The organism is Sphingomonas sp., from assembly GCF_035758555.1.
Lineage (GTDB): Bacteria > Pseudomonadota > Alphaproteobacteria > Sphingomonadales > Sphingomonadaceae > Sphingomonas_B.
This window is the reverse complement of sequence record NZ_DASTXI010000243.1, coordinates 1-80,809: the sequence shown is the minus strand read 5'-3', so window position 1 is coordinate 80,809 and position 80,809 is coordinate 1. Positions and strand designations below refer to the sequence as shown.

The following is an 80,809-nucleotide window of genomic DNA, read 5'->3' as shown; positions in this document are numbered from 1 at the left end:
ACACCGTCGCGGCGCCGATCGAGCAGGAGATCAACGGCGTCGACAACATGCTGTATCAGTCGTCGCAATCGACCGGCGACGGGCGGCTGACGATCACCGTCACCTTCAAGCTCGGCACCGATCTCGATACCGCGCAGGTGCTCGTGCAGAACCGCGTCGCGCTCGCCGAGCCCAAGCTGCCGGAGGAGGTCCGACGCCAAGGTGTGGTGGTGCGCAAGACGTCGCCGTCCTGGCTGATGGCGGTGAACGTGCTGTCGCCCGACGGCTCGCTCGATCGCAGCTATGTCTCCAACTATGTCCTCACCCAGCTGAAGGACCGGCTGACCCGCGTCGACGGCATCGGCGACGTGCAGGTGTTCGGCGCGCGCGACTTTGCGATGCGGGTCTGGATCGATCCCGGCCGCGCCGCCGCACTGGGCCTGACCGCCGGGGACATCGTGTCCGCACTGCGTGCCCGCAACGTGCAGGTCGCGGCCGGCACGATCGGCCAGCCCCCGTTCGACAACGGCGCCGCGCACCAGCTGAACGTCGAGACGCAAGGGCGCTTCGACACTCCACAGGAGTTCGCGAACATCGTCATCCGCACGGATCCCGCCACCGGCGCGATCACGCGGCTGTCCGACGTCGCGCGCGTCGAGCTGGGGGCGGAAGATTACGGCGTGAATGCCTATCTGTCGGGCAAGGATTCGGTCATCCTAGGCATCACCCAGCGGCCGGGCACCAACGCACTCGCTGCCGAGCAGGGCATCCTGCGCGAGCTGAAGGCCGCGTCGAAGACCTTCCCCAAGGGCCTCGAATACCGCGTCGTCTGGAACCCGACGCAGTTCATCAGCGAGTCGATGCACGCCGTCCAGGAGACGCTGCTGGAGGCGATGGTGCTGGTCGTGCTCGTCATCCTTGTCTTCCTGCAGAGCTGGCGGGCGGCAGTGATCCCGATCGTCGCGATCCCGGTGTCGCTGATCGGCACGTTCGCGGTGCTGGCGGGCCTTGGCTATTCGCTGAACACGCTGTCGATGTTCGGGCTGGTGCTCGCGATCGGCATCGTCGTCGACGACGCGATCGTGGTCGTCGAGAATGTCGAGCGGAACCTTGAGCACGGCCTGACGCCGCTGGAGGCGGCGCGGCGGTCGATGGACGAAGTCTCGGCCGCACTGGTCGCGATCGTGCTGGTGCTGTGCGCCGTGTTCGTGCCAACGACGTTCCTGACCGGCATTTCCGGCCAGTTCTACCGCCAGTTCGCGGTGACGATCGCCAGCGCGACGGTCATCTCGCTGCTGCTGTCGCTGACCCTGTCCCCGGCACTCGCGGCGATGCTGCTGCGGCCCAAGGCGGCCGAGGCCCCGGCGAGCGGTTGGCGGCGCACGCTGTTCGTCGCCGGAGAGCGGTTCAACCGCGGCTTCGACAGGCTCAGCCGCTGGTATGCGGACCTGACCCGCACGCTCGTCACGCGTCCCAAGCGGATGCTGCTCGGCTATGCCGGGCTGGTCGTGGCCACGTTCGGCCTGTTCTGGATCACGCCCGGCGGCTTCATCCCCGCGCAGGACCAGGGTTACGCGCTGGCCGCCGTCCAGCTTCCGCCCGGCAGCTCGCTTGCCCAGACCGACAAGGTGCTCCGCAAGATGGTCGACAAGCTGCTGAAGGTGCCGGGCACCCAGGCGGCGGTGATGTTCGCGGGCTTCGACGGCGCGTCCGGCACGCAGGCGTCGAACGCGGGCGCGGCCTATGTGACGTTCAAGCCGTTCGGCAAACGGCCCGAGGGCGGCAAGACCGAGGCGGAGATCGTCGCCGGCATGCGCGGGGCGGTCGCCGACATGAACGAGGCGATGGTGTTCGTGATCCCGCCGCCCGTCATCCAGGGCATCGGCAATGGCGGCGGCTATCGCATGATGGTGCAGGACCGGAACGGCGCCGGCTTTGCGGCGCTGGGACAGGCCGCGGGCGGACTGATCGGGCAGGCGAACCAGACTCCGGGGCTGACCCAGGTCTACACCCTGTTCAACGCCGCGACGCCGCGCATCTACGCCGATATCGACCGCGCCAAGGCGGACATGCTGGGCGTGCCGCCGTCGCGCGTGTTCGAAACACTGTCGGTCTATCTCGGCTCGGCTTATGTCAACGACTTCAACCTGCTGGGCCGCACGTTCCGGGTGACCGCGCAGGCGGACGCGCCGTTCCGCGACGACGTCAGCGACATCGCCAACCTGAAGACTCGGTCGGACATGGGCGGCATGGTGCCGATCGGGTCGATCGCGACCTTCCAGGACCGGACCGGGCCGTACCGCGTCACCCGCTTCAACCTGTTCCCGTCGGTGGAGGTCGATGGCGAGACGGCGCCCGGCTATTCCACCGGCCAGTCGATGGCGGCCATGGAGCAGCTGGCGGCGAAGCTGCCGGCCGGCTTCAGCGGCGAATGGACCGACCTCGCCTTCCAGCAGAAGGCAGCGGGCAATGTCGCCGGCATCGCGTTCGGCATGGCGGTCGTGTTCGTCTTCCTGGTGCTGGCGGCGCAGTTCGAAAGCCTGGTGCTGCCGCTGGCGGTGATCCTGATCGTTCCGATGACCCTGTTCGCGGCGATGACGGGCGTGAACCTGCGCGGCATGGACAACAACATCCTGACGCAGATCGGCCTGATCGTGCTGATCGCGCTGGCGGCCAAGAACGCGATCCTGATCGTCGAGTTCGCCAAGCAGGCGGAGGAGCGGGGCGAAAGCCTGGTCGAGGCCGCGGTGTCGGCTGCCGGCAGCCGATTGCGGCCGATCCTGATGACCAGCTTCGCTTTCATCCTGGGCGTGCTGCCGCTGGTGATCGCGAGCGGGCCGGGCTGGGAGCTGCGTCAGGCACTCGGCACGGCGGTGTTCTTCGGGATGCTGGGCGTCACCGCGTTCGGCCTGCTCTTCACCCCCACTTTCTATGTCGTGAGCCGCACGCTGGGCGATCGCCTCGCCCGGTGGCGTGGCCGCCCGGAACAGGGTGCAGCCGCCCTGCTGCCGGCAGAATAAGGAGACGCTTCAGATGCGCTTTCTCATCACAGTGTCGGCGCTCGCGCTGGGCGCCTGCGCAGCCGGCCCGAACTATGTGGCGCCGACGCCGCGCGCGGCCGCGACGGCGCCGTTCGTCTCTACCGCCCCACAGATGGCCAGCGCTGCGCCGGCCCTGGAGGGCGACTGGTGGCGGCTCTACAACGACCCCGTGCTCGACCGGCTGGTCGCCGATGCGCTGAAGGCGAACACGGACATCCGCGTCGCCGTCGCGCACCTGGAGCGGGCGCGCGCGTCGCTGCGCGAAGTCCGCGCCGACCGTCTGCCGCAGGTGAATGTTGGTGGCAGCGCGCAATATGGGCGGTTGCCTGCCGGCCAGCGCGCGCCTGGCGCGGACCGGCAGAATTGGGTCGTCGATGCCGGGCTGGACGTCGCCTATGAGGTCGACCTGTTCGGCCGGATCAGCCGCAACGTCGAAGCCGCCCGGGGCGATGTCGGTGCGGCGGAGGCAGACGCGAACGCGGTGCGTGTCGCCGTCGCCGCGGAGACCACCCGCGCCTATGCCGATGCCGTGTCATCGGCCGAGCGGCTGGACGTGGCCGAGCGGATCGTGGCGCTGCTCGACCAGTCCGTCGGGCTGATGAAGAAGCGCGAGCAGGCCGGGTTGCAGACGCCGCTCGACACCGCGCGCATCCAGACGCTGCGCGACCAGCGCCAGGCCGATATCCCACCGCTTCAGGCCCAGCGCCAATCCGCGCTGTTCCGGCTGGCGACGCTGACCGGCCGCGCGCCGCAGGAGCTGCCGGCGGAGGTTGCCGAACGCACGACGACGCTGAAGCTCGACCAGCCGATCCCGGTCGGCGACGGTGCGGCGCTGCTTGCCCGGCGCCCCGACGTGCGCGCGGCCGAGCGGCGGCTGGCCACTGCGACCGCGCGGATCGGCGTCGCGACGGCCGACCTGTATCCGCGGATCACGCTGGGCGGCTCGGTGGGATCGAGCGGCACCGGCTTCGGCAATGTGTTCGGCGCGAACCCTCTGACCTGGCTGCTCGGCCCCCTGATCAATTGGTCGGTCAACCAGGCACCCGCCCGCGCCCGGATCGCCGAGGCGCAGGCGGACAGCAAGGCCGCGCTGGCGACGTTCGACGGCACCGTGCTCCAGGCGCTGGAGGAGACCGAAACGGCCCTGACCGTCTACGCCCGGGCCCTCGAACGGCGCAGCGCGCTCCAGGCGGCGAGCAATGCCGCCGGGGTTGCTGCCCGGATCACCCGTGCCCGCCAGCGCGAAGGGCAGATCGACTCGCTCGAGCTGCTGGATGCGGAACGGACGCTCGCCGACGCCCAGGCCAGCCTTGCCGCCGCGGATGCCGCGATCTCCCGCGCGCAGATCGACCTGTTCCGGGCGCTGGGCGGCGGCTGGCAGTAGAGCTGAGTAGCCGGCCCCAGGCGCAGCCTCATTTTCCCTCGACAAAAGGGGTGCCGTATTTAGTATACGATCATCACAGCTATCGAGGAGAGTCAGGTGCGAACGAAATGGGGGCCGATTTCGGGCGTGGTGCTGGCTCTCTCCGTGGCGGCTGCCGCTTCGGCGCAGGAGTCCGAGGAGCAGAGCGCATTCGGCTTCCACTTCGCCGGGCCGGCGCATGGCAACCGCGTCGCCTCTGTGGCCGGCATCCCGGGGGACAAGACCACCTATTACGCCGGCGCCTCGTCGGGCGGGATCTGGAAGTCGGTCGACGGCGGCAACAAGTGGGAGCCGATCTTCGACGATGCCTCGTCGGCCGCGGTCGGGGCGCTGGCGGTTTCTCCCGTCGACCACAATGTCGTGTGGGCGGGCACCGGCGAGGCCTGGGCGATCCGCGACGCGGACGTGACTGGCGACGGCGTCTATCGCTCGACCGACGGCGGCAAGACCTGGAAGAATGTCGGCCTGAAGACCTCCGGCCGCATCGCGCACATGATCGCGAGCCCGACCAATGCCGACGAGGTCTGGGTCTGCGCGACCGGCCGCCTGACTGGACCGCAACAGGAACGCGGCGTGTTCCACACGACCGACGGCGGCAAGACCTGGAACCGGTCGCTGTTCGTCGATCCCAATACCGGTTGTTCGGGCCTGTCGATGGACGCCAAGGACCCGAACACGCTGGTCGCCGGAACTTGGCAAGTCGTGATGCACAGCTGGGGCGAGTTCAGTGGTGGCCCCGGCAGCGGCGTGTTCATCACCCATGACGGCGGCAAGAGCTGGAAGCGGGTGGTCGGGCACGGCATGCCGACGAAGCCGGTCGGCAAGATCGACGTCGCGATCGCGCCAAGCGATTCCAATCGCATCTACGCGCTGATGGAAGCGCCGGGCCAGGGCTCGGTCTGGCGGTCCGACGACGGCGGCGAGAATTGGCGGGTCATGACCTGGGACCGCACGCTGACGGGCCGCGCCGGCTATTACATCAACATCGAGGTTTCCCCCGGCGACGCGGACAAGCTGTATGTCGCCAGCAGCAATTTTCACGTCTCCAGCGATGGCGGCAAGACGTTCGAGATCGCGCACTGGGGCGGCGACAACCACGATATGTGGCTGGATCCGAAGGACCCCGAACACTTCGCCATCACCTATGACGGCGGCGTCGACGTGACGACCGTCGGCGGGCGCGGCTGGAACAAGACCGCGCTGCCGATCGGCCAGATCTACCACGTCGCGGTCGACGATCAGATTCCGTACAATTTCTACGGCAACATGCAGGACAACAGCACCATGCGGGGCCCGAGCGTCCCCTATGGCTCGACTTCCTGGGGCATCGGCAGCGGCGCCGGCTGGCAACACGGCATGGGCGGCTGCGAATCCGGCTGGACCGTCCCCGATCCGAGCGATCCCAACATCGTCTGGGCGACCTGCTACGGAAATGAAGTCACGCGCTGGGACGGGCGCACCGGGCTCGCGCGTTCGGTCAGCCCGTGGCTGCACACGCTCAGCTCTGCGCCCAACGACACCAAATACCGCTGCCACTGGACGGCGCCGCTGGCGGTCGATCCGTTCGATCCGAAGTCGGTCTATTATGGCTGCCAGGTGATCTTCAAAACGACCGACGCGGGCGAGAGCTGGAACGTCATCAGCCCGGACCTCTCCACGCAGGACCCGAGCCGTCTCGTCTCTTCGGGCGGCCTGACGCCGGACAATCTCGGCCAGTTCTACGGCGAGGTGGTCTACGTCATCGCGCCGTCGAAGACGCAGCGCGGCCTGATCTGGGCCGGCACCAACGACGGCAAGCTGTGGTACACGCCGGACGGCGGCGGCAAATGGGTCGACGTTACCAGGAACATTGCCGGCCTTCCCGCCTGGGGCACGATCACCAGCATCGAGCCATCCACTTTCGACGCGAACACCGCCTATATCTCGGTGGACTTCCACCTGAACGACGATCGCGACCCGTACATCTATCGCACGCGCGACATGGGCAAGACGTGGACCCGGATCGATAGCGACCTGCCGCGCGGCGAGCTGTCGTACGTCCGCAACGTCTCCGAAGACCCGAATGCCAAGGGGCTGCTGTTCGCCGGCACCGGCAACGCGCTCTACTACAGCCTTGATGATGGCGGTCATTGGGAGCGGCTGAAGGAAGGCCTGCCGCCCGCGCCCGTGACCTGGACGGTGGTGCAAAAGCGCTTCCACGATCTCGTCGTCTCGACCTGGGGCCGCGGCTTCTACATCCTGTCGGACATCACGCCGCTGGAGCAGATGTCGGCCGATCTTGCCGCCGGCAAGGCGACTCCCGACGTGCGGCTGTTCGGCCCGCGGCCGACCTACCGGCTGGCGCGGAACCAGGCGGTCAACATCAACTATGCGCTTAAGACGGCGCCGGCCGGAGAAGTGAAGGTCGAGATTCTCGACGGCGACGGCACCGTGATCCGGACGCTCGACCAGAAGGCCAAGGCCGGGCTGAACCGCCTGGTCTGGGACATGCGCTACCCGCAGCTGGACAATGTGCGGCTGCGGACCACGCCGCCGCAGAATCCGTACATCTGGGACGAGCCGCGCTTCAAAAAGAACCGCGCCTATCGCACCGTGACCCAATGGGGCCTGCCGACCCGCCAGTCTGGGCCGCTCGTCCCGCCCGGTCAGTATCAGGTACGGCTGACCGTCGACGGTCAGACCCGGACGGCACCGCTCGAGATCATGCTCGACCCGAACAGCCCGGGCACGGTCGCCGACCTCACGGCAACGACCAAGCTGGGCCTGCGCATCCGCGACGACGTTAAGCAGACGGCGGACATCGTGAACGCCATCGAATGGATGCGCCGCCAGATCGAGGACATGCGGCCGAAGCTGACCGGCAAGAATGCGGGCATGAAGAAGGCCGCCGACCAGATGGACCGCAAGCTCCAGACGGTCGAATATGCCCTGTTCAACAAGGACATGGCGCCCAGCGACGACAAATATTACATCTCTGCCTACAAGGTCTATTTCAACCTGCTGTGGATGTACGCGGAGGTGAACGGCCATGTCCTCGACGTTTGGGGCAGCGCTGAGTATGGGCCGACCAAGACCGTCCCGATGCTGATCGACATGATCGAGGGCGAGTTGAAGAAGGGCGCCGCCGATTACGCCGCGCTGCTGGCCAAGGACGTGCCGGCCTTCAACCGCACGCTTGCCGCCAACGGCCTCCCGGTGCTCAGCACCACGCCCCCCGCGATCTCGGAAGAGCAGCTCGAAAAGGACGACGAGGCCGACGCCGCCCAGAGCGAAAGCGAGGCGGAAGGCGGCGAGGGCTGAGGCGTCCGGCCGCGCCGATCACCCGGCAATGCGGACGAGGGGCCGGCCGATTGTCCGGCCCCCGGCGACGCTGACCAGCTGCGCGGCCGCTGACTCGAGGCCCACGACGACGTCATGCGCCTCGACCAGCCGGCCTTCCTTCAGGTGGGGCGCGGCGAAGGCGATCCATTCGTCGCGCCGTTCCTCGAAATCGTAGACGATTAGCCCACGCACGATCGCCCTTTTTGCCATCACGAGGCCGAGCGGAAGACGTGCGACGCTGCCGTCCGCATAATGTTGCGCAAGCCCGCAAAGGATGATCTGTCCATAGGCTCGCAGCCGCGGGATCACCGCATCGAGCACGCGCTGGCCCACATTCTCGAAATGAAGCGAGATGTCGGCAGGGATCAGCGTTTCCCAGCCGCCCTGCCGGTAGTCGATGCAGGAATCGAAGCCGTAGACGTCGGTGACGAGCCGGGTCTTTTCCGGCCCGCCCGCGATGCCCGCGACACGGGCGCCGTACAGCTTAGCGATCTGGCCAGCGGTGCCGCCGACGGACCCCGCTGCGGCATCCACACAGACCAGATCGTCCGGCCCGACCGATGCCAATTGCGTCATGCCGGCCCAGGCGGTCAGGCCCGGCATGCCGAGGATACCGAGATGCTCGCGCGTGCCGAGCGCGGGATCGACGTTGCGCAGCCGGTCGGCGGGAACGATCGCTTCCTCGGCCCAGCCGGCATGCCCCACGACATGGTCGCCGGCCGCGAAGCCGGGCACGCCGGAGGACAGGACGATCCCCACGCATTCTCCCGGCAGCGGCTCGCCGGGAGCCGGCGCCGGCGCGCCCATGTGACGACCCCGCAGCGCCTGGGGCACATAGGGATCGAGCGCCAGCCATAGCGGGCGGACATGGACCATGCCTGCGGGTGTACGCGGCGGCAGGTCGCGTTCGACGATCTCGAAGTCTTCGACGCGGGCACCGTCCGGCACAGGACGGGCGAGCACGACCTCTCGCACGCGGCGCCTCATGGCTGCGGCGCTTCGATGCAGACAGGGCACGCCTCTGCCGGTTGTTGCGGGATAGCGTCCACCATCGCGCGCAGCATGTCCTTGCGGTCGGCCAGCGTCTCAGGCGGCGGGACCGCTTCCGCTTTTGCGGCAGCGGCCACCGCGGCGGCCAGGGGGTTGATGACCGGGACAGACGCTTGGGCAGCAAGCGTCGCGGCGATGCCCGACATGCAGGTGCAGCCGAGCATCACTGCCTCCGCGCCTTGAGCGGCGGCAGTGGCAATCGCGCCGGCGGCTTTGTCGATCACGCTCCGGTGACCGCTCTTGATGCGTGACAGATAGGCGCCCGGACCTTCCGGACCGCTCACGTCCGGCTCGGTGCCGATGTTGAATATGCCAGCGCAGGCGCCGGAGTGGCCATAGGCGCGAAGCCGGCCTTCCAGGATGAAGTTCATCGACGGAGGCCAGACGGTCACGATCGTAAAGCGCCGGCCCTCGGCCCCGGCGGCCGCCATGCCCGCTTCTCCGGCACCGAACGCCGGCACCGGAAGCGAAGCGCGCATCGCCGCCAGCCCATAGTCGCCGACGCTGTCGATTGCGATCGCAGCCACGCCATCGTCGACGGCTGCGACGGCTGCCTCGGCATGCCCGACTTCCTGCAACAGCAGTTCGAGAGCCGTGTGGGGAAAGACGCTCACGCGCGACGGATAGGCGACCAACTCGTCTTCGGAGCCGACAAGCTGCCGGAGCTCGGGCGCGACGACCGGGCCTGCGGCCGCGCCGCCACCGATCAGGGCGATGCGCCTGGTCATGAGGTGCTGCCGGGAAGCGAGAGCTTGCCGAACGGATCGCTATCGGCCGCTGCAAGGAAGCTTTCCACCAGTCCGGCGGCATCGTCGGTGAAGCCGTCGAGGAAGCCATGGCCCCAATCGGGGACTTCCAGGATGCGGCCGTTGCGGATCATCGGTGCCGCGCGCCGCGTCTCGGCCCGCAGATCGTCGTTCGGGTTGAGCACCAGCACCGGCTGCGCGATCTCGGGAAGGCGCATGTCCGGCTGAAAGGAAAAGGCTGCGTTATGGCCCCACCAACTATTCCGGCGGCCGAGCAGCCGTTCGGGAAACAGGTCGGCGACCGCTTCGAGACCGAGCCCGCGGCCGTGATAATGATGGACGAAGCTCGCCCAGCGCTCGACCAGATGGCTGCCGTCGAGGCGCGGCGGAACAGGGCCATAATGCTGGCGCAGATGCTCGCGTTCGGCTTCGGTGAAGATCGGCGCCGAGACGAGCACGAGCCGGCGCACCCGGGATGGATGGCTCGCGGCGAGATCGGCGGCGATCATCGAGCCGGTGTGATAGCCCATCAGATCGACCGGGCCGGCGATGCCGAGCGCGTCGATCGCCGCCAGCATTGCGCGGCTATAGTCGGAAATCATCGGTGCGGTGGGAGGCGCATCCGACATACCGAAGCCGGGCGTGTCGATCGCGACGGCGCAGCCGCCGCCTTCGGCAATGCGGTCGATGAAGCGCTCGTAGAGTCGGCTGCTGAGCGGGCTCAGGTGAAAGCAGACCAGCGGCGGCCTTCCCGGTGTTTCCTGGCCCGCCATCCGCAGGTGCGTCTGCCCGAACGGACCGTCGACATAGAGCCGTCGTGCCATCAGCCGATCTCGACCAATTCGAGCAGCTCGCCGGCGGGACCGCGGGCGGTGGCGGCGCGGCGGTCGCCGTACAAGGGGCCGCTGCGCGCTGCCGGCGGAGCGATGTACGGCAGGTCGGCCGGCAGGTGGTCTACGGCGAGTGTCACCAGCGCGTTGCCGGGCGGAAGGCGGTCCGGATCGATCGCGCGGGGAGTCGCTGCCGCCGGATAGCCGTCGACCTCGACGATCGGCAGTCGGCCTTTCTGGAGCATCGAGATCGTCGATTGGGTGCCGCCGGGCAGGCCGAAGGCCTTGTTTATCATCGTATATTCGATCGTGTAGGTGCCGCCCGTCTCGATACCCAGCCGTTCCTGATACCAGCGGAGCGCTGCTTCGCGGTCGGGAACGGCGAGGATGACGATGAAGATGTGGTCGACTGGCGATCGGGCCTTGGGCAGGTCGGATGTCGGCGTGTCGCAGCGGACCTCGTTCAGATAGATCATCTCGCGCCCGCGGCCGAGCATCTGCATCGCGACGAAATAGGGGAGGCCCTCGATCTCCTTTGGCGGGCCGACGATCTCGAAACCGCTGCCAGCGAGCCGGCTGGGCCAGCCGAACACGTCCTGCACGGTGATCTCATAGGCGTTCCAGCCGAAGGTGCGGGTGGGACGGAAGTCCGCCGGCAGCGGCTGCTCGACAAGCCGGATAAAGCAATGCGCGCCGCTTTTCGGCTGCAGCGTCGCCATTCGCGCACCCGTTGCGGAAGGCGCGCCCCAGCCCGCGGCGAGCTCCGGCGAGACAGCGGCGTCTTCGACGAGTTCGAGGCCGAGCCGGTCGCGGTAGTCGCCAAGCGCCGCGCCGAGATCGGGCGTGGTCACGACGCCGCCGATGATCCGGCCATGGGTCAGAAAGCCGTTCATTCGAACTCCGGCTTGCGCTTCTCGACAAAGGCGCGGACGCCTTCGTGGAAGTCGGGCAAGGTGAAGGCCTGGGCAAAGATGGCCGACGTCTCGGCATCGTCGTCCGTCTGGCCGTCGAGGATGCGGCGGATCATCTTCTTGGTCTCGCGCGCGCTGTGCGAGGAGGCGGCGGTGATCGCTGCGACCAGATCGTCGGGCGTGTCCGCGATCAGGTCGGTCAGGCCGATGCGCAACGCTTCCTCGGCGCCGAGCAACTGGCCGGTGAAGAGCATGCGCTTGGCCTGAGACGGGCCGACCAGATCGACCAGCAGCTTGGTGTCGTGTAGCGGATAGACGAGTCCGAGCCTGGCCGGCGTGATGCCGAAACGGGCGCGGGGCGTGGCAACGCGCAGATCGCACGCGAGCGCCAGCCCGCAGCCGCCGCCGACGCAATCGCCGTCGACATACGCGATCACCGGCTTCGGCGCGCGCGCGAGCTCGTGCTGGGCGCGGGCGATCGCGGCCTGGTTGGCTGCGCGCCATTCCGCGTTGCCGGAGCGGTCGAGCAGCTCGGCAATGTCGGCGCCGGCGCAGAAGATGCCGGGTTCGGCGGACTGCAGCACGAGCACCCGTACCGCGGAGTCGTTCATGGTCTCGGCCAGCAGGCCCGGCAGCGCATCCCACATCGCTTGGGTGAAGGCGTTGCGCTTCGCTGCCCGGTTGATCAGCAACCGGGCGACGGCGCCCTCACGTTCCAGGCGCAGACTCATGCCGGACAGACTTTCGCGAAATGCTGCGCAATCTCGCGGCGGGTGGCGATCCAGACGTCCGCTCTGGCGCGGACGTGCTTCAGGAACTCCTCCAGCGCCCAGATCCGGCCGGGCCGGCCAATGATGCGCAGGTGCAGGCCCAGCGACATCATCTTGGGATTGCCCTCCTCGCCCTCGCGGTAAAGCTGGTCGAAGCTATGCTTCGCATAATCGAGCCAGTTGGCGGGCGTGTAGGCCGGGTCGGTCCACATTTTCATGTCGTTGGAATCGAGCTGATAGGGGACGATCACGATGGGCCTGCCCGGCACTGTCTCGCGGTCCCAGAAGGGCACGTCGCCGGAATAATCGTCCATGTGATAGTCGAAGCCGGCCTCGATCAGCAGCCGGCGCGTGTTGTCGGTGTGGAAATAGCGGCTGAGCCAGCCATACGGGCGCGTGCCCGTCGTGCGCTCGATCGATTTCACCGCCTTGTCGATGAATTCCCGCTCGGCCGCTTCGTCCATCTTGAACTGGTGGACCCAGCGCCAGCCGTGGCTGACCGGCTCATGGCCCAGCGCGACGATGGTCTCGGCGATCTGCGGATGATTTTCCAGGCTCAGCGCAGCGACCGTCCAGCTCGCCTTGGCGTCATGGTCGCGCAGCAGCTTGGCGACGCGCGGCGCGCCGGCCTTCAGGCCATAGAGATAGTTGGATTCATTGCCGTAGTTGCGGATCGGCGCCTTGATGTGGATGCCGAGCTCGTCGACCGGCTCCATGCCCTTGTCGCCGCGGGCGACGGTCATCTCGGAGCCTTCCTCGACATTGACGACGATCGACAGCGCGATCTTCGCACCGCCGGGCCAGTCCAGGCGTTCCTCGCGGATCAATGCATTTCCTCCCCGCCGGAGACGTTCAGTGCCTCGCCGGTGACGTAAAAAGCCTCGTCGGACGCAAGCCATGCGCAGGCGGCGGCAGTGTCGCTGGAAAGGCCCGGGCGGCCCATCGGGTTCCTGGCCGCCATGTTGGCGAGATAGGCATCGACGCTGTCGAACCCGAGCAGCTTCGAGAAATAGTCGTTCTGCTGCGCACCGAGGCCGGTGGTCACGTGATTGGGGCAGACCGCGTTGACGGTGATGCCATGCGCGCCGAGCTCGACCGCGCTGGCGCGTGTCAGGCCGACCATGCCGTGCTTGGAGCTCACATAAGCGGGCAGATGCGGGAAGGCCGACTTCGCCGCCTGGCTGGCGATGTTGATGATGCGGCCGCCGCGACCTTGCGCGACCATCGCGCGCGCGGCGGCCTGGGTTCCGTAGAAGGCGCCGGACAGGTTGACTGCGATCACCTTGTCCCAGTCGTGCGGGTCGACGTCGAGCAGCGGCTTCATCATGAAGCCGATCCCGGCATTGTTCACCCAGATGTCGAGCGAGCCGAATTTGGCGGCAACCAGCTCGGCCAGCGCACAGACCTGTTCGGACCGGCTGACGTCGCAGGGGAACACCTCGACCGGCGCGCCGCGGCCGCGGAGTTCGTCGGCAACCGCGTGCGCCTCGTCGTCGGCGGCGACATCCGACACGACGCAGTTCGCGCCGTCGTCGGCGAAGCGTTGCAGGATCGCCTGACCCAGCCCCTTCTGCTTGCCGGACCCCGTGACGACGATCGTCTTGCCGGAAAAGCGGCCCATCAGAGCGCCTCTGTGGTGATGAACGTCGCGCCGTCGGTGAACGCGCTCATCTCGCGGGCGAGAGCGCCCACCGCGTCGCCACCGCAATCGGCCAGGAACGCATCGAGGCCGGTGACGTCGAGGATCTCGACATAATCGTAGGGCGGTTTGTTGCCGGAAAAGAGAACGCCGGTCGTGCGCAGCACCTGAAAGCTCTCCACCGAGGACAGACCGTTGACGGTCGGCAGGTCCCGGCTTCGCGCCCAGGCCTCATAGTCCTCGCGCGATGCCGTTTGGCTCAGGTTGAACAGGGCAATGATCCGCATTTCACTTCTCCATTGCTGGCGGCGGCGTGTAGCCGCCAAGGACGGGCTCAAGGCTTCGGGCGAGCGCGATCAGCCGCGTCTCGCTGCCTTGGGGGCCGACAAGCTGCACGCCGACTGGCAGCCGCTCCTCGTTCAGCCCCGCGGGAATGGCGAGGGCCGGCAGCCCGGCGATGTTGGCGAGGCCGGTGAAATCGGCCTGGCTTGCCGGCGGCCGCCCGTGCGCGAATGGTGCCTGCGGGCAAGTCGGCATCAGCAGCGCGCCGTTGGCGCCCAGCGCCGACAGCAACGTGTCGCGCGTGCGCTCGAGCAATTCGGGCTTCGGCTCCACCCGTTCGAACGTGTCCATGATGAATTTGAGTTCGTCGGAGATCAGGTCCGCCCTGGCGGTCCGGTCCGCGCCGATGTCCTCGATCAGCTCCCGCGCGATCTCGACCAGCGCCGCCATGCGGATCGTAGTCGGCTCCGCAGGAAGGACCAGCGGCTCGCGCGGCAACGGGATGGCGTCGAGCGCGCGCCGATAGGCGGCACCGACAGCCGGCTGGACCTCGACGCCGCCCAGATCGGGTAGGTGCAGCACGCGAGTGAACGGGGCGTCCTCGTTACCGCTTGTGCCGATGACGTTCCAGACGCGCTCCAGCACATCGAGCGTCCGGGCGAGCGGACCGATGCAGTCGAAGCGCCGGGTCAGGAACACCAGCCCGTCGGTGTCGACGCCACCCCAGCTCGGCTTCAGCCCGTAGACGCCGGTGAACGCCGCCGGGATCCGGACCGAGCCGAGCGTATCGGTGCCGAGTGCCGCGTCGCAAAGCCCTGCCGCGACCGCCGCACCGCTGCCTCCTGAGGAACCACCGGGCGTATAGCCGATGCGGTGCGGGTTGTGGGTCCGCCCGAACCAGGGATTGTCGGTCGTGGCTCCCATCGCCGCCTCGTGCATGTTCAGCGAACCGAGAATGCACGCGCCAGCCACGCGCAGCCCGGCGACCACAGCCGCGTCGCGGTCGGCGACGATGTCGCGGCGCAGCGCCATGCCGCCGGTCCAGGGCAGGCCGGCGACGGCGATGTTGGACTTGATGCCGATCGTCAGCCCGGCGAGCGGTCCTTCGCCAGGCGCGGCATCGTGGTCCCAGTCGACGAACGCGTTGAGGGGCGCGTTGGCGGTTTCGAGATGGTCCCAATCAATCGGCATCAGTTCTTCCGTTCATCGATCAGGCGGATCGGCTTCTGCCTCACATCGATCTGAGTCAGGCCTGCGGTGCCGCCGGGCTCGCAGAGCTCGACCACCACCTCAACGCCAAGCCCTTGGCGCAACATGCCGGAGAGCTGGCCGTGATCAGTGCCGCCGCGGGTTTCCAGCAGGACCAGCATGTCGTCGCGGCCGCTCGCCGGATCGCGGCGCAGGCGGCAGACATATTCACCGGTCAGGTCCGCGCGGTTTTCGATCAAGGCGCCGATCGCGTGCGGGAACACGTTGATGCCGCGCAGCTTTACCATGTTGTCGCTGCGGCCCTTGAAACCGGCGATCCGCTTGAAGACCATCCCGGTCGCGTTTGCGGACGTCAGCTCATGCGTGATGTCGTGGGTGTTGAAGCGAATGCAGGGCGCGACATCGTCCTTGTAGAGGCAGGTGACGACCATGTCCCCGGTCTCGCCCGCGGCCACCGGCGTGCCGCTGTCGACGTCGAGCAGTTCCAGATAATGCGCGTCCTCCCACACGTAGAGGCCGTCGCGCTCGGGTCCTTCGCCGGCGATCGTGCCGGTGTCGCCGACGCCATACCAGTCATAGGCTCGGGCGCCGCCCCAGGCCGCTTCCACCCCCGCACGATCCTCGGTGCCCAGATGACCACAAATCATGCGAACATCGATCCGGTCGAGCAGCCCTTCGTCGCGCGCAACCTCGGCGAGCTTGCGGATATAGTCGATGAAGCCGACCAGCACCGTCACGCCGAAATCGGCCATCAGACCGACCTGGTTTGCGGAACGGGTTTCGATACCTGTGCCCGCCGACAGGAACAGCGAGTTGGTGAAGTGGGTGACGGCCTCGCGGATATAATGGCCCCCGTTGATCATGCCGTGGCCGTAGACCGACTGGACGATGTCCGACGGCTGCAGCCCCTGCCAGCGATACATGCGCCCGACCAGCAGGTTGCCGACCTCGCGTCCCTTGGGTCCGAACAGCAGAGGCTGCGGCCGGCCGGTGGTGCCGCTGGTCGTGTGAAAGATGACCGGCGGGCGGTCGGGCCCGTCCGCGCCGCCGAAATCGCCGAAAGGCGGATATTCGGCGACCGACGCCATCAGGTCCGATTTGTCGTAAACCGGCAGCTTCTCGATGTCGTCGAGCCCGCGGATATCGCCCGGCTCGATGCCCTTCGCGCCCCAGAGCCGCTGATAGAAAGGAATCTGCCAGCCGCGCGCCATCAGCTTCGTGAAGTCGCGTTCCTGCCGCGCGCGGAGCTCGTCGCGGCTCATCGCCGTGTAGCGGCGAACGAAGGCGTCGCCGACCGGATAGTCCTCCAGCAACTGCTTTGCATCCAGGGCTTCGAAATAGGTCGGGAACGTCATTGCGGGTCCGTGAAATAATCGAGGGGATGATCGAAGATGCGCGAATCGGCCTCCGGCGGCGCAAGCTCGCGTGCCAGATTGCGCTTGGCGGCGGCCTGCTCGGAAGAGAAGGGCGCGTCGGGGCTGCCGAGGGTGTTCGGGACGGTGCGATCGACGCGGCGACCGTCAGCGTAGGTGACGATCACGCGCTGGGGCGACAGCGCGTTCAGGTCGGGATTGCCGTCGACAAGAATGCGGAACCGGTCGGGCGGGATCGCGGGCAGGTCGGCAAAGCGGCGCGGATCGATCCGCCCGTCCTCGATCATCAGCTCGGTCAGCAGCGGCAGGCAGAGGCGCGCATAGGCCGGCGTCATACCCGGCTGCGGCGGGCGGCCGACCAGGCGCGCGATCAGCGGCGGCACATGCGCCTCGACCCGGGCAATTTTGCCGTCCTTTCGCAACGCCGCCAGAGTCGACAGCACCGCATGGCTGGCGCGGCCGGACGGGTAGGGCTTGGTGCTGATTTCGCTGATCCGCCAGACCCGGCCAAGCTTGTCCGTGTAGCGCGACAGACTGCCCTGATCGAACAGCGTGAAATAGCCGAACGGACCTTCAAGCGCGTCGTGTGGGCCGGTCAGCCCGGCCCTGGCCAGATCGACCGCGGTGATCGCCGCCCGCGCCGCGTTCGCGATCTGCAAGGGCAGGGCGATCGACCCTTCGACATGCGCCTGCATCGTGCCGGCGCAGAAGGAATAAGCGAGGCCGAGCACGTCCGGCAGCCGCTCGCGCGCGACGCCCTCCAGCCGGGCGGCGGCAAGCGCGGCGCCGATGCAGCCGGCGGTTGCCGGGCGGAAGAAGCTGAGCGCGCTGTCCGCGGCAAGCCCCAGCCCGCTGGCGATGTCGACGCCGACAGCGAGTGCGGTGAGTGCTTCGTCGGGCGTGGACCCGCCCCGTCGGTCGCGGGTGGCGAGCAGGGCGCCGGTCACCACGGATAGCGCGTGGACGACCGCCGGCTCGTGCACTGCGTCCCATTCGAGGCAGTGGATCTGGAAGGCATTGGCGAATGCAGCGGAGGCGGCGGGAAGGCGTTGCGAGAAGCCGATCACCCGCGCTTCGTCCGAAGCGCCCCATCCGGCGGCCGCCTTGCGAACACCCTCGGCTCCCGGCGCAGTCGCGCCTGCCGCACCGACGGCCAGTGTGTCGGCCAGCAGCCGCTCTGCATCGGCACGTGCCTGCGGCGGCAGGACATGCGGCGCGACGGCGAAGTCGAGCAGGGCGGCGGTCGCGCTCACAGCCAGCGCTCCAGCATCGCGACAATCGCGCCGGGATCGTTGCCCTGCAGCGCGAGGCCGACCGCCTCGTCGGCATCGACGCCGCCCCAGGCGATCAGTGCCCGCGCCTTGGTTTCGACTCCGGCGGAGGAGAGCGGCCGTTCCGGATCGCCGCGCGTGTCGGCAAGCAGCAGGTCGCCGATGCGCGCGCCGAAATGGGCGGGGTAGGCGGCGGTCAGGTCGGGGTCTTCGGCCACCACCACCTGCGCGCGCAAAGGAGCGAGACGGGCGATCGCGTCCGGCTCGAAATCGGCAAGCTCCGGTTCGCCCTTGTCCAGCACGATGGCGACGCTGTGCTGGATCGAGAATTTCGCGTCGAGCACGGTGCCGGGCTCGGGCCGATCGCAGAAGGTGAGGGCATCGCGATAGGTATGCACCGTGACCGGTGTGCCGAGCTTGCCCGCCGCCTTCAGTTCCAGCGCGGCGTCGATCGCCGGATGCGCGTGGCGGCAGGCGCCCCATGGCTTGAAACTGACCTCGTCGATGCGCCAGTCTTGGCCCAGCGCCAGCGGTTTCGGCTCCCGCGTCATCGCGGCGTAGAGACCTTGCTCTCCTTCGAGGATCCGGCGCGGACCCTTCGCGCCGGCGCGGGCGAGGCGGGCGTGCCAGAGGCCGGTCAGCGCCGCCTGCGCGGCATGGACCTGCTTGGTCATGTTCTCTTCGTGCCGCATCCGCCACAGCCCGCCGGCAAGCGACCCGGCATGGCCGAGCGCATCGGCGGTCGCGTCCGCGTCCAGGCCGTAAATCGAGGCGGCCGCCGCCGCGCCGCCGAAGCCGCCGGCGGTCGCGGTATTATGCCAATGCGCGTAGTGCCAAGCGTCGAAGGTCGCGCCGATCGCGATGACCGCTTCATAGCCCCGCACGGCGCCGTCCAGCAGCGTCGCCATGTCCGCGCCGGTGTCGCGCGCGGCCGAGAGCGCCGCCGGCCAGACGACCGGTCCCGGATGCAGGATCGCACCGCGGTGCACGTCATCCATTTCGAGGACATTGCCGAGCAGGGCCGCGCGTGTGAGCGGGTCGGGCTCGGCACGGCGGCCGACATCGGCCACGTCGGATCGTCGCGCCCCGGCCACGCAGCCGAGCCAGTCGAGCAGGTGCGGCCGCGCTTTTGTCCGGACAATTTCGTCGGTTGGACGTTGCAGATGCTTTGCAAGCCGCTCGGTTAGGCTATGGTCCCCTCTCATGCTGCGCGCCTCCGCGCGGACGAGAACAGGGGAGCAGTGGCTTGGCGACCGATATCAGGACCCCGGCGACCAGAAAGCCGCGTTACCAGGAACTGGCCGACGACCTGAGGGGGGCGATCCTGCGGGGCGATTTCCCGGCGCCTGACCAATTTCCGACCGAAAACGAGCTGTGCGCGCGTTATGGAGTCAGCCGCTTCACGGTGCGGGAGGCGCTTCGGGCGCTGCAGAACGAAGGCCTGATCCGGCGCAAGCGCGGTTCCGGCACCGTGATCCAGCCGGCGGCGGCGCGGGGAGGTGCGCTGCACCAGCCGCTGTCCAACGTCGGCGAGCTGATGCAATACGCCCGCGACACGCGCGTCGATTTCGTCCGGCTGCCGGATGCTGCCATTCCGAAGAAGCTTATGGAGCAGCTGCCTTTGCCGATGTCCGGCAAATGGTCGCACTTTCGCGGACTGCGCATCAGCGAAGGCCTGGGCGCGCCGATCGCGCTGACCGACGCCTTCGTACACCCAGACCTGCACGACGCCGTCGCGGAACTCGATCCGGCCGAGGACACGATCTTTCGCCAGCTGGAGCGGCTCGGACATCTTCGCATTTCGCAGGTCACGCAGGATATCCAGGCGGTGCCGGCGAGTGCCTCGGTGGCGAGCGAACTGAAGGTCGCGCGGCGCAGCCCGTGCCTGCGCATCCTGCGCTGCTATTACGACACGACCGGCCGGCTGTTCGAGATTTCGACCAGCCAGCATCCCGGCGACCGCTTCGCCTACGCAATGCACATGGACGTCGAAGCCTGACATCAGCCGCGCCGCCCGAACCGGATCGCCGGCGCGATCAGGTGCGCGCCGCCCGCTTCGATCAGAAGTCCGCGCTCTGCCGCATGCGGCTGCGCGAACGCTTCGCGGAAATCGAGGACCGGCGAGAAGGCGACATCCTTATCCGCGAACCAGGCGACCCATTCGTCGCGCGTGCGGGTTGCGAATGTCTGCTCCAGGAATGAGCGAAGCGGCGCTTGCGCCGGGCCCGGTGCGGCTTCGCCCAGCGGGATCAGGTCTTCGCGGCCCAGTGCCGCCAGCAGGTTGCGGACGAACTTCATCTCGCGCGCGCCGAGCACCACGTGCCGGCCGTCGGCGGTGGCGTAGACATTGTAGAAGGCTGCCCCGCCCAGCGAGCGCTGGTTGGCCGAGCGCGGCGCCGGCCCGCCCACGATCGCCTCTCCTGCCGTGTGCGCGCACCAGGGAAGCAGGCTGTCGAACATCGCGATGTCGACATAGTCGCCGCGCCCCGTTCGCTCGCGGCCGATCAGCGCCATCAGCACGGCGCCGAGCGCGGTCAGCCCCGCGGCCATGTCGGCCGACGGCGCGCCCGGCACGACCGGCGTGCTGTCGGGCCCGTCATTGACCGAAAGGAATCCGGCCAGCGCCTGCACGGCAAGATCGTGCGCCGGGTGATGCGCCATCTCGCCCGCCTGTCCGAAGGCGGAGATCGAGCAATAGACGATCCGCGGATTGCGTGCCGATACGGCTTCGTAGCCGAAACCGAGCCTGCCGATCACGCCCGGACGGAAGCCCTCGACGAATACGTCCGCACTCTCGATTTCTTCCCAGAGCCGCGTCTTGCCTTCGTCGCTTTTCAGGTCGAGACGCAGGCTCTGCTTGCCGCGATTGGCGTTGCGAAACCAGATCGACTCGCCTGCTTCGAACGGCGGCATCTCGCGGGCGGGGTCGCCGGCGGGTGGCTCGATCTTCACGACGTTCGCACCCTGATCGGCCAGCATCATCGTCATGATCGGTCCGGGCAGGAACTGCGTCAGGTCGACGACCTTGATGCCGGCGAGCTTGCTCATCGTCAGATGACGCCCTTGTCCTTCAGGCGTTCGATCTCGGCGGAGTCCAGACCAGCCTCGGCAAGCACGGCGTCGGTATCCGCGCCGAGCAGCGGGGCCGCCCGGTTCGGAAGCTGCGCGCCGTCGATCCGGATCGGGTTCGCCAGCACGCGAAGCTCCGCGCGGTCCGGATGGCTCACGGTATCGACCAGACCGCGTTCGCGGATGAACGGATTGTCGAGTGCCTGGTCGAGCTGGAACACCGGCGCGACCGGCATGTGTCCGGCCAGCAGCTCCAGCCAATAAGCAGTCGGGCGCTGCATGAACGTCTGGTCCAGCAGCTCGGTCAGCGCCTCGCGATTTTCCAGCCGCGCCTCTGCGCTGGCAAAACGCGGATCGTCCGCCAGCTCCGGCCGGCCGATCCGCTCGACCAGCACGCGCCAGAATTTCGGCAGCTGCGCCATCGCGAAGATCCACCCGTCGGCGGTTCGGAACATCTGGCTGGGCGTGACCGAAGGATGGGCGGATCGCGGGCTGCGGCCGGTCACGTCGCCTTCGTTCAGATACCACATCGCCGGATAGCTGGTCTGGTGAAGCGCGGCGGACAGCAGGTCCACGTCGATGTCGCGCCCTTTCCCGCTGCGCTGCGCGTCGAGCAGGGCGGCGAGCAGGCCGACCGCCATCATCGTGCCGGTCATGAAGTCGACGATCGACAGGCCGAACCGGGTCGGCGGCGCGTCGGGCTCTCCGGTCATGGCGAGGAAGCCGGCTTCCGCCTGCATCAGATAATCATAGCCCGGCCAGCGCGCGCGTTCGTTGTCGCGGCCGTAGGCGGACAGGTGCGCGCACACGATCGCCGGGTTCGCAGCCTTCAGCGCGCCGTAGGTCAGACCCATCCGTGCGGGCAGGTCGCCGCGCAGGTTGTTCGCGACGGCATGGGCGCTGCCGACCAGCCGGTGCAGCACCTGCTGCCCGTCCTCGCTGTTCAGGTCGAGCGTGATCGATTTCTTGTTCAGGTTGAACGTCTGGAAAAAGATGCTTTCGTTCGGCCGCAGGAAATGGGGACCCACGGCGCGAGCCGTGTCGCCGCCCTTCGGTGCTTCGATCTTGATTACCTCTGCGCCCAACTGGGCGAGGAACATCGTGCCGTAGGGGCCTGCGCCATATTGCTCGGCGGAAAGGATGCGATAGCCGGACAGGGGGAGGGTCATTAGCCCTCTCCCTGCAGGGGAGAGGGCAGGCCCGCTTCGCGGGCCGGAAGAGGGGCAGAAAGGGCCTCCCGGATCAGCATCAAAACCCCATCGAGATTTTGATCAATGTCGCAGTTCCAAAAACGCAGCACGCGATAGCCTTGGTGCTCCAGAAACGCAGTGCGGTCGGCGTCATAGCCTTCGCGTTCGCTGTGCTGACTGCCATCCAGTTCAATGATCAGCTTGGCTTTGGGGCAAGAGAAATCAGGGATGAAGGGGCCGAGCGGCGATTGATGATGAAACTTCCAGCCGTCCAGCCGTTTGGCCCTGAGCCTTTCCCACAATGCCTCTTCTTGCGGAGTCGGTTCGTGGCGCATCTGCTTGGCTCTCGTGAGCAAGTGTTCGGGCGTCTTGCCACGACGTGTCAGCCCCTCTCCCGGCTCGCTTCGCAAGCCTGCCCTCTCCCCTGCGGGGAGAGGGCTGTCATAAAAGCGGCGCTCTCTCATACCGGATTCCGCTTCAGCCATTGCTTCGCAATGATCATGCGCTGCATCTCGTTGGTCCCCTCGCCGATGCACATCAGCAGCGCGTCCCGGTAATAGCGTTCGATCTCATATTCCTTCGAATAGCTGTATCCGCCGAAGATGCGCATCGCCTCCTCGCTGTTGCGCACCGCGGCTTCGGATGCGAAATATTTCGCCATGCCGGCTTCCATGTCGCAGCGCTCGCCCCGGTCATAGGCTTCGGCGGCGTCAAACGTCAGCAGCCGCGCGGCGCGGGCCCGCGTGACCATCTCGCCAAGCTTTAGCTGGATGGCCTGGTGCTGCGCGATCGGCTTTCCGAACGTCTTGCGGAGCTGGGCATATTCGGTGGCGAGGCGCAGCGAGCCTTCGGCCAGGCCGACACCGCGCGCTGCGACGTTGATCCGGCCGAGTTCAAGGCCGCCGGTCGCCTGAAGAAACCCTTGCCCCTCGACGCCGCCGATCAGGTTGGCGGCGGGGATACGATAGTCGTCGAAGATCAACTCGGCGGAATCGATCGACTTGTAGCCGAGCTTCTCGAACTTCTTGCCGACCGCGAAGCCAGGCCCCTTCGGCGCGATGAACAGGCTCATGCCCTTGTAGCGCGGTTCGGCTTCAGGATCGGTCTTGACCAGCAGCGCGAAGCAGCTCCCCTTGATGCCGTTCGAGATCCACGTCTTGGTGCCGTTGATGACGTAACCGTCGCCGTCGCGCCGGGCGGTCATCCGGATCGACTGGAGATCGGTGCCGGCGTCGGGTTCGGTCAGCGCCAGGCCGCCGCGGATTTCGCCGGTCGCGAATTTCGGCAGCCATTCCGCTTTCTGCTCGGGCGTGCCGAACCGCTCGACGGCAGCGGCCATGATCAAATGCGAGTTGAAGATGCCGGTCAGCGCCATCCAGTAGGACGAGATGCGCGCGACGATCTTGGCATAGGTCGTGGCCGGCAGCCCCAGGCCGCCATATTCCTGGCCGATGGTGGCGCCGAACAGGCCCATTTCGGCCATCTGATCGACCAACTCGGCCGGCCAGAGGTCTTCATGGTCATGATGCATGACCTGGGGGCGCACCTCGCGCTCGATCCAGCGATCGATCGCGTCGAGGAAAGCGGCCTCCTGGTCAGCCTCGATCGTGCGAACGCTATCTACGGCGCTTGCCATCAGGCGGTCCTTGGATTGATGGGTTGAAGAGCTTGGTACCAGCCGCCGTTCGGGGCCGGCACGGTGACGACATGGGCGGCAGCCATGCCGGGAACGACTGCCTCGACCGGATCGGTGCCGCCGAAGGCGCGGGCCGCGCTGGCGACGGCGTCGATATCGCGGACGATCAGCGTAGCGCCGATCAGGCCGCGGGCAGGGGGCCGCGAAATCCCGGCGAGCGACGCCTGCTCGCCCGATGGGAGGCCGTAATCGATGACGCCGAAATAGGGTTCGCGCGTGTCGGTGCCGACGTTCCACGCCCGCACGTTCAGTGTCGATCCCGCGCCGACCAGCGCCTGGAAACTATCGTCTGCGACGCCGTAGGTGTGGATCGGCGCGAGCCCGAAGACCTGGCGGAAGAAGGCGAGCGTCGCTTCCGGATCGCGGACCGGCCCCGAGATGCTCTGCGGCTCGCTGACCAGCCGGTCGCGCACCGTTGCGAAGCTTTCGAAGAATGCCGGGTCGCCGGCGACGAGCGCGCACACGACGCCGTCGGGGCCCCAGAGATGGGCTTCCCGAAAGCGGCCTTCGGGCGTGTCATATTCGGCGACCGCGTCCCTGAAGACGAACCCGGCATCCTCGATCGCGCGCTGTGCTGCCCCCAGGTCGGGCGCGTAGAAGTCGATGACCTTAAGCGCCTCGCTGTCGGACCCGCGCGCCTCTGAGCGGATGACGATGCCGGACCCGGGCGAGAAGCGGACCAGGCGAAGCCCGAAGCGCGATCCCGGCGTGACCAGCGCGACGTCCTCGCAGGACTGACCGTCGACGCCCCAGAGCGCATGTACCTCCGCTTCGGAGCGGCTGACGCGATCCGCCTCGCGCAGGCCGAACGCCGCGAACAGCGCGAGGTGCGCGTCGAGATCGCCGGAGGAGACGATCGGGCCGTGGATATAGTCGACGACCCGCGAACCGGCGGTCGCGGCACGATCAGGGGCGAGGGTCGCCATCGACCGGCTCAGCTTTCCATCGGGCCGCAGCCGCGCTTCCAGATCAGCATCGAGCGGTTGAAGGTGCAGACCACCTCGCCATGCTGGTTCTTGCCGATCGTGCGGACGGTGACGATGCCCTGTTCGGGCCGCGACTTCGACTCGCGCTTTTCGACAACCTGGCTCTCCGCATAGAGCGTGTCGCCGGGGAACAGCGGGCCGGTCAGCTTGATGTCCGACCAGCCGAGATTGGCGACCGCCTTCTGGCTGACGTCCGACACCGACATGCCGACCATCAGCGCGACTGTGAACGGAGAGCAGACGAGCGGCTTTCCGAACTCGGTCTTCTTGGCGAATTCATAGTCGAAATGCGCCGGGTGCGTGTTCATCGTCAGCAGCGTGAACCAGACATTGTCGGCGTCCGTGATCGTGCGGCCGGGGCGATGCTCATAGATGTCGCCTTCGTTGAAATCCTCGAAATACCGCCCGAACGTCTCGCGATAGCGGCCTGGTGCGACTTCGATACTTCCTTCACGCATGGTGTCGTTCCTGTTCCAAAATCCTGCTGTAGCGGCGCATCACCGGCGCCTCGAGCATGCGGCCGCGAAAGCGCACCGCCGCGCCGCCCGCTTCCGCGAAAGCGAGGGCGGCGGCGTGCGCTTCCTCGATCTCGTCCGGCGTCGGCCGCATGACGGTATGAATAGTCGGAATCTGCGCCGGATGGATCGCTGCCTTTGCAGCGAAGCCGAGCGCCTTGGCCCGGCGCGTCTCATCCTCAAGCCCGGCGGCATCCTCGAGCCGGATCCAGGGCACGTCGATGGCCGGCACGCCTGCTTCGGCGCAGGCGAGCAAGAACAGCCCCCGCGCGACGGCCAGCGGCTCCCAGGCAAGCTCGACGCCGAGCTCGGCCGACAGGTCGCCGCCGCCGAACATCATCGCCACCACCCCCGGCACGCTGCCGATCGCGGCCGCCACGCGCAGGCCCCGCGGACTTTCGATCAGCGGCACCAGGCCGAGGCGCGCTCCCGTCTGCTGCGCGAGCGCCGTCAGCTGCTCCGCATTCTCGGCCTTGGGCAACAGCAACAGCGACGGCGTTCTGGCGCCCCGCGCCAGAGCAGTCGCGATCGCGTCGACGTCCTGGACGCCTTCGATCGTGCCGAGTCCGTTGCAGCGCAGGATCAGTCGCCCGCTGTCATCGGCGGCGATCGCCGCCAGCGCGGCCTCGCGCGCCGCAGCCTTGTCGGCGGGTGGCACCGAATCCTCCAGGTCGATGCACACGGCATCGGCGCCGGAAGCCAGCGCGCCCGCAAACCGGTCAGGCCGGCTGCCCGGCACGAACAGCAGGCTCTGCAGCCGCGCAGCCAGCCCGGAAGAATGTGCCCCCTTGGTCATGTCGCTCACAATTTGTCCGGACAACTTTAAAGTCAAGCGCGATCGTTCAGAACGGCTTCACCGCACCCAGATACGAGGTGGCGAGCAGCAGCAGATAGACGCACCACACCCACAGCCGGGTGCGGTTCATCGTGCGCAGCAGCGGGATCTCGGTCGCATCGCTAGAGCCTTCGGCGAGCAGCTTCCCGAGCTGCGGCCCGACCGGCTTGAACGCGACATCGATCATGATCGCGGCCCAGAAAATCGTCCCGAACAGCAGCGCCTTCCAGGCGAGCCAGGCAAAGGGGAGCGGCGAGCCGGTGCCGATAGAGACAAGGCCGAGCCCGGTGTAGAAGGTGGCGATCAGAATCTTGAGCCAGAATTCGATTCGCCGGTTGCGCGCGGCGCGAAGCGTCTGGTCGTGAAAATGCGCGTCCCACACCAGCCAGAGCCACAGCGCCCCGACAACCCAGGCGCCGGCAAGCAGCGGCGCGGGAACCGCCCACATCCCGCCCATCGAGACGACCGATAGCGAGACCGGGACCATTAATGCCCAAGCCGTGCGCGGCACCATGTCGACTTCGACCAGCAGCTTCAGCAGTGCGATTCGCTGATCGAGCGAATAAGTATTGCGCCGGCGGAAATGCTGGCCGAGCACGAACACGCCCACATCGGCGCCGAGCCAGAATACGAACAAGAGCAGATGGGCCCAGACCAGGGTCGGGTAAGCGAAATCGGCCATCGGGAACTCCCCTTTAAAAGTCCGGACAAAGCATGCTTGACAGCATCCGCTATTCCGTGAAAGTTGTCCGGACAAATCACATCGCACGGCCCGTGGCAAGAGATGGCCGGCGAGAGGAGGGGACAATCGATGCGCGCACTCTGGCTTGCTTCCGCCGCAACCGTGCTGACCCTGGCTGCGCCGGCATGGGCGCAGACCGAAACCGACCAGAACAGGACTCAGAGCGATCAGGCGGCGGCCGCCGCTCCGCCAGAGACCCAGGCTGCGACGGATGACGGGTCCCAGATTTCCGATATCGTCGTGACGGCGCAGCGCCGCGCCGAGCGGGCGCAGGACGTGCCGATTGCGATCACCGCCCTGTCAGGCGAGCAGCTGGCATCGCGCGGCATCACGAACACGCTGGATATCGGCAATTTCGTTCCGAATCTCGTCGCCCAGAACAACACCGGCATCGGCTCCGCCAACGCTTATTTCCTCCGCGGCCTTGGCAGCACCGAAACGATCGCCACCTTCGACCCGCCGGTCGGCACCTATGTCGACGACATCTATCTGAGCCGGCAGAACGCCAACAACCTGTCGCTGTTCGACGTCGACCGCGTCGAGGTGCTGCGCGGCCCGCAGGGCACGCTGTTCGGGCGCAATACGACCGGCGGTGCGATCAATGTGATCATGAAGCAGCCGGGGGACTATTTCGCCGGTTATGCCGAGGTCGGCTATGGCCGCTACAACAAGGTGCTTGGGCGCGCCTCCGTCGACATTCCGCTCGCGCCCGATTTCGCGATCAAGCTGAGCGGCTATTTTCAGAACGACGACGGCTACGTCAAAAACGTGACCACCGGCGAGCGCCTGAACGACGACGACGGCTGGGGCGCCCGGCTCGGCATCCGCGGCGAGTTGTCGGATTCGGTCCGCTGGAATGCGTCCTTCGCGCATATCGTCGCCAATGGCGAAAACATCCTCAACTTCACCTGCAATCCGGCCAATCCGAGCGACTGCAAGGGGCGCTTCGTCACGAGCGGACTAGCGGAGATCGACGGCCCGCCATCGCCCTATGCGCCGCTGGTCATCAGCGGCCGCAAGGCCAATTTCGGGATGGGCCAGGAATCGACCAGCGACATCATCACGTCGCATTTGCAGTTCGATGTTGCGTCCGACACCACGCTGGCGCTGATCACCGGGTTCGTGAATCTCAGCCAGCAATACGGCCTCGATTTCTTCGACGGCCGCGCCGGCCCGACCGTATCCGTGCCCCGGCCGCCGGTCCGCGGCCTCGCGCGCGGCGGGTTCGTGATCGTCAATGACGGCCACCACCAGCAATTCACCCAGGAAGTGAAGCTGAACGGGAAGCTGGCAAACGGCTTCATCGATTATGTGGCGGGTCTTTATTACATCGACGAGCGCAACAAGACCGATTTCGCCGACATCTTCGGCGTTTCCCCGGCGCTTTCGCTGCTGCTCGCCGACCGTATCCTGCACAACCGCACCGAGGCGATCGCCGGATACGCCCAGGCGGACTTCAACGTCACCGACCAGCTGAAGCTGACCGCGGGCATCCGCTACACGGACGAGACTAAGACGATCCGGCTGAACGACAATCGCGCGTCGTGCAACGACGGTACGCTGGAAGCGAGTTGCCTCGACAACGCCAATCTGGTCGCGGCTTCTGGCGCGCGCATTCCGACCCGGCAGGAGACCAAGATCTGGACGCCGCGGTTCGCGATCGACTTCAAGCCCAACGACCAGGTGCTGCTGTTCGCGTCGGCGACCCGAGGCTTCAAGTCCGGCGGTTGGAACGCCCGCGCAAGCTCGCCCGCTACCTTCCTGCCGTTCGACCCGGAAAAGGTCTGGAGCTACGAAGCCGGCATAAAATCCGACTGGCTCGACCGGCGGCTGCGCGTCAACCTGACCGCTTTCTGGCTGGACGTATCGGACCTGCAGGTGCTGGCCGGCCTGCTCAACCCGACGAACGGGACGCTGACCTTCCTGACGCGCAACTTCGCGGACTACCGCAACAAGGGCATCGAGGCCGAAGTCACCGTCGTTCCGGTCGACAACCTCAACCTCTACGCCAATGTCGGCTATCAGCACGACAATTACCGGCTGCCGAAGAACGCGCCGCCGTTCGATGCGTATGGCATCCAGTCGGTCGAGGGCCAGCTCGCGGCCTGCCAGGCAGCGCTTGCAGCCGGCCGCATCCCCGGCGGCCCGAACACGACCGCCTGCGCCAATGGCATCGTGACCGCGAACGGCACGATCTCCACCCCGGTCCGCACGCCGCGCTGGTCGCTGGCGCTGGGCGGCAGCTACAAGGCCGAGATCGGCGACAGCGGCTGGTCGGTGGTTCCGGCGATCAATGCGACCTACCATTCGAAGCAGGAAGTCGCGATCGCCAACCTGAGCCTTTACGACCAGCCGGTGACCGGCACGAACGGCACCTTCCCGTCGAACCCGTTCGGCGATGGCGCCTTCATCACCGGATCGCACAGCGCGTCGGCGTGGCTGTTCAACGCAAGCATCGCGCTGAACACGCCGAACAATCGCTGGAAGCTGTCGGTCGAATGCTCCAACTGCTTCAACAAGGAGTTCATCCAGACCTCGCTGTCCAACTACAGCTATCTGAATGCGCCGATGACGTGGACGGTCCGCGCCCGCTACAACTTCTAGAGAGGGCGCACGCGCATCATGTCAGCGTTCGAGTTGCTTCCCCGCCGCCAGGGCCGGATCGAATATCGCAGCCGGCAGGACGGCGGGGTATGGGGCGTCGAGGAGTGGCGGATGACGCGCGGGGGCGATGGCCTCCGCGTCCTCTCGGCGCATTGCGAGATGCGCTTCGGCAAGGATTGGGTGGTGCGCGACAGCACCCAGTCCGCGCATCCGGATTACCATCCCAAGGACGCCTTCGTGCGGATCATGCGCGACGGGGAAGTGACCGGCAGCGGCTGGTTCTCGTTCACCGACGACGAGGCGATCTGCGAATCCGTGACGCGCGACGAAGGCCGCATTTCGCAGCGCTTCCCGATCCGGCGGCCGATCCGCGGCTTCGGCATGCACGCGGTCCAGTCCGACGCCTGGCTTGCTGCCGCCTTCCCGTACGAGAAAGGCGCGGGCCATGTGCAGTTCTTCGGCCGGAACCTGATGCACAGCACCCACCATTTCGGCGCGACCGGGCCGTTTATCGCGACCACCGGCAGCGGCCTTGAATATGTCGGCCCGGAGACGATCGACGTCGCGGCGGGGCGGTTCGATTGCCATCGCATCCGCTTCGTCGGGCTGACCAACGATCATCCTGAATATCATCTTTGGGTGACGCGCGACGGCGACTTCCTTTACGTGAAAGGCGTGGTCGAAGGTTATATCGACTCGGTGTTCGAGCTGACCGAGCTTTCCGGCGATCCGCTGTGAAGGCGCGCTCCGAATTCGCGCTCGGCTGGAAACCGCTCGTTGCCGCGCTGGTCGGGACGGCCTGCGGTGCGTCGCCGGTGCCGTTCAGCAGCATGCCGGTCGTGATCGGGCCGATCCACGACGCAACGGGCTGGGACTTCGCGTCGATCAGCATCGGCGTCACCATCTACGGCATCATCGCGTCGCTGACGGCGCCCTATGTGGGCTCGCTCGCCGACCGCTACGGCGTGCGCAAGGTCGCGCTGTGGTCGCTGTTCCTGTTCGGTGTCGCGTTCGCGAGCATGTGGTTCGTGCCCAACAACATCTGGCTGTTCTGGGGCTATTGGGTCGTGATCGGCGTGATCGGCATCGGATCGACGCCCGTGACCTGGAGCCGGGCAGTCAGCGTCTGGTTCGACCGCAATCGCGGCCTGGCGCTCGGCCTGATGCTGATCGGGACGAGCATCGCCGGAATCGTCGTGCCGCTGATCGCGCACTGGGCTGTGGCGGCCGGCGGCTGGCGCGCCGCCTATCCGGCGCTGGCACTGCTGCCGCTCTGCATCGCACTGCCGCTGGGGCTGCTCTGGTTCCGCGAGCCGCGGGCGGAGGAGCGCCCGCAGACGCTGGCGAACGCGTCCGGTACGCTGCCGGGCCACACCCTTGCCCAAGCTGCGCGCGAGCCGCGCTTCTGGGCGTTGCTCGTGTCGATCGCGATCATTTCGATGGCCTATGGCGGCGCCCATATCCACATGTCGCAGATGGTCCAGCTCCACGGCTTCTCGAAGGCGGAGAGCGATGCGACGATCGCCGTGGTCGCGATCGGAATTCTTGCCGGTCGCCTGATCGTCGGCCTGTTGTTCGACCGGATGTGGGCGCCCGGCGTCGCCTTCGCGTCGCTGCTGCTGCCTGCCGCCGGCTGCTACCTGCTGATGGGCCAGGCCGACTCGCTGACGGTCGTCCGCGCGGGCGCCTTCCTGCTCGGCTTTGCGGCCGGCGCGGAATCGGACGTGATCGCGTTCATGGCCGCGCGCTATTTCGGCCTCGCCCATTACGGCAAGATCTACGGATTCCTGTATATGTCTTTCGGGATCGGATCGGCGATATCGCCGGTGCTCTACGGCTCGGTCCGCGACGCGACCGGCAATTACGATCCGATGCTGGCGGCGGCGATGCTGATGTTCGCGGTCGGCGGCGCGCTGCTGCTGACGCTCGGCCGCTATCCCGAGGCGCGGGCCGCCGAGCCCGCCGCCGAACCGCAGGCAGCCTGATGGCGACGATGCTCGATACCGACCTGTCCACATTGTTTCCGGCCGATGCGCTGGTGACCGATCCGGCCGAATGCGCCTTCTACGCGCAGGACGTCCACAGCGAAGGCGCGCAGCCTTGTGCGGTGTTCCGCCCCGCCGATATCGACGAGCTGTCGAAAGGCCTCGCGGCGGCCCACGCCCGCGGCCTCGCCATCGTGCCGCGCGGCGGCGGCATGAGCTACACCAGAGGCTATCTGACCGAAGATGCCGGCGCGCTGGTCGTCGATCTTGGCCGGATGGATCGCGTCCTGGACGTCGATCCGGTCGATATGGTCGTGACGGTCGAGGCGGGCTGCACCTGGGCGGCGCTCCGCGACCGGCTAAAGCCGCTCGGTCTGCGCGTGCCGCGCTGGGGCACGCTCAGCGGCATCAAGGCGACGGTCGGCGGCGGCATGAGCCAGAACGGCGTGTTCTGGGGTGGTGGCAACGGGACGATCGCGGACATGGCGCTCGGCTTCGACGTCGTGCTGGCGGACGGAACGGTGCTGCGCACCGGCAGCGGCTTCCTGCGTCCGTTCGGGCCGGATCTGACCGGACTCTTCGGGGCCGACACCGGCGCATTCGGGATCAAGGCGCATATCACGCTGCCGCTGGAGCGCGAAGCGGAAGCCTTCGCCTATGGCAGCTTCGCGTTCGACACGCCGGACCAGGCATTCGGCGCGATGAGCGAGATCGCGCGGGCCGGCCTTGCCACCGAATGCTTCGGCTTCGACCCGTTCCTGCAGGCGCAGCGAATGAAGCGCGACAGCCTCGGCTCCGACGCCAAGGCGCTGGTCGGCATGATGAAGGCGCAGGGCAGCTTCTGGAAAGCGGTCAAGGAAGGCGCGAAAGTGGTCGCGGCGGGCCGCTCCTTCCTCGACGATGCGCGCTTTTCCGCGCACCTGATCGTCGAGGGCCGGACCGACGCGGCGGCTGCGGAGGACATGAAGCGCGTCGAGCGGATCGTCGCCGAAGCCGGCGGCCGTTCGGTCGAGAACACGATCCCCAAGGTGCTGCGCGCCAACCCGTTCCCGCCTGTCAACTCGATGCTGGGTCCGGAGGGCGAGCGCTGGGTGCCGGTGCACGGCATCGTCCGCCACAGCCGCGCGGTCGAAGCGGTGGCGCGGATCGGCGCGCTCTACGAGGCGCATTCGGCGGAAATGGAACGGCTGGGCGTCGGCGCCGGCTATATGTTCCTGACCGTCGGCCGCACCGGCTTCCTGATCGAGCCTGTCTTCTTCTTCCCTGACAGCTGGGGCGAGCTGCACCGCCGCTCGGTCGAGCCGGCGCACCTCGCGCGGCTGAAGGAAGCGCCGGCGAACGCCGACGCGCGCGCGCTGGTCGACCGGCTGCGGCAGGGCGTGATCGACATCTTCGGGGAGCTAAAGGCCGTGCATCTCCAGATCGCGCGCACCTATCCGCTGAAGGAGCGCAGCGATCCCGCCAGCTGGCAGGTGCTCGAGGCGGTCAAGCGCACGGTCGACCCGGAAGGCCGGATGAACCCAGGGGCGCTGGGGCTGTGACCTACGCTGCGCTGGCGCTGCAGCTGACCGCGCGATCGGTCGAACGCTGTCCCGACCGGGCAGCGGCGCGGGCGCAGATGCTGGCCACGATCGAGTCGGTCGGGCCGAAGCTGCGCGCCGCAAGCGTGTTCATCGAGCAATATTCGGGCAACAAGGTCCGGCTTGCCGTTCTCCCCGAATATCTGCTGACCAGCTATCCGGGCCGCATCTCGATCGCCGATTTCGCGGACAAGGCGGCGCTGGAGGAAGGCGGGCCGGAATATGAGGCGTTCGGCCGGATCGCCGAAGCGCAGAATCTGTTCCTGGCCGGCAATGCCTATGAGACGGACCGGCATTTCCCCGGCCTCTACTTCCAGACCAGCTTCGTCGTCGCCCCGTCGGGCGAGGTGGTGCTGCGCTACCGCCGCCTGAACTCGATGTTCGCGCCGACGCCGCACGATGTGTGGGCGAAGTATCTGGACGTCTACGGCGTGGAGGGCGTGTTCCCGGTCGCGCGGACCGAGATCGGCAATCTGGCGGCGATCGCTTCGGAGGAAATCCTCTACCCCGAGATCGCGCGCGCCCATGCCCTGCGCGGGGCGGAAATCTTCGTGCACAGCTCGTCCGAGGTCGGCAGCCCGGTCGCCACGCACAAGGCGATCGCCAAGCGGGCGCGCGCGTTCGAGAACCTGGCCTATGTCGTCTCGGCGAACACCGCGGGTATCGAGGGCACGGCGATGCCGTTCGCGTCGGCCGACGGCAATTCGCTGGTGGTCGACTGGAAGGGCAATGTGCTCGCCGAATCCAACACCGGCGAGACCTTCACCGCGTTCGGCGCGATCGATCTCGACGCGCTCCGCGCCGCGCGGCGCAAGCCGGGCATGACCAACTATCTTGCGCGGCAGCGGACCGAGCTCTTCGCAGCAGCCTATGCTGCGGCGACCGTGCATCCGGCCGGCACGCTGCTGGATAAAGCGCCCGATCGTGACCATTTCCTGCGGGTGCAGAGCGAGGTGATCGAGCGCCTCGCCAAGGAAGGTGTGATATGAAGCAAGACGTTCCGCCGCCTTATAGCGCCGTCACGCGGCATCCGGTGTTCCCGGTCGCCAGCCATGACGAGGCGGCGCGGTTCAACTTCCTGACCAACTTCAACAAATATCTGTCGGGCACGATCGGGGGCGGCAACAAGATCGCCTACGAAACGCGCGTGCTGCCAACATTCCGGGCGGAACATGGTCGCGATCCTGAGGACCGGTTCGAAATCCGCGACGCGATGAACAAGGATCCGTGGCATCGCTTCTGGTCCGCCTGCAAGCGCAATTCGATGGAGATGCGGCAGCAGAACGGCCGCTCGATTGTGTTGCGCCAGCTGGACGAGCTCGACGCCAAGGCGCGGCAATATAACGAAGGCCGCGACACGCTGGAGCTCGACCCGGCGGTGAAGGTGCCGCACTACCAGGCCGCGGTCGACATCCACTGCATGCCAGGCAGCTATCATGGCGAGGAACGGCCGGGCGACGTCTCGGCCGGCGCGAACTATGACTGCGGCATCTTCGCGACGACGGCGGGCGGGCTCGGCGCGCTGTCGGATGGCGGCGGTCAGGCGCTGGTCGACTGGATCAGGCGCGAGCGGCCGGGCTGGACGCCGCGCCGCATCCTCGATCTGGGCTGCACGGTCGGTCACAATATCGTGCCGCTGGCGCTCGCCTTTCCAGAGGCCGAGGTGATCGCGATCGACACGGCCGCACCGTCGCTGCGTTACGCGCATGCGCGGGCGCAGGCGCTCGGCGCGCGCAACCTGAAGTTCATCCAGATGAATGCCGAGGATCTGAGCCGCTTCCCCAACGGCTATTTCGACTGGGTGCAGACGACGATGTTCCTGCACGAATTGTCGGGCAAGGCGTTTCCCCAAATCCTGAAGGAAGCGACGCGCGTGCTCGCGCCGGGCGGGCTGATCCTGCACCTGGAGCAGCCGCAATATTCGGACGAGATGCCGCTCTACGAGCAGTTCATCCGCGACTGGGACGCGTTCAACAACAACGAGCCTTTCTGGTCGGCGATGCACGCGCTCGATCTGAAGAAGCAGATGGCCGGGGCCGGACTGCCGCCGGAAAGCCTGTTCGTGACCGGCGTGAAGGCAGTCGTGGACAAGGAGGTCTTCCCGGAAAGCGCGTTCGACGAGAAGGAAGATCATGGCCGCGCCGCGGTCTGGAATGCCTATGGCGCGTGGAAGCCGGCGGCATGAGCGACAGCGTCGACTGGATCGCCCGCGCCGGCGCCAAGGCAAAGGGCAAAAGGCCGCAATATTTCGACGATCCGGCGATCGACCGGACCTTGTCAATCGTGCTGGCAATCGCCGGCGAAGTCTCTGTGCTGCGCGAGCGGCTGGACACGGTCGAGCGGCTGCTGGACGCCAAGGGTACCATCAGCCGCGCCGATATCGACGCCTATCAGCCGGACCGCGACGCGGCCCATGAGCGCGGCCTTGCGACCAAGGATTATGTCGCGCGGATCATGCGCGGCGTTCAGCAGGACATGGAAGCGATGGCGGCGGCTCCGGAGCCTTCGCCCGACGAGGTCAGGCAGCGCCTGCTCGATGAACGATGAAGCACCGCACGGTCAGTGGCCGCATCCGCTACACCTCCAAAAAGCCCGAGATGATGGACCGGGAACGCGGGCGCGAATGGTTCGCTTTCACCCATCATGGCGACGGATCGGTGATCCTGCGCGCGCGCTGCGAGATCGAGGAGCCGGAGCCGACGGTGCTGCGCGACATCGTCTATGCGCTGGGCCCGAACGGGCGGCCCAATGACCTGCACGTGCACCTGACGGTCGGCGACGAATTCATGGGCACCGGCTGGCTGCACCATGGCGACGGATATGTGGAGTGCGAGAGCTTCGGACCGCCGATCGGGCGGCTGTCGCAGCGGGTCGACTATCAGGGTGCGATCGACGGCTTCGGCACCCATCCGATCGTCGGCGACGGCTATCTCACCAGCCGGATGGACGTGTCGAAGGGCCCGCACCGGCGCGAAGTGCGCGTGTTCCTGCCGTCGCCCGACCATCGCGGCGCGACCCCGCCGATGATCGCCGAAGTGCGCATCATGCTGGAATATCTGGGCGACGAGCGGGTGACGGTCGCCACCGGCACCTTCGACTGCCGCCACTTCCGCTTCGTCGACGAAAGCAGCGAGGGCATGGGCGGCACGACCCACCCGCACTACGATATGTGGGTGACGGCGGACCCGGATTCGATCTTCGTCCAGGGCGGCGTCGGCGGCTATATGCAGACCTGGTACGAACTGGTCGAGCTGGAGCGCTAGGCGGCGGCCTTGCGTCGGCGTACAGTCGCGCCGGCGACGGCGAATCCCCCGATCATCAGCGCCCAGGTCGCAGGCTCCGGGACCGCCTGCACCGAAATGCGCATGTTGAACGGGCCGTGGGTGCCGCCCCATTGGAACGGCTGGCCGTTGTTCCAGACCCGATAGTAGCGATAGCAGATGTCGCCGACGGCTGCCGTCGCGCAGCTATCGGGCGTCCCCTTGGGCGCATGAACGAAGTAGGTCGTGACGTTCGAGCCGTCCTCGTGAAACCCTTCGAAGCGGTAGGGGAAGCTGTCGAAGGACGTCAGATCCTCAAGGCCCGTCGCGGTCTTTCGATAGCCGTAGAATTCCACCTGATTGGCACCGGGCACGAACACCGTCGCGCCGGGCTGATCGACCGTGAACGTCCATTTGTAGGTCATCCCGTCGTCGGGGATCGTCCAGTCGAAGCCGATAAAGAGATCGTTCGCATCTTCGGGCAGAGCTGTGACACAGCCTTCTGGCGTATCGCATGCGCCGCCGAACATGATGGGGTAGGCATGAGCCGGCGCAGCCATGAACAAAGCCGACGCCAGGATGACGCTGCGTTTCATTTCGGGCACCCTTTTCCTCACCGAGTCGAAAGCGTGCGCCCAGTATTGGTTAATGGCAAGTTAGGAAAGAGGTTTTCTCAAGCCAAATCAAACAATTCGCCGTTCGTCGCACAATGTGCGCTTCAACGGCTTGCCGTTCTGGAACCATTGCCAGGTGCGGGCGCGGGAGCGGGCGTCATCAGACAGGCTGATCATCTCGATGAACCACAGCCCCGGCTCCAGCTTGTAATCGAGACGCATCATCACCGTGCCTTCGCGCGTCTCCCAGACATAGCCGCGGACGCGGTCCGTCTCGCAATGGAGCATCCCGTCGCGAAAGCTGCTGCACAAGGTCCGCTCAAGCGTGCGCCCGTCCGCCCAGGTCAGGCGGTTGTGCTGGACATAGGCGTAAGCGCCGCTCTGCGGGAACTCGCAGCGCGTCCAGGTGCGGTGTTCGTCGAGCAGGCTGCCGTCCGCCGCGATGTGGCGATAGATGCCGTCCCATTCGCCGGCGTGGCGGAGCATGTTCGGCATCGCCTCGGCAAGGCCGGTCACAGTGCTTCCTCCGCATAGGCGGCGAGCGGCAGCGGCGCGCCGGTCTGGCGGATCAGCGCCTGCTTGCGGAAGAAGCGGAGCAGCCCGCTCGCGCCCATCCGCGACGGACCGACGCCGCTGGCCCCGAAGCTCGATTTCTCCGCTTCCCAGACCAGGCCTGTCAGCGATCCGTCGTTGATCGACACGCCGCCGGCGTTCAGCCGCACCGCGACGCGCTCCGCCTCTTCGGTCGTGCCGGCAAGGACGGCCGCGGACAGGCCGAACTCGCCGCTGTTGGCGAGGGCTATGGCCTCTTCGGCCGTGTCGAACGGCGTGACCGGAAGGACCGGCCCGAACGTCTCCTCGCGCATCAGCGCCATATCGGGAGTCACGTCGATGACCACGGTCGGCCGGAGATAGAGGCCGCCGTCCAGCTCCTCGATCTCGCCGCCGGTCAGGATGCGGGCGCCGCGCGCGCGCGCGTCGCGCAGCTGTTCGGCGACGACCGCCGCCTGTTTGTCGAAGATGAAGGGGCCGATGTCACCCGAAGCCGCGTCGGGATGATTGAGACGCGCGGCGCCCGCCTTGGCGACCAGCGCGTCGATGAACGGCCCGGCGATCGCGCGGGCGACATAGATGCGCTCGATCGACTGGCACGCCTGGCCATTGTTCAGCACCGACGCGCGCAGTGCCACGCCGGCCGCGTGCTCAGGGTCCGCGCTGGCGAGCACGATCATCGGGTCCTTGCCGCCCAGTTCCAGGCTGGCCGGGATCAGGCGACGCGCGGCGGCTTCGCTGACCTTGCGGCCGGTCGCGACCGATCCGGTGAAGGCGACATAGTCGACAGCTTCGATCAGCGCCGCGCCCGTCGCGCCGTCGCCTTCGATCAGCGCCAGCACGGCCGCGATTTCGGGCACCTCGGCAATCGCTTCCCGCGCCGGGCGGATGAAGCGGGGCGTGACCTCGGACGGCTTGACGATCACTGCGCAGCCGGCCGCCAGCGCCGGGATCGCGTCGATCAGCGACAGCGTCAGCGGGAAATTCCACGGGCTGATCACCCCGACCAGCGGGTAGGGGACAAGGCGGGTCGAGGTCTCGATGCTCGGGACGGAAGTCGGCACGCCCTGCGGCTGGCCGGCGGCGATCAGGCCGGGCGCCTGGTCGGCCCAGCGGCGCGCCGTGCGGATCACGCTTTCGACTTCGACGCGCGAGATAGCTCCACGGCCGGTGTCGATCGTCAGCGCCTCGGCAATCGGCTTGCGGTGGCGGTCGACAGCATCCGCCAGTGCGCGTAGCGCCGCCGAACGCGCTTCGGGCGGCAGCGCGGCCCAATCCGACTGGGCTGCGCGAAGGCGGGCGGAAATGGCCTCGATTTCCGCGGCACCAAGCGGATCGACGGCATAGTCGAGCTTGCCGGTTCGGGGGTTGCGAACCTTCACTTCCAACTCCGTTCGCTTCGAGCGAAGTCGAGAAGCACAGGCTCCGAGCGGTCGTTTCTCGACGTCGCTCGAAACGAACGGAGAGTGGCGGGATGTTTCATTGCTGGGCGGCCCAGGTTTCAACGATCGCGCCCCCCGGCGCGAACCACGCCTCAGGGCGCGCCGCGAGTTTCTGGAGCAGGGTTTCCACCGCGCCGATGCGATAGGGCAGGCCCATAATGTAAGGGGTCAGGTGGATCGGCAGCATGCGGCCGCCGTGGTTCGCCGCTTCCGTCGTCAGCCAGTCGAACGCGTCCTCGATCTGCTGCGCCCAGCTGTCCGCCGATTGCTGCTGCGTGGCGACGATCTGGCGGTCCGACAGCTCATGGTTGAGGGGCAGGTCGATCAGGCCGTTGGTGAAGCGATAGGGCAGCTCGTCGTTCACCCAATCGCAGCAATAGGTGAGGCCCGCCTGCTTCAGCAGGTCGAGCGTGTTCCAGCTCTGCGAGCGCGCGATCGACAGCCAGCCTTTCGGCCGCGTGCCTGCGATCATTTCCAGCGCGTCGAGCGACCGGTCGATCAGCGCGCGTTCCTCCGCCTCGTCGAGGCCGGTGGCGATGGTGCCGTTCATGTCGGTCGAATGCGCGATGATCTCATGGCCGGCGGCGACCGCGTCGCGGATGACTTGGGGAAAGCGCTCGGCAATCGCGCCGTTCGCCGCGATCGATGCCGTCACGCCCGCTTTAGCGAATGCGTCGAGCAGCCGGTAGAAGCCGACGCGGGTACCGTAATCCCGCGAGGTGTAGTGGCGGTAATCCGGATAGGGCGTCTGCATGTGCCCCGGCGCGCGGAACGGCTTGTCCGATGGCGTCAGCGGGAACCATTCAAGGCTGACGCAGACCCAGACCGCGACGCTCTTGCCGTCCGGCCAGCGCACCGGCGGCCGGTCGGAAATGCGCGACCAGGGATAAAGGTCGTGGTCATAGCCGTGGCGGCGCTTCGGATAATCCAGATAGGTCGGATCAAGGCTCATGCGGCCTGCTCCAGATAGGCGTCCGCAATCTCGCCGGCGGTGGTGATCCAGGCGCGGCCGTCCGCCGCGATGTGTTCCAGCACTTTCTCGAACGGCCCGATCCGATGCGGCTGCCCGATCAGATAAGCGTGCAGGGGGATGCACATGACGGTGCCGGAGGCAGCGCCTTCCTCTGCCAACCGGTCGAACTGGCGGATCAGCGCGTCGGCATAATCGCGCGGCGACATGTTGTAGACGAAGAAGCCGTAATGGTCGTTGACCTCCAGGCTGTAGGGCATCGAGATCAGGCGGCCAGACCTGGTCCGGATCGCCGTCGGCTGATCGTCGTGATAGAGATCGCAGGTATAGGTCAGCCCGTATTCGGCGATCAGGTCCAGCGTGCGTTCGGTATGGGTGAGGGCAGGGGCGAGCCAGCCGCGGATCGTCTGCCCGGTCGCGTCGCGAACGGTGCGGATCGAATCCTCGATGATGGCGCGCTCCTGGGCATCATCCATGCCGTAGGTGTAGCGGGTGTTGTAAATGCCGTGGCTGAAGAACTCCCAGCCACGCGCATTGGCGTCGGCCACCACTTCGGGATGGTGCTGGCACAGTGCGATGGAGAGCGAGACCGAGCCGGGAAAGCCGTGCTTCGTCATTGCTTCGGCCATCCGCCAGTGGGAGACGCGGTTCGAATGATCGCGGTGGCTGAAGCCGACCACGTCCGGATGCGGCTTCGCCCAGCTCTTGCGATAGGGGTTCGCCGGCGGGTCGATCTCGTAATATTCGAGATTGGGCGCGACCCAGACGGCGACGGTCTTGCCTTCCGGCCAGGTCAGCTTCGGCCGGTCGCGATAGGGCGCGAAATCGTAAAGGCTCGGATCGTCACGCATCCGGCTGCGCCTCCAGCCACTCGATCACTGCCTGCACCGGCTCCACATCCGCATATTTAAGCTGAAGATCGGTCAAGTTCGCGAAATGGTAGCTCTCGTGCTTGTCGGCGCAGGTCTCGACCGGCACGATCGTGCGATAGCCGTGGCTGAGCGCGTCGACGGCGGTCGCGCGAACGCAGCCTGACGTGCTGCCGCCGGTGACGACCACCGTGTCGACGCCGTGAAAGGTCAGATAGCTGCCCAGCGGCGTCTCGAAGAATGCGGACGGCATTCGCTTGGTGAACTGAAGGTCGGCCGGCCGGATATCGCAGCGATCGTCATAGGCGTGCCGCTCCGACCCGTATTTGATATTCTGCAGCGAATCCGGCGTGTCTGTGCGCGTGCCCCAGACGCCGGCATCGTGCGCATTGTCCATATAGGCGACCCGGCTCCAGACCACCGGCATGCCCTTGGCGCGCGCCAGCCGGGCCAGCTGGTTCACATAATCGAGCTGCTTCGGATCGCTCTCATAGGCCGTCGCGAACCTGTCGGTTCGGGTATAGGCCTGCTGGAGATCGACGTTCACCAGCGCCAATTTCCGGCCGAATCCGAACTTCTTGCGGGCCGGATTGGCCATGACGTCCTCGAATATCTGGCGGGCGGTGCGGCCGTCAGAAACCATGCGGGTGCCGACAATCTCCATGCTCGTCACAATGCAAATGAAGAAAAGGCTTGTCGAGAAAAATTTGTCCGGACAAATTGGGGCAATGGAAATCACCCGCCACTTCGTCGATGTCGGCAGCCGCCGCGTCCATTATCGCCGCGCCGGCAAGGGGCCGCCGCTGCTGATGGCGCACCAGAGCCCGCGCTCCTCGGCCGAATATGAGCCGCTGATGCGAGGATGGGCCGAGCATTTCACGTGCATCGCGCCCGATACGCCGGGCTTCGGCCAGTCCGATCCGCTGCCGATCGCGGAGCCGACGATCGACGACTTCGCCGACGCGATGCTGGGCTTCCTCGATGCGATCGGGGTGCAGCGGACCGGCGCCTATGGCTTCCATTCGGGCGGCATCATCCTGGTCACGGCGCTCCGCAAGCAGCCGCAGCGATTCTCCGCGCTCGCGATCGGCGGCTATGCGATCTGGACGCCGGAGGAGATGGCAGTTTTCGGCCAATCCTATCTGCCGCCGTTCCGCCCGTCTGCCTATGGCGAGCATCTGACCTGGCTGTGGAACCGCATCCTGGAGCAGACCTGGTTCTTCCCCTGGTTCGACGTACGGCCGAGCATGCGGCTCAGGATGGCGCATGACGATCCGGCGCGCGTGGACGCGGTGATCCGCGAAATGCTCGATTCCGGCGACGCCTATCGCGCCGGCTATGGCGCGGTGCTGCGGGCGCCGCGTGACATCCCGGCGGTCGGAACCGCAGTGCCGCCGGTGCTGATCACTGCCTATGACGGCGATCCGCTGCAGGCGCATATCGATCGGCTGGGCGAGCTGCCGGAGAGCTGGGAAGCGCGGAAGGTGCCGACGCCCGCGGCGCATCAGGCGGCGAGTCTCGAATTCCTGCAGCAGCATCCGGCTCCGGAAGCCGGGCGGATCGCCGAGGCCGGCGACGAGGGGTTCAGGCGAGTGACGGTGGACGGGTTCGACGGCCTGATCCACTGGCGCGGCACGCCGGGGAAGGAGGTCGCACTTCACGGCCCCGGCCGTGCGCTGGAATTGCTCGACGGCGCGCCCGGCTTCGCGATCGATCTTCCGGGCCACGGCCTGTCCGATAGCTGGTCCGGTCCGCCCCCGACCGAATGGCAGCCATGGCGGCAGGTTGTGACGGCAGTTGCAGGCGACGCGTCCATCCAGGCCGAACCGGCACCCCGCGGCGACCCGTCGCGGCTGTTCCCGAACCTCGCGCCCGATCGCTTCGGCGCCTATCTGACCCGCGCCTGGAGCATCGTTCGCGCCCGCCACTTGTTCGATCCCTGGTACGAGGCAAGCCCGGCCACCGCGATCGACTTCGACCCGGCGGTGCTAGCGCCCGAGCGGCTGGCGCTGGAGCATCGTGCGCTGCTCCGCGCCACCGCCGCCCGCGAGCTCGCCGCCGCCATGCAATCACAGGGAGGACAATGATGGGAATTCGCGACGACATGCCGCTGCTCGCGCGCCACGAAGGCGTGTGGGACGGGGTCTATACCTACTATAACGCGGCCGGCGAGAAGGTGGACGAGCACAAGTCGCGCCTGCTCTGCCGCGTCGACGAAGATAGCGAGCACCCCTATCACCAGACCAATCATTATATCTGGGACGATGGACGCAAGGACATTCGCGACTTTCCCGCAGCCTATCGCGACAAGCGCATCTGGTGGGACAATGAGCTGATCAAGGGCTGGGCCGCCGAGGTCGCGCTCGACCAGAACAACCGCACAATGATGCTCTATTGGCAGCGCACCGGCGACCCGAGCCTGTATCTCTACGAGATGATCCAGCTTGCCGACGACGGGCAGAGCCGCTGCCGCACCTGGCACTGGATCAGGAACGGTCAGCTGGAAACGCGGACCGCGATCCAGGAGCGGCTGGTGACGCGCGACTGGCGGTCGGTCGATCGCGAGATGGAGGCCGCCGCTGCCTGATCCTGCGCCTCGCACGCTGTTCGAGAAGCTGTGGGACAGCCACCGTGTCGCGCGGCTTGACGACGGCGCGGAGCTGATCGCGATCGATCGCATTTTCCTCCACGAGCGGACCGGGTCGGTGGCGCTCAAGGCGCTTGCCGAAGCGGGACGGACGGTGGCGGACCCGGCGCGCGTGTTCTGCACGATGGATCATATCGTCGACACGCGGCCGGGCCGGACCGGCACTTTGGTCAAGGGCGGCGACGTGTTCCTGACGGAGACGCGCGCGGCGGCAAAGGCGGCACGTATCCGCCTGTTCGACATCGATGATCCGGACCAGGGCATCGTCCATGTCATCTCGCCGGAACTGGCGATCGTGCTGCCGGGGCTGACGCTGGTCTGCCCGGACAGCCATACCTGCAGCCAGGGCGCGCTCGGCGCTTTGGCCTGGGGCATCGGATCGTCGGAAGCCGAACATGCGATGGCGACCGGCACGCTTAGGATGAGCCGGCCGGAGACGATGCGCGTGACCTTCAGCGGCAGGCTGCAGCCCGGCGTCACGCCCAAGGACATGGCGCTGGCGCTGATCGCCGGCCACGGCGCGGCCGGCGGCAGCGGCTATGCGATCGAGTTTGCGGGCGAAGCGGTCGAGGCGCTCGACATCGAAGGGCGGCTGACGCTCTGCAACATGGCGACCGAGTTTGCGGCGGTAACCGGTTTCGTCGCGCCGGACGATGTGGCGTTCGATTATCTCAAAGGGCGCCGCTACGCGCCTAAGGGCGCGCTGTGGGAACGGGCGCTCGTCGAATGGCGGACCCTCGCGACCGATCCGGGCGCGCGCTTCGATCGGGAGATCGAGGTCGATGCTTCGGCGATCGAACCGATGGTCAGCTGGGGCACCTCGCCGCAGAGCAGCGTCGGTATCGGCGGTGTCGTACCGCAGGCGGACGCGCGCGAACTCGGCTATATCGGGCTGGAGGCCGGCACCCGTCTCGAAGGCCTGCCGATCGACGCCGCCTTCATCGGCAGCTGCACCAACAGCCGCCTGTCGGACCTGCGCCGCGCCGCTGCGATCGTGAAGGGGCGCCATGTCGCGTCGGGCGTGCAGGCACTGGTCATTCCGGGATCGATGAGCGTGCGCCGCGCCGCGGAGGCGGAGGGGTTGGACCGTGTCTTCACCGATGCCGGCTTCGAATGGCGGCTGAGCGGCTGCTCGATGTGCTTCTACGCCGGCGGCGAAGGATTCGCGCCGGGGACCCGCGTGCTGTCCTCGACCAACCGCAATTTCGAGGGGCGGCAGGGGCCGGGCGTGCGGACGCATCTCGCCAGCCCGGAGACCGTCGCCGCCAGCGCGATCCGCGGCGCGATCGCCGACCCGCGGGAGCTCGCGCAATGACCGAGCCCGTGCCCCATGTCTCTGGCGTCGCCGCGCCGCTGATCCGGCCGAATATCGACACCGACCAGATCATTCCCTCGCGCGAGATGAAGAGCGTCGGCAAGACCGGGCTGGCCGACGGGCTGTTCGCCGGCTGGCGTTATACGGCGCCCGGTTCGCGCGATCCCAACCCAGAGTTCGTACTGAACCAGCCCGGCTTCGCGCATGCGCCGATCCTGCTCGGCGGCCCCAATTTCGGCTGCGGGTCGAGCCGCGAGCATGCGGTCTGGGCGTTGCACGAATATGGCGTGAGGGCGGTCATCGCGCCGAGCTTCGCGCCGATCTTTCGCGGGAATTGCGTGCGCAACGGCATCATTCCCGTCGTTCTGCCGGAAGATGCGATCGAGGCGATTGCAGGCGAGGGCGCTCCCGTCACGATCGACTTGCCGGCGCAGACCGTCGCGTACGGCCCGCTCAGCTATTCGTTCGAGATAGATCCGTCAGCCAAGGCGATGCTTGCCGAAGGCCTCGACGCGATCGACCTGACTTTCAAGCATCGCAGCGCAATCGCCGCCTTCCAGGCGCGCGACCGGGTGGCGCGGCCCTGGGTCTATCTGGAGGATTCATGACCTTCATCCTCATCTCCGAAGTCGGCCTGCGCGATGGCCTGCAAAGCATCGATCGGGTCATGCCGCTCGAGGCCAAGAAGGCCTGGATCAAGGCCGAGGCCGAAGCGGGCGTGCGCGAGATCGAGGTGGGCAGTTTCGTGCCCGCGAAGCTGCTGCCGCAGATGGCGGACACGGAAGAGCTGGTGCGGTTCGCGCGCTCATTGCCCGGCCTGAACGTGGTCGCGCTGGTGCCGAACGCGAAGGGTGCCGAGCGCGCGGTCGCGGCCGGCGTCCATGCCATGTCGATTCCCTTTTCGATGTCGGAGACGCACAGCCAGAGGAACGTCCGCAAGACGCATCCCGAGATGATCGCCGAAATCCGCGCCGTCGCCGCCATTGCGGACGCGGCGGGCGTGCATTTCGCGGTCGGGCTGGCAACCGCGTTCGGCTGCACGATCGAAGGCGCGATCGCGGAGGATCAGGTCGTTCGCCTGGCCGAGCAGGCCGTTGCGGCGGGCGCGAAGGAGCTGAGCCTGTCGGACACCACCGGCTATGCCGATCCGGCGCAGGTCAGGCGGCTTATCCGCAAGGTGAAGGCGGCAGTGGGCGCGGAAATGCTGACCACGCTCCACTTGCACAACACCCGCGGGCTCGGCCTCGCCAATGCGCTCGCGGGGCTGGAGGAAGGGATCACGACGCTCGACGCTTCGCTCGGCGGCCTCGGCGGCTGCCCCTATGCGCCGGGCGCATCCGGCAACATCGTCACGGAGGACCTGGCCTTCATGCTGGACGCGATGGGGCACGAGACCGGCATCGATCTAGACAGGCTGATGCAGGTGCGCCGCATCCTGCAAGACGCGTTACCTGGCGAGCCGCTGTACGGCTTCACGCCCGATGCCGGCCTGCCGCTCGGCCTCGAAAAAAGGCGCGCGGCATGAGCGCGACGCCGCTTAAGGGCCTGAAGGTCGTCGAGTTCACGCATATGGTGATGGGCCCGGCCGCGGGCGCGATCCTTGCCGCGCTCGGCGCGGATGTGACGCGCGTGGAGCCGGAAGGCGGCGACCATACGCGCAACCTGATCGGCTCCGGCGCCGGCTATTTCCCGATGTACAACCGGCACAAGGACAGCGTCTTCCTCGACCTGAAAAGCGCCGAAGGCCTTGCCGAGGCGAAGCGGCTGGTCGGCGACGCGGATATCCTGATCGAGAATTTCCGTCCCGGCGCGCTCGACCGGCTGGGCCTCGGCTACGAGGCGCTGAGCGCGGACAATCCCGGCCTGATCTACTGCACGCTGAAGGGCTTCTTGCCCGGCCCGTACGAGAACCGCACGGCGCTCGACGAAGTGGCGCAGATGATGGGAGGGCTTGCCTATATGACCGGACCGCCCGGCCGCCCCTTGCGCGCCGGCACCAGCGTCATCGACGCGACCGGCGGCATGTTCGGCGTGATCGGCATCCTTGCCGCGCTGGAGGAACGGCACCGGACCGGGCGGGGGCAGAAGATCCAGTCGGCGCTGTTCGAGACGACCGTGTGGCTGGTCGGCCAGCACATGGCGCAGAAGGCAGTGACCGGGAAAGCCGCCGATCCGATGCCCGCGCGCATCTCCGCCTGGGCGATCTACGACGTCTTCCAGACCAGGGACGAGCCGATCTTCATCGGCGTCGTCACCGACGCGCTGTGGGAGAAATTCTGCACGCTGTTCGGCCTGGGCGAACTCTGGGCCGACGAGAGCCTGCGCAAGAACAACGAACGCGTGAAGGCGCGCGACCGGATCCTCCCCGTGATCCGCGAATTGCTGTCCGGCTTCACGCGCGACGAGATCGTCACGCGGCTGGAAGGCTCGGGCCTGCCGTTTGCGCCGATCGGGCGGCCGGAGGAGCTGTTCGACGATCCGCACCTGCTCGCATCCGGCGGACTGCAGGCGGTGCGGATGCCGGACGGGCGCGAGGCGATGCTGCCGGCGTTGCCGATCGCGATGGACGGGGAGCGGCCGGGCGGCCCGGCCGAACTCGCTCAGCCGCCGGCCTGAGCGAAGGACAGCTTCAGCTGCTGGATCAATGACGCGACCAGGGGCGGTGTCGGTGCGCGCACGCGTGTCGCGATCACAAGCGGTCGCGTCCAGGCCTCGGCATCGACATCGAGGATGACGAGCCGCCCCGCGCGCACTTCGCGCCGCACCATCAGCTCGGGAAGAATCGCCAGGTGCGCGCCGTGGTCGAGCGTGGCATGGGCGAACAGCACCGAAGTGGTCTCGATTTCCGGCCGTCCGAGCGGGGTTCCGGCGGCGGCGAAGCTGGCCAGATAGGCACGCTCCACGGCGCCGATATCGGTGCCGGCGAGCCAGCGTTCGAGCGCGATCTCGGCCAGCGGAATGTTCCTCCGCCCGGCGAGCGGGTGCTTTGCGCCGGCGACGACGACATAGGCGACGTCTCCCAGCACTTCCTCTCGCACCAGCGGTTCGTTGCGATCGACCTGGCGAAGCGCGACCAGCAGGTCGAGCCGGCCGCGCACCAGATCGTCGATCATCTTTTCGTACACGCCGGCTGCAACGGAGAACCGGACCTCGCGCCCCAACCCCAAGCCTTCGATGGCTTCGGCGAGCAGACCGGCTGCCGGGCTGGGCCCCACGCCGATCCGCAACAATCCGGCCCTTCCGCCCAGCATGTCCTGCAAGTCGGCGCGGAAGCGGTCCGATTCCGCGGCGATGGTGCGCGCATGCGGCACGAACAGCTCGGCATAAGGCGTGGGCCGCACCCGCCGGCCGTCGCGCTCGAACAGGCGCACGCCGAGGTGGCTTTCCAGCCGCGCAATGCTCTTGCTGATCGCCTGCTGGCTCAGCCGCAGCCGGTCCGCCGCCCCGGCGAAAGTGCCCGCATCATAGGCGGCGAGAAAATGACGGACGTGGCGCGATTCCATGATCCGGACATACAACTCACAGTTGTGCAAAAAGACAAAAATTTGGTGGAAGCGCATCGGTGTTGCCGGAAAGTTGTCCGGACAAAACGGAGGATGCGCATGGGTGTGATTGCGGAACGTTCGCCATTGGTCGCCGACCAGGCGGGCGTGTGGGAAGGCGAGTATGTCCACCTGGACCCCGATCACAATATCATCGATCGCCATCAGTCGAAGCTGATCTGCCGCCTGACCGATGGCCCGGACGGCGAGGCCAGGCTCAGCCAGACCAACATCTACACCTGGGCCGATGGCAGCCGCGAGATCCGCTATTTCGACGGCATTTTCCGCGGCGACCGGGTCTGGATCAAGAACGAGCTGATCGACGGCTGGACCGGCGCGGTGCAGCTCGACCCCACCAACCGCACGATCATGGTCGGCTGGACGCGGGCGCATGAGCCGGACTTCCGCTATTACGAAATGATCACCGTCGCCGAGGACGGCGACGCCAAGAACCGCACCTGGCACTGGTACCGCAAGGGGCGGTTGTTCCAGCGCACCGTGATCAACGAAGCGCGCGTCACCCGCGACTGGCAGTCGCACGACGATCCCGGCTTCTACAGCTTCCAGCCCCGCGCACCGAGGTGAACCCCAGGCCAGAGGAGACGGCGCCGATGACGCACGACGTTCGCAAGGGGGCGCTTTCGCGGCGCGGCATTCTGGGGTCGATCGCTGGGCTCGGCGTGGCGGCGCTGGCGACCGGGCGGGCGGGCGCCGCCGGTCCGAAAGCGGGCGCGCCGGTCGAGGTGCGGCCGGACGGGACCTACCCGGTCGTCCCGCTTGCCCGCGATGCCTTCACCCTCGGCGTCGCCCAGAGCCGGGTGATCCCGGTCGACCTGGCGCGGCTGAACGCGACGCGCAAGGCCAATCTCGACCATATGCTGGCGCTGATCGACGCGTCGACGATGGGTTTCGTGAAGCCGGACCTGCTGTTCTTCCACGAATTTCCGATCACCGGCTGGCGCGACTGGACGCGCGACGAGGTGCTGCGCGTCGCGATCGACATTCCGGGCGAGGAAACCGAAGCGATCGCCGCCAAGGCCCGCGCCTACGGCATGTACATCGTGTTCGGATCCTATGCCCGCGATCCCGACTGGCCCGGCCACGCGCTGTCGATCACGACGATCATCGATCCGGCCGGCAAGATCATCGCGAAGAACTGGAAGGCGCGGAACGTCAAAGGCCTGTTCGGCGGCGAGACCGAGCTGTTCACGACGACCATCTACGACGTGCTCGACCGCTATACCGAAATGTATGGCGAGGATGCCGTCGTGCCCGTCGTGCACACGCCGATCGGCAACATCCTGACCAGCTCGATCCAGCGCGAGCCGGAATATTTCCGCGCCGCCGCGATCAAGGGTGCAGAAGTGATCCTGCGCACCGCGACCGGCGGCTTCTCGCCCGTCGATATGCAGGCGACCTCGCTCTACAACGGCCTCTACACGGCCGTCTGCAACAACGCGATCTCGCCCGGCGGCCCCTTCTTCGAGGATGTGAACGCCGGCGGATCGGCGATCTACGGCCCGGACGGAGAGCCGCTCGCCAAGGCGACCAGCCCGAACGAGACGCTGGTCGCGGCGCGGATTCCGATCGCCCAGTTCCGCGCGCGCCACCGCCAGCCGATGATCCACAAGGAGCTCTTCCTGAAAGAGTTCGAACAATATGTGCCGCGTTATCCGCCGAACCTGTTCGAAAAATACCAGCCGTCCGACCTGAAGGATGCCGGCCGGTACCTGAAAGACAAGGGGCGGTGGAAATGATCCCGTCCGCGGGCGGCTGCCACAAAGAACAATCTGAATTGGGAGGGGGAATATGACGAAAGATTTGCGCGTGGGGTCTCGATTGCCGCTGCTGATCGCGGCGTCGCTATTCGGGCTGGCGTCTGTGCCGGTGGCGGCTCAAACCGATGCCGCTCCGGCTGAAGAGCAAGCGCAGGATCGCGGCGATGCGATCGTCGTCACGGCCCGCAAGCGCGAGGAATCGCTGCAGGACGTGCCGGTTTCGGTCAGCGCCTTTTCGTCGCAGCGGATCGAGGACCGGCTGGCGAGCGACATCGTCGACCTCGCCGATTTTACGCCCGGCTTCCAGATCCAGCAGTCGTTCGGCCGCAGCGGCGACCGGCCGGTGATCCGCGGCGCGTCCAACATCCTGTTCACCGACGGCAAGGTCGGCATCTTCCTCGACGGGGCGCCCTATTTCGGCGACTTTTCGTCGCTGGAGCTCGCCAATGTCGAGCGGGTGGAGATCATCAAGGGGCCGCAATCCGCCGTGTTCGGCCGCGGCACGTTGTCGGGCGCGATCAACGTCGTGCTGAAGCGTCCGACCGACCGGCTGGAAGCCAAGGTGTCCGGCACGCTCGGCAGCTATGACCGGCGCGAGCTCAGCGCCTTCGTGTCGGCTCCCATCACGTCCTGGCTGGGCTTGCAGGCCGGTGCCAAATTCTTCGACATCGACGGCCAGTTCAGGAACCAGGCGGTCCCCGGGGAACGGCTCGGCGACCAGAACACGCATCAATATATGGCCGGCCTGTTCCTGACTCCGTCGGATGATTTCAGGGTCGACCTTCGCTGGCTGCATCAGCGCGACGATGATGGCCTCTATGCGATCGGGCTGCAGCCCTCGACCGCGAACAATTGCTTCCTGACCAAGCGCCCCTATTATTGCGGCGTCGTCCAGGTGCCGAAGACGTTCGGCCTGAACTCGGACAAGCTCCAGCGCCCCGGCCTTTACCGCAATGCCGACCGGTTCCTGGGCGAGCTCGACTGGGACATCGGCGGCTCCGGCTATAATTTCTCGTTTCAGGCCGGCTACAGCGACCTGGTCGAGGTGCTGGGCACCGACCAGTCCTACGACGCGCGCGAATTCTACCTGCTCGGCTCGCCGTTCGTCTGTGCGAATTTCGTGCCGATCGGCAACCAGCTCTGCACCCAGTCGGGCTTCAACACGACCGATGGCACGCGGCGCCAGACCGAGACCTACGAGGCGCGGATTTCCTCGCCCGCCAGCGATCGTTTCCGCTGGCGCGTCGGCGTGTTCGCCAGCCACGATCGGCGCCATGGCCTCACGCAATATCTGGAGGCGAGCGAGCTGGGGCTCGACCTGCTGCCGGACATCCGCACCGTCAACAACCGCGCAATCTTCGGCGGGATAGACTTCGACGTGACCGACACGCTGACCGTCGGCGCAGAGCTTCGGCACCAGGTCGACAAAGTCAGGAACCGCACGCCCAGCTATCGCGCGGGCGACGTGTTCAGCGCCGCCTATATCGCCAGCCTGACGCTGCCCAATCCGGACCAGATCGTCGGCGTCGCGGGGACGCGCCGGGCGACGTTCAAGGCCACCTTGCCGCGCCTGACGGTCGACTGGAAGGCGGCGCCGGACGTGACCGTCTACGCCCAGTTCGCGCAGGGCAACGCACCCGGCGGCTTCAACCCGATCGGCGCGCCGATCTCGACCGTCAAGGAAGAGAAGCTCACCAACTACGAAGTGGGCGTGAAGACCTCGCGCTGGGGCTTCGACTATCTGAACCTGTCCGCCTTCTGGCAGGATTACCGCAACCAGGTGCTCACCAACACCTACCAGACCGCAACCGCGATCAACAGCTACAACGTCAATATCGGGCGCACGCGTATCCGCGGGCTGGAGCTGGAAGGCGCCTATCCGCTTGCCGGCCGTGCGCTGCAGCTGCAGTTCAACTACACCTATCTGGATGCCGATATCCGCCGCGGCATCGAGCCGGAGCAGGCGGTGCTGCTGCTCGGCAAGGCCTGCAAGACGGGGACGGCGACCAACCTGGACCTGCCGGGCTGCCGCGACGCGGCCTCGATTGCAGGGAACCGCCCGCCGCTGGTTTCCAAGCATAGCGGCTCGATCGGACTCAGGAGCGAGAACGAGATCGCAACGGGCTGGTCGCTGTTCGCCGGCGCGGACCTGATCTACCGCAGCAGCTATTACGCGCAGGTGCTGAACCTCGCAAAGAGCGGCGATTCCACGAAGGTCAACCTGCAGATCGGCCTGCATGACGACAATGGCTTGCGGATCACATTGTGGGGCAAGAACATCTTCGACGAGAAGTCGCCGGACGGCATCCTGCGCTATGTAGACCTGGGCGCGGGCGTGCCGAAGGCGCCTTCGGGCGACTCGTCGCGCGCCTTCGGGATCACGCCGACGCGCAAGCCCGAATATGGCCTGACCGTCAGCAAGAGCTTCTAGGGATTATCAAAATGAGCGTCGTGCGCAGCATCTCCGGGACCATCGCCTACACGTCCACCAAACCGGAGCGGCAGGGCGCGACGCGCGGACGCGAATATTTCCGCATCGACGTGCATGGCGACGGCAGCCGCACGATCGCCGCGCATGGCGAGATCGACGACGCGCCGGCGGTTGTCCGCGACGTGAACCTTCGCGTCGGGGCCGACCGCAGGCCGCTCGATTGCTTCGTCCGCATCTGCGTGGGCGGCGCATTCACGGGATCGGCCTGGTTCCGCTTCGGTCAAGGCGTGGCCGAGTGCGAGGCGTTCACCGCCGGAGAGGGGCGGTTCTCGCAGCGCATGGCGATCGACGGGCACCTGCCGGCGTTCGGCAACCATGCGATGATCAACGACGGCTTCCTGCTCGGCCTCTACGATCTGAGCCAGGGCCCCGACGTGCAGGTCACGCGCGGGCTGCTGCTGTCGTCCCCCGATCATCGCGGCGCGACGGGCCCGATGCTGTTCGGCGTCGATCTCGCGATCGAATATGTCGGGCCGGAGCGGATCGAGGTGGGCGCGGGCGCCTTCGACGCGCTTCACTTCCGCATGGTCGACGTGCCCGGCTTGCCGCTCGAGCATCCGCCCTACGACCTGTGGTGCACCAGCGACGGCGACTATGTGCTGCTGAAGGCCGCGGTCGGCGGCTATATGCAGACTGCTTATGAGCTCGCCGCCTGCGAGCGGACCGGAGAGGCCCGGTGATCGCACCCTGGCTGCTCGCCATCCACATCGCGGTGCTGGGCTACTGGCTCGGCTCCGAGTTCGTGATCAACAGCACCTATCGCTACGTCTCGTATAGCGGCGACATGCCCTTTTCCGAGCGCGCGCGGCTGATGGAGCATGTGATGCATGTCGACCAGCACGTCCGCTACGCGCTGGCGCTTCAGGCGACGGTCGGCACGGCGCTGGCAGCGCTTTACGGCTATATCCCGGGCGGCGACGATCTGGCCATCGCGGCTGGCGTGTTCGGCGTGCTGTGGCTCGCCTTCATCGAGGCGGTGCACCGGCTGCGGCACAGCGGCGGCGGCAAGACGCTGGGTGCGATCGACCGCGCATCCCGCTATGTTCTGATGGCGGTGCTGACCGGTGTCGCGCTGAAGCTGATCGGCGGCGGCTGGCCGATGCCCGAATGGCTGCGCTGGAAGCTGGCGCTATTCGCCGGCGTGATCGCCTGCGGCGTCGGCATCCGTTTCGCGCTGATCGCGCATTTCAGGACCTGGGCCGTGATGGCCCGCGAGGGGCCCACCGACGGGACCAACGCGATCATCCGCCGCACCTATGTCCGCGCGACATCGGTGCTGGTGCTGCTGTGGGTGTTCATCGCCGCCATTGCCGTGCTGAGCGTCTGGAAACCGGCATGAGCAACGCCGCGCTGCTGGAGGCGCTCCGCGCCGCGGCAGGCGCGGAGGCGGTGCGGACGGACGCGGAAAGTCTGGCGCTCGCGGCGTCCGACCTGCACGCCGAAGGCTCCGCGCCCGCAGCGGTCGTGCGGCCGTCCACCGCGGAAGTGGCCGCGGCCTGTATCGCGGCGGCAACGAGCCGTGGCCATGCGGTCGTGCCGCGCGGCGGCGGGCTCAGCTACACGGGCGGCTATGCCCCGCCCTCGGCCAAGACGGTGACGGTCGACCTGGGCGGCCTGAACCGGATCGTCGACATCGCCGAAGACGATCTGGTCGTGACGGTCGAGGCCGGCGTCACCTGGAAGCAGATCCACGAAGCGCTCCGCCCGCGCGGGCTGCGCCTGCCGTTCTTCGGCACTTTCTCCGGCGCCGGCGCGACGGTGGGCGGTGGGCTGAGCCACGGCGCGCTGTTCTTCGGATCGGCCCGCTACGGCTCTGCCGCGGAAATGGTGCTGGAGCTGGAAGTCGCGCTTGCCGACGGCACTTTGCTGCGGACGGGACAGGGGGCGCTTGCGGCCGGCAGCAAGCCGTTCCTGCGCAGCTTCGGACCTGACCTGACCGGGCTGTTCGTCCATGACGGCGGCGCGTTCGGCATCAAGACGCGCGCGAGCCTCCGCATGATCCGGGCGCCCGAGGCGCAAGGCTATGCCAGCTTCGCGTTCGCAGACCTGCCGCGCGCGGCCGATGCGCTGAGCGAGATCGCCCGCGCCGATCTTGCCGAGGAAGTCTATATACTCGATCCGGCCGCCGCTCATTCGCTCGCCGACGCGCCGGGCCGCACAGCCTGGGCCGTGCTGCGTGAGACGGGCAGACCGGTCGCGGCAATGCGCGCGCTGGCCGAGCTCGCGCGCGGCGGCACGCGGCCGATTCCGGCGGGCTGCTATTCGCTCCACCTGGTCGCAGCCGGACGGTCCGATGCGGCCGTGCGGCATGACCTCGCACAGGCAGTGCGGATCGCGACCGGCGCCGGCGGCCGGCGCATCGCATCGACCGTGCCGCGGGTGGCCCGCGCCACGCTCTTCTCCAGCCTCGATGCCGTGCTGGACGCGGACGGCGGCCGCTGGGCGGCGTTGAACGCAAAGGTCGCTCATTCGGACGCGCGGGACCTGATCGCCGCCTTCGACGCTATGATTAGGCCGCGCTTGCCCGAGATGGCAGAAAAAGGCGTCACGCTGACGCGCCTCGCCTCTGCGCTGGGCAACCACAGCTTCAGTTTCGAGCCGGTGTTCCACTGGCGCGACGCGTGGCTGCCGGCGCATCGCCGCGCCCTGTCGCCTTCGCGCGCGGAAACGCTCGCCGAGCCGGCGGCGAACCCGGAGGCGCGGGTGCTGGTGGACGGCCTGCGCGGCGAAACCGTCGCGCTGTTCCGCCGGCTGGGTGCCGCGTCCAACCAGATCGGGCGCACCTATCCCTATCTGGACGCGTTGTCGCCTGCGCCCGCTGCGCTGTTGCGCGGTACCAAGCGGATGCTCGATCCGGCATGCCTGATGAATCCGGGCGTGCTCGGCCTGACCAGGGAGACTGTTTCGTGAACTTGCGTATTCTGGCCCTCCTGCCGCTGACCCTGATGAGCGCGTGCGGCGGTTCCCAGCAGCGGACCGCGATGCCGGCCGCGGCGCGGCAATGTGCGCTGTGCCATACGTTTGAAAAGGGCGGCGCGCGCATGGCCGGCCCCAATCTGTTCGGCATCATCGGTGAAAAAGCCGGCGTGCGGCCGGGCTTTGCCTTTTCGCCGGCGATGAAGGCGAGCGGCATCGTCTGGACGCCCGAGACGATCGACGCCTTCATCGCCGCACCGCAAAAGGTCGTGCCGGGCACGCGCATGGCATTTGCCGGCGAAAGCGATCCGGCGCGGCGGCGCGCGATCGTCGATTACATCCAGTCCCTCAGTGCGGAGACCAAGAAGTGAGCAAATTCTACGCAATCGTCGCGCGTGACCGGCCCGGCGCCGCCACAATCCGCATGGAGAAGCTGAAGCAGCACCTCGCGCATGTGGAAGGGCATCTCGACCGCCTCGCCGTCGCCGGGCCGATGCGCGACGAGGCCGGCGCGTTCACCGGCTCGCTGCTGATCGTGAAGGCCGAAAGCGAAGCCGACGCGCGTGCACTTCTCGAAGCCGATCCCTATTACCAGGCCGGCATCTGGAACGACATCGACGTCCGCGCCTTCGGCGCCGTCGCGGGGGATTGGGTCGGCGGCAAAACGTGGTGAGAGCCACGCGATGAGCCCGAGCCGGTGATTCAGGGCTGGCCCGCGACGCGTCGAAAACCAGGCGCCGATTTCCTTCGTGGCTTTGCCCCGCATCGGTTCGCCTCACGTAACCCTCCAATTGTCCGGGCGGCCGCAGGGGGTGGCGGGCGTGTTCATCTGCCCGAAAGGTTGGATTGCGCGATCAAGACGCCGCAGTCGGACGAGAAGCTGCGATCACGCAGACCTCGACTGCCTCAGTTTGAAGGAGTCGCGCAATGGGTGTCATTTCCAAAAATCCACGAACTCTCTTGATGCTTGCCCTGCTGGCCGGACCCGCATCGGTCAGCTTCGCCCAGCCGCCGCAGGACGCGCCCGACGCCGAGCAGTCGGTGAACGTCTACGGCTCGCCTCTGCCCGAAGCGGTCGAGATGACCGAAGGGCCGGAGATCGAAGGCATCATCTCCGCGCGCAGCGGTGACAGCATGCAAGTCACGACTGCAGACGGCGCCAGCACGGTCGTCGCCATCACCGATCAAACCCGGATCAAGGCCAGCGGTGGATTTCTCGGCCTCAATCGCACCAAGCTCGCCGCGAATTCGCTGCTGAACGGCCTGCCGGTCAGCGTCGAGACATTGCAAGCGGGCGGTCGCCTGGTGGCGAAAGAGATCGACCTGAAGAACAAGGATCTCAGAACCGCATCGATGATCCGCAACGGCACCGATCAGCGCTTTGGCGAACAGGGCGCGGCGATCGCCCAAAATGCGGCCGCCACTGAAGCCCTGCGCGGCCGCGTGGGCGATATCGACCAGTACAACGTCAAAAGCACGACGAACGTGAACTTCGATACCGGCAAGGCGGTGCTGTCCGATCAGGCGAAGAACGACCTCTGCGCCGCGGCGGCCGAAGCCGACGGGATGGACAACGCCCTGCTGTTGGTCGTGGGCTACACCGATTCGACGGGAAGCCAGGAATTCAACCAGCAGCTCAGCGAGAAGCGGGCCGGCCGCGTCGTCAATTACCTCCAGCAGGCCTGCGGCTGGAAACCGTATCGCATGCTGACTCCCACCGGCATGGCCGAAGCGGACCCGGCCGCAAGCAACGATACGGTCGAAGGCAAGGCGCAGAACCGCCGCGTCGCGGTAAATATCCTCGTCAGCAAGGCCGTCGACGGCATGTGACAACGTCCGGGGTGGGCCTGCCCCACCCCGGATTCATCGCCGGACTCGTCCCGCAGGCGCGCGCTTCACTCCAGCCCCAGCAGCCAGCGGTCGAGGCGAACGGCGCGGATCGTGCCGCCGGGCAGGGTGCGGTGCAGGTCGGCGCGATGGGACATGATCCATTCGAGGCAGCTCAGCTGGCTGTCGAATGTGTCGAACCGGTCGCGGCATGCGCTGAGGGAGCGGGTGTCGACGACGAAGCGCGCGCCGCGGCGGCAGCCGGGGGCACCGCGCCAGTCGCGCTCGGGCGAGACGACCGCCGGCACCCAATAGGCCTGCCGCCGGTCGAGGCGGTCGATGTCGCGCCGGTGCATCCTCTCCGTCTTTCCGGCTTCGCACTGTGCGGCCGCGGCACCGGGGCGCCGCGGCCGGATCAGTCTGCGCTCAATGGCGCCTCAGGTCAAAGCGGTCGGCGTTCATCACCTTGGTCCACGCCTTGACGAAGTCCTTCACGAACTTCTCGCCGGCATCGTCGCCCGCATAGACTTCACACAGGGCGCGGAGCTGCGAGTTGGAGCCGAAGGCGAGGTCGGTCCGCGTCGCCGTCCATTTCTGCTCATTGCTCCGGCGGCAGGTGCCGACGAACGTCTCGTCCCCCTGGCCGTCCACTTCCTTCCACGCCGTGCCCATGTCGAGCAGGTTGACGAAGAAGTCGTTGGTCAGCTGCCCCGGCCGGTCGGTGAACACGCCGTCCTGCGAGCCGCCATGGTTAACGCCGAGCACGCGCAAGCCGCCGACCAGCACCGTCATCTCCGGCGCGGTGAGGCCGAGCAGCTGGGCGCGGTCGACCAGCAACTCCTCCGTCGGGACGTTGAACGGCACCTGCAAATAGTTGCGGAAGCCGTCCGCCCTCGGCTCCAGCGGGGCGAAGCTCGCTGCGTCGGTCTGCTCCTGGCTCGCGTCGCCGCGGCCGGATTCGAACGGAACGGCCACGTCGACACCGGCCGCCTTCGCTGCCTTCTCGATCCCCACCGATCCGCCGAGCACGATCAGGTCGGCGATGCCGACCTTGCCGCCGAAGTCTGACCGGATGCCTTCATAGACCTGCAGCACCTTCGCGAGTTCGGCCGGCTCGTTGACCTCCCAGTCCTTCTGCGGCGCGAGGCGGATTCGTGCGCCGTTGGCGCCGCCGCGCTTGTCGGAATCGCGGAAGGTGGAGGCGGAGGCCCAGGCGGTCTTCACCAGCTGGGCGACGCTGAGGCCGGAGTCCGCGATCTTGCCTTTCAGCGTCGCGACGTCCGCATCGCCGAGCCTGGTGCCGGCCGGAACCGGGTCTTGCCAGATCAGGTCTTCCGCCGGCACCTCGGGGCCGAGATAGCGGGCCTTGGGCCCCATGTCGCGGTGGGTGAGCTTGAACCATGCCCGCGCCCAGGCGTCGGCGAAGGCTTGCGGGTCCTTGTAGAAGCGCTCGGAGATTTTCCGGTAATCCGGGTCCATCTTGAACGCCATGTCGGCGGTGGTCATCATCGTCGGCACGCGCCGGTCGGGGCTGTGCGCGCCGGGCGCCATATCCTCCGGCTTCTGGTTGACCGGCTGCCATTGCTGGGCGCCCGCGGGGCTGCGCACCAGCTCATAGTCATAGTCGAGCAGCATCCGGAAATAATTGTGCGTCCAGCGATTGGGTGTCGGCGTCCAGGCGCCTTCCAGGCCGGAGGTGATGGTGTCGTCGCCGACGCCGCTCTGGTGCCCGCTCTGCCAGCCAAGGCCCTGCTGGGCGATGTCGGCGCCTTCCGGCTCCGCGCCGACCTTTGACGCGTCGCCCGCGCCGTGGCATTTGCCGAAAGTGTGGCCGCCGGCGGTCAGCGCGACCGTCTCCTCGTCGTTCATCGCCATGCGCGCGAACGTCTCGCGGATGTCGCGGGCGGATTGCAGCGGATCGGGATTGCCGCCAGGCCCTTCCGGATTGACGTAGATCAGGCCCATCTGGATCGCTGCCAGCGGCTCTTCCAGTACCATTTCCTTTTCGGGCTGGATGCGGGTCTCGTTCTTTTCGTGGCCGACCCAGAATTCCTCGGTGCCCCAGTAAACGTCCTTCTCGGGCTCGTAGATGTCCTCGCGCCCGCCGCCAAAGCCGAAGGTCGGGCCGCCCATCGATTCGATCGCCACGTTGCCGGCCAGGATCAGCAAATCCGCCCAGCTGAGCTTGCGCCCGTATTTCTGCTTGACCGGCCACAGCAGCCGCCGCGCCTTGTCCAGATTGGCGTTGTCCGGCCAGGAGTTCAGCGGAGCAAAGCGCTGGTTGCCGGAGCTCGCGCCGCCGCGGCCGTCGCCGGTGCGGTAGGTGCCCGCCGCGTGCCAGGCCATGCGGATGAAGAAGGGACCGTAATGGCCGTAATCGGCTGGCCACCAGGGCTGGCTGTCGGTCATCAGCGCAGTCAGGTCGCGTTTCAGCGCCTGATAGTCGATCGTCTGGAATTCCTTCGCATAGTCGAAATCGTCGCCCATCGGGTTGCCGGAGCGCCCGTGCTGATGGAGGATTTCCAATGAAAGCTGGTTCGGCCACCAGTCGCGGTTGGTGCGGCCGAGCAGGCTGCGCAGAGCGGCCGGCTCTTTCCTGGGATTGTGAAGGGGGCTGCCGCTGGTCGGTGCGTCCATGTGATCCTCTCCTTTTTTCGGCCTGCACAGCTAGGCACAGAGAGAGGCGCAGGGATAACGACAAAACTCCATCAGAGCGTCGGGCAAAATCGATCAAGGCCCGGCGCGCCGGGGCTCACACCGGGTGGATCGGGTGGACCTTGATCTTTCCCAGCTGCGGCTTGGGCGCGGCCGCGTCGGCCGGCAGCAGGGTCTGTTCCCGGAAGGCGAGGAGGTCGTCCAGCGGCATCGGCATGCCGATCTCGTAGCCCTGCAGCAGGTCGCAGCCGAGCAGCTGCAGCAGGCGGACCTGCCAGTCGCTCTCGACCCCTTCCACGACCACGCGCATGTCGAGGCTGTGGCCGAAATCGATCATCGATCGGATGATCTGGTTGGTCTTGCGGCGATCGCCGACGGTGCGGAGGAACGATTTGTCGAGCTTCAGCCCGTCGAGCTCGAAATATTGCAGGTAGCTGAGCGACGAATAGCCGGTGCCGAAATCGTCGAGAAAGACCTTCATGCCGATCTCGCGCAGCCGGTCGACCGACTGGCGGGCGGCGTCCAGATTCTCGATCAGCACGCTTTCGGTGATCTCGACAGTCAGCAGGTCGGGACGCACGCGCGCCAGCAGCAATTTATCCATCAGCCGGGAGACGAACTCGGGCTTGCGGAAATAGACCGGCGAGATGTTGACCGCGACCGGCGACGTCTTGAGGCGCGCGATCGCGGTCAGCGCCGTCTCGACCGTCCAGTCGGTCAGCGCGTTGATCTGGCCGCTGGTCTCGGCGGTCGCGATCAGCGCGGCCGGGGTCACGTCGCGAAGCGCCGCGGATTGGGACCGGAGGAGCGCCTCGGCGCTGCTGAACGCGCCCGTCCGCGCGTCGATCAGCGGCTGGAAGTGCAGGGAGAATTGGTTCTCGATCAGCGCCTTTCCGAGCTCGATCCGGACCGAGCTTTCGCGGGTCTGGTGACGATCGAGGGCGTCGTCGAATAGCCGGAAGCGCCCGCCCGCCGATCCCTTCGCGGCATACATCGCCAGATCGGCGCGACGCAGCAGCTCGCGCGGATTGAAGCGTGTCGGGTCGCCGACGGCGAGGCCGACTGACGCAGCGATTTCGACCTGATGACCCTCGATCAGATAGGGCGCGCCGACTGCCTCGACGATGGCGGAGCCATAGCGTTCGGGGCGGCTGTCGGCGGTCCAGGCGATCACCGACGCGAATTCGTCGCCGCCCAGCCGGGCGAGCGCGATCGTCGATCCGACGGCTGCCGAGGCGCGCTGCGCGACCTGGCGCAGCAGGTCGTCGCCGGCCTTGTGCCCCAAGGTGTCGTTGACGTCCTTGAACCGATCGAGGTCGAAGAACAGCACGATCAGCATTTCGTGCTCGGCAAGCTTCGGGTCGTCGAGCGCCGCGTCGAAGGCGGACCTGTTCATCAACCCGGTCAGCTGATCGATGTGAAGCAGGCTGCGGAGCTGTTCGTTGGTTTCGGCGAGCAGGCGCGCCTGGTTGCGGCTGCGTGCGCCGGCAGCAGCCAGTCCTGCCAGTCCCGTAAGCGTGCCGAGCCCTGCGGCAAGCGCGAGCGCGGACACGCCCACCAACTGGCTGCGGTCCAGGATCAGCGCCGCAGCCGACAGCAGCACGGCCGCCAGCGAGCCTGTCGTGCGCAGGTCGGGCAATCGAAGGGTGTCGTTCTTCAGGAAAGGCAAAATCATGTTCAGCGGTTCACCCCGTTCGCCGCTGGAGCATTTTCGCGGTCCCGCGCGATGGCCGTCAGCATCTCGCGCGTCCGCTCGCCAAGCTGGCGCTCGGCATGCATTTTTTCGGTCGTCAGCGAATCCATCGCGTCGCGCTGGTCCAGGTGCACCGACATGCGGGCGCGCAGGATCGCAAGGCTGATCGGCTTCAGCATATAGTCGTTGGCGCCCTCATTGATCGCCGTCACCACCGACATTTCCTCGCCCATCGCGGTGCACATGATGACGGGAAGGCGTGTCTTCGGATGCGTCTCGCGGATCGCGCGCAGCGTCTCGAGCCCGGAGAATCCCGGCATCATCCAGTCGAGCAGCACGATGTCCGGCATCTGCCGCGAGATCAGCGACAGCGCCTCGCGCCCGCTTTCGGCGTGCACGGTCACGTAGCCGCTCGATTTCAGCGCCCGGTCCAGCAGGATGCGATTGTCCTCGACGTCATCGACGATCAGGACGGTCTTCGGCGGTGCCGATGAAACGGGAACGCTCATAGCACCAACTCCTTCAGGGATTGGGCAATTTCACGCGGTGTCGACGCCGCCTTCGGAAAGAAGCGATGGCCCGCAGCGGCGAGACGCCGATGTTCCTCGATCGTGATGTCGCAGCCGGAAACGACGATCAGCGGCACGTCGCGCAGTTCCTCGGCGGTCGCGAGCTGGTCGAGCACCTCGAAGCCGTTCATGACCGGCATCGCCAGGTCCAGCACGATCGCATCGGGCCGCATCTCGGCAGCCATCGCGAGGCCTTCGGCGCCGTCGGTGGCGCGGCGGGCCGAAAAGCCCACCTGCGCGACGCTCCGCGCGAGCAACTCGGCCGAATCGTCATCGTCGTCGATGACGAGCACTTCGCCTGTCGCGCGCAGGCGATAGACGTCGAGGACGCTGCGCAGCTGGTGCGCGGTGATCGGCTTCCTCAGATAGTCGGTGGCGCCCGCCTGCAATCCGCGCGCACGGTCGTCTTCGACCGTGATCAGGATCGTCGGAATATGGCCGACGTCCGGATCGGCGCGCAGCTCTTCGAGCACTTCATAGCCGGAGCGGCCCGGCAGCAGCACGTCGAGCAGGATGAAATCCGGCCGGTGGGTGCGCGCCAGCTCGAGCACGCCGTCCGCACTTGCGGTCGAAACCACATTATAGCCCATGCGCACCAGCCAGCGCTGCATCAGCTCGATCGTCGCTTCGTCGTCGTCGACGACCATCGCGGTGTGCTCGGCGCTGGGCGTTCGCACCAGCGTGCCGGCGGGATCGGCGGCGGGAGTCCCTGAGGAATCCTCGGCGCGGGGAGCGGAGTCGCCGAGCGGCAGGAGGATGCGGAAGGTCGATCCTTCGCCGGCCGCGCTCTCGACCGTGCAGTCGCCGCCCATCAGCGTGGCGAGGCGCTTGGCGATCGCGAGACCCAGCCCGGCGCCGCTGAACTGGCGCGTGGCGCCTCCGTCCAGCTGCCGGAACTCGTCGAACAGCCCGGCGACATTGTCCGGCGCGATCCCGATGCCGGTGTCCGACACCGCGAATTCGATCCAGGACGATCCGCTCCGCTCGGGTTGCGAGACTGAAAGCCTGACAAGGCCGTCGTGGGTGAATTTGAAGGCGTTGCCGAGCAGGTTGATCAGGCAGCGGCGCACCTTGGCCGCATCGCCGATCATGATGGTGATCGCCGGATCGACGGCCAGCTCGAAACGGTTGCCGTTCGGCGGGTCGCCGGCACCGCAGGCAGCGGCGACGGCTGCGGCGAGCGCGTGCACGTCGATCGCCGATCGCTCGACCGTCATCCGGCCGGCGTCGATCTTGGAGAGGTCGAGAATGTCGTTAATCAGCGCCAGCAGCGTGCGCCCCGCCTGCTGGATGCGGTCCAGGTCCGCCATCGCCGAAGCCTGGCCAGCTTCGCTGGCGTCCTCGTGCAGCAGCATCGCATAGCCCAGGATCGCGTTCAGCGGCGTGCGCAGCTCGTGGCTCATCTTGGCAAGGAACTGCGATTTGGCGAGATTCTGGTGGTTGGCCTGCTCGCGCGCGCGCTCCAGCTCGTCGATGAGGGTCCGCGACCGGCGCATGATCTCGCGACTCCGGCGCCGGAGCAGTTTCACATCGGCTTCGATCTGCGCGCGGCTCATCGCCTGGCCGCGCCGCCAGCGGAAATTGTCGAGATCGCTGTCGTCGAGCTGATCGAGCAGCAGCTCGACCGGGCCGGTGACGAGCCGCGCGATCGCGCCGGAAACGAACCAGCAGGCCAGCACGGCCGCAGCCCCGCCGAACGCCAGCGCCGCCGCCAGCTCCTGCCACGGCGCGGCAGCGGAAAGCGCGCCTGCCGTTGCGGCTGCCGCGACCCCGGCCAGCGCCGCGGCCAGCGTCGGCCCCGCGATCGAACGCCGCACCGCGCTGAGCAGCCGAGGCCGCGCGTTCAGATCGTCGACTTTCTCAAGCTTCATGACAGGCGGCCCATTATGTTCTGCGGCATCACGCCGCCTTTCCCGCCATGCCGGGCTTGGCTGGCGGCGTGGTTTCGGCGTCGTGCCGCGACACGACGATCGGGATCTGGATGGTGAAGCTGGTGCCGACGCCGCGCTCCGAGCGCACGTCGATGGTGCCGGCCATCATCTGGCAGAAGCGCTTGGTCAGCGCGAGGCCGAGGCCGGTGCCGCCGAACTTGCTGACGGTGTCGTTCTCGGCCTGGCTGAAATCCTCGAAGATGCGGCGCAATCCTTCCTCGCTCATGCCGATGCCATTGTCGGTCACGTCCAGCGACAGAAAGTCGCGGCCGCCGGTCGTGCGGCGCAGCACGGTCAGCATGATCGTGCCCTTGGTCGTGAACTTGGCGGCGTTGCTGAGCAGATTGAGCAGCGACTGCCGGACCTTCAGCGCGTCGAGCTCGATCGTGCCCAGATCCTCGGGCATGTTCACGATCATGCGATTGTCGCGCTTGGTGACGAGCGGGGAGGCGGTCGCGATCACTTCGTTGATCAGCGACGTAACATTGACCGGCTCGGTCATCAGCTCCAGCCGGTTCGCCTCGATCGACGACAGGTCGAGCACATTGTTGACGAGCGCGAGCAGGTGGCGGCCGGCGGCATGGATGCGGTCCAGGTCCTGCATCTTGCGGCTGGCGTCCGCCTGATCCTGGAAATTCTCCCGCAGCATCTCGGCATAGCCGATCACGGCGTTCAGCGGCGTGCGCAGCTCGTGGCTCATCTTGGCGAGGAAGATCGACTTGCGCTTGCTGGCGAGCTCGGCCGCTTCCATCGCCTCGCGCACGAGTTCGAGCTTGCCGCGCTGGTCGATCGTCTCCTGTTCCAGGCTGAGGCTGATCCGCATCACCGTTTCGTAGAACAGCGCCAGGATCGTCATGTAGGTCAGCGCGGCGAGGATCGAGAAGGTGTTCGCCATCTGCAGGTCTTCCGCCGGCAGCAGCGTCGGGAATTGGCCGTAGAAGAAGCGGGTCGCCATGAAGAGGCCGAGCTGCAGCGCGATGCCGGTCAGCACCAGCTTGATCGATTCCGACAGATAGAAAAAGCCCAGCACCATCGCGATCAGGAACCAGGGCAGCAGCGGCGAGCTGATCCCGCCGAAGGAGAACGAGCCGAACAGGCTCAGCCCGACCAGCATCTGCACGCTGGTCATTGCCGGCAGCCGCATGCTCCCGCTCGCGCGCAGCAGGAATGGGATGCCGAAAAAGCCGGCGACCATCCCCTCGGTCACCCAGAATTGCCAGGTCGCTCCGGCCGCGGTGCGGGCCAGGAAGAATGTGACGCTGTGGCCCATCAGCGGGCCCGCCAGGTGCAGCATCACGAACGTGCGCGCCATCAAGCGATCGGAATCGCTTTCCAGCATCGCCGCCGGGATGAACCAGTCAATGATGCGGTAGATCGGCTTATGCATCTGGGGCCCCTGAGGATCGGGCCTGCGATAGAGCGCGATGCTTAAGAAACAGCGAATGACGCGCTTAACGCGCATTTAAGGGGTTCGCCCTAATCGGATGCCGAATGGGCGATTGACCTTCTTTTCTGAGGGGATGTCGCCGGCTCGATCGGAACAGGCGCAAGGCAATGCAATTGGCGAAACCAAGGCTACCGGCCTTCAGCCTCAGCGGCTTGCTCGATCATTTCATCCCGCCGGAAATGCGGGTGAACACCGAAGCGCACCGCCGCGCGCGCATGTTCATGCTGAGCCATGTGTTCGGCCCGATCCTCGGCAACACGATTCCGTTGTATCTGGTCGTCACCGGCATCTCGCGCGATTACCGGGCGGTCGTCTTCTTCCTGTCGATCCTTGCGTTCTGGGCTTATCCGTTCGCTCTGAGGGCGACCGGGCGTTACCAGCTGCTCGCTTTCCTGTCGGTGCAGAACCTGATCTTCTGCGTGCTCTGGGCCTGCTACAGCTATGGCGGCGTCAGCTCGCCGTTTCTGCCCTGGCTGCTGATCTTTCCGCTGCTGGCCTTTCTGTATCTGCCGCCGGTCGGATGGGTGCGAAACCTGCTGCTGGTCCAGATCTTCGGCAGCTCGGGCATGTTCCTGGCGCGCTGCTTCAGCGGCGAGCCGATGCCGGCGGTCGAGCTCAAGGACTTCCAGGTGATCGGCATGATCTCGATGGCGAGCGTGGCGATCTATTTCGCGATGATGTCGCTCTATTTCGCCAAGATGTTCCATGAGCAGCGCGAGTTCACGCGCGAGCTGAACTCGCTCGTCTCCACCTCCGACAATCTGCGCAACCTGACGGCGGCCGCCAACCAGGCGAGCACGGCCAAGGCGGACTTCGTCGCGGGCATGAGCCATGAGCTGCGCACGCCGCTGAACGCGATCATCGGCTACAGCCAGCTGCTGCTCGAAGAGGCCGACGACGAGAATGACGAAGCCACCGTCAAGGACCTGAGCCACGTCCACAAGGCGGGCTCCGACCTGTTGCGGCTTATCGACGATATTCTTTCCTATTCGCGCATCGAAGCCGGCAAGATGCCGATCCATGCTACGCTGGGATCATGTGCCGACCATCTCGGCGCCTGGCTCGACGATCTCGCCCCGTCGATCGGCGGCTATCAGGTCGAGGTTGCTGGCGGCGACGGGTTGAACCGATCGGTGCTGCTGGACTGGACCGCGACGGGTTCCGCCGTGCGGCATCTGGTCAGCGGCATCGCCAGCCAGGACGGCAAGGGCAGGCTGGCGCTCGGGTGCGAGGGCGGACCGGACAATTCGATCCGGTTCACTTTCGTCGACATGACCGAAGAAGGGGTCGCGCGGCCGATCGTGATCATTCGCGAAATGTTCGAGCATGGCGACGATACCTCGCCCACCAAATATGGCGGGACCGGGATCGAGATCGCGCTGGCCTATAAATTCGCCGAGCTGCTGGGCGGGACGATCGCGTCCACGACGCTCGACAACGGCCGCCCGGCAACCGTGCTCACGCTTCCGGAGCACAGCGTCCCCAATCAGCAGCCGCTCGCCGCGTGACCGACAAGAGCCCAGACATGACCAAAATCCTGATCGTCGAAGACAATGAGCTCAACCGCGACATGCTGCGCCGCCGCCTTGAGCGGAACGGCTATGCAGTCGAATGCGCGGTCGACGGTCCGCAGGGCATCGAAATGGCGATCGCCGGCCAGCCGGACATCATCCTGATGGACGTGGCCCTGGGCGACATGGACGGCTGGGAAGCGACGCTCGCGCTGCGCGGCGACGATCGTACCCAGAACATTCCGGTGATCGCGCTCACCGCGCACGCACTCGAAAGCGACCGGCTGAAGAGCGTCGAGGTCGGCTGCGTCGACTTCGAGACCAAGCCGGTCTCGCTGCCGGACCTGATCCGCAAGATAGAGTTACACGCGCGCTAACCATTCCTGGTCGGCGATCATTACGAATCGGCCGTTAAGCGTGATTTTCGCTTTCTATTCATGGGGCCAAAGAAATGAACGGTAACGGCAACGCGCCTGTGTTCGGGGCGCTCGATGGCAGTATGCGCGACTTCCGTTACCTGCCCGGCTCCGACCTGCTCGCGCGCGTGGACGCCTTTTACGACTGGCAGCAGGCGCGCCGTGCCGCCGGCGTGTGGCCGCTGGGCCGCTCGACCGAGCTCGGCGCACACAGCCGCTGCACCGCGCGCACCGACGAAGGTTCGCTGTTCGAAGGCGTGAACTTCGCAAGCCAGGATTATCTGAGCCTGTCTTCGCATCCAGCGATCCTGGAAGTCGCGATCGAGACGATGCGCGAGTTCGGCGTGCACAGCGCCGGGTCTCCCGCCTTGGTCGGCAACACGTCGCTGTCGATCGCGCTAGAGCGGAAGATCGGCGCGTTCCTGGGCTATCAGCATGTCGCGCTGTTCCCCACCGGCTGGGCCGCCGGCTTCGGCGTGATCAAGGGGCTGGTGCGCCCGAACGACCATATCGTGATGGACGCGCTCAGCCACGCCTGCCTTCAGGAAGGCGCGCAGGCCGCGACACGCAATATCCACCTGTTCCGGCACAACCAGGTCGAAGGTGTCCGCCAGAAGCTGGCGAAGATCCGCGCGTCCGACACCGAAAACGGCATCCTGCTCGTCACCGAAAGCCTGTTCTCGATGGATTCGGACACGCCGGACATCGCCGAGCTGCAGCAGCTCGCATATGAATTCGGCGCGACGCTGGTCGTCGATGTGGCCCACGATCTCGGCAACCTCGGCCCGACCGGCCGCGGCTTCATCGAGATGCAGGACATGCTCGGCAAGGTCGACGTGGTGATGGGCAGCTTCTCCAAGACCTTCGCGTCGAATGGCGGCTTCGTCGCTTCGCGCGGGCGGAGCGTGAAGGAATATCTGCGCTACTACAGCTCGCCCAACACCTTCTCGAACGCGATGTCGCCGGCCAACGCCGCGATCGTCGGCAAGGCCTTCGACATCGTCTCGTCGGACGAAGGCGCGGCGCTCCGCCGCAAGCTGATGGACAATATCCTGATGCTTCGCAGCCTGCTGAACGGCTGCGGCCTCGAAACCTATGGCGACCCGTCGGCGATCGTCTGCGTGAAGATGGGCAGCGAGGCGCTCGCACGGCTGACCAGCCGCCGCCTGCCGTCGCTCGGCATGCTCGCCAACCTGGTCGAGTTCCCGGCGGTCCCCAAGGGCCAGGCGCGGTTCCGGCTGCAGGTCATGGCGCGTCACAGCCAGCACGACATCGTCGATGCGGTCCACCGGCTGGCGACCGCCGCCGCCGACGCCGCCGAGGATCTGCGCGCGCTCGAGGAAGGGACGACGTCGCTCGGGACGCTCGACCGGGACCGCCCGCTGCCGACGCATTTCGTCGAACCGGAAGCGCAGCGTCCCGAAGCTCCGGCCGAGCGCCGGCGCGGGCCGCTCGCCGCTTAGGCTTTACAGCATTTTTACCCCGTCCAGCTAATTCCGCTGGCGAAAGGATTTCGTAAGATGAAGTATCGGGTCGTCGCGCTGGCTGGAGCTTGTCTGGCTGGTCTGATCGCATCGGCACCGGCGCTGGCGCAGGAAAAGGGCGAGGCGTTCGTCCGTGTCGGCGCAGCGCGTACCAAGCTGGTCGACAAGGGCACGATCAAGACCAACGGCGTCGTCGACCCGGCGGCCGACTACAAGACCCGCGACACCTTTCACGGCGTGCTGACCGGCGGCTATTACGTCATGGATCATGTTGCGCTGGAGGCGTCGATTTCGACGCCGGCGACCACCAACAACATCCCGGCCGGCTCGCTCGCCGGCACGCCCAATCTGGGCGACGACGAATTCACGATGGTGACGGTCGGCGCCAGCCTGCACCCGTTCAACGGCCAGGTTTCGCCCTATGTCGGCGGCGGCTTTGTGCGCCATTTCACGACGCAGGAGCGCGACGCGCTGGCCGTCGGTCTGGACATCAAGAACGCCAGCGGACCCTATGTCCAGGCGGGCGTCGATGTGGCGATCTCCGATCGCTGGGGCGTGTTTGCTGAAGTGCGCAAGGCTTTCTACGACACCAAGGCCAGCGGCAAGCTCCCGCTCGACGCGACATTCACCACCTTCGCCGACGTCGATGCGAAGGCGGAGCTCGATCCGCTGACGATCCAGGTCGGCCTGACCGCTCGCTTCGGCGCGGCAGGTGGCGCTTCGAGCCAGCCGATCGCAACCGACGAGACGAAATGGGTCCTGAAGGCGGGTCTCACGAATCTCAGCCTCGCCGACAAGCTCGACCTGTCGGTCGCCGGCGCGCCATATCCGGGCGCGGGCATGTCGACCTTCGAGCACCACACGGTCTCGGTCCAGATCGGGCGTTTCCTGACCCCGAACATCGCAATCAACGCGACGCTGGGCCTGCCGCCGTCGATCGACGTGTTCGGCGCGGGCTCGATCGGCGCGCTGCCGAAGCTGGGCGAAGTCACCTACGGCCCGACCATGCTGACGCTGCAATATCATCCGACGCGCAGCGGCCGTATCCGCCCGTATATCGGCGCCGGCCTCAGCTACATGATCGTGTTCGACACCAAGGACGGCGCGTTCCAGAACCTGAAGGTCGACAACGATCTCGGCCCGGCCTTCGAGGCCGGCGCGGAGTTCATGGTCAACGACCGCTGGGGCATCTTCGCCGATGCGAAGAAGGCGTTCCTCCGGCCCAAGGCATATGGCACGTTCCAGGGCCTGCCCGTCGAGGGCAAGACCAAGCTCGACCCCTGGGCCTTTTCGGGCGGCGTGTCCTTCCACTTCTAGTTCCGGAGAATCCGCGATGTCGGCCGCCAATGCTGTCCGCTATGTCCGCAGGGCGCCCCGCTGGGAGTGCGACGTCGAGGTCGTGGTCGAGGACGATTGCGGCCGCGAGCTGATGGGCCGCGTCGCGAACATGTCCGAAGGCGGCTTCATGGCCGAATGCGAGGAAAAAGTACGGCTCGGCTCGATTGTCGAGGTGCGGATTCCCGGGCGCGGGCACGTCCGCGCAGAAGTGCGCTGGGTGCTCGGCTGGCGCTTCGGCGCGATGATCCTGTCGGAGACGGCCGAGGGCTGATCGCCCGCTGTTGAACGTCGTCACAAAAGAGTCGTATTGGCCGCTTCGCACGACGGAGCCGCGCCATTCAGCAAATTGCTGCCCTTCCTTATCGCATAGCGGACGACGGAGCTGCCGAGGTTCTGCTGATCACCTCGCGCGATACCGGCCGCTGGGTCGTGCCCAAGGGCAATCCGATGCGCGGGCTGTCAGGGCATGAAGCGGCCGCCGTGGAGGCGTTCGAGGAAGCGGGGGTGCGCGGCATTCCGTGCCCGACGGCGCTGGGCGTGTTCATGTATTGGAAGACCAGGCGCGCACGGCTGTCGAAGCAGGTCGGGGCCACGCTCTATCCGCTGGCGGTGGTCGAGGAACTCGACGATTGGCCCGAGCGCGCCGAGCGGACGAGGCGCTGGTTCTCCCTCGCCGAGGCCGCCGCGGCTGTGGACGAACCGGAGCTCAAGCGACTCATCGCTGGATTCCGCGCGCCGCCTGCGCCATCAGGCCTCGCGAGCCGGGTCCTGCCGGCACTGCAGACACAGGTTAGGAGGCGCCTTCCGGTGCTGGGATGGTTTCACAAATTGATGCCGGCGCAGGGACGGTTCTTCGAATTGTTCGAGGCGCATGCGCAGACCCTTGTCGGCGGCGCCGACGCGCTGGCGCGGCTGCTGCACGGCGAAGGGGCGATCCCCGAGCTGATCGAGGAGATCGTGCGGCGCGAGCATGAAGCGGACGACATCACCCGCGACGTCCTGCAGGACGTGCGGCGCGTGTTCGTCACGCCGTTCGACCGCAGTGCCATCACGGATCTGATCGGCGTGATGGACGATGCGATCGACCAGATGAACCAGACTGCCAACGTGATCAGCCTTTACGGCGTCACGACGTTCGAGCCGCATATGCGCGACATGGCCGGGATCATCGTCGAGGCCGCGCGGATCGTCGCCGAAGCGGTGCCGCTGCTGCGGTCCTTGGGGAAGAATGCCGGCCGGCTGCACGAGCTGACCGGACGGCTGATCCAGATCGAGGGCCATGCCGATCATATCCACGACCAGGGCCTGAAGGCGCTGTTCAAGGCATGCAGGGAAGATCCGATGGCGTTCATCGTCTGCAAGGAGATCTATTCCCACCTTGAACGGATCGTCGATAAATTCGAGGACGTGGCGAACGAGATCCAGGGTCTCGTGATCGATCACGCCTGAGGCCGCATGACCATCGCTTTTCCGCTGCTGGTCGCGCTGATCGGGGTCGCGCTGGCGTTCGATTTCCTGAACGGCCTGCACGACGCCGCCAATTCGATCGCGACCGTCGTTTCGACGCGCGTCCTCAAGCCGCATTATGCCGTCATTTGGGCGGCATTCTTCAACTTCATCGCCTTCCTGTTCTTCGGCCTCCACGTCGCCAACACGGTGGGCAAGGGGATCATCGACGCCAACGTGGTCGACGCCGCGGTGATCTTCGCTGCGCTGACCGGCGCCATATCCTGGAACCTGATCACCTGGGGGCTGGGCATACCGTCGAGCAGCAGCCATGCGCTGATCGGCGGGCTGATCGGCGCCGGTCTCGCCAAGACGGGTCTCAGCGCGATCGTCTGGTCGGGCGTAATCAAGACGGTGGCGGCGATCTTCGTGTCGCCCGCGGTCGGGCTGATGCTGGCGCTGATCATCGTGCTGATCGTCGCCTGGACGAGCATCCGCCTGACGCCGATGGGAGTAGACCGCCGCTATCGCCGCCTGCAGCTCGTCTCGGCCGCGCTCTACTCGTTGGGGCATGGCGGCAACGATGCGCAGAAGACGATGGGGATCATCGCGGTGCTGCTCTATTCGCAGGGACTGTTGGGCGGCGAGTTCAGCGTGCCTCTGTGGGTCGTCCTCTCCTGCCAGGCGGCGATGGCGCTCGGCACGCTGTTCGGCGGCTGGCGGATCGTCCACACGATGGGATCGAAGATCACCCGGCTGACGCCGCCGCAGGGCTTCTGCGCCGAAACGGGCGGCGCGATCACGCTGTTCATGGCGACGATGGGCGGCATTCCCGTCTCGACCACCCACACCATCACCGGCGCGATCGTCGGCGTCGGCGCCTCGCGCCGGCTGTCGGCGGTACGCTGGAACGTCGCCGGCAACATCGTCATCGCCTGGTTCATAACGCTGCCGTGCGCCGCAATCATCGCGGCGGTGACGTACGGTCTGGTCTCATTGCTGAGCTGATACAGAGGAACGTGTTCGTTTCTGCGGCGTTACGGCGCGGGGTGGGGGCTCATTCAGTTTTCATTCCGGTAAGTTAGCGCTTGACGGGCGCCGAAGCTGCTTCAATGGCTGGGCGCAGAAAGGGGAGCAATACCATTGGCTTGGCCCATTTTGGCCGGTTTCGCGCTAACCGCTGCCGCGGCGGCGCCCGATCAGGCCGACCTGCAGAATTATTCGATCGAGGAGCTGACGCACCTGACGGTCACCTCGGCCGGCAAGCGCGAGGAGCCGCTGAGCGGGGCGCCGGCCGCGCTCTACGTCATCACCAATCAGGACATCTTGCGCCAGGGGGCGACGTCGCTGCCCGAAGTGCTGCGGCTCGCGCCCAATCTCGACGTCCAGCGCGTCGATGCCCGGCAATATGCCGTCACCGCGCGCGGCTTCCAGGGCTATGAGACCGCCAACAAGCTGCTCGTCCAGATCGACGGTCGCAGCATCTATTCGACGCTCGCGGACAGCGTGTTCTGGGACCTGTTCGACACGCCGCTGGAGGATATCGACCGCATCGAGGTGATCAGCGGCCCCGGCGGCACACTGTACGGCGCCAATGCAGTCAACGGCGTCATCAACATCACCACCAAGGATGCGCGGGACACGATCGGCGTGCTGGCGCGCGGGACGGCGGGCAACCGCGAGCAGACCGGGCTGATCCGCTACGGCGCCCCGATCGGCGCGAACGGCGCGATCCGTGTCTATGCCGAAGGCTGGAACCGGCAGGGCTTCCCCTCGTCGCAAGGACGTGTGATCGCCGACGGAGGCGAAGGCTGGCAGACCGGGTTCCGGTCAGATTTCGGCGGCGGCTCCGACCAGTTCACGCTACAGGGCGACGTCTTCAAGCACTATTACGACAACGGTCCCGAAGACGGCGATGACGGCCAGAACATTCTTGGCCGCTGGACGCACACCCATGACGACGGGGCGCAGACGGAGATCCAGGGCTATTACAGCCGCTTTGCCCGTCAGTTTTCATTGGTGTTCGACCGGCTCGAGATGAGCGACCTGTCGGTTCAGCACAACCGCACCGATGGCGTCCATTCGATCGTGATCGGCGCCGGCGCGCGCATGATCGACGACAAATTCGTCAACAATGCCAATCAGTTTCAGCTGGTGCCGCAGTCGAAGACGCTATGGATCTACAACGCCTTCGCGCAGGACAGGATCGATTTGGGCGGCGGCGTGGCGGTGACCGCGGGCCTGAAGGTCGAGAAGACGACTTTTACCGGTGCAGAGTTGCTGCCGAGCGTGCGCCTCGCATGGCAGCCGACGCCCGACCACTTGCTCTACGCATCGGCAGCGCGTGCTTTGCGCGAGCCGTCGCGGATCGATCGCGACCTTACCGCCATCGATCCGGCCAGTGGCCTGTCTTTTCTCGAAGGCGGCATGTTCCAGGCGGAGAAGTTGACGGCGCTTGAGGCCGGTTATCGTGGTCAGCCGACGCGGAACCTGTCGCTGTCGGTCGCCGCTTTCTACAATCTCTATAATGACCTTCGGTCGACCAAGACGACGCCCGTCACGGTAATTCCGTTCCGGCTGGCGAATGGCATCAAGGGCCACACCTGGGGGGTCGAAGCGTGGGGTACCGCCCAGCTGACTGACTGGTGGCGGCTCAGCGCGGGCATTTCCACGCTCCACAAGAGCTTCCACCTGAAGCCAGGCGAGATCGATGCCGGTAATTTCGTGTCGCTCGGCAACGATCCGGACTACCATGTGCAGCTAGGCTCCCGGTTCGACTTTACGCCGTCACTGGCTCTCGACGTGCAGATACGGCGCTACGGCAGCCGACCCAATCCCAAGGTTCCCGCCTATACCGACGCCGATGCGCGGCTCGGCTGGCGCGTTTCGCCGGCGGTCGAACTGTATGTCGCGGGCAGCAATCTGTTCCATGACGAGCGGCCGGAGAGCGAAGACGTCAATCGCGGCCAGCTGATTCCCCGTATCGTCTATCTGGGCGCGCGGTTCGGATTTTGAGGCTGCGGCTCGCCTCCTGGCTGCTGCCGGTCGCGCTGCTTGCGCCTGCGATCTCGCACGCCCAGAGCGCAAGCGAGACGGCGATCAAGGCTGCCTTCCTGGCCAAATTCGGCGCCTATGTGACTTGGCCGGACGCCGGCGGACCGATCGTGATCTGCGCTGTCGGTAACGACGCGCTCGGCAATGCGCTCGACCGCGCCGTCGCCGGCCAGCAGATCGACGGGCGCCCCTTGGTCGTGCGCAAGCTCGACAGCGTCGATCGCGGATCCGGCTGCTCGATCGCGTATCTGGCCGGCTCGTCCCGTCAATCCGTGGCGGGCGCTCTCGCCGCGCTTCGTTCCGCGCCCGTCTTGACTGTGACCGACAGCCGGGAGAGCAATGCACGCGGCATGATCCATTTCCAGATCGCGCAGAACCGGGTGCGCTTTTACATCGACGACCGGGAGGCGGCACAAAGCCGGCTGGACATTTCGTCAAAGCTGCTGGCGCTGGCCCTGGGCGTGCGGGCGCGCGGCCGGTGAAGGAGCGCTGGCAGCGCCTGCCCCGCGCCGCGGGCTCGGTTCTGGCAGGCATCCTGCTGCTGTTCGGCCTGTTGGTCGTGACGCAGGCGGACAGCGACTATCGTTTCCAGCAGCAGCAGCGCGTTCAGGTGCGGGCTGGCATCCTCGCCGCCAGCGTCACCGCGGCCGTCGATTTCGGCGACACAGAGGCCGTGCGCGAGGCGCTGGCGCCGTTCCGCGTCGACCCCGCCACGCGAGGCGTCGGGGTTTATACGTCTGACCGGCAGCTGATGGCCGGCATCGCAATGGAGAACTACGCGATGCCGAGGGTGCTCCCGCGTAGTCCGCCGAGCGGCAATTACTCGGTCGGGGCCGCCGATATCGTCAGCGGCGGCCGCAAGATCGGCACTGCCTATCTGGTCAGCCAGCTGGAGCCCCTGTCCCGACGTCTAAGCCGCTATGCGCTGATCGCGATCCTCGCCGTGATGGCGGCGCTCGTCGTCCTGATCCTTGGGCTGTCGCAGGCCGCGCTGCGCCGCGCCAACCGCGAGCTGCAGGATACTAACGAGGAACTGATCCAGCAGATGGCGCAGCGCGAAAAGGCGGAAAACGAGCTCCGCCAGGTCCAGAAAATGGAATCGATCGGCCAGCTGACCGGCGGCATCGCGCACGACTTTAATAACATGCTGGCGATCGTGATCGGCAGCCTCGACATCGCCGAGCGCCGCTTCTCGACCAGCCCCGAACGGGCGCGCACCGCGATCGCGCATGCGCTGGAAGGGGCGAACCGCGCCGCGGCGCTGACCAAGCGGCTGCTCGCCTTCGCGCGGCGCTCGCCGCTCCAGCCGCAGCCGATCGATCCGAACCAGATGGTCGCCAACATGTCCGAGCTGCTGCGCCGCACGCTTGGCGAAGGCATCGTGATCGAGACCGTGCTTGCCGGCGGGCTGTGGCGCACCCACGCCGATCCCGGCCAGCTCGAGAACGCCATCCTCAATCTCTGCGTCAATGCCCGCGACGCGATGGACGGCAAGGGCCGGCTGACGATCGAGACGCTCAATTGCCATCTCGACGACGATTATGCCGCGCGCCATTCGGGCGTCGCATCCGGCCAGTATTCGACGATCGTGATCAGCGACAATGGCCCGGGCATGCCGCAGGACGTGATCGAGCGCGCGTTCGAGCCGTTCTTCACGACCAAGTCGGTCGGCAAGGGCACCGGCCTGGGGCTCGCGCAGGTCTATGGCTTCGTCCGCCAGTCGGGCGGCCATGTGAAGATCTACTCCGAAGTCGGGCAGGGCACCGCGGTGAAGATCTACCTGCCGCGCTATTTCGGCGCCGCCGAAGTCGCTGCCGCCTCGCAAGCCGCGGTCGATCTTCCGCGCGGCCGGCCCGGCGAGCTGATCCTGGTGGTCGAGGACGAGGATCAGGTCCGCCGCATGTCGGTCGATGCGCTGCAGGAGCTCGGCTACGAGGTGATCGAAGCCGGAGGCGGCGAGGAGGCGCTCGGCCATGTCCGCGCGCGCGACGATATCCGGCTGCTGTTCACCGACGTGGTGATGCCGGACATCAACGGGCGTCAGCTTGCCGACAAGGCGCGTGCATTGCGGCCCGAGCTGCCGGTGCTCTACACCACCGGCTATACCCGCAACGCAGTCGTCCATAACGGCGTCGTCGACAGCGACGTGTTCTTCATTCCCAAGCCGTTCACGATCGAGCAGCTTGCCCGCAAGCTCCGCGCGGTGCTCGACGCCTGATCGACTGTCACACCAGAGTCACATGATCGTCATACGGGCCGATCTGCTCTTTCAGCAGGGACGTATCGATGAACAGGATTTTGGGTGTGGCAGCCGCGATGACATTGCTGGCGGGCTGTGGCGGTTCGGGCGGCGACACGCGGGCGATTTCGGGGGCGGGCGCGACGTTCCCTGCCTCGATCTATCAGAAATGGTCGGAAGGCTATCGCCAGGCGACCAAGGTCGGCCTCAATTACCAGGCGATCGGCTCCGGCGGCGGCATCAAGCAGATCAAGGCAGGCACCGTCGATTTCGGCGCGACCGACAAGCCGCTGAAGCCGGACGAGCTGCAAAAGGCGGGGCTGTATCAGTTCCCGACCGTGATCGGCGGCGTGGTGCCGATCCTGAATGTCGAGGGGCTGAAGCCGGGGCAGCTGAAGCTGACCGGCCCGCTGCTTGCCGACATCTATCTGGGCAAGGTCAAGAGCTGGAACGACCCGGCGATCGCTTCGATCAATCCGGGCATTCCGCTTCCGGCCAGGCCGATCACCGTCGTCCACCGTTCGGACGGTTCGGGCACGACTTTCCTGTTCACGACCTATCTGTCGGGCCAGAGCCCGGAATGGGCGCAGAAGGCGGGCGCGAGCGATTCGATCGCCTGGCCGACCGGCCTTGCCGGCAAGGGCAATGACGGCGTCGCCGCCTTCGTGAAGCAGACGGCGGGCTCGATCGGCTATGTCGAATATGCCTATGCCAGCCAGAACGGGACCAGCTTTGCGCTGATGAAGAACAAGGCCGGCAGCTTCGTCGCGCCGGATGCCGCGAGTTTCGGCGCGGCGGCGGCAGGCGCGGACTGGGCGAACGCGCCCGGCAACTATCTGCTGCTGCTCGACCAGCCCGGCGCCGGCGCCTGGCCAATCACAGGCGCGACTTTCATCCTGCTCCACAAGCAGCAACAGGGCGCGACGACCGCACAGGCGGTGCTGAAGTTCTTCGACTGGGCCTACGCCAATGGCGACGCGGCCGCCGCGAAGCTCGACTACGTGCCGCTCCCCGCCGCCGTGAAAGACCTGGTCCGCAAGCAATGGGCCAGCGAGATCACCGCCGGCGGCAAGCCGGTCTGGCCGGCGAAATAGGTTCGCGAAATGGCCACGCATGCGATGCGCGTAAGCGCGGCGAACCTGCGCACGGAACGGGCGATCGCGAGGCAGGCGATGCGCTGGGACGAGTATCTGTTCCGCGCCGCCTGCTTCGGGGCTGCGACCTTGCTGCTGGCGGCGCTGGCCGGCTTGGTGATCTCGCTCGCGATCGGCGGCTGGCCGGCGTTCAAGGCGTTCGGCTGGCGCTTTTTCGTCACGGCCGAATGGAACCCGGTCACCGACTTCTATGGGGCCGCGGGTCCGATCGTCGGGACGCTTGTCACCGGATTCCTGGCGCTGCTGTTCGCGCTGCCGCTGGCGATGGGCGTCGCGGTGTTCCTGACCGAATTCTGTCCGAAGCGGCTGGCGCAGCCGATCGCCGTCGCGGTGGAGTTGCTCGCCGGGATTCCATCGATCGTCTACGGCATGTGGGGACTGTTCGTGTTCGCGCCCTGGTTCGCCGCGCATGTCGGCGGGGCGAGCGGCGCCAACATCTTCACTGCCTCGGTGATTCTGGCGGTAATGATCCTGCCCTACATGGCCGCCGTGTTCCGCGAGCTGTTCCTGTCCGTCCCGGCGCAGGTGCGCGAAGCCGCGTTCGGCCTTGGCAGCACTTCGTTCGAAGCGGTCGCGAGGGTGATCGTTCCCTATGTGCGACGCGGCGTCGTCGGCGTGGTGATGCTGGGCCTCGGCCGCGCGCTGGGCGAAACGATGGCCGTCACCTTCATCATCGGCAACGCCCATGGCCTGCCGCATTCGCTGTTCGGCGCCGGCTCGACGATCGCATCGACCATCGCCAACGAGTTCACCGAAGCGACCGGCGAGCTGCATACCGCCTCGCTGATCGCGCTGGGGCTGGTGCTGTTCGTCATCACCTTTGCGGTGCTGGCGGTCGCGCGCGTGCTGCTGGCGGGCGACAAGAGATGAGCGCGCGCTCCGCCCGCCGCCGTGCCGCCAATGCAGCGTTCGTTGGCGCGACAGCGCTCGCGACGCTTGTCGCGCTCGCGGCGCTGGCCCTGATCCTGTGGTCGCTGGTCAGCCAGGGGTTCGGTGGATTGTCCGGCGCGATCTTCACCCAGGACCAGCCGGCGCCGGGCTCGCCGGGCGGTCTTCGCAACGCGATCGTCGGATCGCTGATCATGTGCGCGCTGGGCATGGTCATCGCGCTGGTCGTCGGCATCCTCGCCGGTACCTGGCTCAGCGAATATGGCGGGCAGAGCCGCTATGCGCATGCGGTCCGGTTCCTGAACGACGTGCTGCTGTCGGCGCCGTCGATCCTTGTCGGCCTGTTCGTCTACGAGCTGATGGTCGCGCCGTTCCAGGGCTTTTCGGCCTATGCGGGTGCGGTGGCACTGGCGTTCCTCGCGACTCCCGTCGTGGTGCGGACGACCGAAGACATTTTGACGCTGCAGCCGGGCGCGCTGCGCGAGGCGGGGATGGCGCTGGGTGCCGGCCGCGCCAGGGTCATTCGCACGATCGTCTGGCGTGGTGCCAGGGCGGGTCTCGTCACCGGCGGCCTGCTCGCCTTCGCCCGGATCAGCGGCGAGACCGCACCGCTGCTCTTCACCTCGCTCGGCAACCAGTATCTGAACCTCGATCCGACCCAGCCGATGGCGGCGCTGCCGACCACCATCTTCCAGTTCGCACTGAGTGCCTTCGACGACTGGCGGCAGCTGGCCTGGACCGGCGCGCTGCTGATCGCGGGCACGGTGCTGACCATCAACATTGTCGGGCGCCTGCTCGCCCGGGAGGTTTCGCACAAATGAGTCTGGCCGATCCCGAACTGGACGAGCCGCCGCATCTCGAGCATCAGCCGCAGGACACGCTTGCCCTGGAAACGCGCGGGCTCGACTTTTACTACGGCAAGACGCAGGCGCTGCACGGCGTCGATCTCGGCATCCCGCGCAACCGGATCACTGCGCTGATCGGACCGTCGGGTTGCGGCAAGTCGACGTTGCTGCGCGCGATGAACCGCATCTACGAACTGTATCCCGGACAGCGCGCCGAAGGGCAGATCCTGTTGGAAGGCGAGGACGTTCTCGACCGCCGCACCAACGCCGCCGACCTGCGCGCGCGCGTCGGCATGGTGTTCCAGAAGCCGACGCCCTTCCCGATGTCGATCTACGACAATGTCGCGTTCGGCGTGCGGCTGCACGCGAGCAAGCCGAAGGCGGAGCTGGACGCGATCGTCGAGCGCGCGCTGCGTCGCGCCGCGCTGTGGGACGAAGTGGAGCACAAGCTGGGAAGCTCCGGCCTGGGCTTGTCCGGCGGTCAGCAGCAGCGGCTGTGCGTCGCGCGCGGCATCGCCGTCGAACCCGAAATCCTGCTGCTCGACGAACCGGCCTCCGCCCTCGACCCGGTCTCGACCGCCAAGCTGGAAGACACGCTGCTCCAGCTGAAGAAGGATTTCACGATCGTGATCGTGACCCACAACCTTCAGCAGGCCGCGCGGATCGCCGACTATACCGGCTTCATGTTCATGGGAAAACTGGTCGAATTCGCGCCCACCGCGTCGCTGTTCTCGACGCCCCGCCTGATGCGTACGCGCAACTATGTGACAGGACGGTTCGGCTGAATCTCCATCAATAATCCGGCAGCGGCAGCTCGTCGGTCGCCTTGGCGAGTTTCTGCTGCCAGAGGTGGGAGAGTTCGAGGTAAT

General features: G+C 66.8%; 74 protein-coding genes. 41 read left to right on the top strand and 33 right to left on the bottom strand.

The features are described 5' to 3' along the window. The 3 genes from VFT73_RS14850 to VFT73_RS14840 form a co-directional block, all read left to right on the top strand. Positions 1-2,999, top strand: a 2,999-nt coding sequence (locus VFT73_RS14850) for an efflux RND transporter permease subunit (RefSeq protein ID WP_326412823.1), incomplete at its 5' end; no start/stop codon positions are given. 13 nt (positions 3,000-3,012) lie between these two features. Continuing rightward, positions 3,013-4,404 (top strand): TolC family protein, encoded by a 1,392-nt coding sequence (locus tag VFT73_RS14845; protein ID WP_326412821.1) that lies wholly within the window; start codon positions 3,013-3,015, stop codon positions 4,402-4,404. A gap of 96 nt (positions 4,405-4,500) precedes the next feature. Beyond that, positions 4,501-7,743: a hypothetical protein gene (locus VFT73_RS14840; protein WP_326412818.1), complete on the top strand. Its 3,243-nt coding sequence runs from the start codon at positions 4,501-4,503 to the stop codon at positions 7,741-7,743. Positions 7,744-7,761: 18 nt separating this feature from the next. Here VFT73_RS14840 and VFT73_RS14835 read toward each other — a convergent pair whose 3' ends face one another. The 12 genes from VFT73_RS14835 to VFT73_RS14780 are packed head-to-tail and all read right to left on the bottom strand — an operon-like array spanning position 7,762 to position 19,050. Then, positions 7,762-8,751: an NADP-dependent oxidoreductase gene (locus VFT73_RS14835; RefSeq protein ID WP_326412816.1), complete on the bottom strand. Its 990-nt coding sequence runs from the start codon at positions 8,749-8,751 to the stop codon at positions 7,762-7,764. Beyond that, positions 8,748-9,542 (bottom strand): aspartate/glutamate racemase family protein, encoded by a 795-nt coding sequence (locus VFT73_RS14830; RefSeq protein WP_326412813.1) that lies wholly within the window; start codon positions 9,540-9,542, stop codon positions 8,748-8,750. Before VFT73_RS14830 ends, VFT73_RS14835 begins: the two co-directional genes overlap by 4 nt. Further along, positions 9,539-10,384 carry an alpha/beta hydrolase gene (locus tag VFT73_RS14825; protein ID WP_326412811.1) on the bottom strand — a complete coding sequence of 282 codons (846 nt, stop codon included), beginning with the start codon at positions 10,382-10,384 and terminating at the stop codon, positions 9,539-9,541. The genes VFT73_RS14830 and VFT73_RS14825 overlap by 4 nt, the downstream gene beginning before the upstream one ends. Then, positions 10,384-11,283, bottom strand: a complete 900-nt coding sequence (locus tag VFT73_RS14820) for a hypothetical protein (RefSeq protein ID WP_326412809.1) — start codon at positions 11,281-11,283, stop codon at positions 10,384-10,386. The genes VFT73_RS14825 and VFT73_RS14820 overlap by 1 nt, the downstream gene beginning before the upstream one ends. After that, positions 11,280-12,032 carry an enoyl-CoA hydratase/isomerase family protein gene (locus VFT73_RS14815; RefSeq protein WP_326412807.1) on the bottom strand — a complete coding sequence of 251 codons (753 nt, stop codon included), beginning with the start codon at positions 12,030-12,032 and terminating at the stop codon, positions 11,280-11,282. The genes VFT73_RS14820 and VFT73_RS14815 overlap by 4 nt, the downstream gene beginning before the upstream one ends. After that, the gene (locus VFT73_RS14810) at positions 12,029-12,898 is read right to left on the bottom strand and encodes a polysaccharide deacetylase family protein (protein ID WP_326412805.1); all 870 of its coding nucleotides are present in this window, start codon (positions 12,896-12,898) and stop codon (positions 12,029-12,031) included. Before VFT73_RS14810 ends, VFT73_RS14815 begins: the two co-directional genes overlap by 4 nt. Further along, positions 12,895-13,692 carry an SDR family NAD(P)-dependent oxidoreductase gene (locus VFT73_RS14805; RefSeq protein ID WP_326412802.1) on the bottom strand — a complete coding sequence of 266 codons (798 nt, stop codon included), beginning with the start codon at positions 13,690-13,692 and terminating at the stop codon, positions 12,895-12,897. The genes VFT73_RS14810 and VFT73_RS14805 overlap by 4 nt, the downstream gene beginning before the upstream one ends. Continuing rightward, positions 13,692-13,997, bottom strand: coding sequence for an REDY-like protein HapK (locus VFT73_RS14800; RefSeq protein WP_326412800.1), 306 nt, complete (start codon positions 13,995-13,997; stop codon positions 13,692-13,694). Before VFT73_RS14800 ends, VFT73_RS14805 begins: the two co-directional genes overlap by 1 nt. A 1-nt stretch (position 13,998) precedes the next feature. Next, on the bottom strand, positions 13,999-15,183 hold the full coding sequence (locus VFT73_RS14795; RefSeq protein ID WP_326412798.1) for an amidase: 1,185 nt from the start codon (positions 15,181-15,183) through the stop codon (positions 13,999-14,001). Further along, complete coding sequence (locus VFT73_RS14790) at positions 15,183-16,556, bottom strand: phenylacetate--CoA ligase family protein (protein WP_326412796.1); 1,374 nt, start codon at positions 16,554-16,556, stop codon at positions 15,183-15,185. The genes VFT73_RS14795 and VFT73_RS14790 overlap by 1 nt, the downstream gene beginning before the upstream one ends. Next, a complete protein-coding gene (locus VFT73_RS14785) occupies positions 16,553-17,827 on the bottom strand; it encodes an MmgE/PrpD family protein (RefSeq protein WP_326412794.1) in 1,275 nt (424 codons plus the stop codon). The genes VFT73_RS14790 and VFT73_RS14785 overlap by 4 nt, the downstream gene beginning before the upstream one ends. Then, positions 17,824-19,050, bottom strand: a complete 1,227-nt coding sequence (locus tag VFT73_RS14780; RefSeq protein ID WP_326412792.1) for an MmgE/PrpD family protein — start codon at positions 19,048-19,050, stop codon at positions 17,824-17,826. The genes VFT73_RS14785 and VFT73_RS14780 overlap by 4 nt, the downstream gene beginning before the upstream one ends. Before the next feature lie 41 nt (positions 19,051-19,091). Between VFT73_RS14780 and VFT73_RS14775 the strand changes: the two genes are divergently transcribed. Then, the gene (locus VFT73_RS14775) at positions 19,092-19,844 is read left to right on the top strand and encodes a GntR family transcriptional regulator (RefSeq protein WP_326412790.1); all 753 of its coding nucleotides are present in this window, start codon (positions 19,092-19,094) and stop codon (positions 19,842-19,844) included. A 2-nt stretch (positions 19,845-19,846) separates the two neighbouring features. Here VFT73_RS14775 and VFT73_RS14770 read toward each other — a convergent pair whose 3' ends face one another. From VFT73_RS14770 to VFT73_RS14735, 8 genes are read right to left on the bottom strand one after another with little or no spacing between them, the layout of a single operon-like run. Beyond that, positions 19,847-20,893 (bottom strand): CoA transferase, encoded by a 1,047-nt coding sequence (locus VFT73_RS14770; protein ID WP_326412788.1) that lies wholly within the window; start codon positions 20,891-20,893, stop codon positions 19,847-19,849. A gap of 2 nt (positions 20,894-20,895) precedes the next feature. Then, the gene (locus VFT73_RS14765; protein ID WP_326412786.1) at positions 20,896-22,083 is read right to left on the bottom strand and encodes a CoA transferase; all 1,188 of its coding nucleotides are present in this window, start codon (positions 22,081-22,083) and stop codon (positions 20,896-20,898) included. Further along, on the bottom strand, positions 22,083-22,589 hold the full coding sequence (locus VFT73_RS14760; protein WP_326412784.1) for an endonuclease domain-containing protein: 507 nt from the start codon (positions 22,587-22,589) through the stop codon (positions 22,083-22,085). The genes VFT73_RS14765 and VFT73_RS14760 overlap by 1 nt, the downstream gene beginning before the upstream one ends. Then, the gene (locus VFT73_RS14755; RefSeq protein ID WP_326412782.1) at positions 22,565-23,740 is read right to left on the bottom strand and encodes an acyl-CoA dehydrogenase family protein; all 1,176 of its coding nucleotides are present in this window, start codon (positions 23,738-23,740) and stop codon (positions 22,565-22,567) included. The genes VFT73_RS14760 and VFT73_RS14755 overlap by 25 nt, the downstream gene beginning before the upstream one ends. Continuing rightward, the gene (locus VFT73_RS14750; protein ID WP_326412780.1) at positions 23,740-24,726 is read right to left on the bottom strand and encodes a hypothetical protein; all 987 of its coding nucleotides are present in this window, start codon (positions 24,724-24,726) and stop codon (positions 23,740-23,742) included. The genes VFT73_RS14755 and VFT73_RS14750 overlap by 1 nt, the downstream gene beginning before the upstream one ends. 8 nt (positions 24,727-24,734) lie before the next feature. Beyond that, positions 24,735-25,244, bottom strand: coding sequence for a MaoC family dehydratase (locus VFT73_RS14745; RefSeq protein WP_326412778.1), 510 nt, complete (start codon positions 25,242-25,244; stop codon positions 24,735-24,737). Continuing rightward, positions 25,237-26,097, bottom strand: a complete 861-nt coding sequence (locus VFT73_RS14740; RefSeq protein WP_326412776.1) for an HpcH/HpaI aldolase/citrate lyase family protein — start codon at positions 26,095-26,097, stop codon at positions 25,237-25,239. The genes VFT73_RS14745 and VFT73_RS14740 overlap by 8 nt, the downstream gene beginning before the upstream one ends. A gap of 46 nt (positions 26,098-26,143) precedes the next feature. Next, complete coding sequence (locus tag VFT73_RS14735; RefSeq protein ID WP_326412774.1) at positions 26,144-26,818, bottom strand: hypothetical protein; 675 nt, start codon at positions 26,816-26,818, stop codon at positions 26,144-26,146. Positions 26,819-26,947: 129 nt separating this feature from the next. Here VFT73_RS14735 and VFT73_RS14730 point away from each other — a divergent pair, with 129 nt between their 5' ends. Genes VFT73_RS14730 through VFT73_RS14695 form a run of 8 tightly spaced genes read left to right on the top strand, consistent with a single transcriptional unit; the run spans position 26,948 to position 36,310 of the window. Continuing rightward, positions 26,948-29,482: a TonB-dependent receptor gene (locus VFT73_RS14730; RefSeq protein ID WP_326412772.1), complete on the top strand. Its 2,535-nt coding sequence runs from the start codon at positions 26,948-26,950 to the stop codon at positions 29,480-29,482. Positions 29,483-29,500: 18 nt separating this feature from the next. Then, positions 29,501-30,220, top strand: coding sequence for a hypothetical protein (locus VFT73_RS14725; RefSeq protein WP_326412770.1), 720 nt, complete (start codon positions 29,501-29,503; stop codon positions 30,218-30,220). Next, a complete protein-coding gene (locus tag VFT73_RS14720; RefSeq protein ID WP_326412768.1) occupies positions 30,217-31,467 on the top strand; it encodes an MFS transporter in 1,251 nt (416 codons plus the stop codon). Before VFT73_RS14725 ends, VFT73_RS14720 begins: the two co-directional genes overlap by 4 nt. Then, positions 31,467-33,008 (top strand): FAD-binding oxidoreductase, encoded by a 1,542-nt coding sequence (locus VFT73_RS14715; RefSeq protein ID WP_326412766.1) that lies wholly within the window; start codon positions 31,467-31,469, stop codon positions 33,006-33,008. The genes VFT73_RS14720 and VFT73_RS14715 overlap by 1 nt, the downstream gene beginning before the upstream one ends. After that, on the top strand, positions 33,005-34,036 hold the full coding sequence (locus VFT73_RS14710) for a nitrilase-related carbon-nitrogen hydrolase (protein ID WP_326412764.1): 1,032 nt from the start codon (positions 33,005-33,007) through the stop codon (positions 34,034-34,036). Before VFT73_RS14715 ends, VFT73_RS14710 begins: the two co-directional genes overlap by 4 nt. Next, positions 34,033-35,232, top strand: coding sequence for a class I SAM-dependent methyltransferase (locus VFT73_RS14705; RefSeq protein ID WP_326412762.1), 1,200 nt, complete (start codon positions 34,033-34,035; stop codon positions 35,230-35,232). The genes VFT73_RS14710 and VFT73_RS14705 overlap by 4 nt, the downstream gene beginning before the upstream one ends. Then, complete coding sequence (locus tag VFT73_RS14700; RefSeq protein WP_326412760.1) at positions 35,229-35,594, top strand: hypothetical protein; 366 nt, start codon at positions 35,229-35,231, stop codon at positions 35,592-35,594. Before VFT73_RS14705 ends, VFT73_RS14700 begins: the two co-directional genes overlap by 4 nt. Further along, the gene (locus tag VFT73_RS14695) at positions 35,591-36,310 is read left to right on the top strand and encodes a hypothetical protein (RefSeq protein WP_326412758.1); all 720 of its coding nucleotides are present in this window, start codon (positions 35,591-35,593) and stop codon (positions 36,308-36,310) included. Before VFT73_RS14700 ends, VFT73_RS14695 begins: the two co-directional genes overlap by 4 nt. On the opposite strand, the gene VFT73_RS14690 is transcribed toward VFT73_RS14695, so the two are convergent. The 6 genes from VFT73_RS14690 to VFT73_RS14665 all read right to left on the bottom strand — a co-directional run bounded on the left by VFT73_RS14690 (position 36,307) and on the right by VFT73_RS14665 (position 41,418). Beyond that, positions 36,307-36,903, bottom strand: a complete 597-nt coding sequence (locus VFT73_RS14690) for a PEPxxWA-CTERM sorting domain-containing protein (protein WP_326412756.1) — start codon at positions 36,901-36,903, stop codon at positions 36,307-36,309. The two genes, VFT73_RS14695 and VFT73_RS14690, sit on opposite strands and share 4 nt — an antisense overlap. Positions 36,904-36,990: 87 nt before the next feature. Further along, positions 36,991-37,437 (bottom strand): hypothetical protein, encoded by a 447-nt coding sequence (locus VFT73_RS14685; RefSeq protein WP_326412754.1) that lies wholly within the window; start codon positions 37,435-37,437, stop codon positions 36,991-36,993. Further along, positions 37,434-38,855, bottom strand: coding sequence for an aldehyde dehydrogenase family protein (locus tag VFT73_RS14680; protein WP_326412752.1), 1,422 nt, complete (start codon positions 38,853-38,855; stop codon positions 37,434-37,436). Before VFT73_RS14680 ends, VFT73_RS14685 begins: the two co-directional genes overlap by 4 nt. A 97-nt stretch (positions 38,856-38,952) precedes the next feature. After that, positions 38,953-39,867 (bottom strand): polysaccharide deacetylase family protein, encoded by a 915-nt coding sequence (locus VFT73_RS14675; RefSeq protein WP_326412750.1) that lies wholly within the window; start codon positions 39,865-39,867, stop codon positions 38,953-38,955. Then, entirely contained in the window at positions 39,864-40,736 is an 873-nt protein-coding gene (locus VFT73_RS14670; protein WP_326412748.1) for a polysaccharide deacetylase family protein, read from the bottom strand. Before VFT73_RS14670 ends, VFT73_RS14675 begins: the two co-directional genes overlap by 4 nt. Beyond that, complete coding sequence (locus VFT73_RS14665) at positions 40,729-41,418, bottom strand: isochorismatase family protein (protein ID WP_326412746.1); 690 nt, start codon at positions 41,416-41,418, stop codon at positions 40,729-40,731. Before VFT73_RS14665 ends, VFT73_RS14670 begins: the two co-directional genes overlap by 8 nt. 64 nt (positions 41,419-41,482) lie before the next feature. Between VFT73_RS14665 and VFT73_RS14660 the strand changes: the two genes are divergently transcribed. From VFT73_RS14660 to VFT73_RS14635, 6 genes are read left to right on the top strand one after another with little or no spacing between them, the layout of a single operon-like run. Continuing rightward, positions 41,483-42,841 (top strand): alpha/beta hydrolase, encoded by a 1,359-nt coding sequence (locus tag VFT73_RS14660; RefSeq protein WP_326412744.1) that lies wholly within the window; start codon positions 41,483-41,485, stop codon positions 42,839-42,841. Then, on the top strand, positions 42,841-43,341 hold the full coding sequence (locus VFT73_RS14655) for a DUF3598 domain-containing protein (RefSeq protein ID WP_326412742.1): 501 nt from the start codon (positions 42,841-42,843) through the stop codon (positions 43,339-43,341). Before VFT73_RS14660 ends, VFT73_RS14655 begins: the two co-directional genes overlap by 1 nt. Next, entirely contained in the window at positions 43,334-44,716 is a 1,383-nt protein-coding gene (locus VFT73_RS14650; protein WP_326412827.1) for a 3-isopropylmalate dehydratase large subunit, read from the top strand. The genes VFT73_RS14655 and VFT73_RS14650 overlap by 8 nt, the downstream gene beginning before the upstream one ends. Further along, positions 44,713-45,324, top strand: coding sequence for a 3-isopropylmalate dehydratase small subunit (leuD, locus tag VFT73_RS14645; protein WP_326412740.1), 612 nt, complete (start codon positions 44,713-44,715; stop codon positions 45,322-45,324). The genes VFT73_RS14650 and leuD overlap by 4 nt, the downstream gene beginning before the upstream one ends. Then, on the top strand, positions 45,321-46,241 hold the full coding sequence (locus tag VFT73_RS14640) for a hydroxymethylglutaryl-CoA lyase (RefSeq protein WP_326412737.1): 921 nt from the start codon (positions 45,321-45,323) through the stop codon (positions 46,239-46,241). Before leuD ends, VFT73_RS14640 begins: the two co-directional genes overlap by 4 nt. Continuing rightward, positions 46,238-47,332: a CoA transferase gene (locus VFT73_RS14635; RefSeq protein WP_326412735.1), complete on the top strand. Its 1,095-nt coding sequence runs from the start codon at positions 46,238-46,240 to the stop codon at positions 47,330-47,332. The genes VFT73_RS14640 and VFT73_RS14635 overlap by 4 nt, the downstream gene beginning before the upstream one ends. Here the strand turns inward: VFT73_RS14635 and VFT73_RS14630 are convergent. Beyond that, positions 47,317-48,390 carry a LysR family transcriptional regulator gene (locus tag VFT73_RS14630; RefSeq protein ID WP_326412733.1) on the bottom strand — a complete coding sequence of 358 codons (1,074 nt, stop codon included), beginning with the start codon at positions 48,388-48,390 and terminating at the stop codon, positions 47,317-47,319. The two genes, VFT73_RS14635 and VFT73_RS14630, sit on opposite strands and share 16 nt — an antisense overlap. Here VFT73_RS14630 and VFT73_RS14625 point away from each other — a divergent pair. The 9 genes from VFT73_RS14625 (at position 48,319) to VFT73_RS14585 (ending at position 57,273) form a co-directional block, all read left to right on the top strand. Then, on the top strand, positions 48,319-48,843 hold the full coding sequence (locus tag VFT73_RS14625; protein ID WP_326412731.1) for a DUF3598 domain-containing protein: 525 nt from the start codon (positions 48,319-48,321) through the stop codon (positions 48,841-48,843). The two genes, VFT73_RS14630 and VFT73_RS14625, sit on opposite strands and share 72 nt — an antisense overlap. A gap of 26 nt (positions 48,844-48,869) precedes the next feature. Further along, positions 48,870-50,015, top strand: coding sequence for a nitrilase-related carbon-nitrogen hydrolase (locus tag VFT73_RS14620; protein ID WP_326412729.1), 1,146 nt, complete (start codon positions 48,870-48,872; stop codon positions 50,013-50,015). A 70-nt stretch (positions 50,016-50,085) separates the two neighbouring features. After that, positions 50,086-52,467 (top strand): TonB-dependent receptor, encoded by a 2,382-nt coding sequence (locus VFT73_RS14615; RefSeq protein ID WP_326412727.1) that lies wholly within the window; start codon positions 50,086-50,088, stop codon positions 52,465-52,467. Positions 52,468-52,478: 11 nt separating this feature from the next. Next, the gene (locus VFT73_RS14610) at positions 52,479-53,207 is read left to right on the top strand and encodes a hypothetical protein (protein WP_326412725.1); all 729 of its coding nucleotides are present in this window, start codon (positions 52,479-52,481) and stop codon (positions 53,205-53,207) included. Continuing rightward, complete coding sequence (locus VFT73_RS14605) at positions 53,204-53,866, top strand: hypothetical protein (RefSeq protein ID WP_326412723.1); 663 nt, start codon at positions 53,204-53,206, stop codon at positions 53,864-53,866. The genes VFT73_RS14610 and VFT73_RS14605 overlap by 4 nt, the downstream gene beginning before the upstream one ends. Next, the gene (locus VFT73_RS14600) at positions 53,863-55,437 is read left to right on the top strand and encodes an FAD-binding oxidoreductase (RefSeq protein ID WP_326412722.1); all 1,575 of its coding nucleotides are present in this window, start codon (positions 53,863-53,865) and stop codon (positions 55,435-55,437) included. The genes VFT73_RS14605 and VFT73_RS14600 overlap by 4 nt, the downstream gene beginning before the upstream one ends. Then, a complete protein-coding gene (locus tag VFT73_RS14595) occupies positions 55,434-55,814 on the top strand; it encodes a c-type cytochrome (protein ID WP_326412720.1) in 381 nt (126 codons plus the stop codon). The genes VFT73_RS14600 and VFT73_RS14595 overlap by 4 nt, the downstream gene beginning before the upstream one ends. Then, positions 55,811-56,116 carry a YciI family protein gene (locus tag VFT73_RS14590; protein WP_326412718.1) on the top strand — a complete coding sequence of 102 codons (306 nt, stop codon included), beginning with the start codon at positions 55,811-55,813 and terminating at the stop codon, positions 56,114-56,116. Before VFT73_RS14595 ends, VFT73_RS14590 begins: the two co-directional genes overlap by 4 nt. A 254-nt stretch (positions 56,117-56,370) precedes the next feature. Beyond that, entirely contained in the window at positions 56,371-57,273 is a 903-nt protein-coding gene (locus tag VFT73_RS14585) for an OmpA family protein (RefSeq protein ID WP_326412716.1), read from the top strand. A gap of 65 nt (positions 57,274-57,338) precedes the next feature. Here VFT73_RS14585 and VFT73_RS14580 read toward each other — a convergent pair whose 3' ends face one another. The 6 genes from VFT73_RS14580 to VFT73_RS14555 all read right to left on the bottom strand — a co-directional run bounded on the left by VFT73_RS14580 (position 57,339) and on the right by VFT73_RS14555 (position 65,505). Beyond that, entirely contained in the window at positions 57,339-57,626 is a 288-nt protein-coding gene (locus VFT73_RS14580; RefSeq protein ID WP_326412714.1) for a hypothetical protein, read from the bottom strand. Between the two features lie 70 nt (positions 57,627-57,696). Further along, positions 57,697-59,907 (bottom strand): catalase/peroxidase HPI, encoded by a 2,211-nt coding sequence (gene katG, locus VFT73_RS14575; protein ID WP_326412712.1) that lies wholly within the window; start codon positions 59,905-59,907, stop codon positions 57,697-57,699. A 115-nt stretch (positions 59,908-60,022) separates the two neighbouring features. Further along, positions 60,023-61,600, bottom strand: coding sequence for a putative bifunctional diguanylate cyclase/phosphodiesterase (locus VFT73_RS14570; RefSeq protein ID WP_326412710.1), 1,578 nt, complete (start codon positions 61,598-61,600; stop codon positions 60,023-60,025). Positions 61,601-61,602: 2 nt separating this feature from the next. Beyond that, the gene (locus VFT73_RS14565; protein ID WP_326412708.1) at positions 61,603-62,127 is read right to left on the bottom strand and encodes a response regulator; all 525 of its coding nucleotides are present in this window, start codon (positions 62,125-62,127) and stop codon (positions 61,603-61,605) included. Beyond that, positions 62,124-64,058: a response regulator gene (locus VFT73_RS14560; RefSeq protein WP_326412706.1), complete on the bottom strand. Its 1,935-nt coding sequence runs from the start codon at positions 64,056-64,058 to the stop codon at positions 62,124-62,126. The genes VFT73_RS14565 and VFT73_RS14560 overlap by 4 nt, the downstream gene beginning before the upstream one ends. Positions 64,059-64,086: 28 nt before the next feature. Continuing rightward, positions 64,087-65,505 (bottom strand): sensor histidine kinase, encoded by a 1,419-nt coding sequence (locus VFT73_RS14555; protein ID WP_326412704.1) that lies wholly within the window; start codon positions 65,503-65,505, stop codon positions 64,087-64,089. A 167-nt stretch (positions 65,506-65,672) separates the two neighbouring features. Between VFT73_RS14555 and VFT73_RS14550 the strand changes: the two genes are divergently transcribed. From VFT73_RS14550 to pstB, 14 genes are all read left to right on the top strand, one after another. Then, a complete protein-coding gene (locus tag VFT73_RS14550) occupies positions 65,673-67,073 on the top strand; it encodes a HAMP domain-containing sensor histidine kinase (RefSeq protein WP_326412702.1) in 1,401 nt (466 codons plus the stop codon). A 17-nt stretch (positions 67,074-67,090) separates the two neighbouring features. Further along, complete coding sequence (locus tag VFT73_RS14545) at positions 67,091-67,453, top strand: response regulator (protein ID WP_326412700.1); 363 nt, start codon at positions 67,091-67,093, stop codon at positions 67,451-67,453. Positions 67,454-67,527: 74 nt separating this feature from the next. After that, on the top strand, positions 67,528-68,955 hold the full coding sequence (locus VFT73_RS14540) for an aminotransferase class I/II-fold pyridoxal phosphate-dependent enzyme (RefSeq protein WP_326412698.1): 1,428 nt from the start codon (positions 67,528-67,530) through the stop codon (positions 68,953-68,955). Positions 68,956-69,012: 57 nt separating this feature from the next. Next, positions 69,013-70,293, top strand: a complete 1,281-nt coding sequence (locus tag VFT73_RS14535; RefSeq protein ID WP_326412696.1) for an OmpW/AlkL family protein — start codon at positions 69,013-69,015, stop codon at positions 70,291-70,293. A gap of 16 nt (positions 70,294-70,309) precedes the next feature. After that, positions 70,310-70,585 (top strand): PilZ domain-containing protein, encoded by a 276-nt coding sequence (locus VFT73_RS14530; protein ID WP_326412694.1) that lies wholly within the window; start codon positions 70,310-70,312, stop codon positions 70,583-70,585. 65 nt (positions 70,586-70,650) lie between these two features. After that, a complete protein-coding gene (locus VFT73_RS14525; protein WP_326412825.1) occupies positions 70,651-71,763 on the top strand; it encodes a DUF47 family protein in 1,113 nt (370 codons plus the stop codon). Between the two features lie 6 nt (positions 71,764-71,769). After that, positions 71,770-72,768: an inorganic phosphate transporter gene (locus VFT73_RS14520; protein ID WP_326412692.1), complete on the top strand. Its 999-nt coding sequence runs from the start codon at positions 71,770-71,772 to the stop codon at positions 72,766-72,768. Positions 72,769-72,903: 135 nt separating this feature from the next. After that, a complete protein-coding gene (locus VFT73_RS14515; protein WP_326412690.1) occupies positions 72,904-74,775 on the top strand; it encodes a TonB-dependent receptor in 1,872 nt (623 codons plus the stop codon). Next, positions 74,772-75,296 carry a YfiR family protein gene (locus tag VFT73_RS14510; protein ID WP_326412688.1) on the top strand — a complete coding sequence of 175 codons (525 nt, stop codon included), beginning with the start codon at positions 74,772-74,774 and terminating at the stop codon, positions 75,294-75,296. Before VFT73_RS14515 ends, VFT73_RS14510 begins: the two co-directional genes overlap by 4 nt. After that, a complete protein-coding gene (locus tag VFT73_RS14505; RefSeq protein WP_326412686.1) occupies positions 75,293-77,032 on the top strand; it encodes an ATP-binding protein in 1,740 nt (579 codons plus the stop codon). Before VFT73_RS14510 ends, VFT73_RS14505 begins: the two co-directional genes overlap by 4 nt. A 68-nt stretch (positions 77,033-77,100) precedes the next feature. Then, positions 77,101-78,147, top strand: coding sequence for a phosphate ABC transporter substrate-binding protein PstS (pstS, locus tag VFT73_RS14500; protein WP_326412684.1), 1,047 nt, complete (start codon positions 77,101-77,103; stop codon positions 78,145-78,147). Positions 78,148-78,156: 9 nt separating this feature from the next. Then, the gene (gene pstC / locus VFT73_RS14495; protein ID WP_326412682.1) at positions 78,157-79,077 is read left to right on the top strand and encodes a phosphate ABC transporter permease subunit PstC; all 921 of its coding nucleotides are present in this window, start codon (positions 78,157-78,159) and stop codon (positions 79,075-79,077) included. Continuing rightward, positions 79,074-79,916 (top strand): phosphate ABC transporter permease PstA, encoded by an 843-nt coding sequence (pstA, locus tag VFT73_RS14490; RefSeq protein WP_326412680.1) that lies wholly within the window; start codon positions 79,074-79,076, stop codon positions 79,914-79,916. The genes pstC and pstA overlap by 4 nt, the downstream gene beginning before the upstream one ends. Continuing rightward, the gene (gene pstB, locus VFT73_RS14485; protein WP_326412678.1) at positions 79,913-80,725 is read left to right on the top strand and encodes a phosphate ABC transporter ATP-binding protein PstB; all 813 of its coding nucleotides are present in this window, start codon (positions 79,913-79,915) and stop codon (positions 80,723-80,725) included. The genes pstA and pstB overlap by 4 nt, the downstream gene beginning before the upstream one ends. Positions 80,726-80,809 lie beyond the last annotated feature (84 nt).

Bases quoted from the DNA above. Each gene is read 5' to 3' on its own strand.
- VFT73_RS14670 (WP_326412748.1), bottom strand. From the start codon at position 40,736: ATGCGTGACGATCCGAGCCTTTACGATTTCGCGCCCTATCGCGACCGG.
- VFT73_RS14795 (WP_326412798.1), bottom strand. From the start codon at position 15,183: ATGCCGATTGATTGGGACCATCTCGAAACCGCCAACGCGCCCCTCAAC.
- VFT73_RS14740 (WP_326412776.1), bottom strand. From the start codon at position 26,097: ATGACCAAGGGGGCACATTCTTCCGGGCTGGCTGCGCGGCTGCAGAGC.
- VFT73_RS14765 (WP_326412786.1), bottom strand. From the start codon at position 22,083: ATGACCCTCCCCCTGTCCGGCTATCGCATCCTTTCCGCCGAGCAATAT.
- VFT73_RS14745 (WP_326412778.1), bottom strand. From the start codon at position 25,244: ATGCGTGAAGGAAGTATCGAAGTCGCACCAGGCCGCTATCGCGAGACG.
- VFT73_RS14750 (WP_326412780.1), bottom strand. From the start codon at position 24,726: ATGGCGACCCTCGCCCCTGATCGTGCCGCGACCGCCGGTTCGCGGGTC.
- VFT73_RS14725 (WP_326412770.1), top strand. From the start codon at position 29,501: ATGTCAGCGTTCGAGTTGCTTCCCCGCCGCCAGGGCCGGATCGAATAT.
- VFT73_RS14790 (WP_326412796.1), bottom strand. From the start codon at position 16,556: ATGACGTTCCCGACCTATTTCGAAGCCCTGGATGCAAAGCAGTTGCTG.
- VFT73_RS14805 (WP_326412802.1), bottom strand. From the start codon at position 13,692: ATGGGCCGCTTTTCCGGCAAGACGATCGTCGTCACGGGGTCCGGCAAG.
- VFT73_RS14815 (WP_326412807.1), bottom strand. From the start codon at position 12,032: ATGAGTCTGCGCCTGGAACGTGAGGGCGCCGTCGCCCGGTTGCTGATC.
- VFT73_RS14625 (WP_326412731.1), top strand. From the start codon at position 48,319: ATGGGTGTGATTGCGGAACGTTCGCCATTGGTCGCCGACCAGGCGGGC.
- VFT73_RS14835 (WP_326412816.1), bottom strand. From the start codon at position 8,751: ATGAGGCGCCGCGTGCGAGAGGTCGTGCTCGCCCGTCCTGTGCCGGAC.
- VFT73_RS14715 (WP_326412766.1), top strand. From the start codon at position 31,467: ATGGCGACGATGCTCGATACCGACCTGTCCACATTGTTTCCGGCCGAT.
- pstA (WP_326412680.1), top strand. From the start codon at position 79,074: ATGAGCGCGCGCTCCGCCCGCCGCCGTGCCGCCAATGCAGCGTTCGTT.
- VFT73_RS14665 (WP_326412746.1), bottom strand. From the start codon at position 41,418: ATGGAGATTGTCGGCACCCGCATGGTTTCTGACGGCCGCACCGCCCGC.
- VFT73_RS14565 (WP_326412708.1), bottom strand. From the start codon at position 62,127: ATGAGCGTTCCCGTTTCATCGGCACCGCCGAAGACCGTCCTGATCGTC.
- VFT73_RS14690 (WP_326412756.1), bottom strand. From the start codon at position 36,903: ATGAAACGCAGCGTCATCCTGGCGTCGGCTTTGTTCATGGCTGCGCCG.
- VFT73_RS14545 (WP_326412700.1), top strand. From the start codon at position 67,091: ATGACCAAAATCCTGATCGTCGAAGACAATGAGCTCAACCGCGACATG.
- pstC (WP_326412682.1), top strand. From the start codon at position 78,157: ATGGCCACGCATGCGATGCGCGTAAGCGCGGCGAACCTGCGCACGGAA.
- VFT73_RS14555 (WP_326412704.1), bottom strand. From the start codon at position 65,505: ATGCATAAGCCGATCTACCGCATCATTGACTGGTTCATCCCGGCGGCG.
- leuD (WP_326412740.1), top strand. From the start codon at position 44,713: ATGACCGAGCCCGTGCCCCATGTCTCTGGCGTCGCCGCGCCGCTGATC.
- VFT73_RS14660 (WP_326412744.1), top strand. From the start codon at position 41,483: ATGGAAATCACCCGCCACTTCGTCGATGTCGGCAGCCGCCGCGTCCAT.
- VFT73_RS14675 (WP_326412750.1), bottom strand. From the start codon at position 39,867: ATGAGCCTTGATCCGACCTATCTGGATTATCCGAAGCGCCGCCACGGC.
- VFT73_RS14760 (WP_326412784.1), bottom strand. From the start codon at position 22,589: ATGGCTGAAGCGGAATCCGGTATGAGAGAGCGCCGCTTTTATGACAGC.
- VFT73_RS14610 (WP_326412725.1), top strand. From the start codon at position 52,479: ATGAGCGTCGTGCGCAGCATCTCCGGGACCATCGCCTACACGTCCACC.
- VFT73_RS14845 (WP_326412821.1), top strand. From the start codon at position 3,013: ATGCGCTTTCTCATCACAGTGTCGGCGCTCGCGCTGGGCGCCTGCGCA.
- VFT73_RS14830 (WP_326412813.1), bottom strand. From the start codon at position 9,542: ATGACCAGGCGCATCGCCCTGATCGGTGGCGGCGCGGCCGCAGGCCCG.
- VFT73_RS14735 (WP_326412774.1), bottom strand. From the start codon at position 26,818: ATGGCCGATTTCGCTTACCCGACCCTGGTCTGGGCCCATCTGCTCTTG.
- VFT73_RS14635 (WP_326412735.1), top strand. From the start codon at position 46,238: ATGAGCGCGACGCCGCTTAAGGGCCTGAAGGTCGTCGAGTTCACGCAT.
- VFT73_RS14825 (WP_326412811.1), bottom strand. From the start codon at position 10,384: ATGGCACGACGGCTCTATGTCGACGGTCCGTTCGGGCAGACGCACCTG.
- VFT73_RS14550 (WP_326412702.1), top strand. From the start codon at position 65,673: ATGCAATTGGCGAAACCAAGGCTACCGGCCTTCAGCCTCAGCGGCTTG.
- VFT73_RS14730 (WP_326412772.1), top strand. From the start codon at position 26,948: ATGCGCGCACTCTGGCTTGCTTCCGCCGCAACCGTGCTGACCCTGGCT.
- VFT73_RS14780 (WP_326412792.1), bottom strand. From the start codon at position 19,050: ATGAGAGGGGACCATAGCCTAACCGAGCGGCTTGCAAAGCATCTGCAA.
- VFT73_RS14600 (WP_326412722.1), top strand. From the start codon at position 53,863: ATGAGCAACGCCGCGCTGCTGGAGGCGCTCCGCGCCGCGGCAGGCGCG.
- VFT73_RS14705 (WP_326412762.1), top strand. From the start codon at position 34,033: ATGAAGCAAGACGTTCCGCCGCCTTATAGCGCCGTCACGCGGCATCCG.
- VFT73_RS14800 (WP_326412800.1), bottom strand. From the start codon at position 13,997: ATGCGGATCATTGCCCTGTTCAACCTGAGCCAAACGGCATCGCGCGAG.
- VFT73_RS14530 (WP_326412694.1), top strand. From the start codon at position 70,310: ATGTCGGCCGCCAATGCTGTCCGCTATGTCCGCAGGGCGCCCCGCTGG.
- VFT73_RS14560 (WP_326412706.1), bottom strand. From the start codon at position 64,058: ATGAAGCTTGAGAAAGTCGACGATCTGAACGCGCGGCCTCGGCTGCTC.
- VFT73_RS14580 (WP_326412714.1), bottom strand. From the start codon at position 57,626: ATGCACCGGCGCGACATCGACCGCCTCGACCGGCGGCAGGCCTATTGG.
- VFT73_RS14820 (WP_326412809.1), bottom strand. From the start codon at position 11,283: ATGAACGGCTTTCTGACCCATGGCCGGATCATCGGCGGCGTCGTGACC.
- katG (WP_326412712.1), bottom strand. From the start codon at position 59,907: ATGGACGCACCGACCAGCGGCAGCCCCCTTCACAATCCCAGGAAAGAG.
- VFT73_RS14755 (WP_326412782.1), bottom strand. From the start codon at position 23,740: ATGGCAAGCGCCGTAGATAGCGTTCGCACGATCGAGGCTGACCAGGAG.
- VFT73_RS14640 (WP_326412737.1), top strand. From the start codon at position 45,321: ATGACCTTCATCCTCATCTCCGAAGTCGGCCTGCGCGATGGCCTGCAA.
- VFT73_RS14770 (WP_326412788.1), bottom strand. From the start codon at position 20,893: ATGAGCAAGCTCGCCGGCATCAAGGTCGTCGACCTGACGCAGTTCCTG.
- pstS (WP_326412684.1), top strand. From the start codon at position 77,101: ATGAACAGGATTTTGGGTGTGGCAGCCGCGATGACATTGCTGGCGGGC.
- VFT73_RS14585 (WP_326412716.1), top strand. From the start codon at position 56,371: ATGGGTGTCATTTCCAAAAATCCACGAACTCTCTTGATGCTTGCCCTG.
- VFT73_RS14520 (WP_326412692.1), top strand. From the start codon at position 71,770: ATGACCATCGCTTTTCCGCTGCTGGTCGCGCTGATCGGGGTCGCGCTG.
- VFT73_RS14535 (WP_326412696.1), top strand. From the start codon at position 69,013: ATGAAGTATCGGGTCGTCGCGCTGGCTGGAGCTTGTCTGGCTGGTCTG.
- VFT73_RS14695 (WP_326412758.1), top strand. From the start codon at position 35,591: ATGAAGCACCGCACGGTCAGTGGCCGCATCCGCTACACCTCCAAAAAG.
- VFT73_RS14700 (WP_326412760.1), top strand. From the start codon at position 35,229: ATGAGCGACAGCGTCGACTGGATCGCCCGCGCCGGCGCCAAGGCAAAG.
- pstB (WP_326412678.1), top strand. From the start codon at position 79,913: ATGAGTCTGGCCGATCCCGAACTGGACGAGCCGCCGCATCTCGAGCAT.
- VFT73_RS14655 (WP_326412742.1), top strand. From the start codon at position 42,841: ATGGGAATTCGCGACGACATGCCGCTGCTCGCGCGCCACGAAGGCGTG.
- VFT73_RS14570 (WP_326412710.1), bottom strand. From the start codon at position 61,600: ATGATTTTGCCTTTCCTGAAGAACGACACCCTTCGATTGCCCGACCTG.
- VFT73_RS14540 (WP_326412698.1), top strand. From the start codon at position 67,528: ATGAACGGTAACGGCAACGCGCCTGTGTTCGGGGCGCTCGATGGCAGT.
- VFT73_RS14620 (WP_326412729.1), top strand. From the start codon at position 48,870: ATGACGCACGACGTTCGCAAGGGGGCGCTTTCGCGGCGCGGCATTCTG.